This is a genomic window from Chromobacterium sp. FG89, assembly GCF_057808735.1.
In genome coordinates this window covers 57,672-140,033 of sequence record NZ_JBMDIQ010000014.1, presented here as the reverse complement: position 1 = coordinate 140,033, position 82,362 = coordinate 57,672, and the positions used below count along the sequence as shown (strand labels likewise).

General features: G+C 64.4%; 70 protein-coding genes and 2 tRNA genes (1 of these 72 cut by a window edge). 46 read left to right on the top strand and 26 right to left on the bottom strand.

The window, feature by feature from the left end; translation table 11 throughout:
* The first annotated feature begins 92 nt into the window (after nt 1-92).
* The 3 genes from ACODRW_RS15240 to ACODRW_RS15230 all read left to right on the top strand — a co-directional run bounded on the left by ACODRW_RS15240 (nt 93) and on the right by ACODRW_RS15230 (nt 2,590).
* Nucleotides 93-166, top strand: a tRNA-Cys gene (locus ACODRW_RS15240).
* A gap of 1,146 nt (nt 167-1,312) precedes the next feature.
* Nucleotides 1,313-2,140, top strand: a complete 828-nt coding sequence (locus ACODRW_RS15235; RefSeq protein ID WP_488906095.1) for a 2OG-Fe(II) oxygenase — start codon at nt 1,313-1,315, stop codon at nt 2,138-2,140.
* A gap of 365 nt (nt 2,141-2,505) precedes the next feature.
* Nucleotides 2,506-2,590: transfer RNA gene (locus tag ACODRW_RS15230), tRNA-Leu, on the top strand.
* A gap of 74 nt (nt 2,591-2,664) precedes the next feature.
* Here ACODRW_RS15230 and ACODRW_RS15225 read toward each other — a convergent pair.
* A complete protein-coding gene (locus ACODRW_RS15225) occupies nt 2,665-3,399 on the bottom strand; it encodes a GntR family transcriptional regulator (protein ID WP_488906094.1) in 735 nt (244 codons plus the stop codon).
* A gap of 337 nt (nt 3,400-3,736) precedes the next feature.
* Here ACODRW_RS15225 and ACODRW_RS15220 point away from each other — a divergent pair, with 337 nt between their 5' ends.
* The 6 genes from ACODRW_RS15220 (at nt 3,737) to ACODRW_RS15195 (ending at nt 9,001) form a co-directional block, all read left to right on the top strand.
* Nucleotides 3,737-4,747: an ADP-ribosylglycohydrolase family protein gene (locus ACODRW_RS15220; RefSeq protein WP_488906097.1), complete on the top strand. Its 1,011-nt coding sequence runs from the start codon at nt 3,737-3,739 to the stop codon at nt 4,745-4,747.
* A gap of 4 nt (nt 4,748-4,751) precedes the next feature.
* A complete protein-coding gene (locus ACODRW_RS15215) occupies nt 4,752-6,143 on the top strand; it encodes a purine-cytosine permease family protein (RefSeq protein ID WP_488906093.1) in 1,392 nt (463 codons plus the stop codon).
* Nucleotides 6,140-7,090 carry a PfkB family carbohydrate kinase gene (locus tag ACODRW_RS15210; RefSeq protein WP_488906092.1) on the top strand — a complete coding sequence of 317 codons (951 nt, stop codon included), beginning with the start codon at nt 6,140-6,142 and terminating at the stop codon, nt 7,088-7,090. The genes ACODRW_RS15215 and ACODRW_RS15210 overlap by 4 nt, the downstream gene beginning before the upstream one ends.
* Before the next feature lie 457 nt (nt 7,091-7,547).
* Nucleotides 7,548-7,952 carry a ProQ/FINO family protein gene (locus ACODRW_RS15205; RefSeq protein ID WP_107798484.1) on the top strand — a complete coding sequence of 135 codons (405 nt, stop codon included), beginning with the start codon at nt 7,548-7,550 and terminating at the stop codon, nt 7,950-7,952.
* Nucleotides 7,953-8,111: 159 nt separating this feature from the next.
* A complete protein-coding gene (locus ACODRW_RS15200) occupies nt 8,112-8,585 on the top strand; it encodes a putative periplasmic lipoprotein (protein ID WP_235087284.1) in 474 nt (157 codons plus the stop codon).
* 2 nt (nt 8,586-8,587) lie between these two features.
* Nucleotides 8,588-9,001: a YchJ family protein gene (locus ACODRW_RS15195; RefSeq protein WP_227104458.1), complete on the top strand. Its 414-nt coding sequence runs from the start codon at nt 8,588-8,590 to the stop codon at nt 8,999-9,001.
* A gap of 16 nt (nt 9,002-9,017) precedes the next feature.
* Here ACODRW_RS15195 and ACODRW_RS15190 read toward each other — a convergent pair whose 3' ends face one another.
* Both ACODRW_RS15190 and dcd read right to left on the bottom strand, forming a co-directional pair.
* Nucleotides 9,018-9,512, bottom strand: coding sequence for a glutathione peroxidase (locus ACODRW_RS15190; protein ID WP_488906091.1), 495 nt, complete (start codon nt 9,510-9,512; stop codon nt 9,018-9,020).
* A gap of 270 nt (nt 9,513-9,782) precedes the next feature.
* The gene (gene dcd, locus ACODRW_RS15185; RefSeq protein WP_048412542.1) at nt 9,783-10,352 is read right to left on the bottom strand and encodes a dCTP deaminase; all 570 of its coding nucleotides are present in this window, start codon (nt 10,350-10,352) and stop codon (nt 9,783-9,785) included.
* A gap of 175 nt (nt 10,353-10,527) precedes the next feature.
* On the opposite strand from dcd, the gene ACODRW_RS15180 reads away from it, so the two are divergent.
* From ACODRW_RS15180 to ACODRW_RS15165, 4 genes are all read left to right on the top strand, one after another.
* On the top strand, nt 10,528-10,791 hold the full coding sequence (locus tag ACODRW_RS15180) for a FeoA family protein (RefSeq protein ID WP_488906090.1): 264 nt from the start codon (nt 10,528-10,530) through the stop codon (nt 10,789-10,791).
* Nucleotides 10,788-12,560, top strand: a complete 1,773-nt coding sequence (gene feoB / locus ACODRW_RS15175) for a ferrous iron transport protein B (protein WP_488906089.1) — start codon at nt 10,788-10,790, stop codon at nt 12,558-12,560. The genes ACODRW_RS15180 and feoB overlap by 4 nt, the downstream gene beginning before the upstream one ends.
* 88 nt (nt 12,561-12,648) lie before the next feature.
* The gene (gene bfr, locus ACODRW_RS15170) at nt 12,649-13,116 is read left to right on the top strand and encodes a bacterioferritin (RefSeq protein WP_043591049.1); all 468 of its coding nucleotides are present in this window, start codon (nt 12,649-12,651) and stop codon (nt 13,114-13,116) included.
* A gap of 145 nt (nt 13,117-13,261) precedes the next feature.
* Nucleotides 13,262-14,194 (top strand): dihydroorotate oxidase, encoded by a 933-nt coding sequence (locus tag ACODRW_RS15165; RefSeq protein WP_227104449.1) that lies wholly within the window; start codon nt 13,262-13,264, stop codon nt 14,192-14,194.
* Between the two features lie 184 nt (nt 14,195-14,378).
* On the opposite strand, the gene ettA is transcribed toward ACODRW_RS15165, so the two are convergent.
* The 8 genes from ettA to gpmI all read right to left on the bottom strand — a co-directional run bounded on the left by ettA (nt 14,379) and on the right by gpmI (nt 25,011).
* Nucleotides 14,379-16,046, bottom strand: a complete 1,668-nt coding sequence (ettA, locus tag ACODRW_RS15160; RefSeq protein WP_107798490.1) for an energy-dependent translational throttle protein EttA — start codon at nt 16,044-16,046, stop codon at nt 14,379-14,381.
* Between the two features lie 75 nt (nt 16,047-16,121).
* Nucleotides 16,122-16,601, bottom strand: coding sequence for a DUF456 domain-containing protein (locus ACODRW_RS15155; RefSeq protein WP_019100492.1), 480 nt, complete (start codon nt 16,599-16,601; stop codon nt 16,122-16,124).
* Nucleotides 16,602-16,650: 49 nt separating this feature from the next.
* A complete protein-coding gene (ppk1, locus tag ACODRW_RS15150; RefSeq protein WP_107798491.1) occupies nt 16,651-18,708 on the bottom strand; it encodes a polyphosphate kinase 1 in 2,058 nt (685 codons plus the stop codon).
* 71 nt (nt 18,709-18,779) lie between these two features.
* Nucleotides 18,780-19,052, bottom strand: a complete 273-nt coding sequence (locus ACODRW_RS15145) for an oxidative damage protection protein (protein ID WP_048409108.1) — start codon at nt 19,050-19,052, stop codon at nt 18,780-18,782.
* An 87-nt stretch (nt 19,053-19,139) separates the two neighbouring features.
* Nucleotides 19,140-20,444, bottom strand: coding sequence for an amino-acid N-acetyltransferase (gene argA, locus ACODRW_RS15140; protein ID WP_107798492.1), 1,305 nt, complete (start codon nt 20,442-20,444; stop codon nt 19,140-19,142).
* A 144-nt stretch (nt 20,445-20,588) separates the two neighbouring features.
* Nucleotides 20,589-22,031, bottom strand: coding sequence for a S41 family peptidase (locus ACODRW_RS15135; RefSeq protein WP_227104445.1), 1,443 nt, complete (start codon nt 22,029-22,031; stop codon nt 20,589-20,591).
* A gap of 27 nt (nt 22,032-22,058) precedes the next feature.
* Complete coding sequence (locus ACODRW_RS15130) at nt 22,059-23,387, bottom strand: murein hydrolase activator EnvC family protein (protein WP_107798494.1); 1,329 nt, start codon at nt 23,385-23,387, stop codon at nt 22,059-22,061.
* 100 nt (nt 23,388-23,487) lie between these two features.
* A complete protein-coding gene (gene gpmI, locus ACODRW_RS15125) occupies nt 23,488-25,011 on the bottom strand; it encodes a 2,3-bisphosphoglycerate-independent phosphoglycerate mutase (RefSeq protein WP_488906088.1) in 1,524 nt (507 codons plus the stop codon).
* 103 nt (nt 25,012-25,114) lie between these two features.
* Here gpmI and ACODRW_RS15120 point away from each other — a divergent pair, with 103 nt between their 5' ends.
* Entirely contained in the window at nt 25,115-25,411 is a 297-nt protein-coding gene (locus ACODRW_RS15120) for an ArsR/SmtB family transcription factor (protein WP_019100570.1), read from the top strand.
* 125 nt (nt 25,412-25,536) lie between these two features.
* On the opposite strand, the gene ACODRW_RS15115 is transcribed toward ACODRW_RS15120, so the two are convergent.
* The 3 genes from ACODRW_RS15115 to ACODRW_RS15105 form a co-directional block, all read right to left on the bottom strand.
* The gene (locus tag ACODRW_RS15115; protein ID WP_199225815.1) at nt 25,537-25,767 is read right to left on the bottom strand and encodes a hypothetical protein; all 231 of its coding nucleotides are present in this window, start codon (nt 25,765-25,767) and stop codon (nt 25,537-25,539) included.
* Between the two features lie 149 nt (nt 25,768-25,916).
* Nucleotides 25,917-26,789: a 4-hydroxybenzoate octaprenyltransferase gene (gene ubiA / locus ACODRW_RS15110; protein ID WP_235087302.1), complete on the bottom strand. Its 873-nt coding sequence runs from the start codon at nt 26,787-26,789 to the stop codon at nt 25,917-25,919.
* A complete protein-coding gene (locus ACODRW_RS15105; protein ID WP_488906087.1) occupies nt 26,786-27,313 on the bottom strand; it encodes a chorismate--pyruvate lyase family protein in 528 nt (175 codons plus the stop codon). The genes ubiA and ACODRW_RS15105 overlap by 4 nt, the downstream gene beginning before the upstream one ends.
* Before the next feature lie 133 nt (nt 27,314-27,446).
* Between ACODRW_RS15105 and ACODRW_RS15100 the strand changes: the two genes are divergently transcribed.
* From ACODRW_RS15100 to ACODRW_RS15090, 3 genes are all read left to right on the top strand, one after another.
* Nucleotides 27,447-27,803, top strand: coding sequence for a CidA/LrgA family protein (locus ACODRW_RS15100; RefSeq protein ID WP_488906086.1), 357 nt, complete (start codon nt 27,447-27,449; stop codon nt 27,801-27,803).
* On the top strand, nt 27,796-28,512 hold the full coding sequence (locus ACODRW_RS15095) for an LrgB family protein (RefSeq protein ID WP_235087306.1): 717 nt from the start codon (nt 27,796-27,798) through the stop codon (nt 28,510-28,512). The genes ACODRW_RS15100 and ACODRW_RS15095 overlap by 8 nt, the downstream gene beginning before the upstream one ends.
* 111 nt (nt 28,513-28,623) lie before the next feature.
* Nucleotides 28,624-29,082 (top strand): SixA phosphatase family protein, encoded by a 459-nt coding sequence (locus ACODRW_RS15090; RefSeq protein ID WP_107798500.1) that lies wholly within the window; start codon nt 28,624-28,626, stop codon nt 29,080-29,082.
* 64 nt (nt 29,083-29,146) lie between these two features.
* On the opposite strand, the gene metE is transcribed toward ACODRW_RS15090, so the two are convergent.
* Entirely contained in the window at nt 29,147-31,438 is a 2,292-nt protein-coding gene (gene metE / locus ACODRW_RS15085) for a 5-methyltetrahydropteroyltriglutamate--homocysteine S-methyltransferase (RefSeq protein ID WP_488906085.1), read from the bottom strand.
* 92 nt (nt 31,439-31,530) lie between these two features.
* Here metE and ACODRW_RS15080 point away from each other — a divergent pair, with 92 nt between their 5' ends.
* Nucleotides 31,531-32,463: a LysR family transcriptional regulator gene (locus tag ACODRW_RS15080; RefSeq protein WP_488906084.1), complete on the top strand. Its 933-nt coding sequence runs from the start codon at nt 31,531-31,533 to the stop codon at nt 32,461-32,463.
* A gap of 114 nt (nt 32,464-32,577) precedes the next feature.
* On the opposite strand, the gene ACODRW_RS15075 is transcribed toward ACODRW_RS15080, so the two are convergent.
* The 5 genes from ACODRW_RS15075 to glnA form a co-directional block, all read right to left on the bottom strand.
* Nucleotides 32,578-33,318, bottom strand: a complete 741-nt coding sequence (locus ACODRW_RS15075) for a substrate-binding periplasmic protein (protein ID WP_486635637.1) — start codon at nt 33,316-33,318, stop codon at nt 32,578-32,580.
* Nucleotides 33,319-33,347: 29 nt separating this feature from the next.
* A complete protein-coding gene (gene ntrC / locus ACODRW_RS15070) occupies nt 33,348-34,805 on the bottom strand; it encodes a nitrogen regulation protein NR(I) (RefSeq protein WP_488906083.1) in 1,458 nt (485 codons plus the stop codon).
* 72 nt (nt 34,806-34,877) lie between these two features.
* Complete coding sequence (gene glnL / locus ACODRW_RS15065; protein ID WP_488877990.1) at nt 34,878-35,993, bottom strand: nitrogen regulation protein NR(II); 1,116 nt, start codon at nt 35,991-35,993, stop codon at nt 34,878-34,880.
* Nucleotides 35,994-36,052: 59 nt separating this feature from the next.
* On the bottom strand, nt 36,053-36,535 hold the full coding sequence (locus ACODRW_RS15060) for a DUF4124 domain-containing protein (protein ID WP_107798504.1): 483 nt from the start codon (nt 36,533-36,535) through the stop codon (nt 36,053-36,055).
* Nucleotides 36,536-36,646: 111 nt separating this feature from the next.
* Nucleotides 36,647-38,065: a glutamate--ammonia ligase gene (gene glnA / locus ACODRW_RS15055; protein ID WP_107798505.1), complete on the bottom strand. Its 1,419-nt coding sequence runs from the start codon at nt 38,063-38,065 to the stop codon at nt 36,647-36,649.
* A gap of 349 nt (nt 38,066-38,414) precedes the next feature.
* Here glnA and ACODRW_RS15050 point away from each other — a divergent pair, with 349 nt between their 5' ends.
* The 6 genes from ACODRW_RS15050 to ACODRW_RS15025 all read left to right on the top strand — a co-directional run bounded on the left by ACODRW_RS15050 (nt 38,415) and on the right by ACODRW_RS15025 (nt 43,909).
* Entirely contained in the window at nt 38,415-38,867 is a 453-nt protein-coding gene (locus tag ACODRW_RS15050) for a rhodanese-like domain-containing protein (RefSeq protein WP_107798506.1), read from the top strand.
* Nucleotides 38,868-39,060: 193 nt separating this feature from the next.
* Nucleotides 39,061-39,882: a shikimate dehydrogenase gene (gene aroE / locus ACODRW_RS15045; protein WP_107798507.1), complete on the top strand. Its 822-nt coding sequence runs from the start codon at nt 39,061-39,063 to the stop codon at nt 39,880-39,882.
* Between the two features lie 111 nt (nt 39,883-39,993).
* Nucleotides 39,994-40,680 (top strand): monofunctional biosynthetic peptidoglycan transglycosylase, encoded by a 687-nt coding sequence (mtgA, locus tag ACODRW_RS15040; RefSeq protein WP_199225817.1) that lies wholly within the window; start codon nt 39,994-39,996, stop codon nt 40,678-40,680.
* Nucleotides 40,681-40,881: 201 nt separating this feature from the next.
* Nucleotides 40,882-42,321 carry a magnesium transporter gene (mgtE, locus tag ACODRW_RS15035; protein WP_107798508.1) on the top strand — a complete coding sequence of 480 codons (1,440 nt, stop codon included), beginning with the start codon at nt 40,882-40,884 and terminating at the stop codon, nt 42,319-42,321.
* 8 nt (nt 42,322-42,329) lie between these two features.
* Nucleotides 42,330-43,148, top strand: a complete 819-nt coding sequence (gene prmC / locus ACODRW_RS15030) for a peptide chain release factor N(5)-glutamine methyltransferase (RefSeq protein WP_488906096.1) — start codon at nt 42,330-42,332, stop codon at nt 43,146-43,148.
* The gene (locus ACODRW_RS15025; protein WP_488906082.1) at nt 43,148-43,909 is read left to right on the top strand and encodes a phosphatase PAP2 family protein; all 762 of its coding nucleotides are present in this window, start codon (nt 43,148-43,150) and stop codon (nt 43,907-43,909) included. The genes prmC and ACODRW_RS15025 overlap by 1 nt, the downstream gene beginning before the upstream one ends.
* A 123-nt stretch (nt 43,910-44,032) precedes the next feature.
* On the opposite strand, the gene ACODRW_RS15020 is transcribed toward ACODRW_RS15025, so the two are convergent.
* A complete protein-coding gene (locus tag ACODRW_RS15020; RefSeq protein ID WP_107798510.1) occupies nt 44,033-44,512 on the bottom strand; it encodes an FKBP-type peptidyl-prolyl cis-trans isomerase in 480 nt (159 codons plus the stop codon).
* A 140-nt stretch (nt 44,513-44,652) separates the two neighbouring features.
* On the opposite strand from ACODRW_RS15020, the gene ACODRW_RS15015 reads away from it, so the two are divergent.
* Entirely contained in the window at nt 44,653-45,786 is a 1,134-nt protein-coding gene (locus ACODRW_RS15015; RefSeq protein WP_488906081.1) for a ribosomal protein uL16 3-hydroxylase, read from the top strand.
* Nucleotides 45,787-46,482: 696 nt separating this feature from the next.
* On the opposite strand, the gene bamC is transcribed toward ACODRW_RS15015, so the two are convergent.
* Nucleotides 46,483-47,610, bottom strand: a complete 1,128-nt coding sequence (bamC, locus tag ACODRW_RS15010; RefSeq protein ID WP_107798512.1) for an NlpB/DapX family lipoprotein — start codon at nt 47,608-47,610, stop codon at nt 46,483-46,485.
* Between the two features lie 31 nt (nt 47,611-47,641).
* Nucleotides 47,642-48,517: a 4-hydroxy-tetrahydrodipicolinate synthase gene (gene dapA / locus ACODRW_RS15005; RefSeq protein WP_107798513.1), complete on the bottom strand. Its 876-nt coding sequence runs from the start codon at nt 48,515-48,517 to the stop codon at nt 47,642-47,644.
* Nucleotides 48,518-48,692: 175 nt separating this feature from the next.
* Between dapA and ACODRW_RS15000 the strand changes: the two genes are divergently transcribed.
* Nucleotides 48,693-50,324, top strand: a complete 1,632-nt coding sequence (locus tag ACODRW_RS15000; RefSeq protein ID WP_107798514.1) for an ABC-F family ATPase — start codon at nt 48,693-48,695, stop codon at nt 50,322-50,324.
* 254 nt (nt 50,325-50,578) lie between these two features.
* Entirely contained in the window at nt 50,579-51,319 is a 741-nt protein-coding gene (gene fabG, locus ACODRW_RS14995; RefSeq protein WP_043638508.1) for a 3-oxoacyl-ACP reductase FabG, read from the top strand.
* 67 nt (nt 51,320-51,386) lie between these two features.
* Here fabG and cysB read toward each other — a convergent pair whose 3' ends face one another.
* Nucleotides 51,387-52,331, bottom strand: coding sequence for an HTH-type transcriptional regulator CysB (gene cysB / locus ACODRW_RS14990; RefSeq protein ID WP_107798515.1), 945 nt, complete (start codon nt 52,329-52,331; stop codon nt 51,387-51,389).
* Between the two features lie 112 nt (nt 52,332-52,443).
* On the opposite strand from cysB, the gene ACODRW_RS14985 reads away from it, so the two are divergent.
* The 16 genes from ACODRW_RS14985 to greB all read left to right on the top strand — a co-directional run bounded on the left by ACODRW_RS14985 (nt 52,444) and on the right by greB (nt 70,162).
* On the top strand, nt 52,444-53,148 hold the full coding sequence (locus ACODRW_RS14985; RefSeq protein WP_107798516.1) for a phosphoadenylyl-sulfate reductase: 705 nt from the start codon (nt 52,444-52,446) through the stop codon (nt 53,146-53,148).
* Nucleotides 53,149-53,167: 19 nt separating this feature from the next.
* Nucleotides 53,168-54,826 carry a nitrite/sulfite reductase gene (locus tag ACODRW_RS14980; RefSeq protein WP_227104418.1) on the top strand — a complete coding sequence of 553 codons (1,659 nt, stop codon included), beginning with the start codon at nt 53,168-53,170 and terminating at the stop codon, nt 54,824-54,826.
* Nucleotides 54,810-55,322, top strand: a complete 513-nt coding sequence (locus ACODRW_RS14975; protein ID WP_227104416.1) for a DUF934 domain-containing protein — start codon at nt 54,810-54,812, stop codon at nt 55,320-55,322. The genes ACODRW_RS14980 and ACODRW_RS14975 overlap by 17 nt, the downstream gene beginning before the upstream one ends.
* Before the next feature lie 238 nt (nt 55,323-55,560).
* Complete coding sequence (locus ACODRW_RS14970) at nt 55,561-56,238, top strand: OmpA family protein (protein WP_107798519.1); 678 nt, start codon at nt 55,561-55,563, stop codon at nt 56,236-56,238.
* A gap of 173 nt (nt 56,239-56,411) precedes the next feature.
* A complete protein-coding gene (locus ACODRW_RS14965) occupies nt 56,412-57,347 on the top strand; it encodes a bifunctional riboflavin kinase/FAD synthetase (protein WP_488906080.1) in 936 nt (311 codons plus the stop codon).
* Nucleotides 57,344-60,121 carry an isoleucine--tRNA ligase gene (gene ileS, locus ACODRW_RS14960; protein WP_488906079.1) on the top strand — a complete coding sequence of 926 codons (2,778 nt, stop codon included), beginning with the start codon at nt 57,344-57,346 and terminating at the stop codon, nt 60,119-60,121. The genes ACODRW_RS14965 and ileS overlap by 4 nt, the downstream gene beginning before the upstream one ends.
* A 132-nt stretch (nt 60,122-60,253) precedes the next feature.
* Nucleotides 60,254-60,742, top strand: a complete 489-nt coding sequence (lspA, locus tag ACODRW_RS14955; RefSeq protein ID WP_048412579.1) for a signal peptidase II — start codon at nt 60,254-60,256, stop codon at nt 60,740-60,742.
* A gap of 28 nt (nt 60,743-60,770) precedes the next feature.
* The gene (gene ispH / locus ACODRW_RS14950) at nt 60,771-61,712 is read left to right on the top strand and encodes a 4-hydroxy-3-methylbut-2-enyl diphosphate reductase (protein WP_107798523.1); all 942 of its coding nucleotides are present in this window, start codon (nt 60,771-60,773) and stop codon (nt 61,710-61,712) included.
* A 161-nt stretch (nt 61,713-61,873) separates the two neighbouring features.
* Nucleotides 61,874-63,769 (top strand): molecular chaperone HtpG, encoded by a 1,896-nt coding sequence (htpG, locus tag ACODRW_RS14945; protein ID WP_235087320.1) that lies wholly within the window; start codon nt 61,874-61,876, stop codon nt 63,767-63,769.
* A gap of 127 nt (nt 63,770-63,896) precedes the next feature.
* Nucleotides 63,897-65,402: a hypothetical protein gene (locus ACODRW_RS14940; RefSeq protein WP_227104413.1), complete on the top strand. Its 1,506-nt coding sequence runs from the start codon at nt 63,897-63,899 to the stop codon at nt 65,400-65,402.
* Between the two features lie 64 nt (nt 65,403-65,466).
* Nucleotides 65,467-66,315 (top strand): segregation and condensation protein A, encoded by an 849-nt coding sequence (locus tag ACODRW_RS14935; RefSeq protein ID WP_107798526.1) that lies wholly within the window; start codon nt 65,467-65,469, stop codon nt 66,313-66,315.
* Nucleotides 66,316-66,392: 77 nt separating this feature from the next.
* A complete protein-coding gene (locus ACODRW_RS14930) occupies nt 66,393-66,926 on the top strand; it encodes a GNAT family N-acetyltransferase (RefSeq protein WP_107798527.1) in 534 nt (177 codons plus the stop codon).
* 67 nt (nt 66,927-66,993) lie between these two features.
* Entirely contained in the window at nt 66,994-67,626 is a 633-nt protein-coding gene (gene scpB, locus ACODRW_RS14925; protein ID WP_107798528.1) for an SMC-Scp complex subunit ScpB, read from the top strand.
* Nucleotides 67,627-67,980: 354 nt separating this feature from the next.
* Entirely contained in the window at nt 67,981-69,072 is a 1,092-nt protein-coding gene (locus ACODRW_RS14920) for a pseudouridine synthase (RefSeq protein ID WP_371926296.1), read from the top strand.
* Between the two features lie 2 nt (nt 69,073-69,074).
* Nucleotides 69,075-69,575, top strand: a complete 501-nt coding sequence (locus ACODRW_RS14915) for an NUDIX domain-containing protein (RefSeq protein ID WP_158274240.1) — start codon at nt 69,075-69,077, stop codon at nt 69,573-69,575.
* A gap of 32 nt (nt 69,576-69,607) precedes the next feature.
* Nucleotides 69,608-70,162, top strand: a complete 555-nt coding sequence (gene greB, locus ACODRW_RS14910) for a transcription elongation factor GreB (RefSeq protein ID WP_107798531.1) — start codon at nt 69,608-69,610, stop codon at nt 70,160-70,162.
* A 69-nt stretch (nt 70,163-70,231) separates the two neighbouring features.
* Here greB and ACODRW_RS14905 read toward each other — a convergent pair whose 3' ends face one another.
* Both ACODRW_RS14905 and ACODRW_RS14900 read right to left on the bottom strand, forming a co-directional pair.
* Nucleotides 70,232-70,495, bottom strand: coding sequence for a TFIIB-type zinc ribbon-containing protein (locus ACODRW_RS14905; RefSeq protein WP_107798532.1), 264 nt, complete (start codon nt 70,493-70,495; stop codon nt 70,232-70,234).
* A gap of 97 nt (nt 70,496-70,592) precedes the next feature.
* Nucleotides 70,593-71,060 carry a MarR family winged helix-turn-helix transcriptional regulator gene (locus ACODRW_RS14900; RefSeq protein WP_199225819.1) on the bottom strand — a complete coding sequence of 156 codons (468 nt, stop codon included), beginning with the start codon at nt 71,058-71,060 and terminating at the stop codon, nt 70,593-70,595.
* A gap of 86 nt (nt 71,061-71,146) precedes the next feature.
* Here ACODRW_RS14900 and ACODRW_RS14895 point away from each other — a divergent pair, with 86 nt between their 5' ends.
* The 3 genes from ACODRW_RS14895 to ACODRW_RS14885 form a co-directional block, all read left to right on the top strand.
* Nucleotides 71,147-72,304, top strand: coding sequence for an aminotransferase-like domain-containing protein (locus ACODRW_RS14895; RefSeq protein ID WP_107798533.1), 1,158 nt, complete (start codon nt 71,147-71,149; stop codon nt 72,302-72,304).
* A gap of 1,090 nt (nt 72,305-73,394) precedes the next feature.
* Nucleotides 73,395-78,482, top strand: a complete 5,088-nt coding sequence (locus ACODRW_RS14890; protein WP_488906078.1) for an acyl carrier protein — start codon at nt 73,395-73,397, stop codon at nt 78,480-78,482.
* Nucleotides 78,482-82,362, top strand: partial view of an SDR family NAD(P)-dependent oxidoreductase gene (locus ACODRW_RS14885; protein ID WP_488906077.1) — the 5' portion only. It continues 787 nt past the right edge of the window; 3,881 of the gene's 4,668 nt are visible here — the first part of the coding sequence; the start codon lies at nt 78,482-78,484; its stop codon lies off the right edge, out of view. The genes ACODRW_RS14890 and ACODRW_RS14885 overlap by 1 nt, the downstream gene beginning before the upstream one ends.

Genomic DNA, 82,362 nt, shown 5'->3' with positions numbered 1-82,362 from the left:
CGCAACCTTGCCAAGGTTGAGGTCGCGAGTTCGAGCCTCGTTTCCCGCTCCAAATTAAAATCATCAGCCATGGCTGGTGGTTCGCCGGCAACGGCGGGGTAGCAAAGTGGTTATGCAGCGGATTGCAAATCCGTCTACGCCGGTTCGATTCCGACCCCCGCCTCCAGTTAAAGCCCCGTAAGTCAAAGACTTGCGGGGCTTTTGCTTTGTTTGGCCCCAGCGGTCAACCACCGAAATTCTAGCTTTTCCCCGTCCATTTCGGTCCTTAACCACTCGCTCAGAGCAGCGAACCACGCGTAGACTGTAGTTTTTGCCGACTACGCGAGTTTGCATGGCCACAAAACATCAGTACCTCGGGGCACTGTCTGTTGCAAAGGCTTACTGTCGAGCGTTGCGTCCATTGTCTTCTAGCGAGGAGGGGGGGGGGCAGTGAGGGGACGGCGCTCTTCTGGAGTACGGCATTGTGTCACCTTGGCTGTTCAGCGAGAAACTAGAGTCGTCCTATATTTTGTGGGGGCGTTGATGTGGGGCGGACCGGCGCAGTCTGCTCAGCAAAGTATCGGTGATAGCCTGCTTCGGCCTTGAATGTATCGATTGTTTCGGCCAGTAATGTTTTCCGAAGACTTGATGCTAGCTCTGTTAGGTGCTTCAAATGACGTTTGAATTTTCAGGGAGGCCTCGGCCGCTGCGATGAATTGAGGTACCCTTCCGTTCTGGTTGCTATGTGAGTACCGATGTTCCCGTGCGTCGGGTACGAGGTCCCTCCCCGTTGGGTAGCTGACCCGTAGCCAACAAGGTAGTACGTACGGACCGATCGCAATGTCTGCTGAGGACGTCGTCTTGCTGGGTAGAAACATGGGGCGAACTCCGAGGCTCACTGCTCGTTTGGGCGTTTGGTATTGAATTGCTGCATATGTACTATGAGTGCGGCGTGCCGTATGATTCCTATCAGCGGTAATGCGGTCAAATAGACTGGGGCCAAACCAATATTCGGATTTGGCAAGCTATAGATTAATGCTTGGGTAAGTACTTATCGCTGCTTAAGTCTGTTTGTTTTGTGTACTTGCCGATAAAATTTATTAGCAGTTATTTGAGGTGTGGATTGACGTTTCTCCCTGGGTAGCGTGTACTCCTAAAAATCTCTGGTTAATCCTTGGGAAGTCACCAGATAGAGTATATCCAAGGGGTAATCATTTCTGTAAGAATAGATGGTTGACGTGAAAAATCAATTCTCAAACAAAGCAGGGTCGAAAAAGCTACTGTCTAACTCGGCCGGATACCATTGAAAAAAATCATCAAAGGATAATAGATTGTGAATGCACAAGAGAAAATTACGTTAACGATTTTGAATAAAATAACGGAGTCTGCAGAGTCAATTAAACAGCAGTGGTTCAATCCTGAAGGGACGGAAACAAGGCACTTTGTTATTGATGAGCTTCTAGAGCCAGAATTATGTGCCCAGATTTATAATGCATTTCCTAGAGATGGTAATGGTTTTTTTGATCGGGAATCCTTTCGAGAGAAGAAGAAAACATCTGCAGATCTTAGTAGTTATGACAAAGTGTTGTCTGATATTACCTATGCGCTACAAGACAAAAGAGTCGTTGATTTGTTGTCTGAGCTTGTCGGCTTTGCTGAGATTGATCCGGATCCCAATTTGTATGCCGGTGGCCTGTCGATGATGTTTCCCGGAGATTTTCTAAATCCTCATATAGACAATAGCCATGATGGGGATCGTCTGCGTTATAGAAGATTAAATCTGCTCTACTATGTGTCGCCAGAGTGGAGGATTGAGAACGGTGGAAATCTAGAGCTATGGAATAAAGATAAAACAATTCCAAAAACTATTGCAGCTCTGACAAATAGGTTGGCAGTAATGGAAACTAACAAAACAAGCTGGCACTCAGTGAGTCCCGTTGTTGCTAATTGCCCACGTTGCTGCGTATCAAACTACTACTTCTCAAAACAGTCTCCTGACCATACAGAATACTTTCACGTTACTTCTTTTACTGGCAGGCCTGATGAAAGCATCAAACGCTTTGTAGGAACAGCCGACAATGCGCTTCGAAATTTTGTATCTAAGGTGTTGAAAACAGGGCGAGGAAAGTCTCTTATAAATAAGAGGGTTAAAAATGATTAAGAGGTGCTAGCAAAAAAATTATAAGCGGCAGGCTAGCCAACTAGCTAGTAAGCTTCAGCGAAGAAGAGGGCGTATCCCGCTTTCGGTGTACCGCCTACCGAATCTGGCCAGGTTGATACTTGGATGACAAGTTGACCTCTTTTAGCAATATCAAGTCTGGTCGCCAGCTTGTTATATTGATTTTTGTTAGTTGTTTGTTTAAGTGGTTGAGGGAGGTTGGGCCTTAGAGTGCATGATGGATTGAAAATCTGCCTATGCCGTTCAACTCCGGCTCTGCTTCCTATAGAGTGGCTCTTTGTCTGGCCCGGAGCCATCCCTGTTTGCCAGCGGCCCGGCTCTGGGATAGAATCGCCGTCTCTTTGCTCGCCCCGGTGGTGAAATTGGTAGACACAAGGGACTTAAAATCCCTCGACTTCGGTCGTGCCGGTTCGATTCCGGCCCGGGGCACCACTACGGCAAAACCGTCCACGAGACGAAAACAACCCGCACAGCCTGGCGCTGGGCGGGTTTTTTATCGGCTTCTCTTAAAGTTGCGCCTCGAATTCATAGAGATCGCTGCGGCACAAAACTTCGCTGAACTCCAATACCTGTTCCGCCGCGTTCAAGCTGGTCTGCCGGATGCGCAGCAGCGGCGTGCCGGTCTGCACATGCAATAGGGCGGCGCTGTCCTGATCCGCCGCGCAGGAGGCCAGACGGAAGGTCTTGCGGCCGATCTCGACGCCATGGCGTTCCCACCATTGGTATAGCGAGTATTCCAGACGCTCCGGTTCGGGCAGGTAGGCCAGCGGGATATAGGTGGTTTCCAGCGCCGCCGGCGTGCCGTCCATCAGCCGCAGGCGGCGCAGCTTGGCGATGTCCGCGCCGACAGGCAGGCGCAGCAGGCTGGCGATGGCGGCCGGCGCGCTTTCCCGTCGCCGCAACAGCCACTGATTGGCCACGCTGCCGCCGCTGCGCAGCACCTGCTCGGTGAAACCTCCGCTGTCGTTGAGCGAATAGCGAAAGGCTTGGGCGACGCGAGTGCCCTGGCCTTGCTGACGGGTGATCAGCCGCTTGCGTTCCAGTTCCGCCATCGCCTTGCTGATGGTGACGCGCGACAGTCCCAGTTTTTCCGCCATCTGCCGCTCGGTCGGCAAGAATGCTCCTTCGGGCAACTGGTGCTGGCGGATGGCCTGTTCCAGCGCGTCGGCGATCAGCAGATAGCGCGGCGTTGCGCCGGGCTGCCGCAGGCTGGCGGACAGGCATTCCAGAATCTCGCTCATATCGTGTGAAAGCTCCTGTGCGTGCGGGCTTCAGTCTAAATCAATGCCGACGGCAATGGGGTGGGCTGAGCTCTGTGGCATGCTTTCCTGATCAATAGTATGGTTATGTACTATTGGATTTGTATTGGACTTATCATACGATGCCAATCGAAGTCCATGGTTCCTGTTTACGCTCGCGTTGCGCGAAGGCGGGGCAAGGCGAAACAGCCGGGAAAGCGGAATGCGCCAGTGAGGCATGAGCGTTTCGCAGGCGGCTCCTGGTTTCCTTGACGCGTGGCGGATCATAAACGGGTTCTGGCGGTCGATGGGCATCCTGGCGGAGAGGCAGGGTTTGACGATGATCAGCAAGGGCTACCAGTCCATTCTCGGGGCCCTGTACGGGCAGGCGGCGGGGGATGCCATGGGCATGCCTTCGGAGCTGTGGCCGCAGCGGCAGGTACGGGCGTTTTTTGGTTGGATAGACGATTTTCTGCCGGGCCCGGCCGAGAATTTCGCCGCTTCCGAGTTCGCCGCCGGAGAGTTCACCGACGACACCCAGCAGGCCATCGCCTTGATGGACGCGTTGATCGCCGCGGACGGCGCGGTGGAGCCGGAGCGCATCGCGGACAACATCATCGCCTGGGCCGAGCGCATCGACGCCTTCAACAAGAATATTCTGGGGCCCAGTTCTAAGGCCGCGCTCAGGGCTATTTTGTCCGGCCAGTCGATTGATTCTCTGGGCGCCAACGGCGTGACCAACGGCGCGGCGATGCGGGTGGCGCCGCTGGGTTGCCTGCTGTCCAGCCAGGACCGCGCGGCTTTCGTGCAGGCGGTGAGGCTGAGTTGTAGCCCCACGCATCAGTCCGATATCGCGGTGGCCGGCGCGGCGACCATCGCCTGGGCGGTGTCGCGGGCGGTGGAGGGCGCGGCCTGGTCCGACATCAAGGCCGAGCTGCCCGCCATTGCCGATCTGGCGCAGCTGGAGCGGGTGACGACGTTCAGCCCCTTGCTGAGCCGGCGCCTGGCCTGGGGCTTCGAGCTGGCGGAAGGCTTGCGGGGCCAAGACGATGCGGCCGTGGTGGCCGAGCTGTACCAGACCTTGGGCGCCGGCATGGACACCATAGAGTCGGTGCCCGCCGCCTTGGCCCTGGTGGACTGCGCGCAAGGCGATCCGCGCCGCTGCGCGGTCTTGGCGGCGAATCTGGGCGGAGACACCGACACCATAGGCGCGATGGCGACCGCGGTATGCGGCGCCTTGCAGGGGGCGGACGCCTTGCCGGCCGCATGGCGGGAACGCATCCGGGACGTGAATGGCGTTGATTTCGAATCTTACGCGCGGGCTTTGTGCGCATTGCGGTTTAGGGGGTGAGGGGATGAGCGATGTACAAGCGGTAGACGGCTGGCGGCTGGAGAGCGCGGGCATAGATCTGGTGCCGGAGCATGAGTGCAAGGGCCGGCCGGTGGAGTTGTTCTGGGTATGGCTGGCCGCCAATATCGGCATCCTGGGCGTGGTGTACGGCGGCATCGTCACCAGCTTCGGGCTGTCGTTCTACCAGTCCTTGCTGGCCGCGGCGGTCGGGGTGGCCAGTTTCGCGCTAGTGGGGGTGACCAGCATCGCCGGCCAGCGCGGCCGCACTTCCACGCTGACCTTGTCGCGGGCCATTTTCGGCCTGCGCGGCAACGCCGCGCCCACCGCCTTCAGCTGGTTCAACCTGATGGGCTGGGAGGCGGTCAATGTGGTGACCGGCGCCTTGACGCTGGCGGCCTTGTGCCAGTCGCTGGGCATGGCGGAAAGCCGTCCGCTGACCGCGGTCTGCTTGTTCCTGTTCATCGGTCTGACCATCGTGGTCAGCCTGCTGGGCCAGGCCACCGTGGTCTGGATGCAAAGCTGGCTGAGCCGGATCTTCGGCAGTATGACCCTGGTGGTGATTCTGTACGTGGCGACGACCGCGAACTGGGGCGCCATCTTGGCGCGGCCGGACGGCGACTGGCTGACCGGTTTCTGGCCGGCGGTATCGGTGATCGCCGCGGGCACCGGCATCAGCTGGGCCATCGCCGGCGCCGATTACAGCCGTTACCAGCGGAGCGGAGCGTCCGGCGGCAGCATTTTCGGTGCGGTGATGGTGGGGGCGTTGCTGCCGCTGATGCTGCTGATCTTCACCGGTGTGCTGTTGTCGGCGCAGATCCCGGATCTGGCCAGCGCGGCCAATCCCATCGCCAAGATCGGCGCGGTGCTGCCGGCCTGGATGGCGGTGCCCTATCTGCTGACCGCTACCGCCGGCATCGTCACCATGGCCGTGCTCAGCCTGTATTCGGCCAGCCTCAATCTGCTGACCATAGGCGTCAAGGTTCGTCAGGCGCAGGCGGTGTCCATCAATGCGCTGATCGTGCTGGCCATCGCCGCTTACGTCTTGTTCGTGTCCAGCGACTTCCTGGGACCCTTCATCGCGTTTCTATTGTTTTGCGGCGTGTTTCTGGCGGCCTGGGAGGCGGTGTTCGTGCTGGATTACCTCTTGTTGCGTCACCGCCAAGGCTATGAGGCCGCGGCCCTGTCCGGCGACGGGCGGCAGGCCTTCCGCGGCGGTCCGCTGCTGTGCTGGCTGCTGGGCGCCGCTTGCGGCCTGCTGGTGAGCAAGACCGGCTTCATCGACGGCCCGCTGGCGGTGGGCGTTTTCGCAGATTCCAGCCTGGGACTGTTTGTATCCTTTGGGACCAGTTTGCTGGCTTATGGATTGTATTTGTTGCTGAAGGAGCGACGCGCATGACCATTCCGTGTCCAAACTATCATCCGACCAGAGCCATCCTGGCTTTGGGCGGCGCCGTGGGCGACGTGGTGTTGACCCTCCCGGCCTTGCCGCGCAGCGGCGCCGACGTGGAGGCGTTGCAGCAGGAACGCGAGATCGGCGGCTGCGCCTTCAATGTGGCGCGAGCGTTGCGCCAGTTGAACGCTCCCGTGATCAACGGCATGCCGGTGGGCAACGGCCCTTGGGGCGCGGCGATAGACGCGGCCATGCGGGAGCTGGGCTTGCCGGTGCTGCTGCGCAACGCGGATCGCGACAACGGCTGGTGCGTGGCCATGGTGGAGCCCAGCGGCGAGCGCAGCTTCATTTCGATCTCCGGTTGCGAGACGGAATGGACGCGCGAGCAGTTGGACGCGTTGCCCTTGCCCGCCGACGGCCTGGTGTACGCCAACGGCTATGAACTGGCCGGAGAGGGCGGAAAGGCGTTGCGCGCCTGGCTGCTGGCCTTGCCGGCGGAACAGTTGCGGGTGATAGACCCCGGTCCGCGCGTCGTCTTGCTGGAGCCGGCGTTTCTGTCCGCCCTGAGCGGCACCGAGACCTTGCTGACGCTGAACCGGGACGAGATCGCCCTGTTGTGCGGCGACGGCGATCCGGTGGCGGCGGCGCAGCGTTTCGCCAAGGATTACCGGCTGACGCTGATCTGCCGGCTGGGGCAGGACGGCGCCTGGGTGTGCCCGGGCACCGACGCGCCGTGGCACCTGCCCGGCTACCAGGTTTCGGTGGTGGACACCATAGGCGCCGGCGACGCGCATTGCGCCGGCTTGTTGGCCGGCCTGTCCAGCGGCTGGCCGCTGCATTACGCGGTGGATCTGGGCAACCGGCTGGCGGCCTGCGTGGTGGCCAGCGCCGGCCCTGACGCGGCGACGGACTGGGACAGCTTGAATCGCCGCTTTCCCGTCGCCTGCCTGTAAGCTGCCGGCTCACGCTTGAGAAAGTGGCAAAAGAAAGACGGGATAAGGGCGGAAAGGGCGCAATCGGCGTCTAATGCTGGACATCAAGGGGCATTACTTAGTACTCTCCCTCCCTCGTAAGCGCCAGCCCGAGCGAGGGAACGCCCGGAGCGTTCCGTCTGGTGTTTTCGCCCATGACCGCCAAGTCGGCTCCTCCGCCGACAAACAGCGGCGGTCGATGGGGGCGGGCGCCTGGTCTTCGGACCGGCCGCGCCGCTTGGGCCCGGTTCCAGGCCTTCGCCATGTTCGGCGATTTTTTACGGCGCGCCGGCGTCTTGTCGGAGCGCCTTGGTCAAACCGCATTACGATGTCGTCATTTTTTCACCGGCTGTCAAGCTGGCCGGGCGGCGGGTTGCGGCGCTTCGCTTGATTGGGCAGCATGCGCTGCTTTTGCATCAATGGATCTAGATAGAAGTTCATGAAGCCAAATACTGAAACGGCACTCGGTGCTGCACTTAAGTCCGCTGTACAAAGTCTGTCCAAGAAAAAGCAGACCGAGATGATCGCGGATCATGTCTACAGCAAGTTCGACGTTTTCCGCCAGTTTCGTCCGCTGGCCTTGGGCATCCATGAGAGCCTGATCGCGGCTTTGCCGCAGTTCGACTCTACGCTGATCTCCCGCGTGGTGGCCAATCACTGTCGCAAGCCGCGCTACGTGAAGTCTCTGGCGCGCGGCGGCAAGCGGTTCGATCTGGCCAACAAGCCGGTGGGCGAAGTCAGCGCCGAGGAGAAAAAGGCGGCGGAACAGATGTCCGCGCCCAAGCCGGCCGCGGCGGCCCCTGCCCCGGCTCCGGCCGAACCCGCAGGCGACGCGGCGGAATAAGCGTGCCGCGGCCGCGTGGCATGAACGTAAAACAGCCTGACAGACCCGTTTGTCAGGCTGTTTTGCATTGGCGGGACGGAACATTGGCGTGGGCGGGGCGGTCGCAGCAGAACGCGCCGCGTGGCGGCGCCGAATCAGGACAGGAGTAGAATTCCCGGCATGAAACGTTATTTCTTGTGGGCCGCGATGGCCCTGAGCTTGTCCGCCTGCAGCGCGCTGCAGCAATTGGGCGCGCCCATCAGCTCGCATCCTTCCTCGCCGGTCAAGGGCCGGCCGCAGACGGCGCCGGCGCCCAGCGCCAAATCGGACGCCTTGCTGCGGGAAGCCAACCGCCTGGCCGACAAGGTCAAGAGCGGCGAGTTGACCCGGCTGGCCGCCGCGGATCAACTGGGCGCGTTCCGGCTCAAGGCGGTGGGCTCCAATCCCATCGACGACAACACCTTCGCCATGTACCGCTATCTGACGGTGGAGCGCGAGGCGGGCCGCATCGACCAGGAAACGTTTCGCGCCAAGATGGACGAGCGTCTGCGGGAATGGATGCGACGCTGGCCCAAGATGAATCCGAAACCGGCCGAGCCTGCCTTCACCAACTTCCTGCTCAAGCTGTACGGCTTGCCGGCCCTGGGGGCTTGAGCATGGGCAAGAAAGCCAAGCCGGACGCGGCCGGCTGTCCCTGCGGGCTGGGCGGCGCTTACGCGGCCTGTTGCGGCCGTTACCTGGGGGCGGACGGCGCGCCCGCGCCCACGGCGGAAGCCTTGATGCGCTCGCGCTACACCGCTTACGCGCGCGGCGACGAGGCGTATCTGCTGGCGAGCTGGCATCCCAGCACCCGGCCGCAGGCGCTGGATCTGGCCGCGGACGCCGGCTTGGTCAAATGGCTGGGCCTGGAGGTGTTGGCGACCGAGGCCGGCGGCGCGGCCGACGCCGAGGGCGTGGTGGAGTTCTCCGCGCGCTACAAGGTGGGCGGCAAGGCCGAACGCATGCGCGAGCGCAGCCGTTTCCTGCGCGAGGACGGCCGCTGGTTCTATCTGTCCGGCGAACTGAGCTGAGCTGTCGCTAGAGAATCTAGTGCTTCTGCGTTCGCAGCAGGCTTTCGATGGCGCGCTCCAGCGCCGCCGGCTTGACGTAGGGGGCGAAACGCTTGCGGATGCGCCCTTCGCCGTCCACCAGGAATTTGGTGAAATTCCATTTGATGCGCCGGCTGCCCAGCAAGCCGGGCTTGGCGGCGACGAGATGACGCCAGAGCGGATGCGCGTCGGTGCCGTTGACGTCGATCTTGGCGGATAGCGGGAAGCTGACCCCGAAATTCTTCTGACAGAACTGGCCGATGGCGGCGGCGTCCCCAGGCTCCTGGCCGCCGAACTGATTGCAGGGGAAACCGATGATCTCCAGGCCTTGCTCGCGGTAGCGCTGGTACAGCTGTTCCAGGCCGCCCAATTGCGCGGTGAAGCCGCACTCGCTGGCGGTGTTGACCAGCAATAGCACTTTGCCGCGATAGCCCGCCAGCGGCAGGGTCTGCCCGTTTAAAGACTCAATGGAAAAATCATATATGTCCGGCATATTTCCGCCTTTCGCCAAAGCGAAGATCATGGCAAGAAACCGGAGGCAGGGCAATGGGATCGGCGGATAAAAAAAGGGGCGCAACGGCAAGGGGGAACCGCTACGCCCCAAGAAGAAATCAATTGCTGTACAAGGGCCGACCAACCGGGAAAGTCAGCTAACCCTCTGTTTATCCTAGAACATTAAGGTGAAATTGCGAGGACGGATTTGGCGGGATTTAAATGACAAAGGGATGGCTAAGCCATCCCTTTTTTGCTGGCGGGAAGCGTTTCAGGGGCGCGGCAGGGTCACGCCCACCTGGCCCATGTATTTGCCGGCGCGGTCGCTGTAGGACACGTCGCAAATTTCATCGGATTCGAAGAACAAGACCTGGGCCACGCCCTCGTTGGCGTAGATCTTGGCCGGCAGCGGCGTGGTGTTGGAGAACTCCAGCGTCACATAGCCTTCCCATTCCGGTTCGAACGGGGTGACGTTGACGATGATGCCGCAGCGGGCGTAAGTGGATTTGCCCAGGCAGACGGTCAGCACCGAGCGGGGAATACGGAAGTATTCCACGGTGCGGGCCAGCGCGAAGCTATTGGGCGGGATGATGCAATAGCCCTTGCCGGAGACTTCCACGAAGGAATTGGGGTCGAAGTTTTTCGGGTCGACGATGGTGCTGTTGATATTGGTGAACACCTTGAATTCGTCGGCGCAGCGGATATCGTAGCCGTAGCTGGACGTGCCGTAGGAGATCACCTTCTGGCCGTCCACCATCTTGATCTGGTTGGGCTCGAAGGGTTCGATCATTTTGTACTCGTCCGCCATCCGGCGAATCCACTTGTCCGATTTGATGCTCATTGTCTTGGGCCCGTAGCTTGTCGATTGATTGTCCGCGATTTTAACCGCAAGCGCAGTGGCCGGCTATCGATAATCCATCGTCGATCCGGATAGGACAATGCTATTGATGCAGGTCAAGCAGGGCGGGAATTGCCGCGGTTTGCCGATATTCGACGGGGTTCGGCTGGATATACTAATGCAAACCATTCTCGTTCTTGATCGGATCATCATGTTGACTTTGGATGCATTCCCCGCCGGACGCCACGGCGTGGTCGACAGCCTGGAGCTAGCCGAAGAGGCCATGCGCCGCGTCGCCGCCTTTGGCCTGGAGCCGGGCTGCCGGTTTTATCTGCGTCGGGCGGCGCCCTTGGGCGGGCCATTATTGCTGGACATCGGCGCCACGCGCTTCCTGCTGCGCCGCAGCCTGGCGCGCCTCATCGTGGCGAGGGTGGCGGTATGAAGCGTTTCGCCCTGATCGGCCTGCCCAATACCGGCAAGTCCACCTTGTTCAACCGTCTGACCGGCATGTCGCAGCGCGTCGGCAACTGGCCGGGCCTGACCATAGAGTTGAGCAGCGCGCGCCTGTTGCTGGGCGGCCACATGGTGGAGTTGGTGGATTTGCCCGGCGTCAATGATTTGACCGGCTATTCCGACGACGAGGCGGTGGTGCGCGACGTGCTGCTGGCCAGCGCCTTCGACGGCGCCGTCCTGGTGCTCAACGCCAGCCAGCTGGACCGGCAACTGCCGCTGGCCTTGCAGGTGCTGGCCAGCGGCCTCAACTGCCTGGTGGTGCTGAATATGGCCGACGAGGCCAAGGCCCTGGGCGTGAGCGTGGATGTGGAGCGCTTGTCGGAGCGCCTGGGCGCGCCGGTGTTTCTGGCCTCGGCCCGGCATATGCAAGGCTGGCCGCCGCTGATGGCGGGCTTGAACCGGCTGGCCAACGACGGCGGCCCGGCGACGCGCGCCAGGCTGGACGCGGTGCCGGACACCCGGGAGGCGATGGCGGAGGCCAAGCGGCGGCTGGCTGGGTGCTGGGCCTTGCCGCCCGTGCTGCCGACGGGGCTGACGGAGAAGATGGACCATTGGCTGATGCATCCATGGCTAGGCCTGCCGCTGTTCTTCGCGCTGATGGCGCTGCTGTTCAATCTGACGTATCAGATCGGCACCCCATTGCAGGAGCTGGCCGGCGCCGGTCTGGACTGGATCAAGGAGCAGGCGCTGACGCCCTTGCTCGCGCCCTTGCCCGAGATTGTGCAGAGCCTGGCGCTGGACGGCATCTGGCAGGGGGTGTCGACGGTGCTGACCTTCGCGCCCATTTTGCTGGTGTTTTTCGTATTGATGGCGATGGTGGAGGATTCCGGTTATCTGGCGCGCGCCGCCTATCTGACCGACGCCTTCATGGCCAAGCTGGGGCTGGACGGCCGCGGCTTCGTGATGCAGCTGATGGGCTTTGGCTGCAATGTGCCGGCCATCATGGGCACCCGGGTGATGCGTGAGCGCAAGCAGCGGCTGCTGACCATGCTGGTGATCCCGTTTTCGCTGTGTTCGGCGAGGCTGCAAGTGGTGGTGTTCTTCGCCGGGCTGTTGTTCACGCCGACGCAGGCGCCGTGGGTGTTGATGGGCCTTTATCTGATGAGCTTCGCCGTCGCGGTGTTTACCGCCTGGGTGTTCAAGCGCCGTTACGCCGGCGGCGAGGCCTTCTTGCTGGAAGTGCCGCCGTACCGGCTGCCCGGCTTGAGCCATTTGCTGAGCCGGGCGGTGGGGGAGGTGCGCGCCTTTCTGCAACTGGCCTCCAGTTTCATCCTGCTGGGCGTGGTGCTGGTCTGGCTGCTGACCCATGTGCCGGCGGGCGAGGGCAAAACCCTGGCCGACGCTCTGGGCAGCCTGCTGGCCCCGGTGCTGGACCCGATAGGCATCCGCCACGAACTGGCGGCGGCCTTGCTGTTCGGCTTCATCGCCAAGGAAATCCTGCTGGGCAGCCTGGCGGTGATCTACGGGGTGCCGGAAGCCGGCCTGGGCGCGGCCTTGCTGCAACATCTGGATTGGCGCTCGGCGATGAGCTTCCTGATCTTCACCTTGATCTACGTGCCCTGCCTGTCCACGGTGGCGGCGATGTACCGCGAGTCGCGCAGCAAGGCCTACACCGCGATGTCGGTGGCGTGGTCGGTGGGACTGGCCTGGTTGTTGTCGTTCGCGTTTTATCAAGCCGGCGTGCAACTGTGGCCCTGAGGGCTTAGAATGAATGGTTCGCGAATTCCGTTCGCGCCGGCGGCGCGCCCGCCGGCGTTATTGAACTACAACAACAAGAGGTCGTTTTATGCAAGGTGATCCCAAAACCATCGAGTTGCTGAACGAACTGCTGGCGGAAGAACTGTCCGCCGCGGACCAGTATTTCATTCATGCCGAGATGTACAAGGACTTCGGTCTGCACAAGCTGTTCGAGCGCATCGATCACGAGCGCGAGGACGAGTTGTCGCACGCGCGGGTGCTGATCGCGCGCACCTTGTTCCTGCAAGGCAAGCCGAACGTGGCCAAGCGCGTGCCCATCGTGGTGGGCGAGAACGTGCGGGCGATGCTGGCCAGCGATCTGGAAGTGGAATACCGCGTCGGCAACTTGCTGAAAAAAGTGGTGGCCCACTGTGAGAGCGTGAAGGACTACGTGACGCGCCAGGAACTGATGGTGCTGCTGGAAGAGACCGAGAACGACCACGCCCACTGGCTGGAGCAGCAACTGCGCCTGATCGATATGGTGGGCGAGCAGAACTATATCCAGTCCCAAATGTAAGCTCCGGGGATTTCGGCGTTAAGACGCGGCCGCCTTCAGGGCGGCCGTTTGTTTTGGGGCGCCCGCGCCGGTTTTGACTTGGCGCAGCATGGCCGGCGAGGCTTGCGTCTATCATCGCCGGCAGATGAATTCGCCGGAGGGCGCGATGTCGCTGGATCTATCCGTTTCCTGGCTGGGCATGAAGATGGCCAGCCCCCTGTTCAACGCTTCCGGCGTCTATTGCCGCACGCGGGAGGAACTGGAGCAGGTGCGCCGCTCTGCCGCCGGCGCGGTGGTGACCAAGAGCTGCACGCTGGAGCCGCGTGCCGGCAATCCCGAACCGCGTTATCGGCGCACCGCGCTGGGCAGCATCAATTCCATGGGCCTGCCCAACGAGGGCTACCGCTATTACCTGGACTACGCCCAGGCTTACGACGACGCCAAGCCGCTGTTTCTGTCCGTGTCCGGCATGACGCTGGACGACACCCTGACCATCCTGACCGAACTGGCGGCGCTGAAGCTGCCCTGCCTGCCGGAGGTGAACCTGTCCTGCCCCAATCTGCCGGGCAAGCCGCAGCTGGGCTATGACTTCGCCGCCAGCGCCGAGGCTCTGGCGGCGATCAGCCGGGTGTACGCGCGGCCGTTCGGCGTCAAGCTGCCGCCGTATTTCGATCCGGCGCACTTCGCCGCCATGGCCGCGGTGTTGAACGCCTTCCCGCTGCTGCGCTTCGTCACCTGCATCAACTCGGTGGGCAACGGCCTGGTGATCGATCTGGACAGCGAGTCCGCGGTGATCAAGCCCAAGGGCGGGCTGGGCGGCTTGGGCGGCGACTACGTGTTGCCGACGGCGCTGGCCAATGTGCGCGAGTTCGCCCTGCTGCTGGCCGACAAGCATGTGATAGGCTGCGGCGGGGTGAAGAGTGGGGCGGAGGCCTTCATGCACATCCTGGCCGGCGCCGCCGCGGTGCAGGTGGGCACCTGCCTGCACGAGGAGGGCGTCAGCGCCTTCGATCGCATCGAGGCGGAGCTGGCCGCCATCATGCAGGCCAAGGGTTACCAGCGGCTGGATGAGTTCCGCGGGCGGCTGAAGACGCTGTGAGCGCATGAAAAAAGCCCGGGGAACCCGGGCTTTTTTCTATAGAGCGTGTTTACGATCGCGCGAGCTAAGGCGAGACAAGGCGAAAACGGCAGAGAAAGCTGAATGTACTTGAGGTACATGAGCATTTCGAGGCGGTACTCACTGTGTCACGCTTCACGACGCGCAGCAGATCGTAAACAGGCTCTTAACGGCTGATCGGCTTGTAGCGGATGCGCTTGGGCTTGGCGGCTTCCTCGCCCAGGCGTTTCTTCTTGTCGGCTTCGTATTCCTGATAGTTGCCGTCGAAGAAGGTCCATTGCGATTCGCCTTCCGCCGCCAGGATGTGGGTGGCGATACGGTCCAGGAACCAGCGGTCGTGGGAGATCACGAATACGGTGCCGGCGTATTCCAGCAAGGCGTCTTCCAGCGCGCGCAGGGTTTCCACGTCCAGATCGTTGGACGGTTCGTCCAGCAGCAGCACATTGCCGCCCTGGAGCAGGGTCTTGGCCAGGTGCAGGCGGCCGCGTTCGCCGCCGGAGAGCATGCCCACCTTCTTCTGCTGATCGGCGCCCTTGAAGTTGAAGCGGCCGAGGTAGGCGCGGCTGGACATCTCGAACTTGCCCACGGTGAGGATGTCGGCGCCGGCGGCCACGTCCTCGAACACGGTCTTGTCGCCGTCCAGGCCCTCGCGAGTCTGCTCGACAAAGGCCATCTGCACGGTCTGGCCGATCTTGACCTCGCCGCTGTCCGGCTGTTCCTTGCCGGCAATCATCTTGAACAGCGTCGATTTACCGGCGCCGTTGGGACCGATGATGCCGACGATGGCGCCCGGCGGGGCCTTGAAGCTGAGATTGTCGATCAGCAGGCGGTCGCCGAAGCCCTTGGACACGCCGTTGAACTCGATCACCTCATTGCCCAGGCGCTCGGCCACCGGGATGAAGATTTCCTGGGTTTCGTTGCGCTTCTGGGTTTCGTAGCTGGACAGTTCCTCGAAGCGGGCCAGACGCGCCTTGGATTTGGCCTGGCGGCCTTTCGGGTTCTGGCGCACCCATTCCAGTTCCTGCTTCATCGCCTTCATGCGCGCGCCTTCGCTCTTGGATTCCTGCGCCAGGCGGGCTTCCTTCTGCTCCAGCCAGCTGGAGTAATTGCCTTTCCACGGGATGCCTTCGCCGCGGTCCAGTTCCAGAATCCATTCGGCGGCGTTGTCCAGGAAGTAGCGGTCGTGGGTGACGGCCACCACGGTGCCGGGGAAGCGCACCAGGAATTGCTCCAGCCATTCCACCGATTCCGCGTCCAGGTGGTTGGTGGGTTCGTCCAGCAGCAGCATGTCGGGCTTGGACAGCAGCAGCTTGCACAGCGCCACGCGGCGCTTCTCGCCGCCGGACAGCGGGGCGATCTTGGCGTCCCACGGCGGCAGGCGCAGCGCGTCGGCGGCGATTTCCAGCTGGTGTTCTACGTTGTCGTTGGCGCCGGCGGCGATGATGGCTTCCAGCTTGGCCTGTTCTTCGGCCAGCGCGTCGAAGTCGGCGTCCGGGTCGGCGTAGGCGGCGTAGACCTCTTCCAGGCGCTTTTGCGCGCCCATCACGTCGCCCATGCCGCTTTCCACTTCCTCGCGCACGGTTTTTTCAGGGTCCAGCTGCGGTTCCTGCGGCAGGTAGCCGATCTTGACTCCGGCCAGGTGCTGCACCTCGCCTTCGTATTCCTTGTCCGCGCCGGCCATGATGCGCAGCACGGTGGATTTACCGGCGCCGTTCAGGCCCAGCAGGCCGATCTTGGCGCCGGGGAAGAAGGACAGGGAGATGTCCTTGATGATCTGGCGCTTGGGCGGAACGATCTTGCTCACGCGGAGCATGGACATTACATATTGTGCCATCGGTATTCACGCTGGATTGAAGGGGATAAACCGGGATTCTACCAAATCCCCCGGTTTAGGCCAGCCACGTGGCCGCTAGAACAGTAGCGCCAGCGCCGCCGTCGCCAGCATGGCGAAGGCGCAGGCCACCTTGGCCACCGCGCCGACGATGAAGCCGATAAAGGTGCCGATGCCGACCTTGCCGGCCTGGAAGGCGTCCTTGCGGGCGATGAACTCGCCGATGACGGCGCCGACCAGCGGGCCGAGCAGCACGCCGGCCAGGCCGAAGAACATGCCGACGATGCCGCCGATGAAGGCGCCCCACAGCGCCTGGCTGCTGGCGCCGCTGGCCTTGGCGCCCAGCAGGCCGGCGAAGAAGTCAATCACCAGGCCCAGCGCGGTGAGCAGGGCCATGATGATCAGGCTGATGGCGCCCAGGTGGTTGAAGTTGTCCAGCCAGGCGGCCAGCAGCAGGCCGCCGAACATCAGCGGCAGGCCGGGGATGATGGGCAGCATGGTGCCGGCCAGGCCGGCGACGATGAGCAGGGCGGCAAGACTGTAGCCGGCGATTTCCATGGTGGTCCTTGCGGGAGAACGCGCCCGCGGCCTGGCCGCGGGCCGGGTGTCAGCGGGTGTACTCTTCCAGCAATTGCAGTTGCGCGCAGTGCGGCTTGCCGCGGGAGGTGCGGCGTTTGTAGCTGCCGTCCGGCAGCATGTCCCAGGCGTTGACGTTGTCGTCCAGATAGAGACGCAGCGCTTCCTTGATCACCCGGCGCTTGAGTTTGACGTCGACGATGGGCACGCAGGTTTCGATGCGGCGGAAGAAGTTGCGGCCCATCCAGTCGGCGCTGGCGATCAGCAGGTCTTCTTTGCGGTCGTTGTGGAAGTAGAACACGCGCGGGTGTTCCAGGAAGCGGCCGACGATGGAGCGCACGACGATGTTGTCGGACAGCCCCGGCACGCCGGGCCGCAGCGCGCACACGCCGCGCACGATCAGCTGGATCTTGACCCCGGCCTGGCTGGCGCGGTACAGCGCGTGAATCACTTGGCTTTCCAGCAGGGCGTTCATCTTGGCGATGATCTGCGCCGGCTTGCCGGCCTGGGCGTGGGCGATTTCGCGGTCTATCGCCTCCATCACCATGCTGTGCAGGGTGAACGGGCTCTGGAACAGCAGCTTGAGCTGGCTGGCGCGGCCCAGGCCGGTCAGCTGCACGAAGATGTCGTTGACGTCGCTGGCGATCTGCTCATTGCAGGTCAGCAGGCCGAAGTCGGTGTAGAGGCGGGCGGTGCGCGGGTGGTAGTTGCCGGTGCCCAGATGCACGTAGCGGCGCAGGCCGTGTTCCTCGCGGCGCACCACCATCAGCATCTTGGCGTGCACCTTGTAGCCGATCACGCCGTAGACCACGTGGGCGCCGGCGTCTTCCAGCCGGCTGGCCCAGCCGATATTGGCTTCCTCGTCGAAGCGGGCCATCAATTCCACCACCACGGTCACCTGTTTGCCGGCGCGGGCGGCGGCGATCAGCGATTCCATCAGCACCGAGTCGGTGCCGGTGCGGTACACCGTCATCTTGATGGCCACCACATGCGGATCGGACGCGGCCAGCGTCAGCATGTCTATCACCGGCTGGAAGCTCTGGAAGGGGTGATGCAGCAGGATGTCGCCCTTGCGGATGGCGTCGAACAGCGGTGTCTTCTTGCGCAGCATTTCCGGCAGCGTGGGGATGAAGGGCGTGAACTTCAGGTCCGGCCGGTCCACCAGGTCCGGCACCTGCATCAGCCGCACCAGATTGACCGGGCCGTTGACGCGGTAGACGTCGCGCGGCTTGAGGTTGAACTGGGTCAGCAGGAATTCTTCCATGTGCGCCGGGCAGGTGTCGGCGATCTCCAGCCGCACCGCGTCGCCGAACTGGCGCTGGCGCAACTCGCCTTGCAAGGCGGTGCGCAGGTTTTTCACTTCCTCGTCTTCCACCGTCAGCTCGCTGTCGCGGGTGACGCGGAATTGGTAGCAGCCCTTGACCGCCATGCCGCTGAACAGCTCGTGCACGTGCGAGTGCAGGATGGAGGACAGGAAGACGAAGGTGTGGCGGTGGCCGTCGCTGACGTCCGCCGGCAGCTTGATCACGCGCGGCAGGATGCGCGGCGCCTGGACGATGGCGATGCCGGAGGCGCGGCCGAAGGCGTCGCGGCCTTCCAGCTCCACCGCGAAGTTCAAGGATTTGTTCAGCACCTTGGGGAAGGGGTGGGACGGGTCCAGACCTATCGGGGTCAGGATGGGCATCAGTTCGCGGAAGAAGAAATCCCGCACCCATTGCTGCTGAGCCGGACTCCATTCATTGCGGCGCAGGAAGATGATGTTTTCCTCGCGCAGCGCCGGGAACAGCACTTCGCTCATCACCGCGTACTGGTCGCGCACCAATTGGTGGGCGGCGGTGGCCACCTTGGCCAGCGCCTGTTCCGGCGTGGAGCCGTCGGCCAGGATGCGCTCCGGCGTGGCCTCGGCGGTTTCCTGCAGCCAGGCCACGCGCACTTCGAAGAACTCGTCCATGTTGGAGGACACGATGCACAGGAATTTCAGCCGTTCCAGCAGCGGCAGGTTGGCGTCTTCCGCCTGGGCCAGCACGCGGCGGTTGAATTCGAGCAGGCCAAGTTCGCGGTTGATCAGCAGGTCTTGCGTGTGTGACATACGGGGTTCAAGCCAACAGTGGAGAGTTCAGGGAAAAACAAAGCCCTCGCTTGGAGGGCTGGGCATGGCGATTAGTTCTGCGGCGGAGTATAGCCGGCGGGAGCGTCGGCGCCGTCGCCGAAGAAATAGGCTTCCAGCTGCGCGGCCAGATACTGGCGGGCGCGGGCGTCGGCCAGGCTCAGGCGGTTTTCGTTGATCAGCATGGTCTGATAGCGCAGCCAGCCTTGCCAGGCTTCCTTGGACACGTTCTCAAACACTCGCTTGCCCAGTTCGCCCGGCAGCGGCGGGAAGTCGAGGGCCTCGGCTTCGCGGCCCAGCTTGACGCAATTGACGGTTCTGCTCATGGCGCAATCCTTAAAATATCGGAAAAAGGTTAATTCAATATTGTGTCACAGAGATGAAACGCTTCCAACCTCGACGCGGCCCTAGGCTTACAAGACCTTGACGAAAACCTTGGAGCGGCGCTGATAGTTGTAGAACTGCTGCCGCGCCAGCGGCAACGCGCTCTTGTCCGCCTCGGCGAAGCCGCGCTCGACAAACCAGTGCGCGGTCTGGGTGGTGAGCACGAACAGCGATTGCAGGCCCTGGGTGCGCGCCTGGTATTCCACATGTTTGAGCAGCATCTCGCCGAAGCCGCCGTCGCGCTTGTCCTGAGCCACCGCCAGGCAGGCCAGTTCGGCGGTGCCGGAGTCGGGGAAGGAGTGCATGGCCACGCAGCCGTAGATCTTGCCGTCGTGCTCCAGCACCGAGTATTCGCCGATCTCCACTTCCAGGTGTTCGCGGCTGCGCTTGACCAGCACGCCTTGTTCTTCCAGCGGCTGGATCAGGCCGATGATGTCGCCGATGTCTTCGATGCTGGCGTTGCGCACCCTCACCAGCGGATCGCGGGCGATCATGGTGCCGTTGCCGCCGCGGGTGAAGTGTTCCACCAGCAAGGCGCCGTCGGCGTGGCGGCTGATCAAGTGGGCGCGCGGAATGCCTTCGCGGGTGGCGCGGATGGCGTAGGGCAGGTAGGCGCTGACGTCTTCCTGCAGCCGGCCGGAGGCCAGCAGGTCCTCGGCCTGCTGCGCGGTCAGCGTGCTGATCAGTTCCTCGTCCAGCATCACGCCGCGTTGCTCGATCACGAAGATCAGCTTTTCCGCCTTCAGGGTGATGGCGACATGGGTGGCCAGCTCTTCCATGGTCAGGTTGAAGGCCTCGCCGGTCAGCGAGTAGCCGATGGGCGACAGTAGCACCAGTTCGCCGTGGTCTAGGCGGGCGCGGATGGCGGCGCCGTCGGCGCGGCGCACCTGGCCGGTGTATTGCATGTCCACGCCGTCCAGCACGCCCAGCGGCTGGGCGGTGACGAAGTTGCCGCCGGCCACGCGCAGATGGGCGCCGTGCATCGGCGAATTGGGCATGCCCATGGACAGCAGCGCTTCGATGTCGCAGCGGGTGGCGCCGGCCGCCTGCTTGACCACATCCATGGTGGCGGCGTCGGTGACGCGGCGGTCGCGGTGGAACAGGCGGGCGATGCCGTGTCGTTTCAGCAGGCCTTCGATCTGCGGGCGGATGCCGTGCACCAGCACGATGCGCACGCCCAGGCTGACCAAGAGGTTGATGTCCTGGGCCAGGCTGGCGAATTCGCCGTCCTGCAGGGTTTCTCCGCTGACGGCCAGCACGAAGGTCTTGCCGCGGTAGGCGTTGATATAGGGGGCGGCTTCGCGAAAGGAAAGCACGAATTCGCGGGTAAGCATGGGGTCAGCGGCTCCGGCCGGAAAACTAGGGTTGAGCCGGATAGCGTAGCAGGAATGACGGTGTTTTGCAGGAGGACAATAGCGGGCGCGCATGAAAAACGCCCCTGGAAAAACCAGGGGCGCGCGATGGCTGCCGTCGCGGGATCAGCTGCCTTTTTTCTGCAGGATTTGCTGCACCTTGAGAATGTTCAGCGCCTGCGACAGCTGGTTGTCGTTCTTGGGGTTGGGATCGCGCGGACCGAACTGGCTCTTTTCTTCCGGCTTGGCCTTGTCCTTGCCGTCGTCCGGCTTGGCCGGGGCGGGCTGGGGGGCCGGAGCGGGAGCCGGCTTGACGCTGCTCTTGGACGCCGGCTTGTCCTCGCCGTTGGGGTTGGCCAAGTGGTTTTCCAGATCGGCTTCGCGCACGCGGATGGCTTGTTCCGCCGCGGTCAGCGTGCCGTCCTCCACCACCACGTCGGGCACGATGCCCTTGGCCTGGATCGAGCGGCCGTTGGGCGTGAAGTAGCGCGCGGTGGTCAGCTTGATGCCGCCGGCGTTGCCCAGCGGCATGATGGATTGCACCGAGCCCTTGCCGAAGGTCTGGGTGCCCACCAGCACCGCGCGCTTGTGGTCTTGCAGCGCGCCGGCGACGATTTCCGACGCCGAGGCGGAGCCGCCGTTGACCAGCACCACCAGCGGCACGTTGCGGGCTTCCACCGGCAGCCGGGCCAGCGGGTCACTGCCGTTGGGGCGAGCGTAGTTCTGCAGATTGGCGGTCAAGCGCATCTTGGCGTCGGGCGTGCGGCCTTCGGTATAGACCACCAGCTGGTTCTTGGCGAGGAAGGCGGCGGATACGCCGACCGCGCCGTTGAGCAGTCCGCCCGGATCGTCGCGCAGGTCCAGCACCAGGCCTTTCAGCCCCTGCTTGTTTTCCTTGTAAAGCGCCTGCACGCCGGCGGCCAGGTCCTCGGAGGTGTGCTCCTGGAACTGGGTGATGCGCACATAGCCGAAGTCCGGCTCCAACAGCTTGTATTTGACGCTCTTGGTCTTGATCACTGCGCGCGCCAGCGTGAACACCAGCGGTTTGGTCTCGGTCTTGCGGGCGATGGTCAGCGTGACCTTGGTGCCCGGCTTGCCGCGCATTTTCTTCACCGCGTCGGTCAGGGACAGGCCGCGCACCGGGGTGTCGTCGATCTTGATGATCAGGTCGCCGCTCTTGATGCCCGCCTTCTGCGCCGGCGTGTCCTCGATAGGGGACACCACCTTGACCAGGCCGTCCTCGGCGCCGATCTCGATGCCCAGGCCGCCGAATTCGCCCTGGGTGCCTTCCTTGAGTTCCTTGAAGGCCTCCGGGTCCATGTAGTCGGAGTGCGGGTCCAGACCGGTCAGCATGCCCTTGATGGCGGCGGTGATCAGCTTCTTGTCTTCCACCGGGTCGACGTAGTCCTGCTTGATGCGGCCAAACACTTCGGCGAAGGTGCGCAGCTCGCTCAGCGGCAGAGGGGATTCGCCCTTGTCGGCAAAGGCTTGCATGCTCAGCGTCAGCACGCCGCCGGCCATGGCGCCGGCCACTAGCCAGGCAATCTTCTTCATTCTTTGGCTGCTCATGTTTGTTATCTGTCTCCGTTGCCTGGCTTAGCGCGCCCAGGCTTGCGGGTTTAGGGGTCGTCCCATGTGTCGGATTTCAAAGTACAGGCCGGATTCGCCGCTGTCCAGTGTTCCTGTGTTGCCGATCGTGTCGCCGGCCTTGACGCTGCTGCCCACGGATTTGCCTATCACCGATAGTCCGGTATAGACCGTCATGTAATTGCCGCCGTGATCGACCAGAACGGCGTTGCCGAAACCGCGCAGTTGATCGGCGAATACCACGGTGCCGTCGGCCACGCTGCGCACCGGGGTGCCGTTGGCGGTCTGGATGAACAGGCCTTTCCAGCTGACGCCTTGCTGACGCGGCTTGCCGAAGCGGCCGACCAATTGTCCGGCCACCGGCATTTTCATCCGCCCCTGCAGGCTGACGAAGGCGCGACCGGCGGCGCTGTCGTCGGCCACGTCGGTGATGGCTTCCTCTTTCACCGTGACCGTCTGCTTGGCTTCCTCCGGCACCGGCTTGCCTTGTTTCTTGGCGTTTTCCGCCAGCTTGCGGCGGCGTTCGTTTTCCTTGCGCGCGGCTTCGCGGGCGGCGGCCAGCCTGGCCTTGCGTTCTTCCGCCGCCTTGCGCGCGATCTCGGCGCGGCGACGCTGGATTTCCTTGTTGATCTGGGCGATCAGGCCGGTCAGGCGTTTTTCGTTTTCCTGCAACTGGCTGAGTTTGCTCTGTCCCGTCTTGATCTCGCCGGTGACCTTGTTGAGTTCTTGCTGCTGGCTGGCCTTGTCCTGCTGCAGCGAGCTCTTTTCCTGGCTCTTGCGGTCCGACAGCGAGTTGAGCCGCGCCAGTTCCTGCTCCAGCTGGAAGGACAGCGCTTCCAGCTCGTGCTGGTGGGTGATCAGCTGGGCCACCAATTGCTGTTGGGCGCGGGCGATGTGCTGATAGTAGGCGAGGTCGCGCGCGCTCTGATTGGGGTCGTTCGCGTTCATCATCAGCTTCATCGCGTCGTGCTGGCCGCTCTTGTACTGGCGCGCCAGCATCAGGGCCACGCGCTGGCGCACCGCGGCCAGGCTGTTGCGGCTGGCGTTGATCTGGGCGCGCAGCGCTTCGAGCTGCTGTTCCGAGCTGCTTTGTTTCTTTTCCAGCTTCACCAGCGCCTGGCTGGTCTGGCTAATGGCTTGTTCCGATTCCTTGATCGCCGATTGCGCTTCTTTTTGCACCGCCTGTTTCTGGGCGATGTCTTTTTTCAGGGTGTCGATTTCCTTGCGCACCGATTTGAGATCTTGCTGGTGCGGGGCGGTGGACAGCGCAGCGGAGGCCGGAGGCGCGGCGTGGCTGCTTCCGGCGATCAAGGCCGCCATCAGGACATAGGGTTTCATGGCCGGGAATATGCTTTCTGCTTGGGCCGCGGGCCGGACGCCCCGTCCTCGAGCGAGGGGTCCGGCTCCTTGACGCCGGCGGGGCCGGCGGCGGCGGGTCTTATTGGAGTTCGATCAGCGATTGACCGGTCATCTCCGCTGGTTGTTCCAGGCCCATCATCGCCAGCAGCGACGGCGCGATGTCGCGCAGCGAGCCGCCGGCGCGGATCCGGGCCGGACGGCCGACATAGAGGAAGGGCACCGGGCTCAGCGTGTGCTGGGTGTGCGGCTGGTGATGCTCTGCGTCGTACATCTGTTCGCAATTGCCGTGGTCGGCGGTGATCAGCACCTCGCCGCCGGCGGCGCGCATCGCCTCCACGCAGCGGCCGACGCAGCCGTCCAGCGCTTCCACCGCCTTGACCGCGGCGTCGAAGATGCCGCTGTGGCCCACCATGTCGCCGTTGGCGTAATTGCAGATGATGGCCTGATATTGGCCGGAGGCGATGGCGGCGACGATTTTGTCCGTAACTTCGCCAGCGTTCATTTCCGGCTGCAGGTCGTAAGTGGCCACCTTGGGCGATGGCACCAGGATGCGATCTTCGCCGGGATAGACCTGCTCCTCGCCGCCGTTGAAGAAGTAGGTGACGTGCGGGTATTTCTCGGTTTCGGCGATGCGCAGCTGTTTCAGGCCTTGGCTGGCCAGGTATTCGCCGAAGCCGTTGCTGATTTTCTGCGGCGGATAGGCGATGGACAGGCGGCTGTAGGCTTCGCCGTAGGAGGTCAGGGTGACGAAGTCGGCGAACTTGGGCTGGCGCGCCTTGAAGCCGTCGAAGGCCGGGTCGGTCAGCGCGCTGACCAATTGGCGCGCGCGGTCGGCGCGGAAATTCATGAACACCACGACGTCGCCGTCGTGCATCCGGGCGCTTTCGCCGATGGCGGTGGCCTTGACGAACTCGTCGTTCTCGTCGCGGGCGTAGGCCGCTTCCAGCGCTTCCAGGCCGTTGCGGGCGTGGAACAGGCCTTCACCTTCCACCAGCAGCCGGTAAGCCGGCTCCAGGCGCTCCCAGCGTTTGTCGCGGTCCATCGCCCAGTAGCGGCCGGTCACGGACGCCAGGCGCGCGGCCGGGCATTCCGCCAGCACCGCGTCCAGCCGTTCCAGATAGGTCTTGGCGCTGCGCGGCGGGGTGTCGCGGCCGTCCAGGAAGGCGTGCACGTGGATGCGCGCGACGCCGGCGGCCTGGGCCGCGCGGATCAGCGAGTGAATGTGGTTTTCATGGCTGTGAACGCCGCCGTCGGACAGCAGGCCCATGATGTGCAGCGTCGCGTCCTTGGCTTTGGCGATGCCGGAGACCAGCGCGGGATTGGCGGCGAAGCGGCCGTCTTCGATGTCGCAGTCTATGCGGCTGATGTCCTGTTGCACCACGCGGCCGGCGCCGATGTTGAGGTGGCCCACTTCGGAATTGCCGAACTGGCCGGAGGGCAGGCCGACGAAGTTTTCCGAGGCGTTGATGGTGCCGTAGGGGAAGGTCTGGCGCAGACGGTTCCAATTAGGCATCGAGGCATGAAGAATTGCGTTGTCATCGCCTTCGGTGCGATGGCCAAAACCGTCGAGAATCAACAACAACACCGGTTTGATGGATTTCATGGCATTCACATTCTGAATATTAGAAAATCTTGATGGTATTGGATTTAGTGTAGTATTGTACCGCAGTCAGACTAAATAAAATGACTCTACAGGGAGAGAAGCCTTGCTGTTCAACGATGACCAGATCGAGCAGACCTCGAGGGCGATGAAGGCCATGTCGCACCCGCTGCGTTTGAAGATCATATCGGTGCTGGAAGACCAGGAAGTGAGCGTGCAGGATATAGTCGAGCAGGTGGGCACGTCGCAGAGCAATATTTCTCAGCATTTGGCCATTATGCGCGACAAGGGCGTGTTGCGCACGCGTAAGGACGCCAACCGCGTTTATTACCGCGTCGGCGACATCCGCACGCTGGAAGTCTTGAAGATGATGCGCGAGGTGTTCTGTGGCTTCGGCGAATAATTCTCCGCCCGGCTGACGCCCGCCGCCGGCCTCCGGCCGGCCTTTGATCGTACCCGGATATGAAAACGCCGCGGCGCATGGCGAGCCGCGGCGTTTTTGCGTCGGGCCCTCGGCCCGGCGATCAATTACTTGGCGGCGGAAGCCGCTTTGTGTTCAGCTTTCTTTCCCGAATGCTTGTGGCCGGATTTCTTGTGGTGCGCGGCGCCCGAAGCATGCTTCTTGTGGTGCTTTTTGCCGGCCTGCTTGTGTTCGGCCTTATGCTCCATTTTCTTTTCGGCGGCGGGCGCGGACGCCGGGGAGGCGGCCAGGGCGCTAGTGGCGAAAGCAGCGGCGATCAGAGCGGAAATCAGTTTCATGATATGTCCTTTCTTGTGTGAAGCCGGTGGTGCATGTCGGCTGCAATTCCAAATGGGTGGAATATGCCTTCTCTGGGATTGAACCCTTCTCGAAAAGTTCACAGGAATTCACAAAGTATCGCTGCGCCGCAAAATAATGACATTGGGTTTTACGGCAACCAGTAGCTGAGCGCCACGCCGACGAGGATGGCCGCGCCTACGCGATTATTGTCGAGAAAGGCTTTGAAGCAGGCGGCGCGGTCGCGTTCCCGGATGTCCTGATATTGCTTGGCCATCAAGACGACGGCCACGAGCAAGGACAGGTAAAAAGGCCAGGCCAGCGCCAGATGTAGGCCGATGCCGGCCATCAGCGCGAGGAAGACAGCGTGGAACAGCATGATGGCCAGCACGTCGTAGTCGCCGAAGGTGATCGCCGAGGTCTTGATGCCGATCTTGAGATCGTCCGGCTTGTCGCTGATCGCGTAGGCGGTGTCGTAAGCCAGCGTCCAGCTGGCGTTGGCCAGCAAGAGCAGCCAGGCCAGCGCCGGCACCTCGCCGGTCTGGGCGGCGAAGGCCATCGGGATGCCGAAGGAGAAGGCCAGGCCCAGATAGGCTTGCGGCACCGGGAAGAAGCGCTTGGTGAACGGATAGCTGGCGGCGATGAACAGCGCCGGCACGCTCAAGAGCAGGGTCAGGCCGTTCAGCGGCAGGATCAGCAGCAGCGACAGCAAGGCCAGACCTGCTGCCAGCAGCAAGGCCTCCTTCTTGCCGACCGCGCCGCGGGCGAACGGCCGTTGCCGGGTGCGCGCCACGTGGCCGTCGAAGTCGCGATCCGCGTAGTCGTTGATCACGCAGCCGGCCGAGCGCATCAGAAAGGTGCCGACGACGAAGATCAGCACGATCAGCGGGTCGGGCCGGCCCTGGCCGGCGATCAGCAGCGCCCACAGCGTAGGCCACAGCAGCAGGAAAGTGCCGATGGGCTTGTCCATGCGCATCAGTTGCATGTAAACCGTCAAACGTTCATTGAGGCGGGTGGCGTTCATCGCAGGAAATTCTCCAGCTCCGGCAAAAAGAGTTCGCAAACCAGCAAGGGCGCCTGCCGCAGCAGAAAGCGGCAGCGCCGCGCCGGGTAGCTGGCGTGCGGGCTGAGTCGGGCCGCCGGCGCGAACAGCGGATGATCGGCGGCGATGAGGCGGTAGCGCAGCGGGTCGCGGAGCAAATCGGGCAGACCGCCGAACAATGTCAGACCCAGCGAGCGGCTGCCGCGGTCTAGAATGGGCTGCCAGGCCGCGCAGTCCAGACGGGTAACGCTGCGGGCGAACACCACCGGGGTGTCGTCCAGGGTCAGCGCCACTTCGCGGGCCTGCAGCGGCGCGCTGGCGGCCAGGCCGAGCGGCTGCGCCTCGTCTTCCAGGCAGGCGTCGGGGCCTTGCCGCAGCACGCGCACGGCGAAGCGGCGGCCGGTGCTTTGCAGCCGTTCGGTCAGCGAGCCGGCTTCGGTGAGACAGGATTGCGCGGCGGCGGACAGCGCCGGCGGTTCCGGCAGCCAGATTGGGGGATTGGGCATGGCGCGCATTATGCCAAAGCCGGCGGGGGCTTGTCCCGCCCCTTCTGCGACGCGACGCGCGCCCATCTGTCTATCCCCAAGCGCAAGCCGGCGGATTATCATGTCGTCATCAAGGGGAAGGAGGAATGATCGCATGATGGAGACTGCGCTGTGGCTGCTGGGCTATCAATTGGCGGGGGAGGTCTTGTCGCGCGGTTTGGGCGTGCCGGTGCCGGGACCGGTTCTGGGCATGCTGCTGCTGTTCGTCACCTTGTGCGCGCGCCGCGGGGTGCCGGCGACGTTGCAGACCCATGCGCCGCGTTTTCTGGCGCATATGTCCTTGCTGTTCATCCCGGCCGGCGGCGCGGTGCTGGCGTATCAGGCCTTGCTGGCCGATTACGGCGCGCGCCTGGCGGCGGTGCTGGTCTTGTCGACCTTGATCACCTTGCTGGTGCCGGGGCTGGCCTTGCATTGGATGCTGGCGCGGCGGCGAGGAGGCTGGCATGACTAGCGTCGGCGTATTGTCCGCGCTGAGGGAATCGCCGCTGACCGGGGTGTTCATCACGCTGCTGGCTTACCGGCTGGCCTTGGGGTTTAATCGCCGTTGCCGCGGCCATCCGCTGTCCAACCCGGTCTTGATCGGGGTGTTGCTGGTGCTGGGCTGGCTATTGCTGACGCGCACCGATTACCGGCAGTACATGCAGGGCGCGCAGTGGATACAGATGTTGCTGGGGCCGGCGACGGTGGCTTTGGCGGTGCCCTTGTACGGCAATCTGAGCCGGCTCAAGCGCGCGGCCGGGCCGCTGGCGCTGAGCATCGCCTTGGGCGGCGTCACCGGCGTCGTCAGCGCCGTGGGCCTGGGCTGGCTGTTCGGCTTGCCGCGCGAGGTTTTGCTGTCGCTGAGCACGCGGGCGGCGACCACGCCGATCGCGATGAGCGTGTCGCAAAGCATAGGCGGGGTGCCGGAGTTGGCGGCGATGTGCGTGATCCTGTCCGGCGTTTTCGGCGCGGTGGCGGCGCGGCCCTTGTTCAACGGTCTGCGCCTGCGCGACGATATGGCGCTGGGCGTGGCCGCCGGCATTTCCGCGCACGGGATTGGAACGGCGCGGGTGTTTCAGCTGTCGGAGACTGCGGGCGCCTTCGCCGGCCTGGCGATGGGCTTGAACGGGGTGCTCACCGCCTTGTTGGTGCCCTTGCTGCTGGCGCTGTTCCCGTTGTAGCGCGCCGGCGGTTTTCATTTCGCAGTCGCGCCAAGCCGCGCATCCCGCCCTGGGCGGGTGCCCGACTTGGCTCGCTTGCGCCGAATTAAAAATATTTGATGAGGGGTGTGTATGGATTTGATTTTGTGGCGCCACGCCGAGGCCGAGGACGGCTCCGATGATCTGGCTCGCGCGCTGACGCGGCGCGGACAGCAGCAGGCCAGCCAGATGGCGTCCTGGCTGCGGGTGCGCCTGCCGCGCGATTATCTGCTGCTGGCCTCGGAGGCCAAGCGTTCGCAGCAGACGGCGGCCTTGCTGGCGAAAAGCTTTCAGACCTTGCCGGCGCTGAACCCGACGGCGTCGCCGGAGGAGGTGCTGGAGGCGATAGGCTGGCCGGAGACGGACCGCACCGTGGTGCTGGTCGGCCATCAGCCCTATATCGGCTGGCTGGCGTCCAGCCTGTTGTCCGAGCAGCAGCAGTTGTGGAGCGTGAAGAAGGGCTCGATCTGGTGGTTGAGCCACCGCGAGCGCCACGGCATAGAGCAGACGCGTTTGAAGGCGATGATGACGCCGGGCATGTTGCAGCCTTGAGTCGGAACGAAAAAAGGCCCCTCGATCGAGGGGCCTTTTCTATTGTGCCGACAGATTGAACGCTTCAAACGACGGCGTCGGCCTCCTGCGCCAGACGCCGGCGCAGCGTCTTGCTGACCTTGACCATGCTGGAGAGCGCGGCTTCCACCTCCGGCCAGCCGCGGGTTTTCAGGCCGCAGTCGGGGTTGACCCACAGTTTTTCCGGCTCGATCACCTGTAGCGCCTTTTCCAGCAGCTGCTGGATTTCCGCTTCCGGCGGCACCCGCGGGCTGTGGATGTCGTAGACGCCGGGGCCGATGGCGTTGGGATAGCGGAAGTGGCCGAAGTCCTGCAACAGCTCCATGTCCGAGCGCGAGGTTTCGATGGTGATCACATCGGCGTCCAGCGCGGCGATGGCCGGCAGGATGTCGCCGAACTCCGAATAGCACATATGGGTGTGGATCTGGGTGGCATCGGCCACGCCGTGGCAAGACAGCCGGAAGGCCTCGCCGGCCCAATCCAGATAGGCGGCGCGATCGGCGCGCTTCAGCGGCAGGCCTTCGCGGATGGCCGGTTCGTCGATCTGGATCACGCGGATGCCGCCGGTCTCCAGGTCGCGCACCTCGTCGTTCAGCGCCAGGGCGATCTGGCGGCAGACTTCGCCGCGCGGCAGGTCGTCGCGGACAAAGCTCCATTGCAGGATGGTGACCGGGCCGGTGAGCATGCCCTTGACCGGACGCGGGGTCAGGCTTTGCGCGTACTCCGCCCATTCCACGGTCATTGCTTGCGGCCGCGCCACGTCGCCGAACAAAATGGGCGGCTTCACGCAGCGGCTGCCGTAGCTTTGCACCCAGCCGCCCGCGGTGAACACGAAGCCGGACAATTGCTCGCCGAAGTACTCCACCATATCGTTGCGTTCGGCCTCGCCGTGCACCAGCACGTCGATGTCCAAAGCCTCCTGACGGCGGATCGCCAGCTCGATTTCCTGCCGCATCGCCTGGCGGTAGGCGTCGGCGGACAGCTCGCCGCGTTTGAAGGCGGCGCGAGCGCCGCGGATGGAGGCCGTCTGCGGGAAGGAACCTATGGTGGTGGTGGGCAGCAGCGGCAGCTTGAGCCAGGCTTGCTGCGCGGCGGCGCGCGCCGGATAGGCGCTGTGGCGGCGGTCGGCGTCGGCCGGCAGCGTGGCCAGGCGTCGCTGCACTTCGGGGCGGTGGATCAGCGGGCTGGCGGCGCGCTGCTGACGGGCGTAGTCGCTGCCGGCCAATTCATTGGCGATGGCTTCGCGGCCTTGCTCCACGCCGCGTTTCAGCACTTTCAGCTCATTGAGTTTTTGCACCGCGAAGGCGAGCCAGGTTTTGACGTCGACGTCGAGCTGGGTTTCCGCGGCCAGGTCGAAGGGCGCGTGCAGCAGCGAGCAGCTGGGAGCGATCCACAGACGCTCGCCCAGATCGGCGGCCAAGGGCTGCAGGCTGGCCAGCACGCGGGACAGATCGGCGCGCCAGATATTGCGTCCGTCGATGACGCCGGCGGACAGCACCTTGTCCTGCGGCCAGCCGTCGGCGAAGGCCGCCAGTTGCAGCGGCGCGCGCACCAGGTCCAGGTGCAGGCCGGCCACCGGCAAGCGTTGCAGCAGCTCGGCGTGTTCGGCGACGCTGCCGAAGTAAGTCGCCAGCAGCAGGTTCAAGGAATCGTCCTGCAATTGCCGGTAGGCGGGTTCGAAGGCGGCCAGCCATTCCGGCGGCAGGTCCAGCGCCAGGATGGGCTCGTCGATCTGCACCCATTCCACCTTGGCCGCCGCCAGCGCGGCCAGTACGTCGCGATAAGCCTGCAGCAGGGCGGGCAGCAAGGACAGCCTGTCCAGGCCGGCGTGCTTGGCCTTGCCCAGCCACAGCAGCGACAGCGGTCCCAGCAGCACCGGCTTGGCGCGCAGGCCCAGGGCCTGGGCTTCGCGCACTTGCGCCAGCAGGCGCTCCGGCTGCGCCTGGAAGGCGGTGTCCTCATGCCATTCCGGCACCAGGTAGTGGTAGTTGGTGTCGAACCATTTGGTCATTTCCAGCGCCGGCTGGCCGGCGTTGCCGCGCGCCAGTTGGAAATATTGCTCGGTGCTCAGCCGGGCGGCGTCGAAGCCAAAGCGCGGAGGCAGTGCGCCCACCAGCAGCTGCGCATCCAGCACGTGGTCGTACAGGGAGAAATCGCCTACCGGGGACAGTTCCACGCCGGCGCCTTTTTGCAGCAGCCAGTGGCGCTGGCGCAGTTCACGCGCGCCGCTCAGCAGCGCGGCTTCGTCGATTTCGTTTTTCCAGTAGTTTTCCAGCAGGGTCTTCAGTTCGCGCTTGGCGCCGATGCGGGGAAAGCCGAGCAGGTGCAGGGTGGTCATGGCGGACTCCTTGGTTCGTGATGTCCCTAGCATTGCGCAAGCTGTTGTATGATACAAACTCATTATTTTGCCAGTTAACATGAAATGAATTCATGATGAGCATTCTGGAGATCCGACATCTGCGCACCCTGCTGGCGCTGGCCGAAACCGGCAGCGTGTCTTTGGCGGCCAGCCGCCTGTTCCTGACCCAGTCCGCGCTCTCGCACCAGTTGAAACAATTGGAGCAGGGCTATGGCATGAGCTTGTTCGAGCGCAAGACCCAGCCGCTGCGCTTCACCGCCGCCGGCGAGCGGCTGCTGGCGCTGGCGCACGACCTGAATGCCCGGGTGGCGTCGGCAGAGCGCGATCTGGCGCGGCTGCGCCAGGGGGAGGCCGGCGAGTTGCGGGTGGCGGTGGAGTGCCATACCTGCTTCGACTGGCTGATGCCGGCGATGGACGCATTCCGCCAGCATTGGCCGGGCGTTGAACTGGACATCGTGTCCGGCTTCCACACCGATCCGGTCAGCCTGCTGCTGAGCCATCGCGCCGATCTGGCCATCGTGTCGGAGGCGGAGCCGCAGGCCGGCGTCGATTACCAGCCGCTGTTCGCTTATGAGATGGTGGGCATCGTGGCGCGGGATCACCCGCTGGCGAACAAGCGCTGCTGGCTGGCGGAGGACTTCGCCGGGGAAACGCTGATCCATTACCCGGTGCCGGACGAGATGCTGGATCTGGTGCGCAAGGTTTTGCGCCCGGCGGGCGTCAACCCGGCGCGGCGCAGCAGCGAGCTGACCATCGCCATCATCCAGCTGGTGGCTAGCCGCCGCGGGGTGGCGGCCTTGCCCTACTGGGCGGTCAAGCCCTATCTTGAGCGCGGCTACGTGGTGGCGCGGCCGATAGGCGAGAGCGGTTTGAGCAGCGAGTTGTACGCGGCGGTGCGCAGCGACGACGGCGGCCTCGCTTATATGCAGGATTTTCTGGCCACGGTGAGAGAGCAGAGCTTCGCCACCTTGCCGGGGCTGACGCCGCTGGGCGCGGCCGCCTGACTGGGAAGCGGTTTATGATCGGCTGCGCGCCGTCTGCGACATGCTCATGCGCCACGAGTAGATTCCGCTTTCTCCGCTGGTCTCGCCCTTGCTCACGAGACTGTGAACCGGCTCTTAGGGCAGGTCCAATTGCCGGCGCAGCGACGGCAATTGATTCCAGACGCAGCGCATGCGTTCCGGATGCGCCTGGCCGTAAGCCTTGCCGAACACCAGATAGCTGTTTTCGGTCTTCAGCGGCGGCAGCAGCTTTTTCATGCGCAGCTGCGGGTGTTGCGCCAGGTAAGCGTCGCCGCCGGGTTCGTGCATGGCGAAGGCGGCGATGCGGCCCGCCTGCAGCTTGGCGAAATTTTCTTCCAGATCGGCGCCGGCCTCGGTGGGAATCCGGCGGGCTTTCAATACGCGGATGACCGACCAGCCGCGATTGACGCCGACGCTGTCGTCCTCGGGCAGGTCCAGCCGGTGGCCGTCCCAACGCAGTGTTGAAGTTTGCGGAACGTAGAGCACGTAGGACAGCGCGGTCAGCCTCAGCCGGCTGTCCGCCAGCTCGCCGCGCATCGGATAGAGCATCTGCTTGGCGCGGTCAGTCTGGAAGGAGAGCATGGCGGCGGCGTCGGCCTGGTTCAGCGCCAGGCTGCGCAGCAGGCGTCGCGCCGGCAGCTGTCGGAACTGGGCGTGCAGGCCGCAGTGTTCCGCCGCTTGCCGGGCGAGGTCGATGACGGGGCCGGACAGTTGCGAGGAGGTCTGTTGGATGAAGGGCGCCGGTTCGGCGCTGCCGACGACGATGCGCAGGACGGGAGCGGCGTGGACCCACCCGCCGGCCAGCAGGGTGAGCAGCGCCAGCGCGGATTTGGACATGGGCGGGTCCTTGCGGAATGATCATGGATTCATTTTATGAGCCCGAGATCGGCCTTGTCATGGCTTTCATCGGCATGGGCTTCCAAACCCAGTTCCTGGATCTTGCGGGTCAGGGTGTTGCGGCCCCAGCCCAGCAGGTGGGCGGCCTCCACTTTGCGGCCGCCGGTATGGGTCAGGCCGCTGCGGATGCAGCTGGTTTCGAAGCGCCGGGTCAGCTCGTCGATGATGCCGGCCTCGCCGGCGCGCAGGCGGCGGCTGACCTCTTCGGCCAGCAGCTGCGGCCAGTCAAGCTGTCCCGCTTCCGCGCCGCCGGCATGGCGCGCGCCGGCGGCCGGGTCGCGCAGTTCCTGCGGCAGATCGGCCACTTCCACGGTCTGGCCGGGCGCCATCACGCTGATCCACTGGCACAGGTTTTCCAGTTCGCGCACATTGCCGGAGAACAGGCTGTGCTTGACCACGTCCATGGCGCCGTCGCTGAGCCGCTTGGGTTCCACGCCCAGCTGGGTGGCGCTCTTGGCCAGGAAGTGGCGGGCCAGCAGCGGGATGTCCTCGCGCCGTTCGCGCAGCGGCGGCAGCCGCAGGCGGATTACGTTCAGGCGGTGGTAGAGGTCTTCGCGGAACTGGCCGTCGCGCACGCGCTGTTCCAGGTTTTGATGCGTGGCGGCGATGACGCGGACATTGGCCTTGATCGGGGTGTGGCCGCCGACGCGGTAGAAGTGCCCGTCGGACAGCACGCGCAGCAGCCGGGTTTGCAGCTCGGTGGGCATGTCGCCGATCTCGTCCAGGAACAGCGTGCCGCCCTCGGCCTCCTCGAAGCGGCCGCGACGGGTGGCTTGCGCGCCGGTGAACGCGCCTTTTTCATGGCCGAACAGTTCCGACTCCAGCAAGTCCTTGGGAATGGCGGCGGTGTTCAGCGCGATGAAGGGTTTGCCCGCGCGCACCGAGTGGCGGTGCAGCGCCTCGGCCACGCGCTCCTTGCCGGTGCCGGATTCGCCGGTGATCAGCACGGTGACGTTGGACTGGGACAGCCGGCCGATGGCGCGGAATACGTCCTGCATCGCCGGCGCCTGGCCCAGCAGCACCGGCATCGCTTCCGGATGATCGCTGACCGCGATGTCCGGCCGGCTTTCCGCCAGCGCGCGCTCGATCAGCAGCACCGCCTGATCGACGTCGAAGGGTTTGGGCAGGTATTCGAAGGCGCCGCCCTGGAAGGCCGCCACTGCGGAGTCCAGATCGGAGTGCGCGGTCATGATGATGACGGGCAGCGTCGGGTGCTCGGACTTGACCTTGGACAGGAATTTCAGCCCGTCGGTGCCCGGCATGCGGATGTCCGAAATGATGACTTGCGGGGCGCGGTCGTAGAGCGCGTTCAGCGCGTCGTCGGCGCTGGCGAAGCTGTCGAAGCCGATGCCGGCGCGCCCCAGCGCCTTTTCCAGCACCCAGCGTATCGCCTTGTCGTCGTCAATAATCCATACCGCTTGGTTCATCGCGAAATCCTTGTGCTCGGCGCCGCCGGCGTGAGCGGGCGGCGGCAATGTGTTTGGGGTGGGCGGGTCCGCTCAATCCGTGGCGAAAGGCAAGGTCACGGTGAAGCAGGTCTGTCCCGGCCGGGAGTCGAATTCGATATTGCCGCCGTGCTGGTGGACGAAGGCCTGGGCCAGGGTCAGCCCCAGGCCGGTGCCTTCGGCGCGGCCGGTGACCAGCGGGTAGAAAATATGGTCCTTGATCTCGTCGGGGATGCCGGGACCGTCGTCGATGATCTGCAATTTCAATGCCAGGGTGTGGCGCTTGCGCGCCAGCGTCACCTGGCGCGCCACCCGGGTGCGCAGAATCAATTGGCCGCGGCCCTTCATCGCCTGAACGGCGTTCTTGACGATGTTGAGCGCCACCTGGATCAGCTGTTCCTTGTCGGCCACCAGCTGGGGCAGGCTGGTGTCGTAGTCGCGGCGAATCTGCAGGCCCTGCGGATATTCGGCCAGGGCGATGCTGCGCACGCGTTCCAGCACTTCGTGGATATTGATCTCGCCGCGCACATGGCTGCGGTGCGGCGCCAGCAGCCGGTCGACCAGCGATTGCAGCCGCAGTGCCTCCTCCTTGATCACCGCGGTGTATTCCTTCAGCTCCGGGCGGTCCAGCAATTCGTGCTCCAGCAATTGCGCCGCGCCGCGGATGCCGCCCAGCGGGTTCTTGATCTCATGCGCCAGGTTGCGGATCAGCTCCCGATTGGCCTGGTGTTGCAGCAGCAGCCGTTCCTCGTTGGCGATCTTCAACTGCTGATCCAGCGGCCGCAATTCGATCAGCGCCAGTCCGCCGTCCGCGTCCACCGGGGCCACCGACAGCGCGATGTGCAGCGCCTGTTCGCTGTGCTGCGGGATCAGTTCCAGATCGTGCTCGATGAAGCTGGCATTGTGGCGCAGCGCGGTGGACAGCGCCTGGCGCAGCGCCGGGCAGGGCTGGAACAGATCGAACAGGCTGTGGCGGCGCAGCTCACGGCTGCCCAACGCCAGCAGGTTCTCGCATGCGGGATTGACGAAATGCAGCGCGCCGTCGGCGTCGACGATCAGCACGGGGGTGTCCAGCAGTTCTAGTCCGGCAAAGCTGGTCGGCGGCATGGTGCGGTGTGTCCTGTAGGCGGAGGCGGAGGGCTTGCGCAGGCTGAGCAAAATTCGGGCCATGCCCGCGCGCCCGGGAATGGCCCATTTCTTTTCAGTATGCACCATGATGGTGCGTCAAACTAGTTCTGCCCCAGCTCGCGACGCAAGGCTTCCACGTTTTTCTGGCGGTCGGTGACTTCGTCCTGCAGCTTCTGCACCCGGTTCAGGTATTTCTGGTAATTGCGGGTTTCGTCGCCGTTGCGCGTGGCCTTGCCGTCGGTCAGCGCCTTTTCCGCCTCGCTCAGCGCTTTTTGCTCATTGGCCAGCTCCTGTTCCAGGATCTTGCGGCGGCCGTTGTCGCGCTGCTTCTGGGTGCCGGGATCGACGCTGGGGTAGCTGCCGGAGGGCTTGGCGTCTCCGTTGCCGCCGCTGCTGTTGGCCGGGGAGGCGCTTTTCTTGTGCTGGCTGGGATAGGAGGAGAGCGGGTTGAGCCGGATCGCCTGCGCGCCGCGTATCGGCACATTGGTGAAAGTGACGTTGCCGTCTTTGTCCACGTACTTGTAAACGGTGGCGTGAGCGGAGGCGCTCAGCAACAGCAAGAGACAAAGCGATAGAGTTTTCATGGGCGGCGTGTCGAGTTCCGGGTTTCAGCTCTGCAATGATATGCAAATCCGCCGGACAAGTCATATATGAAAACGGCAGCCCGGAGGCTGCCGTTTTTCCATGCGCCGGTATTACAGCGAGTAATACATCGCGAATTCCACCGGATGGGTGGTCATGCGGGTCAGGTTGACCTCCTGCATCTTCAGCTCGATGTAGGCGTCGATCCAGTCATTGGAGAACACGCCGCCGCGGGTCAGGAACTCGCGGTCCTTGTCCAGAGCGGCCAGTGCCTCGTCCAGGCTGGCGCATACGGTCGGGATCAGCTTGTCTTCTTCCGGCGGCAAATCGTACAGGTTCTTGTCCGCGGCGTCGCCCGGGTGAATCTTGTTCTGGATGCCGTCCAGGCCGGCCATCAGCAGAGCGGAGAAGCACAGATAGGGGTTGGCCAAGGGGTCCGGGAAGCGCGCTTCGATGCGGCGGCCTTTGGGGCTGGCCACATGCGGAATGCGGATGGAGGCGGAGCGGTTCTTGGCGGAGTAAGCCAGCTTCACCGGCGCTTCATAGTGCGGCACCAGGCGTTTGTAAGAGTTGGTGCCCGGGTTGGTGATCGCGTTCAGCGCCTTGGCGTGCTTGATGATGCCGCCGATGTAGTAGAGCGCGGTTTCGGACAGGCCGGCGTAGCCGTCGCCGGCGAACAGGTTCTTGCCGTCCTTCCAGATGGACTGGTGCACGTGCATGCCGGAGCCGTTGTCGCCGACGATGGGCTTGGGCATGAAGGTGGCGGTCTTGCCGTAGCTGTGGGCCACGTTGTGCACCACGTATTTCAGGATCTGGGTCCAGTCCGCGCGCTGGGTCAGGGTGCTGAACCTGGTGCCGATCTCGTTCTGGCCGGCGGTGGCCACTTCGTGGTGGTGCACTTCCACCGGGATGCCCAGCTCTTCGAGCAGCAGCACCATGGCGGAGCGGATGTCCTGCGAGGAATCCACCGGCGGCACCGGGAAGTAACCGCCCTTGATGCCCGGGCGGTGACCCATATTGCCGCCTTCGAACTCTTCGGCGGACGCCCAGGCGGCTTCTTCGGCCTTGATCTTGACGAAGCAGCCGGACATGTCTGTGCCCCAGGTCACGCTGTCGAAGATGAAGAATTCCGGTTCCGGGCCGAAATAGGCGGTGTCGCCCAGGCCGGAAGCCTTAAGATAGGCTTCGGCGCGTTTGGCGATGGAGCGCGGGTCGCGGTCGTAGCCCTTGCCGTCGGCCGGATCGATCACATCGCAGTGCAGGAAGACGGTGGGTTCGTCGTAGAACGGGTCGATGCGGGCGGTGGCCGGGTCGGCCATCAACAGCATGTCGGATGCCTGGATGCCTTTCCAGCCTGCGATCGAGGAACCGTCGAAAGCGTGGCCGTGTTCGAACCATGCGTCCGGATCGTCCAGCAGCACATGGGCCGGAATCGACACGTGTTGTTCTTTGCCGCGGGTATCGGTAAAGCGCAGGTCGATGAACTTGACATCATTTTCGGTAATCAGCTTGACTACGTCTGCAACCGCCATGGTTTTCTCCTGAAAGGCTACATGCATCATGTGCGAATGAGTGGATGGCAGGCTCTTAAGCATTAAGCGTGCCAGCTATGAAATCGCTGAGATTCCATTGTGTCATAGCCCAAAACCGGGCGCTAGCGGAGTTGAATGAACCAGGGTGGTGCCTGGATTCGGCTTATGCACCAAAACAGGGCGTTGACGGCATTGCGGCCGTCTTCGTCGATATGGATAATCCGTATGTTCCGTATATAAGGTAACGAGAGCGGCTGACAAAACCCCGCTAAGACGCTGAGGCCGGCCGGCGCAGCGTCAAGGGGTGTCGGCGGTTCGACAAGGCGGCCGGGCCGCGGGGAGAGCTTGCATGGATCAGATGACGCGGCTATTGCAACAGGCGCGGCGCCGGGCGGAAGAACAGGGCTTGCCCTATCGCGGCGCCTTGACGCCGCAGGAAGCGCACCAGCTGAAGCAGGCGATGCCGGAAGCGGTGCTGCTGGACGTGCGCAGCGCGGCGGAATGGCAGTTCGTCGGCGTGGTGCCCTATGCCCAGCGGCTGGAGTGGCGGAGCTTTCCCGGCATGCAGCCCAATCCGCGTTTCATCGAGCAATTGCAGGACATGCTGCCCAAGGACGGCGTGCTGATGCTGATGTGCCGTTCCGGCGTGCGCTCGGACGAAGCGGCGCGCATGGCCGCCGCCGCCGGTTACACCGAAGCCTACAACGTGCTGGAGGGGTTTGAGGGCGACAAGGACGCCGACGGCCACCGCAACACTGTGGGCGGCTGGAAAGCGCGCGGCCTGCCCTGGCAACAAGGCTGAGCCGGGGCCGGCGCGGCGACGTCGTGGTTGAAGTTTGGCGTATTCCACGGCAAAGTGTCATAGCGCCGCCGGCAGGGCGGCGCGGACGCGACGAGAGCCGCCAATAAAGCCAAGCGCGACGCGGCGCCGGGGCTTTGTTAGCCACTCTCTATCCGAATACCGAAAACATAGCCAAATCTTGGAAAGCTGACTCATGACCGACCGTTACGCCGTTATCGGCAACCCTGTTTCGCACAGCCAGTCGCCGTTCATCCATAACGAATTCGCGACGGCCACCGGCCAGGATATCGCTTACGACAAGTTGTTCGCCGAACTGGGGCGTTTCAACGAGGTGGTGGCCGAGTTCGTCTCCGCCGGCGGCAAGGGCCTCAATATCACGCTGCCGTTCAAGGGCGACGCCTACCGTTTCGCCAATGAGCTGACCGAGCGCGCCCGCGCGGCGGAGGCGGTCAACACTCTGTGCTTCCGCGACGGCAAGATCTACGGCGACAACACCGACGGCGTGGGCCTGGTGCGCGACATCGTGGACAATCTGGACTACCCGATCGCCGGCGCCAAGGTGCTGATTCTGGGCGCGGGCGGCGCGGTGCGCGGCGTGCTGGAACCCATCCTGGCGCAAAAGCCGGCCTCCTTGACCATCGCCAACCGCACGCTGATCAAGGCCGAGGCGCTGGCGCATCATTTCGCGCCCTGGGGCAAGGTGGAGGCCATAGGCTACGAGCAATTGAAGGGCCGCAGCTTCGACATCGTGATCAACGCCACCTCGACCAGCCTCAGCAATGAATTGCCGCCCATCCCCTACGGCCTGTTCACCGCGCGCACCCTGGCTTACGACATGGTGTACAGCAAGGGCCTGACGCCTTTCTTGCAACGCGCGCAGGCGGAAAACGCCGGCATGCTGGCCGACGGCCTGGGCATGCTGGTGGAGCAGGCGGCGGAGTCCTTCGCCATCTGGCGCGGCGTGGAGCCGGCCACCCGCAAGGTGACCAATATGCTGCGGGAAGTGCTGGCCTGACGCTCGCCGGGTCCGGCGGGTCCGGACCCATCAACAAGGCGTCGCTTTCCCCTCCCGCGGTTTGAATCCCAATCCCCCTTGCCCTGCGAGGGGGCTCGCTTCGCGAGTCAGATGATGCGTCTCTTCCTGAAAGTACTGGCGGCCCTGATGGCCGCCTTTCTGCTGTATAACCTGTGGATCTTCGGCCATATCGTTTATTGGCGCGGCCACAATCCGTCGGCCAGCGCCTTCATGAACGAACAGCTGGCCAAGCTGCAGCAGGACGACCCCGAGGCGGAGCTGCGCCACAAATGGGTGAGTTACGAGCAGATCTCGCCCAATCTGAAGCGCGCGCTGATCGCGTCGGAAGACGCCAAGTTCGTCGATCACGAAGGTTTCGATTGGGACGGCATCGAGGCCGCTTTCGAAAAAAACCTGAAGAAGGGCAAGATCGTCGCCGGCGGCTCCACCATCAGCCAGCAGCTGGCCAAGAATTTGTTCCTGTCCAGCAGCAAGACGCCGTGGCGCAAGGTGGAGGAAGCCTTGATCACGGTGATGCTGGAAACGGTGTTGGACAAGCGGCGCATTTTCGAGATTTACCTGAACGTGATCGAGTGGGGCAACGGGGTTTTCGGCGCGGAGGCGGCCTCGCGCTATTACTACCGCTCCAGCGCGGCGCGGCTGTCTTCGTCGCAGGCGGCCAAGCTGGCGGCGATGGTGCCCAATCCGCGCTATTACGACAGCCATCGCGGCGCGCCGGGCCTGGCGCGCAAGACCCGCATCATCCAGCGGCGTATGGGCTATGTGGAACTGCCGTGAGCGCCCGGGGGCCGGATTGGAGCGGCGCAGGCGGCATGTTACAATCGCGACTTTCTTTGAGTGCGCCATGCGCGAGGCATGGCGGCTACGCAATGGACTTACCCAGTTACCCCGTAATCCAATCCCGATTTACCGTTAGAGAATAACGCCCGCCTCAGACCGCCCGCGCCGCGCGCGCCATCTGGGCGGAAGGAGACGTGCATGACGGTTGCCTTCAAGCAACAATCCGCCGATCGTCTGCAAGAAAGCCTGGCCCTGGTGCAGCGCCTGATCGAGCGCCAGCGGCAGTTGGAAGATCTTGTATCCCGTCAGGAGGCGTCCGAGCCGCCGACGGACCCGCTGGCCCCGCATTACAATCTGGAAGCGCTGCGGCTGAAGCTGGAGCAGCTGCACCCGGCCGACGTCGCCCATATCCTGGAAGCCTTGCCGCTGGAAGACCGCCTGCTGGTCTGGGACCAGGTGGGCGGCGCGCGCGACGGCGCCATCCTGCTGGAAGTGTCCGACGCGGTCAGGGAATCGCTGATCGAAGTGATGGAGCACGGCGAGCTGGTCAACGCCGCCGAGCAACTGGACGCCGACGAACTGGCCGAACTGGCGCCGGACATGCCGCGCCAGGTGGTGTACGAAGTGATGGGCGGCCTGGACGAGGAAGAGCGCGCCCAGCTGCAATCCGCGCTGTCCTACGACGAGGACAAGGTCGGCGCGCTGATGGACTTCGACCTGGTCAAGATCCGCGCCGACGTCAGCTGCGAAGTGGTGCTGCGCTATCTGCGCCGTTTCGACGAACTGCCGGCGCATACCGACAAAATCTTCGTCATCGACGACTTGGGCCTGCTCAAGGGCGTGCTGTCCATCCGCAAACTGCTGGTGTCCGACCCCGACGCCTTGGTGGCCGAAGTGATGGCCACCGAGCTGGTCAGTTTCAGCCCGGACGAGGACGCCGCCGACGCGGCGCTGGCCTTCGAGCGCTACGACTTGATCACCGCGCCGGTGGTGGACGAGGCCGGCAAGCTGATCGGCCGGCTGACCGTGGACGAGATGGTGGACGTGATCCGGGAGGAATCCGACAGCGAAGTGCTGAATCTGGCCGGCTTGAAAGAGGAAGAAGACCTGTTCGCGCCGGTGATCGACTCGGTGAAGAACCGCTGGGCCTGGCTGGCGATCAATCTGTGCACCGCCTTCATCGCCTCGCGGGTGATCGGCGTGTTCGAACACTCCATTTCCCAATTGGTGGCCCTGGCCGCGCTGATGCCCATCGTCGCCGGCATCGGCGGCAACTCCGGCAATCAAACCATCACCATGATCGTGCGGGCGCTGGCCATGGGGCAGATGCAGCTGAGCCAGGCCTGGCGTTTGTGGCGCAAGGAGTTGCGAGTCAGCATGATCAACGGCGTGCTGTGGGGCGGGGTGATAGGCAGCGTGGCCTGGCTGTTGTACGGCAGCTTTTCGCTGGGTCTGGTGATGCTGGGCGCGATGCTGCTCAATCTGATGCTGGCCGCCACCATGGGCGTGTTGATTCCCTGCCTGATGCAGCGCTCCGGCCGCGACCCGGCGCTGGGCTCCAGCGTGCTGATCACCGCCTGCACCGACTCCGGCGGCTTTTTCATTTTCCTGGGTCTCGCCACCCTGTTTCTGTTGTGACGACCATGCTGACGATAGCCGAGGCGCTGCGCCTATACCCCTTGCCCCGCCTGGAAGCCCGCATGCTGTTGCAGCAGGCGGCGCCGGGGCTGACTCACGCCCGCATCGCGGCCTACCCGGAACAGACGCTGAGCGCGGAACAGGAGGCGTGTTTCCGCGCGCTCGCCGCCCGGCGCGCCGCCGGCGAGCCGGTGGCCTATTTGATCGGCCGGCGAGAGTTCTACGGCCGCGATTTCACCGTGGGCCCGCAGGTATTGATCCCCCGGCCGGAAACCGAGCACTTGATCGAGGCGGCCTTGCAGCGGTTTGGCGACCGCGCCGCCCGCGTCGTCGACCTGGGCACCGGCAGCGGCGCCATCGCCGCGACGCTGGCGCTGGAGGCGCCGGCATGGCGGGTCTGCGCCGTTGATCTGTCGCCGGAGGCGCTGGCCATCGCGCGCGGCAACGCGGAACGCCTGGGCGCGCGCGTCGATTTTTATCAGGGCAGCTGGTATCAAGCCTTGCCCGAGAACGCGGTCTTCGATCTCATCGTGTCCAATCCGCCGTATATACAGCGTAACGACGAACACCTGGGGCAGGGGGATGTGCGCTTCGAGCCGCGGATGGCGCTGACCGACGAGGCCGATGGGCTGGACTGTCTGCGCGCCATCGCCGCCGACGCGCCGCGACGGCTGGCGCCGGGCGGCGGCTTGATCGTCGAGCACGGCTACGACCAGGGCGCGGCGGTGCGAGGGCTTTTCGCCGACGCGGGTTTGCTGCAAGTGGAAACCATTGTCGATCTGGCGGGTCTGGATCGAATCACCCTTGCAACGATGAAAGCTGACTGATGTGGTTTAAGTTGTCCTGTTTGCGCCGGCTGTGGCCGGCGTTGTTGTTATTGCCGCTGGCGATTCCGCTGGCGGCGTCTCCGGTCTTCAATCGCGATTTATTCCTGATTTTGCATGAAGCCGGCCGCGTCGCGCCCGGCGCGTTCTGGCGTCTGTTGAGCGTGCTGGGCGACTGGCCCACGGTGCTGGCCCTGCTGCTGGCCTTGAGCTGGCGGCGGCCGGACAAGCTGCCGGCCTTGTTGGCGGGCTGCGGTGTCGGCGTGTTTCTGGCCATCGTGCTCAAGGCGGGCTTCGCCGTGCCGCGACCGCCGTTGGCGCTGCCGCCGGGCTCGGTGCAATTGCTGGATGATTTGCCCGGCAACGGCTCTTTCCCCTCCGGCCATGCGATGGCATCCGCCACGCTGGCGAGCTTTCTTTATTATTCAGGCGTCTTGCGCCGCGGAGCCTTGCTGACGGCGGCCGTGGCCTTGGTGATGCTGTCGCGCTTGGCGATAGGCGTGCACTGGCCGCTGGATGTGACGGTGGGCGCCTTGCTGGGATGGGCGTCCATGAGCGCCGCTTGCCGCTGGGCCTGGCCTCGGGGATGGCCAGCGGGCTTGAGCGCGCGGCTGCAGTCGCTGATGCTGCCGGCCTTGGCGCTGCAGCTGCTGTGGCTGTTGTACAAGCCGGGCAGCCATGAGGAGTACGGCCTGAGGCTGGCGGTGTGCGCGCTGGTGCTGGCCGCGGGTTGTTGGCGCTGGCAGCGCGCGCGCTTGGGATAGCGCCGGAGCGTTCGCGCTCAGGCATGACAAAGGCGGCCCAATGGGCCGCCTTTGTCGAAATCAGGCCGGCGCGCCGGCAAAAGCATTACAATAACGCCGGTGCCGGCAGGGCCGGATGCCTGATCAATGGTGGTGGCCGTGCTCGCCGTGGGCGTGACCATGGCTGACTTCATCGGCGCTGGCGGCGCGGATTTCCACTACCTTGGCGGTGAAGCGGATGCTCTGGCCGGCCAGCGGGTGGTTGGCGTCGACCACGGCCTTGCCGTCGGCGATGTCGGTGACGCGGAACAGCAGCACGTCGCCGGTTTCCGGATCGTCGGCTTCGAACATCATGCCGACTTCGACGTCAGCCGGGAACACGTCCAGGTCTTCCAAGCGGATCAGTTCTTCTTCCGGGTCGCCGAAAGCGTCGTCCGGCGTCATCTTGACGTCGATGGCGTCGCCAACGGCCTTGCCTTCCAAAGCTTCTTCCACCAGCGGGAAGATGCCGTCGTAGCCACCGTGCAGATAGCTGATCGGCTCTTCGGTCTTGTCGAGGAGGTTGTTGTCAGCGTCGAACATCTCGTAGTGGAGGGTCACGACGGTGTTTTTGGAGATTTGCATGAGTGCGGATCCGTGAAGGAAGGTAAATAAAGCGGATGGCGGCGCAAGCCGGCCATCGAAAACGATTTTCAGATGCGCCGCCAATTGCGCGCATCCCATATTGTAAACCATTGCCGGGCGTTTCAGCCCGTGAAACTGCCATGAACACAACAACTTTGCTGGGCGGGATGTCGCCCGAACAGTTCCTCGCCGAGTACTGGCATAAGAAGCCTTTGCTGATCCGCGGCGCCCTGACCGAGGTGGGGCCGCTGGCGGATTTTTCGGTGCTGTCGCAACTGGCGACCCGCGAAGACGCGGAGTCGCGTCTGATTGAATGCCGCAACGGCCGCTGGAGCCTGGAGCGCGGTCCGTTCCGCCCGGCGCGTTTCCGCCGGTTGCCGGAGACGGACTGGACCTTGCTGGTGCAGGGCGTTAACCAGCATCTGCCGCATATCGACGAGCTGCTGTGGCGCTTCAACTTCATTCCCTATGCGCGGCTGGACGATCTGATGATCAGCTACGCGCCGCCGGGCGGCACCGTGGGGCCGCATTTCGACGCCTACGACGTGTTCCTCTTGCAAGTGGGCGGGCGCAAGCGCTGGCAGATCTCCACCCAGCACGACGACGACTTTATCGAAGACGCGCCGATCCGGGTGCTGAAGGACTTCCGTTGCGAGCAGGAGTTCGTGCTGGAGCACGGCGACATGCTCTATCTGCCGCCCAAGTGCGCGCATCACGGCGTGGCGCTGGACCCGGGCATGACTTATTCGATCGGCTTCCGCGCGCCGCCGGCGCAGGAACTGGCGACGCAATTCCTGGTGCATCTGCAGGACCGCATCTGCGCGGAAGGCGTGTACGCCGATCCCGGGCTCAAGCTGCAGCAGGACCCGGCGCGGATCGGCGACGAGATGGTGGAGCAGGTCAGCCGTCTGCTGGAGCAGATCCGTTGGGACAAGGCCGCGGTGGGGGACTTCCTGGGCCACTATCTGACCGAACCCAAGGCGCATGTATTTTACGACGCGCCGGAAGATGAGTTGGACGAGGCCGAATTCGAGAGCGAAGCGACATTGCGCGGACTGGAACTGGACCGCAAGAGCCAGATCCTGTTCTGTGGCGACAGTTTCTATTGCAACGGCGAGAAACTGGAGGCCGCGGAAGAGGATTTCGCCGCTTGGCGCGTCTTCGCCAATGCCAGGAGCATTGCCGGCGCGGCGCTTGGGCCTGGCATGCAGGAATGTTTGTACGAGGGATACCTGGCAGGCTATTGGCATTTGGCGACGAATGTAGCAAAATAACCACAGAAATTGTTCGGATGCGCAAGTGATATCGACAAATTCTGGCCTCAACGACAGGGGTAAACGCCCGTTTTTGTGGCTATGCTGCTTTGCGGAAGAGGATTATGGGCAAAGGTGTTTTTTTGGAATTTTGCCCCCTATACAGCCTTTTTTTTCGTGATACAATTTGCGCACTGATGGATTTTCAGTCGCCCGGCTTATTTCGAAGACCGTGCGATAACTGACGTCTTGTTCAACTTATCCTCAAAGGTAATGAAAAAATGAAACAGTCGCTCCTCGTTGCTGCCCTGCTGGCTGTAGCCCTGTCCGCTTGCGGTAAGAAAGCTGAAGCTCCGGCTGAAGCTTCCGCTCCTGCTGTTGAAGCATCCGCTCCGGCTGCCGCTCCGGCATCCGCTCCGGCTGCTGAAGCTTCCGCTCCGGCTGCTGCTTCCGCTCCGGCTGCTGAGGCTTCCGCTGCCAAGTAATTCTTGGCCTGCGACAAAAAAACCGGCTATGGCCGGTTTTTTTGTATCTGTAGCAAATGGAACAAGGGGTGTTGCAACATGAAAACAACACAATTGTCTGTTCGCTACAAAGCGTTACATTATCGCCTGATAACGGATGGCCGGATTCATTGACCGGCCATTGGGAAAACAAGGCGCAAAGAAAAGCCCGCGACAGCGGGCTTTATCTTTTGGGACGCGTTGATTTCGCGTCTTATTGCAGCTCGGTTTGCAGCTTGGACAGCGCGGCCTTGCTGAAGGCGTCCGACAGCGGCTTGCCTTGTTTGTCCTGGATGGACACCGTGCTGGAGCCGGGCGCGGTTTCCTTGATCTGCACGCGGTATTCCTGCTCCGTGGGTTTGGCGGATTTGCCGTCGTCGCTCTTCCAGAAGGCGAGGCCGGACCAGAAGCCGCCGGACTCGTTCTTGTCGGTTTCGCTCTTGGCCGGTTTGACGAAGTAAACGCCCTGGGAACGGTCGCGGTCGCTGACCACCAGGCCGACGCGGTCCAGCGCCAGGCCGACGCGGCGCCAAGCGCGGTCGAACTCGTCGCTGAGCAGCAACTGGCCGTCGACGATGGGGGTTTGCGGTTTGGCCGGCGCGCTCAGCGTCTGCTTGACCTGTTCGCGGGCTTTATCTTCCGCCATGCCCAGATTCATCATGAAGCGGCCCAGCAACTCGGCTTCCAGGCCCGGGTCGGTGGCGCGCGGCTGCCAGATGGTATTGGTCTTGGTGGTGTCGGCATAGACTTCTTCCATGCCGCGGTGGGAGAAGTAAACTTCCGTGCCGTTGGCGGTTTTTTCCAGACGAATGCGGAACTTGTCGCGCTCGCCGGTGGAGTAGACGCTGCCGAGGCCGACGGTTTCCAGCAGCTTGCGCAGGCCGTCGTTGGGCAGTTTGGCGCGGTTTTCCGCCCAGTCCGTTTCCATCACGCCCACGGCCGGGTCTTCGCTCTTGATCACGAAGCCGTTGTCCTGCCAGAAGGCTTTCAGCGCGGGCCACAGCTGTTCCGGGCTCTTGCCGGATACAACCAGCCAGCGCTGGGTGCCGGCGCGTTCCATCTTGACGTTGTCCAGCTGGTTCAGCGCGACCGAGCTGCCGGCCGCCGGTTGTTGCGCCGGCGCGTCGGTCTTGGCGCCCTGGGCGGCGGCGCTGGCGGCGCCTGGGATGGTGTATTTGTTCTGGACTTGCGGCGCGGTCAGATCCGGCGGCACTTCCAGAGTGTTGACGGTTTTGGGCTTGTCGGACTGGTAGTCCAGCTTTTTAGTCAGCGGCTGTTGCGAGCTGCAACCGGCGATAATGCCAGTTGCCAGCAGAATCGCGGCGGGCGCGGTTCGTTTCATGCGGTCTCCCATCGTTTCGGCAGGGGAAGGGTTAAAGGACGTCGGCTTGTTTCATCGCCGCTTCCACGGCCGCTTGCGCGTCGGGGGAGAGCGGAGTCAGCGGCAGGCGGATGCCGGAGGGAATCCGGTTCATCCGCGTCAGTGCCCACTTGGCCGGAATCGGGTTGGGTTCGATAAACAGCTGCTTGTGCAGGCCTTGCAGCTTGTCGTTGATCTCGCGAGCCAGCTTGGCGTTGCCGCTGGTGGCGGCTTTGCACAGCTCGCTCATGGATTTGGGGGCGATGTTGGCGGTGACCGAGATCACGCCGTGGCCGCCGCACAGCATGAAGGCCATGCCGGTGGCGTCATCGCCGGAATAAAGGGTGAAGCCGTCCGGAACGCGCATGACCAGATCGCAGGCGCGGCCGATGTCGCCGGTGGCGTCTTTCAGGCCGACAATGTTGGGGTGGGCGGCCAGGCGCAGCGCGGTGTCGTTGCTCATGTCGGCAACGGTGCGGCCGGGCACATTATAAAGAATGACCGGCAGCTTGCTGGCGTCGGCGATCGCTTTGAAATGCTGGTACAGACCTTCCTGAGTGGGCTTGTTGTAATAAGGTACGACGGACAGCACGTAATCGGCGCCAACCTCCTGGGACAGGTGGCTCAGCTCGATCGCTTCGGCCGTGGAGTTGCCGCCGGCGCCGGCGACGACTTTGACGCGGCCTTCAGCGTATTCGACAACCGCTTTGACCACGGCGATATGCTCGGTCACGTTCAATGTGGCGGATTCGCCCGTGGTGCCAACCGCGACAATGCCGTCGGTGCCATTCTCAATATGGAAATCGACGAGTCGTCGCAGTGCCTCGTAGTCCACCGAGCCGTCTGCGGACATCGGGGTGACCAGGGCGACCAAGCTGCCGGTAAGCATAGTTCAGCCTATCTCAGGGAATAGAAAACAAGGCTTACGATTGTAGCGGAATTCCAGATGCTGGCAAAAGGTAGGCGGCGTTTCCGTGACGGACGGCTCGGGAAAACGCCGGCACTGTGCTAGAATCCCACGTTTTTCCGATACTTACGGCTATTTGGCTGAAGGATCCCTAAGCGTGATTACCACAAGCAACATTACCATGCAGTTTGGCGTCAAACCTTTGTTCGAAAAGGTTTCCGTCAAATTTGGCGAAGGCAACCGTTACGGCCTGATCGGCGCCAACGGTTCCGGCAAATCCACTTTTATGAAGATTCTGGGTGGCGACCTGGAGCAGACCAGCGGCGAGGTGGCCATCGAGAACGGTCTGCGCCTGGGTAAGCTGCGTCAGGATCAGTTCGCCTATGAAGATCAGCGCGTCATCGACGTGGTGATGATGGGCCACACCGAGATGTGGGCTGCGATGAGCGAACGCGACGCCATCTACGCCAACCCGGAGGCCAGCGAAGACGACTATATGCACGCGGCCGAACTGGAAGCCAAGTTCGCCGAATACGACGGCTACACCGCCGAGGCGCGCGCGGGCGAGCTGCTGATGGGCGTGGGCATTCCGGTGGAACAGCACGCCGGCCCGATGAGCGAAGTGGCGCCGGGCTGGAAGCTGCGCGTCTTGCTGGCGCAAGCCCTGTTCTCCAATCCGGACATCCTGTTGCTGGACGAACCGACCAACAACCTGGACATCAACACCATCCGCTGGCTGGAACATGTGCTCAACGAGCGCAACGCCACCATGATCATCATTTCGCACGACCGTCACTTCCTGAACTCGGTGTGCACCCATATGGCGGACTTGGACTACAACACTATCCGCATCTACCCGGGCAACTACGACGACTATATGATCGCGTCGGCTCAGGCAAGAGAGCGTCAGCTGTCGTCCAACAGCAAGGCCAAGGAACGCATCCAGGAACTGCAGGAGTTCGTGGCCCGCTTCTCCGCCAACAAATCCAAGGCGCGCCAGGCGACCAGCCGACTGAAGCAGGTGGACAAGCTGAAGTCCGAAATGGTGGAAGTGAAGCCGTCCAGCCGTCAGAACCCGTTCATCCGTTTTGAAATGGACGACAAGTTCAAGCTGCACCGTCAGGCGGTGGAGGTGGATCACCTGAACAAGGCTTACGACGCCAAGGTGCTGTTCAAGGATCTGAGCCTGATCCTGGAAGCCGGCGCCCGTCTGGCCGTCATCGGCCCCAACGGCGCGGGCAAGACCTCGCTGGTCAAGCTGTTGGCCGGCGCCTTCAACGCGCCGTTCGCCGAAGGCCTGAGCGCCGACCGCGGTTCGATCAAATGGGCGGAAAAAGCCCAGGTCGGCTATTTCGCCCAGGACCATGAAGCCGATTTCGACAGCGATATGACGCTGACCGAATGGATGCGCGAATGGGGCCAGGAAGGCGACGACGAGCAGGTGATCCGCGGTACGCTGGGCCGTCTGTTGTTCGGCGGCGACGAAGTGGGCAAGCCGGTGCGCGTGCTGTCCGGCGGCGAGAAGGGACGCATGCTGTACGGCAAGCTAATCCTGCAAAAGCCCAATGTGATGATCATGGACGAACCGACCAACCATATGGATATGGAATCGATCGAGTCCCTGAATATGGCGCTGGAGAAGTACAAGGGCACCCTGGTCTTCGTTTCCCACGATCGTCAGTTCGTCAGCTCGCTGGCGACGCACGTGCTGGAACTGGACGGCAAGGGCGGTTACGACTACTACACCGGCAACTACGAAGACTATCTGGCCAGCAAGGGCCTGGAGTAAGCCTCGGCTCTTGGTCGGTTACACGCGGTAACTGACCTGTAGAGCAGTTGCTTTACCGGCGGGAGTCAGTGCGCTATATTGCAGTGCGTCTTGTGCGCTGCAATGGCTGCAGCGCACAAACTCCCGCTTTTCTTTTTTGCTTTAAAAAATAACCAATAAAAACAGGTGTTTGGCCATAGGTGGTCGATGGTGGAGTTGTAAGTCCGGCCTCCGGGCGGATTGCCTGTCATCTACAAAGTCAGTAAGGAAAATCCATGCGCTTGAAAGGTAAAGTCTCCATCATCACCGGCGCCGCCAGCGGCATCGGCAAGGCGACCGCCGAGAAATTCGTCAAAGAAGGCGCAGTCGTCGCCGTTTGCGACCTCAATCTGGACGCGGTCAACGCGGTGGTCGAGGAGTTGCAGCAGGCCGGCGGCGAAGCCATAGGCTATAAGGTGGACGTGACCAATAAGGGCCAGATCGCCGACATGGTCGCCGACCTGAAAAACCGCCGCGGCCGCATCGACGTGCTGGTCAACAACGCCGGCATCGTCATGGACGCCCAGTTGATGAAAATGACCGAAGACCAGTTCGACAAGGTGATCGACATCAATCTGAAAGGCGTTTACAACTGTGCCCGCGCGGTGATCGACACCATGGTGGAGCAGGGCGGCGGCGTGATCCTGAACGCGTCCTCGGTGGTGGGCGTCTACGGCAACTTCGGCCAGACCAACTACGCGGCGTCCAAGTTCGGCGTCATCGGCTTCGTCAAGACCTGGGCGAAGGAGCTCGGCAAGAAGGGCATCCGCGCCAATGCGGTGTGTCCGGGCTTTGTCGCCACTCCCATCCTGCAATCGATGCCGGAAAAAGTGATCCAGGCGATGGAAGACAAGGTGCCGATGCGGCGCATGGCCGACCCGACAGAGATCGCCAACGTCTACGCCTTCCTGGCGTCCGACGAGGCCAGCTACATCAACGGCGCGGCCATCGAGGTGACAGGCGGCCTGACGCTCTGATCCGGCGCCCCTGTACGCGAAAACGCCCCGATATCGGGGCGTTTTGTTTTGTCTGGCCGGAAGCGGCTCAATCCTCGCTGTCCGGGTCGCGCGCCAGCAGCGCGGCTTCGACTTCGCGCCGGTGCAGATGGGGCGCGAACAGTTCGATGAAGGTGTAGGCGAAGCCGCGCAGATAGGCGTCCTTGCGGATGCCGATCTTGGTGGTGGACGGCTCGAACAGATGGCCGGCGTCCAGCAGCTGCAGATTGATATCGCGCTCCGGCTCGTAGGCCATGCTGGCGATGATGCCTATGCCCAGCCCCAGGCTGACATAGGTCTTGATCACGTCGGTGTCTATCGCGGTCAGCACCACATTGGGCGCCAGGCCCTGATCGGCGAAGGCCTTGTTGATCTTGGAGCGGCCGGCGAAGGCGAAGTCGTAGGTGACGATGGGGTAGCGTGCGATGTCCGCCAGCGTCAGCGGGCGATCCAGCTTGGTCAGCTCGTGCCCTTCCGGCACCACGATGGAGCGGTTCCATTCATAGCAGGGCAGCATCGCCAATTCCTTATACAAGGCGATGCCTTCGGTGGCGATGGCGAGGTCGGCTTCGCCGGACACCACCATTTCGCAGATCTGGGTGGGGCTGCCCTGCTTGATCGACAGCCTCACCTTGGGGTAACGTCGAACGAACTCGGCGATGGCCGGCGGCAGCGCGTAGCGCGCCTGAGTGTGCGTGGTGGCGATGGTCAGCGCGCCTTCCGCCTCCTTGGAGAATTCGTCGCCCACCCGTTTCAGATTCTGCGCTTCGCGCAGAATGCGCTCGGAAATGCGCAGCACCTCCTTGCCCGGCTCGGACACCGAGACCACCCGCTTGCCGTTGCGGATGAAAACCTGGATGCCCAGCTCGTCCTCCAGCAGCCGGATTTGCTTGGAAATGCCCGGTTGCGAGGTGTGCAGCTTTTCCGCGGCCTCCGAGACGTTCAGCCCTTGCTTGGCCACCTCGACCAAGTAACGCAGTTGTTGCAGCTTCATGCGACGCCATCCTCTATAAAACCTGTAGTAATTAAATACTAACACAATATTCTTTTCGGTTTATAAGCGGCTTGGGTAGGATTGTCATGAAATTTCCTGCCTGGAGCCTTTGATGAGCCTGGAAGCAAAACTGGACGCCACCGTCGCCTGCCTCAGGACGATCGCGGCCGAGCATCCGGACGCCGTGCTGGCCAACAGCTATGGCGCCGAGGACATGGTGCTGACCGATCTGATCGCCCGCCTGGGCCTGGGCATCGCGGCCTTCAGCCTGGACACCGGCCGCCTGCCGGCGGAAACCTACGACCTGATGCAGCGGGTGGAAGAGCGTTATCCCAGCCACCCCGTCGCCGTGTATTTTCCGCAGTCCGCCGCGGTGGAGCAGTATGTGGCCCTCCACGGCATCAACGGCTTTTACCGCAGCGTGGACGCGCGCAAATCCTGTTGCCAGCTGCGCAAGCTGGAGCCGCTCAGGCGCGCGCTGGCCGGGCGTTCGGCCTGGATCACCGGGCTGCGGCGCGAACAGTCGCCGACGCGCCAGGATCTGCAGGTCAGCGAATACGACGCCGACAACGGCCTGCAAAAGTTCAGCCCGCTGCTGGACTGGAGCGAGGGCGAGGTCTGGGACTATCTGCGCGCGCACGAAGTGCCCTACAACGCCCTGCACGACCGCCATTACCCCTCCATCGGCTGCGCGCCCTGTACCCGGGCCATTTCGGTGGGCGAGGACGTCCGCGCCGGCCGCTGGTGGTGGGAAAACCCCGATTCCAAGGAATGCGGCCTGCACGTCAAGGCCAGCCCGTTGAAACGCCCGGCATAGCGCCGCCTGAAAGAGCACCATGTATCAATATGATGAAGTCGATCACCGCATCGTGCGCGAGCGCGTGGTTCAGTTTCGAGATCAGACCCGGCGCTATCTGGCCGGCGAACTGAGCGAGGACGAGTTTCGCCCGCTGCGGCTGATGAACGGCCTGTACGTGCAGCGCCATGCGCCCATGTTGCGCGTCGCCATTCCCTACGGCCATCTGCGCAGCGGCCAGCTGCGCAAGCTGGCCGACATCGCCCGCCGCTACGACAAGGGCTACGGCCATTTCACCACCCGCCAGAACATCCAGTTCAACTGGCCGGAGCTGGCGCGGGTGCCGGATATCCTGGAAGAGCTGTCCACGGTGGAAATGCACGCGATCCAGACTTCCGGCAACTGCGTGCGCAACACCACCACGGACGCTTTCGCCGGCGTGGCCGGCGACGAGCTGCTGGACCCGCGGCCCTGGTGCGAGATCATCCGTCAGTGGAGCACGCTGCACCCCGAGTTCACCTTCCTGCCGCGCAAATTCAAGATCGCGGTGTCCGGCAGCGTGGAAGACCGCGCGGCCACCCGCGTGCACGACATCGGCCTGCACGTGGTGCGCAACGAGGCCGGCGAAGTCGGTTTCCGCGTGATGGTGGGCGGCGGACTGGGGCGCACGCCCATCGTCGGCGACGTGGTCAAGGATTTTCTGCCCACCCCGCATCTGCTGACCTATCTGGACGCTGTGCTGCGGGTCTATAACCGCTTCGGCCGCCGCGACAACAAATACAAGGCGCGCATCAAGATCCTGGTCAAGGCGATGACGGTGGAGGGCTTCGCCGCCAAGGTGGAGGACGAATGGCTGCATATCAAGGGCGGCCCGGCCACGCTGCGCGACGAGGACGTTGCGCACTACGCCAGCTTTTTCACCGATCCGCCGTATCAGACGCTGCCGGCCAATCCGCCCGAGCTGCGGACCTGGCTGGAAGAAGACAAGGGCTTCGCCCGGTGGGCGGAGCGCAATACCCGCGCTCACAAGCGGCCGGGTTATCGTTCGGTCGTGCTGTCGCTGAAACGCGCCGGCGTGCCGCCCGGCGACATCAGCGCGGAACAGATGGACGCGGCGGCGGAATTGTCCGAGCGCTTCGGATTCGGCGAACTGCGCGTCGCCCATGAACAGAACCTGGTGCTGCCGGACGTGCCGGAAAAGGATTTGCACGCCTTGTGGCAGCTGGCGCGCCAGCACGGCTTCGCCACTCCCAATATCGGCCTGCTCACCGACATCATCTGCTGTCCGGGTGGCGACTTCTGCTCGCTGGCCAACGCGCGCTCGATTCCGGTGGCCGAGGCCATCCAGCAAACCTTCGAGGACATGGACTATCTCTACGACCTCGGCGACATCGACTGCAATTTCTCCGGTTGCATGAATGCCTGCGGCCACCATCACATCGGCAATATAGGCATACTCGGCGTCGACAAGAACGGGGAGGAGTGGTACCAGATCACGCTGGGCGGCAGCCAGGGCAGCGCCACCAGCATAGGCAAGGTGATCGGGCCCTCGTTCGCCCAGGCCGACGTGCCCAAGGCCTTCACCACCATCATGAGCGTCTATCTGGAGCAACGCGGTCCGGGCGAGCGCTTCATCGAAACCGTGCGCCGCATCGGCATCGAACCCTTCAAGGAGCGGGTGTATGCCAAACATCATTAAACAGGGACAAGTCCGGCCCGACGATTGGAATCTGCTGCGCCAGGATGAAAACGGCCAGTTGCCGGAAACCGCCGCGGGCGGCAATGTGATCGTGCCGCTGTCCGATTGGCTGGAACGACGCGCGTTCTGGCGCAGCCATGCGGCGCGGGTGGGCGTCTGGCTGGGACCGGAGGACGATCCGGCGCGGCTACTGGCCGATTTGCCAGAGCTGGAGCTGATCGCCGTCGATTTTCCGGCCTTCACCGACGGGCGCGGCTACAGTCATGCGCGCTTGCTGCGCGAGCGCTACGGCTATCGCGGGGAACTGCGGGCGATCGGGGATGTCTGGCAAGACTTGCTGCATTCCATGGCGCAAGTTGGTTTTGATGCATTTGCCATCAAGGACGGCAAGACACTGGAATCTTCGCTGGATGGTTTCAATACTTTTAGCGAAAACTATCAGGCTACCGTGCTGAACCCGCTGCCACTGTTTCGTAGGCGCGTCACATCGGTGTAATGTGTGGCTTATGCGAGACAGAGGCTGAAAAAAAACGCTTTTTTTGACGTTTTTTTGCAACGGATTGCTCGCAATCTGTGGCGCCTCAAGTTGACATGGGATTGCAGCGTTTCTATAGTGCGGGTTAACTGCATAAACACAGTTTGCAGATCACCCTGTTGTTTGCAGTAAAATTGTTCGTGTGGTCTTTGCGTCAGCCCGCATTGCTACCCATTTTATAGATTAAAGAGGGAATAACATGACTAAACAGCTGAAACTGAGCGCCCTGGTTGCTGCTCTGTTGGTTTCCGCTAGCGCTTTTGCTGCTAAACCTGGCTATGCCGTTGACCAGTCCACCGAATCCGTGACTCGCAACAACTACGGCGAGTGCTGGAGAACCAACTTCTTCGACAAGGCCAAGGACGGCCTGGTTGAATGTGGCGACCGTGAAGCTGCCAAGCCGGTAGCCGAAGCTCCGAAGCCGGTGCTGGTTTCCGAAAAAGAAAAAGTCACCCTGTCCGCTAAAGTGCTGTTCGACTTCGACAAGGCCAAGCTGCGCGCCGACGCCAAGAACGAACTGGACCCGCTGGTTGAAAAGCTGAAAGCCAACGCCGGCAAAGGCTACCTGAAGTCCGTTGAAGTTGCTGGCTACACCGACTTCATGGGTTCCGCCGCTTACAACAACCGTCTGTCGCAAGAGCGCGCCGACGCTGTTAAAGGCTACTTCATCGCTGCTGGCGTTCCGGCTGAAAAAGTGACCTCCGTAGGTCGCGGCTCCGCTGAAGCCAAGATGACCGCCGAGTGCAAGGCCAAATTCCCGAAATACCAGAAGAAAGGTTCCAAGCAGAACCTGGCTATCAAGGAATGCATCGAGTCTGATCGTCGCGTTGAGCTGACCATCGACGCGGTTAAAGAGTCCCTGGTTGAGAAGAAGTAATCTCGATTAGTCGCTCTGTTCAAAAAGCCCCGCAATCTTGCGGGGCTTTTTGCATTGGACGGCGGAGGGCGGGCTCCTTTCGCCGTCGCCGCCCCAATTGCGTTTCATGTCTGGACGCTATCCGTGGCTGGCAGATACAATCGAAGGTTTTCAGGACGCAATAAGACCAGCACATGCAGGTATTTTTTGGAGATCCGCGGCGTTATCAGCTGCCAGCCTGCGCCTTGACCATCGGCAATTTCGACGGCGTGCACCTTGGCCATCAGAAAATGCTGCAGCGCCTGCGGCTGGAAGCCGACGCGCGCGGCTTGCCGACGGCTCTGTTGACCTTTGAACCCCATCCGCGGGAGTTCTTCGCGCGCGACAAGCCGCCCGGCCGCCTGTCAACGCTGCGCGACAAACTGGCTTTCTTGCAGCGGCTGGGCCTGGTCGACTATGTGTTCGTCTATCGCTTCAACCACGGTTTCGCCGGCATGTCGGCGCAGGACTTCATCGACAAAGTCCTGGTGCAGGGCCTGCAGACCAAGTATTTGCTGATCGGCGACGACTTCCAGTTCGGCGCCAAGCGGCAGGGCCACTTCGAGATGTTGAGCTCCTGTCCCCATTTCGTCACCGAGGCGATGCCGACGGTGCTGGCCAAGGGCGAGCGAGCGTCCAGTAGCCTGGTGCGCGAGCGGCTGGCCGCCGGCGATTTGAGCGGCGCGGAAAGCCTGCTGGGGCGCGAGTACCAGATTTCCGGCCGTGTGGTGCACGGCAAGAAACTGGGCCGCACCATAGGTTTCCCCACGGCCAACATCCATCTGCCGCATTTGCGTCCAGCCTTGCAGGGCGTGTTCGTGGTGCAGGCGGAGACCGACGCCGGCGTGCTGGGCGGCGTGGCCAGTCTGGGTTTGAACCCGACGGTCAGCGATACCCCGGACTACAAACTGGAAGTGCATCTGTTCGATTTCGCCGGCGATCTCTACGGCCAGCGGCTGACGGTGCGATTCCTGAAGAAACTGCGCGACGAGGCGCGGTATGATGATTTATCGGCGCTGATCGCTCAGATCGAAAAAGACGCGGCCAGCGCCAAGACCTATTTGACAAGTTTGCAGCGAGAGCAGGCATGAGCATCGATTATCGAAAAACCGTAAACCTGCTGGATACCCCCTTCGCCATGCGCGGGGATCTGGCCAAACGCGAACCGGCCTGGGTCAAGCGCTGGCAGGAGGAGAAGCGCTACGAGAAGCTGCGCAAGCTCTCCGCCGGTCGTCCCAAGTTCATCCTGCACGACGGCCCTCCGTACGCCAACAACGACATCCACCTGGGCCACGCGGTCAACAAGGTGCTGAAGGACATCATCGTCCGCTCCAAGACGCTGGCCGGTTTCGACGCGCCCTATGTGCCGGGCTGGGACTGTCACGGCTTGCCCATCGAGCTGATGGTGGAGAAGCTGCACGGCAAGGACATTCCCGCCGCCAAATTCCGCGAGCTGTGCCGCGAATACGCGAAAGAGCAAGTGGCGCGCCAGAAGAAGGGCTTCATCCGCCTGGGCGTGCTGGGCGATTGGGACAATCCCTATCTGACCATGGATTTCAAGACCGAGGCCGACATCGTGCGCACCCTCGGCAAGATCTTCGAGAACGGCTATCTGACCAAGGGCGAGAAGCCGGTGCACTGGTGCATCGAGTGCGGCTCCTCGCTGGCCGAGGCCGAAGTCGAGTATGAGGACAAGCTGTCGCCGGCGATCGACGTCGGCTTCAAGGTGGTGGACGCGGACAAGGCGGGCCAAGCCTTCGGCGCCGACGCCTCCGGCGCGATGGCGGTGATCTGGACCACCACGCCGTGGACCTTGCCGGCCAACCAGGCGGTCGCCGCCGGCGCCGAACTGGTTTATCAATTGCTGGACACGCCCAAGGGCAAGCTGATCCTGGCCAAGGAGCTGGCCGAGGCGGCCTTGAAGCGCTACGGCGTCGAGAGCTGCCAGGTGTTGGGCGAGGCCAAGGGCCGGGCGCTGGAGCTCTTGCAGCTGCAACACCCGTTCTACGCGCGCCAAGTGCCGGTGATCCTGGGCGACCACGTGACCACCGACGCCGGCACCGGCCTGGTGCACACCGCGCCGGCCCACGGTTTGGAAGACTTCCAGGCCGGCCTGCATTACAAGCTGCCGGTGGCCAACCCGGTGGCGGACAACGGCCGTTACAAGACCGGCACCGAGCTGTTCGCCGGCCTGCTGGTCTGGGACGCCAATCCGCGCATCATCGAAACGCTGGAAGAGCACGGCGCGCTGGTGCACAAGGCCAAGCTGGAGCACAGCTACCCGCATTGCTGGCGTCACAAGACCCCCATCATTTTCCGCGCCACGCCGCAGTGGTTCATCGGCATGGACAAGGCCGGCCACGGCGGCGAGACCCTGCGCTCCATCAGCCAGCGCGCGGTGGACGCTACCGAGTTCTTCCCGGCCTGGGGCCGCGCGCGCCTGGACGCGATGATCAAGAACAGCCCTGACTGGTGCGTGTCGCGCCAGCGCAATTGGGGCGTGCCGATGACCTTCTTCATCCACAAGGAAAGCGGCGAGCTGCACCCGCGCACGGCGCAATTGCTGGAAGAAGTGGCGTTGCGCATCGAGCAGCAGGGCATTGAAGCCTGGTTCAGCCTGGACGCCAAGGAGTTGCTGGGCGAGGAGGCCGAGCAGTACCGCAAGCTGTCCGACACCCTGGACGTGTGGTTCGATTCCGGCTCCACCCATTTCGCCGTGCTCAAGCAGCGCGCCGAACTGGCCTGGCCGGCGGATCTGTACCTGGAGGGTTCCGACCAGCATCGCGGCTGGTTCCAGTCCTCGCTGAAAACCGGTTGCGCCACCATAGGCCGCGCGCCGTACAAGCAGTTGCTGACCCACGGCTTCACCGTGGACGACAAGGGCTACAAGATGTCCAAGTCGCGCGGCAACGGCATTGCGCCGGAAGAGATCTGCGGCACCCTGGGCGCCGACATCCTGCGCCTGTGGGTGGCCAGCGCCGACTACTCCGGCGATATGTCGCTGTCGCAGGAAATCCTGAAGCGCACGACGGAAAGCTATCGCCGTCTGCGCAACACCATCCGCTTCCTGCTGTCCAATCTGTCGGATTTCGATCCGCTGGAACACGCCGTGCCGCTGGCCAATATGGTGGAACTGGACCAGTACGCGCTGCTGCGCGCGCGCGAAGTGCAGGAAAAGGCGGCGGGCGAACTGTACTCGCGCTACGCCTTCCACCATGTGGTGCAGGAGGTGGTGGGTTATTGCTCCGAGGATCTGGGCGCCTTCTACCTGGACGTGATCAAGGACCGTTTGTACACCACCAAGGCGGACAGCCACGCGCGCCGCAGCGCTCAGACCGCGCTGTACCACATCACCCGCAGCCTGCTCTTGCTGGTGGCGCCCATCCTGTGCTTCACCGCCGACGAGGCGTGGAACGTGCTGGTGGACAGCGAGGAAGAATCGCCGCTGTATCACGTCTGGCATGAGTTCCCGGCCCAGTCCGCCGAGCGCGAAGCGGCCTTGTCCGCCAAGTGGCAGGCCATCCGCGAGCTGCGCGCCCAGGTCAACAAGCAGATCGAAGCGCTGCGCAGCGCCGATCAGCTGGGCTCCTCGCTGCAGGCGGAGATCGAAATCGAGGCCGACGGCGAGCTGTCGCAGTGGTTGAACGCTTTGGGTGATGAACTCAAGTTCGTGCTGATTGTCTCTAAAGCCAGCGTCAAGCAAGGCGAGCAAACCCGCGTCAGCGTGGCGTCGTCGACGCAGCAGAAGTGCGAGCGTTGCTGGCACTATCGCGCCGACGTCGGCAGTCACGCCGGCCACGGCGCGGTGTGCGGCCGTTGCGTGGACAATATCGACGGCAAGGGCGAGACGCGCCGCTTCGCCTGATCCGCGTCGACGACGCGGCGGCACGGCCGGGCCGGAAGCATGGGAACGCTCAGCGTTCCGGGCTTCCGGCGCTTTGATATAGAGTGCGCGGAGTTCCGCTTCGCGTCGTGGAAAGGTCTGATGGAATCTGCAATGACTATGCCCAAGGCCAAGCAATGGCCGAAGTGGTTTGCGCTGGCCGCGGTGATCGTGCTGCTGGATCAATTGACCAAGATCTATTTCAACGGCAATTACCAGTACGGCGAAGTCCGGGAAATCATTCCCGGCTTTTTCGGGTTTACCTTGCTGTACAATCCGGGCGCGGCGTTCAGCTTCCTGCACGACGCCGGCGGCTGGCAGAAGTATCTGTTTTCCGGTCTGGCTTTCGCGGTGTCCGGCTGGCTGGGCTGGAATATCTTCAAGAACCGCTTCAGCGGACTGATGAACCTGGCTGCGGCCTTCATCATGGGCGGCGCGCTCGGCAATGTGATAGACCGCATCGTCCATGGCCATGTGATCGATTTCATCCAGGTGCATTACTACAGCAGCTGGTCGTACCCGGCCTTCAATCTGGCTGACTCCTTCATCTGCGTGGGAGCCGCCTTGATGGTGCTGGACAGTTTCAGAAAGCCGCGCGCCTGAGCGCCGCGGCTTGAGCAAGGATTGAGTGATGACGAAGACCATCATGCTGGCCAACCCGCGCGGCTTCTGCGCCGGGGTGGACCGGGCCATCGCCATCGTCGAGCGGGCGATCGAACTCTACGGCGCGCCGATCTACGTGCGCCACGAAGTGGTGCATAACCGCTTCGTCGTGGAGAACCTGCGCGCCAAGGGCGCGGTGTTCATCGAAGAATTGAAAGACGTGCCCAGTGGCAGCACCCTGGTGTACTCCGCTCACGGCGTGCCGCTGTCGGTGCGCGAAGAGGCGGCGCTGCTGGGCCTGCAGGTGTTCGACGCCACCTGTCCGCTGGTCACCAAAGTGCATGTCGAAGTCAAGCGCATGAACAAGGCGGGCATGGAGATCGTCATGATAGGCCACGCCGGCCACCCCGAGGTGGAGGGCACCATGGGCCAGGTGGACGGCGGCATGTATCTGGTGGAAAACGTCGCCGATGTCGCCAAGCTGCAAGTGCGCAACCCGGCGGCGCTGTCCTACGTCAGCCAGACCACGCTGTCGGTGGACGAGACCCGAGACATCATCGCCGCGCTGAAAGCGCGCTTCCCCGAGATCTCCAGCCCGAAAAAAGACGATATCTGCTACGCCACGCAAAACCGGCAGGACGCGGTGAAGGTGCTGGCCGACGAGTGCGACATCGTGGTGGTGGTGGGATCGCCCAACAGCTCCAACTCCAACCGCTTGCGCGAAGTGGCCGCGCTCAAGGGCGTGGACGCCTATATGGTGGACAACGCCGGCCAACTGGTGGAAGCCTGGTTCGTCGGCAAGCGGCGCGTCGGCGTCACCGCCGGCGCCAGCGCGCCGGAAGTGCTGGTGCAGGCGGTGATAGACCAGATCAAGGCTTTCGGCGCGGACAGCGTCAGCGAGCTGGACGGCGTGGAGGAAAACACTGTGTTCGCGCTGCCGCCGGCCCTGCGCGAAGACAAGCGCGCCTAAGCCCGCCCGGCGGGTCCAAAGGCCAAACCGCCCCGCGATTTCGTCGCGGGGCTTTTTCATGTTCGCGCGGCGACGATCCTGGGTTGCAGGCAGGGGTATTGAAAACCCCGGGACAGCCCTTATCTGATGCGCATCGTTGACCAACTCTTGTTTAAGTCACCATGAGCGCATTGAAAGAAACCCTGGGTTTTCAGACCGAAGTCAAGCAGCTGCTGCAGCTGATGATCCACTCCTTGTACTCCAACAAGGAAATCTTCCTGCGTGAACTGATTTCCAACGCCTCGGACGCCGCCGACAAGCTGCGCTTCGAAGGTCTGGCCAAGCCCGAGCTGTTTGAAAACGAGCCGGAGCTGAAGATCACCATCGGCTACGACGCCGAGGCGCGCACGCTGACCATCGCCGACAACGGCATCGGCATGAGCCGCGACGAAGTCATCGCCAATATCGGCACCATCGCCAAGTCCGGCACCAAGGCCTTTTTCGAGCAGCTGTCCGGCGACGCCAAAAGGGACGCCAATCTGATCGGCCAGTTCGGCGTCGGCTTCTACTCCGCCTTCATCGTGGCGGACAAGGTCACGCTGACCACCCGCCGCGCCGGCGACGCCGCCGCCACGCGCTGGGAATCCCAGGGCGCCGGCGAATACACGCTGGAACAGGTGGAAAAGGCCGGCCGCGGCACCGAGATCGTGTTGCACCTGAAAGAGGGCGAGGACGAGCTGCTGAACGACTGGAAGCTCAAAGGCATCGTCCGCAAGTACTCCGACCATATCTCGATCCCGATCGAGATGAAAAAGGGCAATAGCTACGGCGAAAACGGCGAAGTCATCGTCAGCGACGAAATGGAAGCGGTCAACTCCGCCTCCGCGCTGTGGACCCGCGGCAAGAGCGAGATCAGCGAAGAGCAGTACAAGGAATTCTACAAGCACGTCGCCCACGATTTCACCGACCCGCTGGCCTGGAGCCACGCTCGCGTCGAGGGCCGCCAGGAATACACCGAACTGCTCTACATCCCGTCGCGCGCGCCCTTCGATCTGTTCGACCGCGAGCGCAAGCAGGGCGTCAAACTCTATGTGCGTCGCGTCTTCATCATGGAAGACACCGAGAAGCTGATGCCGCACTACCTGCGCTTCGTGCGCGGGGTGATAGACAGCAACGACCTGCCGCTGAACGTATCGCGCGAGATCCTGCAGGAAAGCAAGGACATCGACGCCATCCGCAACGGCTGCGTCAAGAAAGTGCTGGGCCTGCTGGAAGACCTCGCCGCCAATCAGCCGGAAAAATACACCGAGTTCTGGCAAGAGTTCGGCCAGGTGCTGAAAGAGGGCGTCGGCGAGGACATGGCCAATAAGGAGCGCATCGCCAAGCTGCTGCGCTTCGTCTCCACCGCGTCCGAAGGCGCCGAACCGGCGGTAACGCTGGGCGACTACGTCGGCCGGATGAAGGAAGGCCAGGACAAAATCTATTACATCACCGCCGACACCCTGGCCGCGGCCAAGAACAGCCCGCATCTGGAAGTGTTCAAGAAGAAGGGCGTCGAGGTGCTGCTGCTGACCGACCGCGTCGACGAGTGGGTGGCGGGTTCGCTGTTCGAATTCGACGGCAAGGCGCTGCAGTCCGTGGCCAAGGGCGCGCTGGATCTGGGCGCGCTGGAAGACGAAGCCGACAAGGAAGCGCAAAAGCAGGTGGAGGAAAGCGCCAAGCCGGTGGTGGAGAAAGTGCAGAAAGCCCTGGCCGACCGCGTCAAGGAAGTGCGCGCCACCGCCCGCCTGACCGAGAGCCCGGCCTGCCTGGTGGCCGGCGAGCACGATATGAGCGCCCATCTGGAGCGCATGCTGAAAGCGGCGGGCCAGCCGGTGGAAGCCAGCAAGCCCACGCTGGAGATCAACCCCGAGCACGTGCTGGTGAAACGATTGGCCGAGGAGGCCGACGAGGCGCGCGCCGGCGATCTGGCCCAGGTGCTGTACGACCAGGCCCTGCTGGCGGAGGGTGGCAAGCTGGAAGACCCGGCCGCCTTCGTCAAGCGCATCAACAAGCTGATGCTGGAGCTGTCGGCTTAAGCTGGACGCCGCTTCCGCAGCAATGCCCCGCCGAGCGCGGGGCATTTTTTTGCGCTGGCAATAATGCCGCGCCAAAAATCATGGCGGGGCGTATCATCGGCGGCTTCTCTCTCGCTATGACCTGGTCATGATGGAACTGTCGCTGATTCACGCCCTGCCGGATGGCCCTTGGCTGGCACTGGACCTCAAGGCGGTCCAGGCGCAATTGGAGGCGCTGGCGGCGCAGCCGGCCGCCCTCGCCGCGGACAAGGCCGGCCAGTGGCTGGCGCAATGGCAGCGTTCGGCCTTGGCGCCGGCGGAACGCCTGCAACTGCTGCAGGCGTTGAGAGCGCCGTTGGCCGCGCTGGCGGCGCGGCTGGAGCGCGGCGCAGCACGGCAGGATCTGTCCTGCACCCCGGAGGCGCGCGCGGCCTTGCAGTCGGCCCGCCATGTGCTGCGGCAATGGCATGAGCAGTGCAAGCTGCTGGCCCAGACGTTCAGCGCGCAGGAGACCGGCCGTTTTTCCAGCTCGCGCCCGCGGCTGGAGGCTCTGCAACTGGCGCTGGCCAGCGGCTACGATTTGCTGGCGCTGCACGCGCGCAGCTACGCGCCGCTGCACAAGGGCTTCTGGCGCGATTGCCACCGCCTGTACGCCTACGCGCTGGCCCAGGGCTGGGAGGGCCGGCAGGCGCAGGGCGGCGCGGCGGCGCCGGGGCTCAGCTACCGCCGGCTGATGTTGTTGGGCATGACCGCCAGCAACCGGCTGGAGGCGGCCAAGATCGCCCTGCTGCTGCAATGGCTGGAGCAGCACGCCGGCCTGCTGCGCGTGGAGCAGCTGGATCAGCCGCTGGGCGAGGACGGCGCGCTGGCCTTCCGCGCCGACGCCGACCGGCCGGCGCGCTTCTGCGCCGAACTGGACCTGGACGGCGACGGCGTGTGGTGGCGGCTGGACGCCGGCCGCTTGCTGGAGCGCCTGGACGAATTGGGCCGTCAGCGCCAGCGACAGGGCCTGGACGACGGCCACGAAGCCTGGCTGCTGGCGCGTCTGCGTCAGGAGTGGGGCGCGCCGCCGCGCCGGCGCCATGTCCGGCTGCGCCGGCTCAGCGTCGAAACCGTAGAGCTGGTCAGCCTGCTGCCGCGCTGCTGGCGGCTGGCCGCCGGCGAGCCGGCCGACGGCGAACTGGAGCCCTGCCGTTTGCAGATCAGCAATCTCAGCGCTTCCGGCCTGTTGCTGCAGGGCGAATCCTTGCGGCAGCCCTTGCGCGCCGGCGAGGTGGTGATGCTGCGCCGCCGGGGCTTCGGCTGGCAGCTGGGCCTGGTGCGCTGGGTCAGCTTCGGCGGCGAGGACATGCAGACCGAGTGCGGGATAGAGTTCATCGGCAAGCGGCCGCAGGCGGTCGAAGTCGCCGCGGTCACCAGCCACGCGGCCGGCGGTTTCGAGCCGGCGCTGCGCATGCAGGCCGAGCGCCATTTCCGCCATTCCGGCATCCTGGTGTTGCCGGGCCGCCTGTATCAGGCCATGCGGCCGTTTCATCTGCGAGGCGCAGACGGCGAGTGCCGGGTGCGCGCGCTGCGCTTATTGCAGCAGACCGCGCATTATCAATTCGTGGAAATCAAGATAGACGAGCTGCTGCCCGCCGACGCGGCCGTTTGAGCGGCGGGCCCGGCGGCGGACAAGTTCCGCCACGGCGCCGGCCAGTGCTGGTATCCTTGCCGCCATGAGCAACGCCCCCCTTCCCGAAGCCCGGTCTTCGGCCGACGATTTTCAGCTGACCGCGCCGGAATTGCCGCCCAGCGTGCCGATCGCGCACGTGTTCGGCCAGCCGGTGCTGGAAGTGCCGCAGGATTTGTTCATCCCGCCGGACGCGTTGCAAGTGATTCTGGACAGCTTCGAAGGCCCGCTGGACCTGCTGCTTTATCTGATCCGCAAACAGAATCTGGACGTGCTGAACATCCCGATGGCGGACATCACCGTCCAGTACATGGCCTATATCGACGCGATGCGCGACGGGCGTCTGGAACTGGCCGCCGAATACCTGCTGATGGCGGCGCTGCTGATCGAGATCAAGTCGCGCTTGCTGCTGCCCAGGCCGCAGCTGGACGAGGAGGGCGAGCCGGACGATCCGCGGGCCGAGCTGGTGCGCCGCCTGCTGGAATACGAGCAGATGAAGCTGGCGGGGCTGGAGCTGGACAAGCTGCCGCAGGCCGACCGCGACTTCGCCTGGCTGGCGGTCTTGATCGAGCAGTCCGCCGAGCAGCGGCTGCCCGACGTCAGCCCGGTGGATCTGCGCCAGGCGTGGATGGCGATTCTGTCGCGCGCGCGCCACCATCGCCACCACAAGGTGGAGAAGGACGAACTGTCGGTGCGCGAGCAGATGAGCTGGATTCTGCGCTATCTGGACGGCCGCGAGTACGTGCCTTTCGAAGAGCTGTTCGACGCGGACAAGGGCGTCGCCCATCTGGTGGTCAACTTCATCGCGGTGCTGGAACTGGTGAAGGAGGGGATGGTCAAGGTCAGCCAGGAGGCGCCGTACCAGCCCATTTATGTCAGGATTGCGCTGGTCTGAGGCGGGCGCGCGCCGATTTGCACTTGATGTTGGCGCGGCAGCGATTAGGATACAGGTATCCATTGCGAGAGCATGCCATGCACATCGAAGCGGCCGACCAGAAACATCTGCCAGCCTATCGGCCTTTTTTTCAGGCCTGCCACGAGGAAGGGCTGGACTATTACCGCCGCGCCGGCGCGGACCCCGACGCCTGGCTTGGGCAATTGCTGGAACACGCCGAAGGGCGGGCGCTGCCCGAGGGCTGGGTGCCGTGCCGCACCTGGTTCCTGATCAACGGCCGCACCGAGATCATAGGCGCGATCCGCCAGCGCTTGGCCGACAGCGCGCTGATCGTGGAGCGCATCGGCCACATCGCCTTCGAAGTGCTGCCGGCCTGGCGCGGCCACGGCTACGGCAGGGTGCTGCTGCAATACGTGCAGACGCTGGGCGAGAAGCCGGCGCACGGCAACTGGGTGCTGGTCTGTCCGGCGGACCGGCCGGCGGCGGTGCGCACGGTGGAGGCCTGCGGCGGCCAGTTGCTGGAAACGATGGAGCACGGCGGGCGGGCGTTCCGACGTTACAGCCTGACCGCGCTGGCGGCCTGGGACGACATGGCGGAAGGATTAATTTAGCTCCGGACGGAGAGTTCATGTAGAATGTCCGGTTTCCTGCGCAAACGTGTTTCGGCTTCACGGCTCAATGTCCACCATCACCGACCTAAAATATCTGAAGATCGTGCTGGAGACGGCGTTACTGACCGCGCAGGAACCTCTGTCGGTTGCCATGCTCAAAAAGCTGTTCACCGAAGAGGTGAAAGCCGCGCTGATCAACGACATCCTTGACGATATCCAGAGCGACTGGAGGGGCAAGGGCGTTGAACTGGTCAAATTGGCGTCGGGATGGCGCTTTCGCGCCCGAGCGGAGTTCACGCCATACTTGAACCGCTTGAACCCGGAAAAGCCGCCGCGATACTCGCGCGCGGTAATGGAAACCTTGGCGATCATCGCCTACAAACAACCTGTGACCCGTGGCGATATCGAAGCGATACGCGGCGTATCGGTGTCCACCGGCGTGATGCAGACTCTGCTGGAACGCGGCTGGATCGAAGTCATCGGCCACAAGGACGTACCCGGCAGGCCGGGCTTGTATGCCACTACCCGAAAATTCCTGGACGATCTGGGCTTTGTCTCGCTCAAGGATCTGCCGCCGTTGGCGGAGCTGGGAAGCCTGGTAGTGCCCGAGGCGATGCCTAGGGATCAAGGCCCGGCAGCGGCCACAGACGACATCCCCCTCGACGATGAGGCGGATAATTTCGAGCCCATCGCAGAATAACATCGACATTCTGCCGGTTGCTCGCACGGAAAGAGCAAAGCACATATGTCTAAAGGACAACGCAATCACGCCCGCCAGCCGGTGGCGCGTGTCAAAGGTCGCGAAACATCCCAAGCGCGCCAGCCGGGCACCGGCGGCGTTCAGCCGCGCGGCAAGACCCAGGGCGGCATGATCAAGAACCGCAACGGCCAGCCGGCCGAGGCCAACGCCCGGCAAGGCCAAGCCCGCGCCAACGGCGGCAAGGGCCGCGCGCCGCAGAACGGCCGCGCCGCGCGCGACGCCTACGGCAACCCGCTGATGCACGAAGGCACGCCGCTGTTCAAGCTGAGCCGCCGCGAGCAGGAACAGCAGCAGATGCAGCAGGCGCAAGGCCGCAACAAGCCGACCTACCAGCGCGACAGCAACGGCGACGTCAACGGCAACGTGGCCCTGGATCACGAACGCCGCTTCGGCAACAAGAACGCCGCCGCGCCGGCGGGTCAGCCGGCCGCGGGAAAGGGCGGCGCTCAGCCGCGTCAGGGCAAGCCGGAGGGCGGCAGGCCGCAATTGGTGCAGAAGGCCAAGAAGCTGCGCTTGCGCAGCCCCAATCAGGACATCAAGGACAAGGCCAAGCGCCTGCGCGAAGTCCGCGTGGACCTGGACGACATCGAGCCGGTGCGGCTGCAAAAAGCGCTGGCGGCGTCCGGCGTCGGCTCGCGCCGTGAAATGGAAGAGTGGATCGAGGCCGGCCAGGTCACGGTCAACGGCAAGAAAGCCAGCCTGGGCGACCGCGTCGGCCCGCGCGACCGCGTGATGGTCAAAGGCGACCAGATCAAACTGAAATGGCCGGACCGCCTGCCGCGCGTGATCATGTATCACAAGGAAGAAGGCGAAATCGTCAGCCGCGACGATCCGGAAGGCCGCGTCACCGTGTTCGATCGCCTGCCGCAGGCCAAATCCAGCCGCTGGGTGGCGATAGGCCGCCTGGACGTCAATACCTCGGGCCTGCTGCTGATCACCACCAGCGGCGAGCTGGCCAACCGCATGATGCACCCCAGCTTCGAAGTGGAGCGCGAGTACTCGGTGCGGGTGCTGGGCGAGCTGACGCCGGAAATCATGAAGCAGATGGTGGCCGGCGTGGAGCTGGAAGACGGCGACGCGCGCTTTGACCGCATCTTCCAGAAAGGCGGCCCGGAAGAGGCGGCCAACCAATGGTTCAACGTGGTGATCAAGGAAGGCCGCAACCGCGAAGTGCGCCGCATGTTCGAGCACTTCGGCCTGACCGTCAGCCGGCTGATCCGCGTGCGCTTCGGCAATATCGGCCTGCCTCCGCGCTTGAAGCGCGGTCAGTTCTACGAACTGAACTCCGCTGAAGTGGCCGCGGTGATGAAGTGGTCCAATCTGACCGTTACCGGCGGCAAGAAGGCGCCTCCGGTCAAGAAGGCTTCGGCCAAGGCGCACCGCTGAGCGTGCGCGCCCTATTGTGGGGCCTGGCCGCCCGCGCCTGGACGCGCTTGCGCGGCGAGGCGCCGGTCTCCGCGCCGGCTCCGCTTGCGAGCGGCAAACGCGAGCGCGCTTCCATCGCCATCGTCGACGGCGGGCGCATCCTGCTGATGCATCGCCTCAAACCCGGCAAGGACTATTATGTGTTGCCGGGCGGCGGCATCAAGCGGCGCGAGACGGCTGCCATCGCCTGCGTGCGCGAGACGCGCGAGGAAACCGGGCTCAACGTCCGTCTGGGCGGCAGCCTGTGCGTGCTGGACGCCAAGGACAGGGTCGAACACGTGTTTCTGGCGGCCAGCCACGCCGGTGAGCTCAGGCTGGGCGGGCCGGAGCTGGCCAAGATGGGGCCGGACAATCATTACGCGCTGGAGTGGCTGGATCGCGAGCAGTTGCAGCGGATCAAGCTGAAGCCCAAGGGGCTGCTGCCGCATTGCCTGGCCTTGTTGGAACCCGCCGCCGGCCGTTGATGCTGGCGTTTTTCATGGATGGATGGACGAAGATGAGCAAAGCGTTTACCAGGGAAAACGACGAGGCGGAAGAGGATCTTCCGGTTGAGCGGCGTCTGCCCGCTTCCACCAAGAACTACATCACGCCCGGCGGCTGGCAGCGGCTGAAGGACGAGCTTTATCATCTGGTCAACCGCGAGCGGCCGGAAATGGTGCAGGTCGTGAACTGGGCGGCCAGCAACGGCGACCGCTCCGAGAACGGCGACTATCTGTACGGCAAGCGCCGCTTGCGCGAGATCGACCGCCGCATCCGTTTTCTGACCAAGCGCTTGGAAATCGCCGAGGTGGTGGACCCGGAAACCCGGGAAGCGACCGATCAGGTGTTCTTCTCCGCCACCGTGTTGATAGAGCGCGGCGACGGCAGCGAGCAATTGCTGCGCATCGTCGGCGTGGACGAGATCGATCTGGCGCGCGGCCGCATCAGCTGGATCTCGCCTATCGCGCGGACGCTGTTGAAGGCGCGCGAGGGCGATTCAGTGCTGTTTCGCGGGCCGGACGGCGACGAAGACATCGAGGTGCTGGAAGTGCGTTACGAACGCATAGACTGAACCTTCGAGCAAGAGCAGGGCAAGACGGCCCGGACATGAGTCCGGGCCGTTTTTGTATCCGGGGACGGATCAGTCCAGCAGCTTGCGCAGCCAGCCATGCTTGCCGCCGTGATGGCCTCCGTGGCGGCTGTCCCGACGGTGTTCGTCGTCATGGCCGCGACCGTGCGCGGACGGCGCGTAAGCGGCGGCGGGGGCCGCCGGAGCCTGGGTTTGCAGCAGGCGCTCCAGCTGGCCGGGCGCCAGCCAGACGCCGCGGCATTGCGGACAGTAATCGATGGCGACGGACAAACGTTCGCCCATCAGCAGGGTGACTTGGCAACTGGGACAATTCATGGCGTGCTCCTCGGCGCGCCGGACTGGCGCGGTAGGTCGGGAAAATGCGATGGACGGGCCTCGCCAGCGCATTGCAAACCATGAAGCGGCTACAGGGTCAAGCTTTGCCGCGCGAGGGCGCGTCGTCGGGGCGCGAGTGCGAGGCCAGGCTGCGGTTGATCTGCATCCAGCCGGCGGTGGCCGGCTTCCCCGTCTGCTCAAACGCCGTCTGCAGCAGTTTCAGCTGCTCGCGGTGCAGGGCTTCCTCCAGCTTGCGTCCCTCCGAAGTCAGCGTCAGCTGTTTGACCCGTTTGTCGTGCTGCGCGGCCACGCTTTGCACCAGCGCCATTTCCAGCAGTTGGCGCAGCGGCATATTGATGGCCTGCTTGGTCACGCCCAGCGCGGCCAGCAGGTCCTTGACCGACAGGCCGGGGTAGCGGGCGACGAAGAACAGGATGCGGTGGTGCACTCGCGCCAGGCCGCGTTTGGCCAGCATTTCATCCGGTTTATCGGTGAAAGCCTTGTAGGCATGGAAGAAGGCTTCCATGGCGGCGCGCATGTCGTCGGACGGAGATAGGTCAGCCATGTTGACGGAACCTGCTGTGGTCGGTAGATTGAGTCAATATTATTGACATTAGTAAGAAAGTTGCGGACAAGCTTATGCAGAGTACCATGTTTTCTGAGCGCATCGAACGGCTCAGCGGGTCGCTGATCCGGGAAATCCTGGCGGCGGCGCAACAGCCGCAGATGATTTCCTTCGCCGGCGGCCTGCCGGCCGGCCAATGCTTGCCGCAGCTCGATTTCACCGATATGCCGGCGGGCCTGGCGCAATACGGCGCCAGCGAGGGCGAGCCGGAATTGCGCGGCTTGATCGCGGAGCAGGCGCGGCGCATGGGCATCGCTTGCGAGGCAGAGCAGGTGTTGGTGCTGTCCGGCTCGCAGCAGAGCATCGATTTATGCGCCAAGCTGTTCATCGATCCCGGCACGCCGGTGGTGACCGAAGGGCCGACTTATCTAGCGGCCTTGCAGGCTTTCAAGTTGTTCGGCGCCCGCGTTCACGCAGTGGCGCAACGGGACGGCAGGCTGGAGCCGCAGGCGCTGGCCGCCGCCTTGAGTGAGTCTCAGGCGCGCTGCTCTTATCTGATTCCCAGCTTTCAAAATCCGGCGGGCAGCTGTTACAGCGCCGAAGACCGGCAGGCGCTGGCGGCCGTCATCGACGCCGCCGGCGTGCCCTTGATCGAGGACGATCCTTATCGCGCGCTCAGCTACGACGGCGAAGCGCCGGCGCCGCTGGTCAGCCATTTGAAGCGCGCGCCGTGGATTTACTCCGGCTCCTTTTCCAAAACCCTGGCGCCTGGGCTGCGCGTCGGCTTCCTGATCGCCTCGCCGGAGCTGTATCCCTATCTGATGCGGCTGAAGCAGGCGACCGATCTGCACACCAACCGCCCGGCGCAGTGGTTCATCGCCCGCCAGCTGAGCGACCCCGGCCATGAGCAACGGATGTTGGACTTGCGCGAGGTGTATCGCGCCGGCCGCGACGCGATGCAGGATTCGCTGCAGCGGCATTTCGGCGATCTGGCCGATTGGCAGTTGCCGCGGGGCGGGCTGTTTTTCTGGCTCAAGCTGAAGCGGGCGAGAGATACCCGCGCCTTGCTGCCGCTGGCCTTGAAGCAGAACGTCGCCTTTATGCCGGGCGAGGCCTTCTTCCCCGAGCCGGAACAGAACCTGGGCTATCTGCGCCTGAATTTCAGCCATGCCTCGCCGGAGCGGATCGAGATCGGCATCGCCAGACTGGCGGCCTTGCTGCGGGATACCGCCGCCGCGGAGTAAGCCGCCGCTCCAGGTCTCCGCGCAGTCCGCGCCTTAAGCGGAACCGCGCCGCCTCGTCCTTGAGGCGGCGCTTCACACTCTCTTCCCGCCATCCGGCCCCGGTTCGCTTTCCCCCTCTATCCTTCCGCCTGTCCGCCCGGCTCGCATTATTAAGAAAATTTAATATGTCATAAGCATTGGTTGATGTCCGAACATTATGACAATGCTGCCTGCGCCGGATGTTTCGTTACCGAACGTCATCCTTATATTTATTTTCTTTAATAAAAGATTTTCCGGTATTGGATCAATTAATTGAACAATTGCCGGTCGTTTATGCCGTAATTGTCAGGTCGATTGAGATTTAATTGATCGGCCTCGGCGCTATTTTTATAGGCCAGTTCGCGGCGCTTAAATCTTTGATATTGCCGCGAAAATTCGTGTTTCAAAAAATATAAGCCGTAAATCGGCTGAAGTTGTAACTGGCAGTTCGGGGGATGCTTTTCCTAGAGGTCTTTCAGTATAGTGCTGACGCTTAATTCTTCCCGTGCGGGATTTTTAGAATTAACGCGATCAAATAAATCTATACGAAAACAATTTGAGCGTCAATATTCATTGCGTTTTCCTGGTTTTGGACGACACGGGGAAATAGGAATGCAAAGCGTAAAGCAATGCTGAGTCGCAATGGTTTGATCGCTGAAATGATATCGAATCATCTCAAAAGAAAGTCCGATTACGGCGCATGAGACACATTGGCAATTCTATTCTCTTGATTCAAACGCTGCTTAGGCAAACCGCCGCGCACGCGTCACGCATCCTTACGTGAAAACGAAGGGATGATCCTCGCCAACCTGTCGAAGAAACGGTTTCGATAGGGCGGAATATATCAAAAACAGCATGGCTGCTTCTTGAATGGGGCGGGCTACGGCCCGGCCTGTATTTAAGGTTCTCGCGATCGTCGCGGCATTCCGTCGCGGCTGAGCGCGTGACAGGGCGACGGCGCAAGCCGGCCCGATTAGGGCGACGCGACGACTCGAGCCATGCCATATGGGTGGATTCGATGGGCGCGCGCCCGGCATACCCGGAGCAGTTGTCGATACATGGAGGTCATGCAATGTATTCCTCATCCGATGTCGCATCTCGGCGGACGCCCGCCGCCGACAAGTTCGGCCCTCATCAAGCTTTTTCGCATAGCGAAGCGCCTAGCATCGCCCGGCAGTTGCTGTGGCGGGCGGAGGCGAGTCCCGAGCGTCTCGCCTACGCGTCGGCCGATCCGGAGAAAGCGCTCGCGCTAAGCTATGCGGCGCTGTGCGAACGCGCGTCCGGCATCGCCGCGCGCCTGGCGCAAGCGACCGAGGCCGGCGAGCGCGTGATGCTGGTCTATCAGGAGCCGCTCGATTTCCTTCCGGCCTTCTTCGGCTGCTGCCTGGCCGGCGTGATCCCGGTGCCGGTGGCGCCGCGTCACGGCCGCGACACGATGGCGGCGATCGCCCAGGACTGCGGCGCCGCCATCGCGCTGAGCGCGGAGGCGCGGGACGCCTTGCCGGGCCTGCGCTGGATGCGCACCGACGAGGCCGAGCGCGCCGCGCCCTTTTTGCGGGCGGCGAAGGACGCCAGTCCGGCGCTGCTGCAGTACACCTCGGGTTCGACGCGCACGCCGCAGGGCGTGGTGGTCACGCAAACCGGGCTGTGGGCGACGATAGACGATCTTGACCGCGGCGCGATGCACGACGCGGACAGCGCGATGATCAGCTGGCTGCCGTACTTCCACGACATGGGCCTGGTGTACGGCATTCTCACCCCCTTGCAATGCGGCTTCCCCGCCTATCTGATGGCGCCGGAGAAATTCGTCGCCCAGCCCATGTCCTGGCTGCGCGCGATAGCCGCGCGGCGCGGCACTCACACCGCCGCGCCGAATTTCGCCTACGCCTTGTGCGCGGACCGCGCGGGCGATCTCGCGCCGGGCACCGATTTGTCGTCCTTGCGTTATGCGCTGAACGGCGCGGAGCCGGTGCGCTGTGACACGGTGCGCCGCTTCGAGGCGGCCTTCGCGCCGTTTGGGCTGCGTTCTTCGGTGGTGGTGCCGGGCTACGGCCTGGCCGAGGCGACCTTGAAGGTGACCGCCGGCCGTTGCGGCGAGGGCACGCGCGGCGTGCGCTTTGCGCGGGAGGCGCTGGCGCGCGGCCGCGTCTCGCCGCAGACGGACGGCGTCGAATTGGCGGCCTGCGGCGTCAGCCTGATCGATACGCGCGTCCGCATCGTGGACCCGGACACGCGCGCGCCGTGCGCGCCGGACGCCGTCGGCGAAATATGGGTGACCGGGAGCACGGTCGCCGACAGTTATTGGCGCCGCCCGGAGGAGTCGCGCGAGATCTTCGGCGCGCGGCTGGCCGACGGCGACAGCGCATGGCTGAGAACCGGCGATCTGGGCTTTCTGCACGAGGGCGATCTGTTCGTCACCAGCCGCTTGAAGGATTTGATCATCGTCGGCGGCCGGAATGTCTACAGCCACGATCTGGAAGACACCGTGTCGGCCTGCCATCCGTCGATTCGGAAGGGGCGCGCCTTCGCCGCCGCCGTCGACGGCGAGGACGGCGAAGGGATTCTGATCGGCGCCGAGGTGCGCGGCGGCTGCGGGGAGGCGGAGGCCCGTGACATCCTGCCGGTGATTCGCGCGGCGCTGGCGCGGGAGCACGGCGTGGCGCCGGCGCGCATCGCGCTGCTGTGGCGCGGCAGCATCCTGCGCACCTCCAGCGGCAAGACCCGGCGCGGCGCCACCCGCGACGCGCTGCTGCGCGGCGAACTGCGCATCGTCGCCGACGACGCGGCCGAGGTGGCCGACGACGCGATTCTGGCCGAGATCGCGCGCTTCGTGCCCGGCGCGGCCGCGTCGCCCGACGCCAGGCTGATCGATCTGGGGCTGGATTCGCTGTCGGCCGCGCGGCTTGCCGCCGCCGCGCGCGCGCGTCATGGCGTGGAGTTGTCGTTCGCGGCGTTGTTCGCGCTCTCCGCCCGGCAACTGCGGCGCGAAATCGTCGACGCCCCGCGCCTGGACGCCGCGGCGCCGGCCGCGGCTCGCCGCTATGCGGCGGGGGAGGCGTTCGAACTGTCCGAGATGCAGCAGGCTTACTGGATAGGCCAGCAGGGCGGGGTGCCGCTGGGCAGCGTGTCCCCGCATATCCGCGTGGATTTCGAGATAGACGCCGCGCGCGCGCCGGAACTGGGCCGGCGTCTCGCGCGGCTGGTCGCCCGCCACCCGTCCTTGCGGATGACGGTGGGCGCGGACGGGCGCGGCGCGTTCGACGCGCTGGCCTACGATCCCTTGCTGCCGCCGCAGGATTTGCGCGGGCTGGACGCGGCGGAGGCGGCGGAACGGCTGGAGGCGACGCGCGAGAGCTTGGCCGAGCGCGACGGCCCGCCCGTGCTCGCCGTCGTCTCCCGTCTGACCGAGAGCACGGCTATCCTGCACCTGCGGCTCAGCCTGCTGGCCGGCGATCTGCGCAGCTTCCTGCAACTGATGGCCGAGCTGGCGCGCGACGCGGCCGACGAGGCCCCCGCGCAATGCATCACGCCGATGACGCCGCCGGCGGCGACCGAGGCGCAGCGCGAGGCCTGGCTGCGCCGGGTCGAAGCCATCGCGCCGGCGCCGGAGTTGCCGATGAAGATGGCGCTGGCCGAGGTGGCCGAGCCGCGCTTCGCCAACTGCCGCCGGGAGCTGCCCGCCGCCATGTCCGCGGCGCTGACGGCGCGGGCGCAGGCGCTCGGGGTCACGCTGACTTCGCTGTGCATCGCCGCCTTCGCCGACACGCTGCGGCTGTGGACGGCGGCGCACGCCTTCACGCTCAACGTGACTTGCAACACGCGGGCGGAGCAGGCGGGGCTGGCGATAGGCGATTACACCAGCAACACCTTGCTGTCGCTGAGCGAGCATCACCCCTCGTTCGCCGCCTTCGCCCAAGCGGTGCAGCGGCAAGTGTGGGCCGATCTGGACGCGCCCTGGTGCTCCGGCGTGTCGATTCTGCGCGAGCTGAGCCGGCGCAACGGCGCGCCCGTGCTGATGCCGGTGGTGCTGACCAGCTTGCTGTCCGGCGATCCGGCGGACGATCTGGCCCTGCTGGACGGCGTCGGCCGCGTGGTCGACATGGCCAACCCCACGCCCCAGGTGTCGCTGCACGCCGTCCTGGGACGGCGCGGCGACAGGCTGGTGCTGATGTGGGAGTCCGTCGCGCAGCTGTTCCCCGACGGCATGGTGGACGCGATGTTCGAGGTCTTCCTCGGCGCGCTGGAAACGATGGCGACGGACGCCGCGGCCGTGGAGCGGCCGACGCTGGCCCGGCTCGCGCCGCAGCAGGCGGCGCGGCGCGCGGCGGTCAACGCCACCGCGGCGGAGCGCGCGCCGCGCCGGCTGGAAACCCCCATCGTCCGGCAGGCGCGGATCGCGCCGGAGGCGGTGGCGGTCAGGCAGGGCGAGACGACGCTGAGCTACGGCGCGCTGCTGCGCGAGGCGGAAGACATCGCCGGCGCGCTGCGGCAAAGCGGCGTGGCGCGCGGCGAGGTGGTGGCGGCCATCGTCGCGCCGGGGCCGCGCGCGGTGGCGGCGCTGCTGGGCATTGTGATGGCGGGCGCGGTCTATCTGCCGATAGAGCCGTCTTGGCCGGCCGCGCGCATGGAAGAACTGCTCGGCGAGGCCGGCGCCCGTCTCGCGCTGCTGAGCGCGGCAGGCCCGGCGCTGCCGGTGCCCGCGCTGCGTCTGGACCAGCCGCTGCCGCGCGGCGACGCGGGTCCGGCCGCGGACCTCGAGGCCGGCGACGCGGCCTATGTGATCTTCACCTCAGGTTCCACCGGGCGGCCGAAGGGCGTGCTGATCGCGCACGAGGCCGCGGCGAACACCATAGACGACATCAACCAACGCTTCGCGGTCGGCCCGGCCGATCGCGCGCTGTGCGTGTCCTCGCTGGCCTTTGATTTGTCGGTCTACGACATCTTCGGCCTGCTCGCGGTCGGCGGCGAGGTGGTGTTCCCGGCCCGCTCGCGCGATCCGGACGCGATGGCCCAGGCGCTCAGCGACGGCGGGGTCACCATCTGGAATTCCGTGCCGGCGGTGCTGGAACTGATGCTGGAAGTGTCCGCGCCGCGTTCGCCGCATCTGCGCCTGGCGCTGATGAGCGGCGACTGGATCGCGCCCGGCCTGGCCGGGCGGCTGCGCGACGCGTTTCCGGCGTTGCGGCCGATCAGCCTGGGCGGGGCGACCGAGGTGTCGATCTGGTCGGTGGTGCATCCGATCGCGCCCGAGGACGCCGTGCTGGCGTCGATTCCCTACGGCCGGCCGCTGTCCAACCAGCAATGCTTCGTGCGCGCGCCCGACGGCCGGGAGCGGCCGGACGGCGTGGTGGGCGAATTGCTGCTGGGCGGCCGCGGACTCGCGCTCGCCTATCTGGGCAACGAGGCGGAAACCGAGCGCCGCTTCTTCATCGACGCCGAGGGCCGGCGACTCTACCGCACCGGCGATCTCGCGCGCTGGCAGCCGGACGGCGAGCTTGAACTGCTGGGACGGATGGACGGGCAGGTCAAGGTGCAGGGCTATCGGATCGAGCTGGGCGAGATCGAGGCGGCCGCGATGCGCGCCGGCTGCCTGGCGCGCGCCGTGGCCTCGGTGGCCCGGCGCAAGGACGCGACGGTGATCCAGCTGCACGTGGTGGCGCTGCCGGATTATCAAGGCGACGTGGTCGCGGCCGTGCGCACTCAACTGGTGCTGCATCTGCCCGCCTATATGCAGCCGCATCACGTGATGGTGCTGGACGCCTTGCCGCTGACGGCGAACGGCAAGGTGGACCGCGCGCGTCTCGCCGAACTGGCGGCCCCGGCTCCCGCGCCGGCGGCCCCGGCCGCGGCGGCGCGGCGCGACGCTTCGCTGGAGGCCACGATGCTGGCCGCCTTCGCCGAGGTAGTCGGCGTCGAGATAGACCCGCGGCAGGGCTTCTTCGACGCGGGCGCCACCTCGATGCACATTGTGAGGCTGCGCGCGCTGCTGGCGTCGCGCGGCGTCGCGGTGCCCCCGCTGGTCGATTTCTTTTCGCTGGCCACGATACGGGCGCTCGCCGAGCGCGCCGATACGGGCGAGGCGGACCTTTCCCCAATGATGGACGTCGACGGCGCGCGCGCCTATCGACAGCGCGTACGCGCACGCAAGGAGGCTTTGTAATGACTGATGCAACACCCGTAGACGCCGTAGCGATCATAGGCGCGAGCTGCCGCCTGCCCGGCGTCAGCACCCTGGAACAGTTCTGGTCGATGATAGCCGACGGCCGGGTCGCGATCGAACGCTTCGGCGCGGACGCGGCGCGCCGCGAAGGCGTGCCGGAAACGGTGCTGGCCCAGCCCGGCTTCGTCGGCGCCGGCGGCCCGCTGGACGGCGTCGATCAATTCGACGCGGCCTATTTCGGCATTCCGCCGTCGCAGGCGGCGGCGATGGACCCGCAGCAGCGGATTTTCCTCGAATGCGTGCACGAGGCGCTGGAGCGCGCCGGTCACGGCGCGGCGCGCGGCGCGCGCGTCGGCATCTGGGCCGGCTCGGCCAGCGTCGATTATCTCGTCGACCACGTACGCGACCGGCTGGACCGCGCGTCGCCCAACCGCTATCTGCAGCAATGGGTGGGCGTGGACAAGGACTATCTGGCCACCCAGGTCGCCTACCGGCTCGATTTCGGCGGCCCGGCCATCAGCTTGCAGACCGCGTGCTCGACTTCCCTCGTCGCCGTGGTTCAGGCGATGCAGGGACTGCTGAGCTTCCAGTGCGACTTCGCGGTGGCGGGCGGCGTCAGCGTCGCCTTGCCGCAGCGGCAAGGCCATGTGTACGAGGAGGGCAGCATTCTGTCCGCGGACGGCGCCTGCCGTCCGTTCACCACGGACAGCAGCGGCACCGTCTTCGGCAACGGCGCGGGCGTGGTGGTGCTGCGCCGCCTGGAGGATGCGCTGGCCGACGGCGACCCCATCATGGCGGTGATTCGCGGCGGCGCGGTCAACAACGACGGCGCGGCCAAGGTGGGCTTCACCGCGCCCGGCGGGCGCGGGCAGCAGGACGTGATCCGCCAGGCGCTGGCGCTCAGCGAGGTGGACGGCGCGTCGATAGGCTATGTGGAGACGCACGGCACCGGCACGGCGATCGGCGACGAGGTGGAACTGGCGGCGCTGGGCGCGGCCCTGGGCCAGCGTTCCGGCGCCGACGCGCGCTGCGCACTGGGCACCTTGAAGGCGAACGTCGGCCATCTGAACGCGGCGGCGGGCGCTTGCGGGCTGATCAAGGCCGCGCTGGCGGTGGCGCATGGGCGGATTCCGGCCGCCGTCGGCGCGGAACGCGCGATAGACGCGCTGCGCGGCGACGCCGGCTTCTACCTGCCGACGGAAACCGCGCCTTGGGACGCGCCGCTGCGGCGCGCCGGCGTCAGCTCCTTCGGCATCGGCGGCACCAATGCCCACGTGATCATAGAAGCGGCGCCGCCGCGCGCGCCGCGCACGCCGGACGTCGCGCCGCTCTTGCTGCTGTCGGCGCGCGGCGAGGCCTTGCCCGCGCTGTGCGCGGACTATGCGGACTTTCTTGACGGCCATCCCGAGCTGAGGATAGAGGACGTTTGCCTGACGGCGGCGCTGGGGCGGCGGCATTGGGAGCAGCGCGCGGCGTTCCGCGCCGAATCCCGCGAGGCCTTGATCGTCGCGCTGCGCGCCTTCGCCGCCGGCGAGCCGAGCGCGGAGACGATCGCGGCGGAAGTGCCGGCGCGCGCGCCGGAGCTGAGCTTCGCCTTCGGCGGCGCCGAGGATCTGGACGCGGTATTGGCCCGCGTGCAGCTGTGGCAGGCGAGCGGCGTCGTGCCGGCCAGCGTGTGCGCGACGGGGAGCGGGGTGTTCGCCGCGGCCTTCGCGGCGGGCGCGCTGAGTCTTGAGGATGCGCGGCAGCGCCGCGCGGAGCGCGCCGTCGCGCCGTCGCTGTTGTGGATCAGCGCGGCCTCGGGCCTGCCGCTGGACAGTGCGGAGGCGGTGCGCGAAGAACTGGCCGGCGCGGGCACGGCGCCTGGCGCGGCGGACGCCGCCGAGGCGCTGGAGGCGGCCGGCGCGGAATGGGTGCTGGACTTCGGCGACACGGCGCTGGGCGCGGGCGCTGCCGGCATGGTTTCGCTCGATCCGGCCTCGCCGGACGCGCTGGCGCGGCTGTGGACCGCGGGCCTGACGCTGGAGCTGTCCCAGCATTACCGCGACGGCAACCGGGTGGCGCTGCCGACCTATCCCTTCCAGCGCCAGCGTCACTGGATAGACCGCGCGCCGCGCTTCCTGGCGGCGGGCGCGACGCCCTTCCTTGGACGGCGCACCGACGCGCCGGCCTTGGGCGCGACCTTCTTCGACGCCGAATGGAGCGTGGCCGTCTTGCCCTTCCTGCAGGATCACGTGATTTACGACAAGGTGGTGGTGTCCGGCGCGGCGCTCGCGGTGATGATGGCCGACGGCGCGCGCGCGCTCACCGGCTCGGACGGCTGCGTGCTGAGCGATCTGCGCTTCCCGGCCGCGCTGGTGATTCCGTCGGGCGCGGCGCGCAAGGTCCAGCTGCAATTGGTGCGCGACGGCGACGGTTTCGAAGCCACGGTGTTGACGCTGGAGTCCGCCGACGTCCACGCGACGGCCAGGGTGGACGCCGGCGAGGCGCCGGGCGCCGGGCCGTCGGAGCCGGTGCGCGGAGAAGCGATCTCCACCGAGCTGATGGATAGCTGGCTGCGCGCGCGCAGCGTGGTGATGGGACCGACCTTCCGGCGTCTGTCGGGCATCGTGGTCGGGGACGGCGACGCGTCTTGCGATATGCGGGACGACGCCGACGACGCCGGCTGGTTGCTGCACCCCGGGGTGCTGGATTCGGTGCTGCAACTGGTGGCCGCCGCCGCGCGGCCCGAGGGCAGCAAGGCTTTTGTGCCGACGCGCATCGCGCGGCTGGCGCTGCACGGGCGGACCGGCGCCGGGATGCGCTGTCACGCGTCGGCCGAGCGGGGGCAGGCCAGCCTGTTCGACGCCGGCAAGGTGCTGCTCGAAATGACCGGCCTGGAGTCGCGCGAGGTGACCCGCAATGAATTGCTGCGCGTCGAACCGCTGCGCGAGGGCTATGCGGTGGAATGGCGCGACGCGGCGGGCGGCGAGGCCGCCGAGTTGCCGGCGACCATCGCCATCCTGAGCGGAGCGGGGGATACGGCGGCAGGGCTGGCGGCGATGCTGCGCGACGAAGGCAAGGAGGCCGTCGTGGTGGCTGCGGTGAACGATATTCCCTTCGACAAGGCGGGCCTGATCGTCGATTGCCGCGGGCTGGAGGCGCGCGGCGACGCGCCGGCGCCGGCGGTTTACGCCGGGGCGCTGGAACTGTTCGCCACGGCCGCGCGGCGCGAGCGGCCTTGCCGCATCGCCTTGGCGCTGGCGCCGGACGCGCCGGCCTCGGCGCCGCTGCAGGCGCTGTCGCGCGCGGTGGCGATGGAAACGCCGCATCTGCAGACGCTGGCGCTGCACGCGGGCGACGCGCGGGCGATCCGCCGCGGCCTGGATTACTTCGAGCGCGAGACCGAAGTCGCGGTCAAGGGCGAGGCGGTCGCCGCGCCGCGCTTCGACGAGCGCGCGCTGCCGCTCAGAGCGGACCTCGCGCTCTCGGCGGACGCCACGTGGCTGATCACGGGCGGGCTGGGCGAACTCGGCCTGCGCGTCGCGAGCTGGCTGGCCGCGCTGGGCGCGCGCGCCTTGGTGCTGACCGGCCGCCGGGCGGCCGACGCCGCGGCCGAGGCGGCGCTGGCCGCGCTGCGCCGCGACGGCGTGGAGGTGAAGGTGTGGCAGGCCGACGTGGCGGCGGAAGCGGACGTCGACGCGCTGCTGGCCGAGATCGACGCGACCATGCCGCCGCTGCGCGGCGTCTGCCATCTGGCGGGCGTGGTGGAGGACTGCCTGGTCGGCGACGTCACGCCGGCGTCGCTGGCCGCCACCCTGGCCGGCAAGGCCCGCGGCGCCTGGCTGCTGCATGAGCGCACCCTGGCTTACCCGCTGGAACACTTCGTGCTGTTTTCCTC

Bases quoted from the DNA above. Each gene is read 5' to 3' on its own strand.
- ACODRW_RS15215 (WP_488906093.1), top strand. From the start codon at position 4,752: ATGAGCGATGTACAAGCGGTAGACGGCTGGCGGCTGGAGAGCGCGGGC.
- mgtE (WP_107798508.1), top strand. From the start codon at position 40,882: ATGACGGTTGCCTTCAAGCAACAATCCGCCGATCGTCTGCAAGAAAGC.
- cysB (WP_107798515.1), bottom strand. From the start codon at position 52,331: ATGAAGCTGCAACAACTGCGTTACTTGGTCGAGGTGGCCAAGCAAGGG.
- aroE (WP_107798507.1), top strand. From the start codon at position 39,061: ATGACCGACCGTTACGCCGTTATCGGCAACCCTGTTTCGCACAGCCAG.
- ACODRW_RS15100 (WP_488906086.1), top strand. From the start codon at position 27,447: ATGATGGAGACTGCGCTGTGGCTGCTGGGCTATCAATTGGCGGGGGAG.
- ACODRW_RS14970 (WP_107798519.1), top strand. From the start codon at position 55,561: ATGACTAAACAGCTGAAACTGAGCGCCCTGGTTGCTGCTCTGTTGGTT.
- ACODRW_RS15020 (WP_107798510.1), bottom strand. From the start codon at position 44,512: ATGCAAATCTCCAAAAACACCGTCGTGACCCTCCACTACGAGATGTTC.
- ACODRW_RS15115 (WP_199225815.1), bottom strand. From the start codon at position 25,767: ATGAAACTGATTTCCGCTCTGATCGCCGCTGCTTTCGCCACTAGCGCC.
- ACODRW_RS15025 (WP_488906082.1), top strand. From the start codon at position 43,148: ATGTGGTTTAAGTTGTCCTGTTTGCGCCGGCTGTGGCCGGCGTTGTTG.
- ACODRW_RS14890 (WP_488906078.1), top strand. From the start codon at position 73,395: ATGTATTCCTCATCCGATGTCGCATCTCGGCGGACGCCCGCCGCCGAC.
- ppk1 (WP_107798491.1), bottom strand. From the start codon at position 18,708: ATGTCACACACGCAAGACCTGCTGATCAACCGCGAACTTGGCCTGCTC.
- fabG (WP_043638508.1), top strand. From the start codon at position 50,579: ATGCGCTTGAAAGGTAAAGTCTCCATCATCACCGGCGCCGCCAGCGGC.
- ACODRW_RS14900 (WP_199225819.1), bottom strand. From the start codon at position 71,060: ATGGCTGACCTATCTCCGTCCGACGACATGCGCGCCGCCATGGAAGCC.
- ACODRW_RS14975 (WP_227104416.1), top strand. From the start codon at position 54,810: ATGCCAAACATCATTAAACAGGGACAAGTCCGGCCCGACGATTGGAAT.
- ACODRW_RS15165 (WP_227104449.1), top strand. From the start codon at position 13,262: ATGTCGCTGGATCTATCCGTTTCCTGGCTGGGCATGAAGATGGCCAGC.
- ileS (WP_488906079.1), top strand. From the start codon at position 57,344: ATGAGCATCGATTATCGAAAAACCGTAAACCTGCTGGATACCCCCTTC.
- ACODRW_RS15210 (WP_488906092.1), top strand. From the start codon at position 6,140: ATGACCATTCCGTGTCCAAACTATCATCCGACCAGAGCCATCCTGGCT.
- ACODRW_RS15130 (WP_107798494.1), bottom strand. From the start codon at position 23,387: ATGAAACCCTATGTCCTGATGGCGGCCTTGATCGCCGGAAGCAGCCAC.
- ACODRW_RS15135 (WP_227104445.1), bottom strand. From the start codon at position 22,031: ATGAGCAGCCAAAGAATGAAGAAGATTGCCTGGCTAGTGGCCGGCGCC.
- ACODRW_RS15050 (WP_107798506.1), top strand. From the start codon at position 38,415: ATGGATCAGATGACGCGGCTATTGCAACAGGCGCGGCGCCGGGCGGAA.
- metE (WP_488906085.1), bottom strand. From the start codon at position 31,438: ATGACCACCCTGCACCTGCTCGGCTTTCCCCGCATCGGCGCCAAGCGC.
- ACODRW_RS15080 (WP_488906084.1), top strand. From the start codon at position 31,531: ATGATGAGCATTCTGGAGATCCGACATCTGCGCACCCTGCTGGCGCTG.
- ACODRW_RS14905 (WP_107798532.1), bottom strand. From the start codon at position 70,495: ATGAATTGTCCCAGTTGCCAAGTCACCCTGCTGATGGGCGAACGTTTG.
- ACODRW_RS15090 (WP_107798500.1), top strand. From the start codon at position 28,624: ATGGATTTGATTTTGTGGCGCCACGCCGAGGCCGAGGACGGCTCCGAT.
- glnA (WP_107798505.1), bottom strand. From the start codon at position 38,065: ATGGCGGTTGCAGACGTAGTCAAGCTGATTACCGAAAATGATGTCAAG.
- ACODRW_RS14935 (WP_107798526.1), top strand. From the start codon at position 65,467: ATGAGCAACGCCCCCCTTCCCGAAGCCCGGTCTTCGGCCGACGATTTT.
- argA (WP_107798492.1), bottom strand. From the start codon at position 20,444: ATGCTTACCCGCGAATTCGTGCTTTCCTTTCGCGAAGCCGCCCCCTAT.
- ACODRW_RS15145 (WP_048409108.1), bottom strand. From the start codon at position 19,052: ATGAGCAGAACCGTCAATTGCGTCAAGCTGGGCCGCGAAGCCGAGGCC.
- ACODRW_RS14985 (WP_107798516.1), top strand. From the start codon at position 52,444: ATGAGCCTGGAAGCAAAACTGGACGCCACCGTCGCCTGCCTCAGGACG.
- ACODRW_RS15225 (WP_488906094.1), bottom strand. From the start codon at position 3,399: ATGAGCGAGATTCTGGAATGCCTGTCCGCCAGCCTGCGGCAGCCCGGC.
- ACODRW_RS14965 (WP_488906080.1), top strand. From the start codon at position 56,412: ATGCAGGTATTTTTTGGAGATCCGCGGCGTTATCAGCTGCCAGCCTGC.
- ACODRW_RS15180 (WP_488906090.1), top strand. From the start codon at position 10,528: ATGCAAACCATTCTCGTTCTTGATCGGATCATCATGTTGACTTTGGAT.
- ACODRW_RS14895 (WP_107798533.1), top strand. From the start codon at position 71,147: ATGTTTTCTGAGCGCATCGAACGGCTCAGCGGGTCGCTGATCCGGGAA.
- ACODRW_RS14930 (WP_107798527.1), top strand. From the start codon at position 66,393: ATGCACATCGAAGCGGCCGACCAGAAACATCTGCCAGCCTATCGGCCT.
- ACODRW_RS14940 (WP_227104413.1), top strand. From the start codon at position 63,897: ATGATGGAACTGTCGCTGATTCACGCCCTGCCGGATGGCCCTTGGCTG.
- dcd (WP_048412542.1), bottom strand. From the start codon at position 10,352: ATGAGCATCAAATCGGACAAGTGGATTCGCCGGATGGCGGACGAGTAC.
- ispH (WP_107798523.1), top strand. From the start codon at position 60,771: ATGACGAAGACCATCATGCTGGCCAACCCGCGCGGCTTCTGCGCCGGG.
- scpB (WP_107798528.1), top strand. From the start codon at position 66,994: ATGTCCACCATCACCGACCTAAAATATCTGAAGATCGTGCTGGAGACG.
- glnL (WP_488877990.1), bottom strand. From the start codon at position 35,993: ATGGCCCGAATTTTGCTCAGCCTGCGCAAGCCCTCCGCCTCCGCCTAC.
- mtgA (WP_199225817.1), top strand. From the start codon at position 39,994: ATGATGCGTCTCTTCCTGAAAGTACTGGCGGCCCTGATGGCCGCCTTT.
- ACODRW_RS15195 (WP_227104458.1), top strand. From the start codon at position 8,588: ATGGGCAAGAAAGCCAAGCCGGACGCGGCCGGCTGTCCCTGCGGGCTG.
- lspA (WP_048412579.1), top strand. From the start codon at position 60,254: ATGACTATGCCCAAGGCCAAGCAATGGCCGAAGTGGTTTGCGCTGGCC.
- bamC (WP_107798512.1), bottom strand. From the start codon at position 47,610: ATGAAACGAACCGCGCCCGCCGCGATTCTGCTGGCAACTGGCATTATC.
- ACODRW_RS14980 (WP_227104418.1), top strand. From the start codon at position 53,168: ATGTATCAATATGATGAAGTCGATCACCGCATCGTGCGCGAGCGCGTG.
- ACODRW_RS15105 (WP_488906087.1), bottom strand. From the start codon at position 27,313: ATGCCCAATCCCCCAATCTGGCTGCCGGAACCGCCGGCGCTGTCCGCC.
- ACODRW_RS15200 (WP_235087284.1), top strand. From the start codon at position 8,112: ATGAAACGTTATTTCTTGTGGGCCGCGATGGCCCTGAGCTTGTCCGCC.
- ACODRW_RS15220 (WP_488906097.1), top strand. From the start codon at position 3,737: ATGATCAGCAAGGGCTACCAGTCCATTCTCGGGGCCCTGTACGGGCAG.
- bfr (WP_043591049.1), top strand. From the start codon at position 12,649: ATGCAAGGTGATCCCAAAACCATCGAGTTGCTGAACGAACTGCTGGCG.
- ntrC (WP_488906083.1), bottom strand. From the start codon at position 34,805: ATGAACCAAGCGGTATGGATTATTGACGACGACAAGGCGATACGCTGG.
- ACODRW_RS15075 (WP_486635637.1), bottom strand. From the start codon at position 33,318: ATGTCCAAATCCGCGCTGGCGCTGCTCACCCTGCTGGCCGGCGGGTGG.
- ACODRW_RS15095 (WP_235087306.1), top strand. From the start codon at position 27,796: ATGACTAGCGTCGGCGTATTGTCCGCGCTGAGGGAATCGCCGCTGACC.
- ACODRW_RS15190 (WP_488906091.1), bottom strand. From the start codon at position 9,512: ATGCCGGACATATATGATTTTTCCATTGAGTCTTTAAACGGGCAGACC.
- ACODRW_RS15060 (WP_107798504.1), bottom strand. From the start codon at position 36,535: ATGAAAACTCTATCGCTTTGTCTCTTGCTGTTGCTGAGCGCCTCCGCT.
- ubiA (WP_235087302.1), bottom strand. From the start codon at position 26,789: ATGAACGCCACCCGCCTCAATGAACGTTTGACGGTTTACATGCAACTG.
- dapA (WP_107798513.1), bottom strand. From the start codon at position 48,517: ATGCTTACCGGCAGCTTGGTCGCCCTGGTCACCCCGATGTCCGCAGAC.
- greB (WP_107798531.1), top strand. From the start codon at position 69,608: ATGAGCAAAGCGTTTACCAGGGAAAACGACGAGGCGGAAGAGGATCTT.
- ACODRW_RS15015 (WP_488906081.1), top strand. From the start codon at position 44,653: ATGAACACAACAACTTTGCTGGGCGGGATGTCGCCCGAACAGTTCCTC.
- ACODRW_RS14920 (WP_371926296.1), top strand. From the start codon at position 67,981: ATGCAGCAGGCGCAAGGCCGCAACAAGCCGACCTACCAGCGCGACAGC.
- htpG (WP_235087320.1), top strand. From the start codon at position 61,874: ATGAGCGCATTGAAAGAAACCCTGGGTTTTCAGACCGAAGTCAAGCAG.
- gpmI (WP_488906088.1), bottom strand. From the start codon at position 25,011: ATGAAATCCATCAAACCGGTGTTGTTGTTGATTCTCGACGGTTTTGGC.
- feoB (WP_488906089.1), top strand. From the start codon at position 10,788: ATGAAGCGTTTCGCCCTGATCGGCCTGCCCAATACCGGCAAGTCCACC.
- ACODRW_RS15155 (WP_019100492.1), bottom strand. From the start codon at position 16,601: ATGGAAATCGCCGGCTACAGTCTTGCCGCCCTGCTCATCGTCGCCGGC.
- ettA (WP_107798490.1), bottom strand. From the start codon at position 16,046: ATGGCACAATATGTAATGTCCATGCTCCGCGTGAGCAAGATCGTTCCG.
- ACODRW_RS15205 (WP_107798484.1), top strand. From the start codon at position 7,548: ATGAAGCCAAATACTGAAACGGCACTCGGTGCTGCACTTAAGTCCGCT.